Annotated in this window: 105 protein-coding genes and 2 tRNA genes (1 of these 107 cut by a window edge); 40 read left to right on the forward strand and 67 right to left on the reverse strand. The window is 67.8% G+C overall.

The features are described from left to right. The 8 genes from BLS34_RS20830 to BLS34_RS20865 all read right to left on the reverse strand — a co-directional run. The coding region (locus BLS34_RS20830; RefSeq protein WP_175474263.1) for a helix-turn-helix domain-containing protein at positions 1-231 on the reverse strand (231 nt) is incomplete at its 3' end. Between the two features lie 104 nt (positions 232-335). After that, complete coding sequence (locus BLS34_RS20835) at positions 336-1,082, reverse strand: CoA-transferase (protein ID WP_093153554.1); 747 nt, start codon at positions 1,080-1,082, stop codon at positions 336-338. Then, positions 1,079-1,903: a CoA transferase subunit A gene (locus tag BLS34_RS20840; RefSeq protein ID WP_028794607.1), complete on the reverse strand. Its 825-nt coding sequence runs from the start codon at positions 1,901-1,903 to the stop codon at positions 1,079-1,081. Before BLS34_RS20840 ends, BLS34_RS20835 begins: the two co-directional genes overlap by 4 nt. An 87-nt stretch (positions 1,904-1,990) precedes the next feature. Further along, positions 1,991-2,779, reverse strand: coding sequence for an SDR family NAD(P)-dependent oxidoreductase (locus tag BLS34_RS20845; protein ID WP_093153556.1), 789 nt, complete (start codon positions 2,777-2,779; stop codon positions 1,991-1,993). 302 nt (positions 2,780-3,081) lie between these two features. Then, a complete protein-coding gene (locus BLS34_RS20850; RefSeq protein WP_093153559.1) occupies positions 3,082-3,792 on the reverse strand; it encodes a nitroreductase in 711 nt (236 codons plus the stop codon). Next, the gene (locus tag BLS34_RS20855) at positions 3,789-4,544 is read right to left on the reverse strand and encodes a sulfite exporter TauE/SafE family protein (RefSeq protein WP_038014121.1); all 756 of its coding nucleotides are present in this window, start codon (positions 4,542-4,544) and stop codon (positions 3,789-3,791) included. Before BLS34_RS20855 ends, BLS34_RS20850 begins: the two co-directional genes overlap by 4 nt. 33 nt (positions 4,545-4,577) lie before the next feature. Continuing rightward, the gene (locus BLS34_RS20860) at positions 4,578-5,060 is read right to left on the reverse strand and encodes a GNAT family N-acetyltransferase (protein ID WP_215906184.1); all 483 of its coding nucleotides are present in this window, start codon (positions 5,058-5,060) and stop codon (positions 4,578-4,580) included. Next, positions 5,057-6,238, reverse strand: a complete 1,182-nt coding sequence (locus tag BLS34_RS20865) for a divergent polysaccharide deacetylase family protein (RefSeq protein WP_093153561.1) — start codon at positions 6,236-6,238, stop codon at positions 5,057-5,059. Before BLS34_RS20865 ends, BLS34_RS20860 begins: the two co-directional genes overlap by 4 nt. Positions 6,239-6,327: 89 nt before the next feature. Here BLS34_RS20865 and BLS34_RS26030 point away from each other — a divergent pair, with 89 nt between their 5' ends. The 6 genes from BLS34_RS26030 to lexA all read left to right on the forward strand — a co-directional run bounded on the left by BLS34_RS26030 (position 6,328) and on the right by lexA (position 11,404). Continuing rightward, a complete protein-coding gene (locus BLS34_RS26030) occupies positions 6,328-6,960 on the forward strand; it encodes an anthranilate synthase component II (protein WP_175474323.1) in 633 nt (210 codons plus the stop codon). Beyond that, positions 6,957-7,988, forward strand: coding sequence for an anthranilate phosphoribosyltransferase (trpD, locus tag BLS34_RS26035; RefSeq protein ID WP_175474324.1), 1,032 nt, complete (start codon positions 6,957-6,959; stop codon positions 7,986-7,988). Before BLS34_RS26030 ends, trpD begins: the two co-directional genes overlap by 4 nt. After that, a complete protein-coding gene (gene trpC / locus BLS34_RS20875; RefSeq protein WP_093153564.1) occupies positions 7,988-8,794 on the forward strand; it encodes an indole-3-glycerol phosphate synthase TrpC in 807 nt (268 codons plus the stop codon). Before trpD ends, trpC begins: the two co-directional genes overlap by 1 nt. An 18-nt stretch (positions 8,795-8,812) precedes the next feature. Next, positions 8,813-9,289 carry a cyclic pyranopterin monophosphate synthase MoaC gene (gene moaC / locus BLS34_RS20880; protein WP_028794600.1) on the forward strand — a complete coding sequence of 159 codons (477 nt, stop codon included), beginning with the start codon at positions 8,813-8,815 and terminating at the stop codon, positions 9,287-9,289. Next, entirely contained in the window at positions 9,282-10,535 is a 1,254-nt protein-coding gene (locus BLS34_RS20885; protein ID WP_093153566.1) for a molybdopterin molybdotransferase MoeA, read from the forward strand. Before moaC ends, BLS34_RS20885 begins: the two co-directional genes overlap by 8 nt. Positions 10,536-10,687: 152 nt before the next feature. Beyond that, positions 10,688-11,404 (forward strand): transcriptional repressor LexA, encoded by a 717-nt coding sequence (lexA, locus tag BLS34_RS20890; RefSeq protein ID WP_028794598.1) that lies wholly within the window; start codon positions 10,688-10,690, stop codon positions 11,402-11,404. 105 nt (positions 11,405-11,509) lie between these two features. Here the strand turns inward: lexA and BLS34_RS20895 are convergent, their stop codons facing one another. Both BLS34_RS20895 and BLS34_RS20900 read right to left on the reverse strand, forming a co-directional pair. Further along, positions 11,510-11,812, reverse strand: a complete 303-nt coding sequence (locus BLS34_RS20895; protein WP_093153567.1) for a hypothetical protein — start codon at positions 11,810-11,812, stop codon at positions 11,510-11,512. A 203-nt stretch (positions 11,813-12,015) separates the two neighbouring features. Next, complete coding sequence (locus tag BLS34_RS20900) at positions 12,016-14,250, reverse strand: ComEC/Rec2 family competence protein (protein ID WP_175474325.1); 2,235 nt, start codon at positions 14,248-14,250, stop codon at positions 12,016-12,018. An 83-nt stretch (positions 14,251-14,333) separates the two neighbouring features. Here BLS34_RS20900 and gltX point away from each other — a divergent pair, with 83 nt between their 5' ends. Continuing rightward, positions 14,334-15,746, forward strand: coding sequence for a glutamate--tRNA ligase (gene gltX, locus BLS34_RS20905; RefSeq protein ID WP_093153572.1), 1,413 nt, complete (start codon positions 14,334-14,336; stop codon positions 15,744-15,746). Positions 15,747-15,821: 75 nt separating this feature from the next. Continuing rightward, complete coding sequence (locus tag BLS34_RS20910) at positions 15,822-17,126, forward strand: citrate synthase (protein ID WP_093153574.1); 1,305 nt, start codon at positions 15,822-15,824, stop codon at positions 17,124-17,126. A gap of 277 nt (positions 17,127-17,403) precedes the next feature. Here BLS34_RS20910 and lpxB read toward each other — a convergent pair whose 3' ends face one another. The 15 genes from lpxB to rpsB form a co-directional block, all read right to left on the reverse strand. Further along, entirely contained in the window at positions 17,404-18,585 is a 1,182-nt protein-coding gene (gene lpxB / locus BLS34_RS20915) for a lipid-A-disaccharide synthase (protein ID WP_245702106.1), read from the reverse strand. 62 nt (positions 18,586-18,647) lie between these two features. Beyond that, entirely contained in the window at positions 18,648-19,490 is an 843-nt protein-coding gene (locus BLS34_RS20920) for an LpxI family protein (protein WP_093153579.1), read from the reverse strand. A gap of 7 nt (positions 19,491-19,497) precedes the next feature. Beyond that, the gene (gene lpxA, locus BLS34_RS20925; protein WP_093153727.1) at positions 19,498-20,301 is read right to left on the reverse strand and encodes an acyl-ACP--UDP-N-acetylglucosamine O-acyltransferase; all 804 of its coding nucleotides are present in this window, start codon (positions 20,299-20,301) and stop codon (positions 19,498-19,500) included. A 10-nt stretch (positions 20,302-20,311) separates the two neighbouring features. Continuing rightward, the gene (gene fabZ / locus BLS34_RS20930) at positions 20,312-20,785 is read right to left on the reverse strand and encodes a 3-hydroxyacyl-ACP dehydratase FabZ (RefSeq protein ID WP_093153582.1); all 474 of its coding nucleotides are present in this window, start codon (positions 20,783-20,785) and stop codon (positions 20,312-20,314) included. A 12-nt stretch (positions 20,786-20,797) separates the two neighbouring features. Beyond that, entirely contained in the window at positions 20,798-21,841 is a 1,044-nt protein-coding gene (gene lpxD, locus BLS34_RS20935; RefSeq protein ID WP_028794590.1) for a UDP-3-O-(3-hydroxymyristoyl)glucosamine N-acyltransferase, read from the reverse strand. A gap of 28 nt (positions 21,842-21,869) precedes the next feature. Beyond that, entirely contained in the window at positions 21,870-22,436 is a 567-nt protein-coding gene (locus BLS34_RS20940; RefSeq protein WP_245565604.1) for an OmpH/Skp family outer membrane protein, read from the reverse strand. A 76-nt stretch (positions 22,437-22,512) separates the two neighbouring features. Continuing rightward, a complete protein-coding gene (gene bamA, locus BLS34_RS20945) occupies positions 22,513-24,774 on the reverse strand; it encodes an outer membrane protein assembly factor BamA (protein WP_245702108.1) in 2,262 nt (753 codons plus the stop codon). A 161-nt stretch (positions 24,775-24,935) separates the two neighbouring features. Next, the gene (gene rseP / locus BLS34_RS20950; RefSeq protein WP_093153586.1) at positions 24,936-26,063 is read right to left on the reverse strand and encodes an RIP metalloprotease RseP; all 1,128 of its coding nucleotides are present in this window, start codon (positions 26,061-26,063) and stop codon (positions 24,936-24,938) included. Positions 26,064-26,127: 64 nt separating this feature from the next. Continuing rightward, on the reverse strand, positions 26,128-27,351 hold the full coding sequence (locus BLS34_RS20955) for a 1-deoxy-D-xylulose-5-phosphate reductoisomerase (RefSeq protein ID WP_245702110.1): 1,224 nt from the start codon (positions 27,349-27,351) through the stop codon (positions 26,128-26,130). Further along, entirely contained in the window at positions 27,345-28,202 is an 858-nt protein-coding gene (locus tag BLS34_RS20960; protein ID WP_051244742.1) for a phosphatidate cytidylyltransferase, read from the reverse strand. Before BLS34_RS20960 ends, BLS34_RS20955 begins: the two co-directional genes overlap by 7 nt. Positions 28,203-28,213: 11 nt before the next feature. After that, on the reverse strand, positions 28,214-28,954 hold the full coding sequence (locus BLS34_RS20965) for an isoprenyl transferase (RefSeq protein WP_028794584.1): 741 nt from the start codon (positions 28,952-28,954) through the stop codon (positions 28,214-28,216). 1 nt (position 28,955) lies between these two features. After that, positions 28,956-29,513: a ribosome recycling factor gene (frr, locus tag BLS34_RS20970; RefSeq protein ID WP_028794583.1), complete on the reverse strand. Its 558-nt coding sequence runs from the start codon at positions 29,511-29,513 to the stop codon at positions 28,956-28,958. Between the two features lie 6 nt (positions 29,514-29,519). Then, complete coding sequence (gene pyrH, locus BLS34_RS20975; protein ID WP_038014114.1) at positions 29,520-30,281, reverse strand: UMP kinase; 762 nt, start codon at positions 30,279-30,281, stop codon at positions 29,520-29,522. Between the two features lie 30 nt (positions 30,282-30,311). Further along, complete coding sequence (gene tsf / locus BLS34_RS20980) at positions 30,312-31,235, reverse strand: translation elongation factor Ts (protein WP_028794581.1); 924 nt, start codon at positions 31,233-31,235, stop codon at positions 30,312-30,314. Between the two features lie 112 nt (positions 31,236-31,347). Then, a complete protein-coding gene (rpsB, locus tag BLS34_RS20985; RefSeq protein WP_028794580.1) occupies positions 31,348-32,184 on the reverse strand; it encodes a 30S ribosomal protein S2 in 837 nt (278 codons plus the stop codon). Between the two features lie 160 nt (positions 32,185-32,344). Here rpsB and BLS34_RS20990 point away from each other — a divergent pair, with 160 nt between their 5' ends. Together BLS34_RS20990 and BLS34_RS20995 are read left to right on the forward strand one after the other, a co-directional pair. Continuing rightward, entirely contained in the window at positions 32,345-32,716 is a 372-nt protein-coding gene (locus tag BLS34_RS20990; protein WP_093153590.1) for a hypothetical protein, read from the forward strand. Between the two features lie 93 nt (positions 32,717-32,809). Continuing rightward, positions 32,810-33,253 carry a PAS domain-containing protein gene (locus tag BLS34_RS20995; protein WP_175474326.1) on the forward strand — a complete coding sequence of 148 codons (444 nt, stop codon included), beginning with the start codon at positions 32,810-32,812 and terminating at the stop codon, positions 33,251-33,253. A gap of 168 nt (positions 33,254-33,421) precedes the next feature. Here the strand turns inward: BLS34_RS20995 and BLS34_RS21000 are convergent, their stop codons facing one another. Then, positions 33,422-34,951, reverse strand: coding sequence for a M81 family metallopeptidase (locus tag BLS34_RS21000; RefSeq protein WP_093153594.1), 1,530 nt, complete (start codon positions 34,949-34,951; stop codon positions 33,422-33,424). Positions 34,952-35,062: 111 nt separating this feature from the next. Between BLS34_RS21000 and BLS34_RS21005 the strand changes: the two genes are divergently transcribed. Continuing rightward, positions 35,063-35,542 (forward strand): NUDIX hydrolase, encoded by a 480-nt coding sequence (locus BLS34_RS21005; protein WP_211228900.1) that lies wholly within the window; start codon positions 35,063-35,065, stop codon positions 35,540-35,542. Here the strand turns inward: BLS34_RS21005 and dnaE are convergent. After that, on the reverse strand, positions 35,539-39,030 hold the full coding sequence (gene dnaE, locus BLS34_RS21010) for a DNA polymerase III subunit alpha (protein WP_093153596.1): 3,492 nt from the start codon (positions 39,028-39,030) through the stop codon (positions 35,539-35,541). The genes BLS34_RS21005 and dnaE overlap by 4 nt on opposite strands. A 296-nt stretch (positions 39,031-39,326) precedes the next feature. Here dnaE and BLS34_RS21015 point away from each other — a divergent pair, with 296 nt between their 5' ends. Continuing rightward, the gene (locus tag BLS34_RS21015; protein ID WP_028794574.1) at positions 39,327-40,553 is read left to right on the forward strand and encodes a pentapeptide repeat-containing protein; all 1,227 of its coding nucleotides are present in this window, start codon (positions 39,327-39,329) and stop codon (positions 40,551-40,553) included. A 6-nt stretch (positions 40,554-40,559) separates the two neighbouring features. Here the strand turns inward: BLS34_RS21015 and BLS34_RS21020 are convergent, their stop codons facing one another. From BLS34_RS21020 to BLS34_RS21050, 7 genes are all read right to left on the reverse strand, one after another. Then, positions 40,560-41,291 (reverse strand): ABC transporter ATP-binding protein, encoded by a 732-nt coding sequence (locus BLS34_RS21020; protein WP_093153601.1) that lies wholly within the window; start codon positions 41,289-41,291, stop codon positions 40,560-40,562. Then, entirely contained in the window at positions 41,284-42,531 is a 1,248-nt protein-coding gene (locus BLS34_RS21025) for a lipoprotein-releasing ABC transporter permease subunit (protein ID WP_093153603.1), read from the reverse strand. The genes BLS34_RS21020 and BLS34_RS21025 overlap by 8 nt, the downstream gene beginning before the upstream one ends. An 82-nt stretch (positions 42,532-42,613) precedes the next feature. After that, on the reverse strand, positions 42,614-43,927 hold the full coding sequence (gene proS, locus BLS34_RS21030; protein ID WP_028794571.1) for a proline--tRNA ligase: 1,314 nt from the start codon (positions 43,925-43,927) through the stop codon (positions 42,614-42,616). 225 nt (positions 43,928-44,152) lie between these two features. Next, a complete protein-coding gene (locus BLS34_RS21035; protein ID WP_175474327.1) occupies positions 44,153-44,641 on the reverse strand; it encodes a MarR family winged helix-turn-helix transcriptional regulator in 489 nt (162 codons plus the stop codon). Between the two features lie 105 nt (positions 44,642-44,746). Next, positions 44,747-45,637 (reverse strand): 3-hydroxyisobutyrate dehydrogenase, encoded by an 891-nt coding sequence (gene mmsB, locus BLS34_RS21040; RefSeq protein ID WP_093153606.1) that lies wholly within the window; start codon positions 45,635-45,637, stop codon positions 44,747-44,749. 75 nt (positions 45,638-45,712) lie between these two features. After that, complete coding sequence (locus BLS34_RS21045; protein WP_028794568.1) at positions 45,713-46,789, reverse strand: enoyl-CoA hydratase/isomerase family protein; 1,077 nt, start codon at positions 46,787-46,789, stop codon at positions 45,713-45,715. Between the two features lie 30 nt (positions 46,790-46,819). After that, the gene (locus BLS34_RS21050; protein WP_093153608.1) at positions 46,820-47,962 is read right to left on the reverse strand and encodes an isobutyryl-CoA dehydrogenase; all 1,143 of its coding nucleotides are present in this window, start codon (positions 47,960-47,962) and stop codon (positions 46,820-46,822) included. Between the two features lie 203 nt (positions 47,963-48,165). Here BLS34_RS21050 and hemB point away from each other — a divergent pair, with 203 nt between their 5' ends. Further along, positions 48,166-49,191, forward strand: a complete 1,026-nt coding sequence (gene hemB, locus BLS34_RS21055; RefSeq protein ID WP_093153609.1) for a porphobilinogen synthase — start codon at positions 48,166-48,168, stop codon at positions 49,189-49,191. A 73-nt stretch (positions 49,192-49,264) separates the two neighbouring features. Here the strand turns inward: hemB and BLS34_RS21060 are convergent, their stop codons facing one another. The 3 genes from BLS34_RS21060 to BLS34_RS21070 are packed head-to-tail and all read right to left on the reverse strand — an operon-like array spanning position 49,265 to position 52,363. Beyond that, positions 49,265-50,272: a YheT family hydrolase gene (locus BLS34_RS21060; RefSeq protein ID WP_093153612.1), complete on the reverse strand. Its 1,008-nt coding sequence runs from the start codon at positions 50,270-50,272 to the stop codon at positions 49,265-49,267. Beyond that, entirely contained in the window at positions 50,262-51,149 is an 888-nt protein-coding gene (locus BLS34_RS21065; RefSeq protein WP_028794564.1) for an alpha/beta fold hydrolase, read from the reverse strand. Before BLS34_RS21065 ends, BLS34_RS21060 begins: the two co-directional genes overlap by 11 nt. 29 nt (positions 51,150-51,178) lie before the next feature. Beyond that, complete coding sequence (locus tag BLS34_RS21070; protein WP_093153614.1) at positions 51,179-52,363, reverse strand: alanine racemase; 1,185 nt, start codon at positions 52,361-52,363, stop codon at positions 51,179-51,181. A 162-nt stretch (positions 52,364-52,525) separates the two neighbouring features. Here BLS34_RS21070 and BLS34_RS26040 point away from each other — a divergent pair, with 162 nt between their 5' ends. Further along, positions 52,526-52,852, forward strand: a complete 327-nt coding sequence (locus BLS34_RS26040; protein WP_169400855.1) for an ElaB/YgaM/YqjD family protein — start codon at positions 52,526-52,528, stop codon at positions 52,850-52,852. A gap of 10 nt (positions 52,853-52,862) precedes the next feature. Then, positions 52,863-53,309, forward strand: a complete 447-nt coding sequence (locus tag BLS34_RS21080; RefSeq protein WP_139189417.1) for a resistance to Congo red protein — start codon at positions 52,863-52,865, stop codon at positions 53,307-53,309. A 110-nt stretch (positions 53,310-53,419) separates the two neighbouring features. Here BLS34_RS21080 and BLS34_RS21085 read toward each other — a convergent pair whose 3' ends face one another. After that, positions 53,420-54,553 carry an AI-2E family transporter gene (locus BLS34_RS21085; RefSeq protein ID WP_175474328.1) on the reverse strand — a complete coding sequence of 378 codons (1,134 nt, stop codon included), beginning with the start codon at positions 54,551-54,553 and terminating at the stop codon, positions 53,420-53,422. A gap of 120 nt (positions 54,554-54,673) precedes the next feature. Between BLS34_RS21085 and BLS34_RS21090 the strand changes: the two genes are divergently transcribed. The 9 genes from BLS34_RS21090 (at position 54,674) to BLS34_RS21130 (ending at position 62,880) form a co-directional block, all read left to right on the forward strand. Continuing rightward, positions 54,674-55,138: a CopD family protein gene (locus tag BLS34_RS21090; protein ID WP_051244738.1), complete on the forward strand. Its 465-nt coding sequence runs from the start codon at positions 54,674-54,676 to the stop codon at positions 55,136-55,138. Between the two features lie 141 nt (positions 55,139-55,279). Further along, on the forward strand, positions 55,280-56,347 hold the full coding sequence (locus BLS34_RS21095; protein ID WP_093153620.1) for a sodium-dependent bicarbonate transport family permease: 1,068 nt from the start codon (positions 55,280-55,282) through the stop codon (positions 56,345-56,347). 104 nt (positions 56,348-56,451) lie between these two features. Then, complete coding sequence (locus BLS34_RS21100; RefSeq protein ID WP_093153623.1) at positions 56,452-57,357, forward strand: LysR family transcriptional regulator; 906 nt, start codon at positions 56,452-56,454, stop codon at positions 57,355-57,357. Positions 57,358-57,456: 99 nt separating this feature from the next. After that, a complete protein-coding gene (locus BLS34_RS21105; protein ID WP_028794557.1) occupies positions 57,457-58,383 on the forward strand; it encodes an AAA family ATPase in 927 nt (308 codons plus the stop codon). Positions 58,384-58,393: 10 nt separating this feature from the next. Continuing rightward, complete coding sequence (locus BLS34_RS21110; RefSeq protein WP_084618854.1) at positions 58,394-59,698, forward strand: vWA domain-containing protein; 1,305 nt, start codon at positions 58,394-58,396, stop codon at positions 59,696-59,698. Between the two features lie 33 nt (positions 59,699-59,731). After that, positions 59,732-60,073: an XdhC family protein gene (locus BLS34_RS21115; protein ID WP_093153625.1), complete on the forward strand. Its 342-nt coding sequence runs from the start codon at positions 59,732-59,734 to the stop codon at positions 60,071-60,073. A gap of 3 nt (positions 60,074-60,076) precedes the next feature. Continuing rightward, entirely contained in the window at positions 60,077-60,784 is a 708-nt protein-coding gene (locus tag BLS34_RS21120; RefSeq protein ID WP_093153627.1) for an XdhC family protein, read from the forward strand. Between the two features lie 27 nt (positions 60,785-60,811). After that, the gene (locus BLS34_RS21125) at positions 60,812-62,467 is read left to right on the forward strand and encodes an NTP transferase domain-containing protein (RefSeq protein ID WP_093153630.1); all 1,656 of its coding nucleotides are present in this window, start codon (positions 60,812-60,814) and stop codon (positions 62,465-62,467) included. Next, positions 62,464-62,880 (forward strand): iron-sulfur cluster assembly scaffold protein, encoded by a 417-nt coding sequence (locus BLS34_RS21130; protein ID WP_093153632.1) that lies wholly within the window; start codon positions 62,464-62,466, stop codon positions 62,878-62,880. The genes BLS34_RS21125 and BLS34_RS21130 overlap by 4 nt, the downstream gene beginning before the upstream one ends. Before the next feature lie 45 nt (positions 62,881-62,925). Here BLS34_RS21130 and BLS34_RS21135 read toward each other — a convergent pair whose 3' ends face one another. Further along, complete coding sequence (locus BLS34_RS21135) at positions 62,926-63,342, reverse strand: flagellar basal body rod protein FlgC (protein WP_038014104.1); 417 nt, start codon at positions 63,340-63,342, stop codon at positions 62,926-62,928. A gap of 166 nt (positions 63,343-63,508) precedes the next feature. Between BLS34_RS21135 and BLS34_RS21140 the strand changes: the two genes are divergently transcribed. After that, complete coding sequence (locus BLS34_RS21140; RefSeq protein ID WP_093153634.1) at positions 63,509-64,339, forward strand: hypothetical protein; 831 nt, start codon at positions 63,509-63,511, stop codon at positions 64,337-64,339. Between the two features lie 52 nt (positions 64,340-64,391). Here BLS34_RS21140 and BLS34_RS21145 read toward each other — a convergent pair whose 3' ends face one another. After that, positions 64,392-65,390, reverse strand: a complete 999-nt coding sequence (locus BLS34_RS21145; protein ID WP_215906185.1) for a putative metalloprotease CJM1_0395 family protein — start codon at positions 65,388-65,390, stop codon at positions 64,392-64,394. 278 nt (positions 65,391-65,668) lie between these two features. Here BLS34_RS21145 and BLS34_RS21150 point away from each other — a divergent pair, with 278 nt between their 5' ends. From BLS34_RS21150 to BLS34_RS21160, 3 genes are read left to right on the forward strand one after another with little or no spacing between them, the layout of a single operon-like run. After that, the gene (locus tag BLS34_RS21150; protein WP_051244734.1) at positions 65,669-66,601 is read left to right on the forward strand and encodes a DMT family transporter; all 933 of its coding nucleotides are present in this window, start codon (positions 65,669-65,671) and stop codon (positions 66,599-66,601) included. A gap of 44 nt (positions 66,602-66,645) precedes the next feature. Further along, entirely contained in the window at positions 66,646-67,836 is a 1,191-nt protein-coding gene (locus BLS34_RS21155) for a multidrug effflux MFS transporter (protein WP_028794550.1), read from the forward strand. Further along, positions 67,833-68,348 (forward strand): pyridoxamine 5'-phosphate oxidase family protein, encoded by a 516-nt coding sequence (locus BLS34_RS21160; protein WP_093153639.1) that lies wholly within the window; start codon positions 67,833-67,835, stop codon positions 68,346-68,348. The genes BLS34_RS21155 and BLS34_RS21160 overlap by 4 nt, the downstream gene beginning before the upstream one ends. A 39-nt stretch (positions 68,349-68,387) precedes the next feature. Here BLS34_RS21160 and BLS34_RS21165 read toward each other — a convergent pair whose 3' ends face one another. From BLS34_RS21165 to BLS34_RS21190, 6 genes are all read right to left on the reverse strand, one after another. Next, a complete protein-coding gene (locus BLS34_RS21165; RefSeq protein ID WP_093153641.1) occupies positions 68,388-69,353 on the reverse strand; it encodes a M14 family metallopeptidase in 966 nt (321 codons plus the stop codon). Positions 69,354-69,424: 71 nt separating this feature from the next. Then, positions 69,425-70,906, reverse strand: a complete 1,482-nt coding sequence (locus tag BLS34_RS21170) for a matrixin family metalloprotease (protein WP_093153643.1) — start codon at positions 70,904-70,906, stop codon at positions 69,425-69,427. A 3-nt stretch (positions 70,907-70,909) separates the two neighbouring features. Continuing rightward, the gene (locus BLS34_RS21175; RefSeq protein WP_093153646.1) at positions 70,910-71,422 is read right to left on the reverse strand and encodes a hypothetical protein; all 513 of its coding nucleotides are present in this window, start codon (positions 71,420-71,422) and stop codon (positions 70,910-70,912) included. Positions 71,423-71,658: 236 nt separating this feature from the next. Next, a tRNA-Glu gene (locus BLS34_RS21180) sits at positions 71,659-71,734 on the reverse strand. Positions 71,735-71,834: 100 nt separating this feature from the next. Then, positions 71,835-71,910 (reverse strand) — tRNA-Glu (locus BLS34_RS21185). 144 nt (positions 71,911-72,054) lie between these two features. Further along, positions 72,055-73,119 carry a cyclase family protein gene (locus BLS34_RS21190; protein WP_211228898.1) on the reverse strand — a complete coding sequence of 355 codons (1,065 nt, stop codon included), beginning with the start codon at positions 73,117-73,119 and terminating at the stop codon, positions 72,055-72,057. A gap of 157 nt (positions 73,120-73,276) precedes the next feature. Between BLS34_RS21190 and BLS34_RS21195 the strand changes: the two genes are divergently transcribed. Continuing rightward, positions 73,277-74,344: a CobW family GTP-binding protein gene (locus tag BLS34_RS21195; protein WP_093153648.1), complete on the forward strand. Its 1,068-nt coding sequence runs from the start codon at positions 73,277-73,279 to the stop codon at positions 74,342-74,344. 6 nt (positions 74,345-74,350) lie between these two features. Here the strand turns inward: BLS34_RS21195 and recJ are convergent, their stop codons facing one another. From recJ to BLS34_RS21215, 4 genes are all read right to left on the reverse strand, one after another. Beyond that, positions 74,351-76,093 (reverse strand): single-stranded-DNA-specific exonuclease RecJ, encoded by a 1,743-nt coding sequence (gene recJ / locus BLS34_RS21200; protein WP_093153650.1) that lies wholly within the window; start codon positions 76,091-76,093, stop codon positions 74,351-74,353. A gap of 77 nt (positions 76,094-76,170) precedes the next feature. Next, a complete protein-coding gene (glpX, locus tag BLS34_RS21205; protein ID WP_038014947.1) occupies positions 76,171-77,127 on the reverse strand; it encodes a class II fructose-bisphosphatase in 957 nt (318 codons plus the stop codon). A 160-nt stretch (positions 77,128-77,287) separates the two neighbouring features. Then, positions 77,288-78,580 (reverse strand): homoserine dehydrogenase, encoded by a 1,293-nt coding sequence (locus BLS34_RS21210; RefSeq protein ID WP_093153653.1) that lies wholly within the window; start codon positions 78,578-78,580, stop codon positions 77,288-77,290. Between the two features lie 60 nt (positions 78,581-78,640). Further along, positions 78,641-80,254, reverse strand: a complete 1,614-nt coding sequence (locus tag BLS34_RS21215) for an OmpA family protein (RefSeq protein ID WP_093153655.1) — start codon at positions 80,252-80,254, stop codon at positions 78,641-78,643. 256 nt (positions 80,255-80,510) lie between these two features. Here BLS34_RS21215 and BLS34_RS21220 point away from each other — a divergent pair, with 256 nt between their 5' ends. Further along, the gene (locus BLS34_RS21220; RefSeq protein WP_028794541.1) at positions 80,511-82,313 is read left to right on the forward strand and encodes a PHA/PHB synthase family protein; all 1,803 of its coding nucleotides are present in this window, start codon (positions 80,511-80,513) and stop codon (positions 82,311-82,313) included. 10 nt (positions 82,314-82,323) lie between these two features. After that, on the forward strand, positions 82,324-83,691 hold the full coding sequence (locus tag BLS34_RS21225) for a formimidoylglutamate deiminase (protein WP_093153658.1): 1,368 nt from the start codon (positions 82,324-82,326) through the stop codon (positions 83,689-83,691). Here the strand turns inward: BLS34_RS21225 and BLS34_RS21230 are convergent. The 5 genes from BLS34_RS21230 to BLS34_RS21250 all read right to left on the reverse strand — a co-directional run bounded on the left by BLS34_RS21230 (position 83,681) and on the right by BLS34_RS21250 (position 90,738). After that, a complete protein-coding gene (locus BLS34_RS21230) occupies positions 83,681-85,189 on the reverse strand; it encodes a M81 family metallopeptidase (RefSeq protein WP_093153661.1) in 1,509 nt (502 codons plus the stop codon). The two genes, BLS34_RS21225 and BLS34_RS21230, sit on opposite strands and share 11 nt — an antisense overlap. Before the next feature lie 83 nt (positions 85,190-85,272). Further along, positions 85,273-87,036 carry a TRAP transporter permease gene (locus tag BLS34_RS21235; protein ID WP_093153663.1) on the reverse strand — a complete coding sequence of 588 codons (1,764 nt, stop codon included), beginning with the start codon at positions 87,034-87,036 and terminating at the stop codon, positions 85,273-85,275. Positions 87,037-87,104: 68 nt separating this feature from the next. Next, positions 87,105-88,061 carry a TAXI family TRAP transporter solute-binding subunit gene (locus tag BLS34_RS21240; RefSeq protein ID WP_028794537.1) on the reverse strand — a complete coding sequence of 319 codons (957 nt, stop codon included), beginning with the start codon at positions 88,059-88,061 and terminating at the stop codon, positions 87,105-87,107. 183 nt (positions 88,062-88,244) lie between these two features. Next, the gene (locus BLS34_RS21245) at positions 88,245-89,951 is read right to left on the reverse strand and encodes a methyl-accepting chemotaxis protein (protein ID WP_051244725.1); all 1,707 of its coding nucleotides are present in this window, start codon (positions 89,949-89,951) and stop codon (positions 88,245-88,247) included. Between the two features lie 109 nt (positions 89,952-90,060). Beyond that, positions 90,061-90,738 carry an HAD family hydrolase gene (locus BLS34_RS21250; RefSeq protein ID WP_028794536.1) on the reverse strand — a complete coding sequence of 226 codons (678 nt, stop codon included), beginning with the start codon at positions 90,736-90,738 and terminating at the stop codon, positions 90,061-90,063. A gap of 442 nt (positions 90,739-91,180) precedes the next feature. Here BLS34_RS21250 and urtA point away from each other — a divergent pair, with 442 nt between their 5' ends. The 5 genes from urtA (at position 91,181) to urtE (ending at position 96,811) form a co-directional block, all read left to right on the forward strand. Further along, positions 91,181-92,464, forward strand: coding sequence for an urea ABC transporter substrate-binding protein (gene urtA / locus BLS34_RS21255; protein ID WP_028794535.1), 1,284 nt, complete (start codon positions 91,181-91,183; stop codon positions 92,462-92,464). Between the two features lie 94 nt (positions 92,465-92,558). Then, positions 92,559-94,193 (forward strand): urea ABC transporter permease subunit UrtB, encoded by a 1,635-nt coding sequence (gene urtB, locus BLS34_RS21260; protein WP_093153667.1) that lies wholly within the window; start codon positions 92,559-92,561, stop codon positions 94,191-94,193. Further along, positions 94,190-95,344 (forward strand): urea ABC transporter permease subunit UrtC, encoded by a 1,155-nt coding sequence (urtC, locus tag BLS34_RS21265; RefSeq protein WP_093153670.1) that lies wholly within the window; start codon positions 94,190-94,192, stop codon positions 95,342-95,344. Before urtB ends, urtC begins: the two co-directional genes overlap by 4 nt. Continuing rightward, the gene (gene urtD / locus BLS34_RS21270; protein ID WP_038014094.1) at positions 95,341-96,102 is read left to right on the forward strand and encodes an urea ABC transporter ATP-binding protein UrtD; all 762 of its coding nucleotides are present in this window, start codon (positions 95,341-95,343) and stop codon (positions 96,100-96,102) included. The genes urtC and urtD overlap by 4 nt, the downstream gene beginning before the upstream one ends. A gap of 10 nt (positions 96,103-96,112) precedes the next feature. Next, positions 96,113-96,811 (forward strand): urea ABC transporter ATP-binding subunit UrtE, encoded by a 699-nt coding sequence (gene urtE / locus BLS34_RS21275; RefSeq protein ID WP_093153672.1) that lies wholly within the window; start codon positions 96,113-96,115, stop codon positions 96,809-96,811. Positions 96,812-97,129: 318 nt separating this feature from the next. On the opposite strand, the gene choV is transcribed toward urtE, so the two are convergent. The 9 genes from choV to BLS34_RS21320 form a co-directional block, all read right to left on the reverse strand. Then, positions 97,130-98,179 (reverse strand): choline ABC transporter ATP-binding protein, encoded by a 1,050-nt coding sequence (choV, locus tag BLS34_RS21280; RefSeq protein ID WP_093153675.1) that lies wholly within the window; start codon positions 98,177-98,179, stop codon positions 97,130-97,132. Beyond that, complete coding sequence (gene choW / locus BLS34_RS21285) at positions 98,176-99,009, reverse strand: choline ABC transporter permease subunit (RefSeq protein WP_093153677.1); 834 nt, start codon at positions 99,007-99,009, stop codon at positions 98,176-98,178. Before choW ends, choV begins: the two co-directional genes overlap by 4 nt. A 68-nt stretch (positions 99,010-99,077) precedes the next feature. Next, positions 99,078-100,004 carry a choline ABC transporter substrate-binding protein gene (choX, locus tag BLS34_RS21290; RefSeq protein ID WP_093153680.1) on the reverse strand — a complete coding sequence of 309 codons (927 nt, stop codon included), beginning with the start codon at positions 100,002-100,004 and terminating at the stop codon, positions 99,078-99,080. 116 nt (positions 100,005-100,120) lie between these two features. Then, positions 100,121-101,422: an NAD(P)/FAD-dependent oxidoreductase gene (locus BLS34_RS21295; RefSeq protein WP_175474329.1), complete on the reverse strand. Its 1,302-nt coding sequence runs from the start codon at positions 101,420-101,422 to the stop codon at positions 100,121-100,123. Then, a complete protein-coding gene (locus tag BLS34_RS21300; RefSeq protein ID WP_051244721.1) occupies positions 101,422-102,441 on the reverse strand; it encodes a branched-chain amino acid ABC transporter permease in 1,020 nt (339 codons plus the stop codon). The genes BLS34_RS21295 and BLS34_RS21300 overlap by 1 nt, the downstream gene beginning before the upstream one ends. Before the next feature lie 10 nt (positions 102,442-102,451). Continuing rightward, entirely contained in the window at positions 102,452-103,327 is an 876-nt protein-coding gene (locus BLS34_RS21305) for a branched-chain amino acid ABC transporter permease (protein WP_028794526.1), read from the reverse strand. Positions 103,328-103,339: 12 nt separating this feature from the next. Next, on the reverse strand, positions 103,340-104,044 hold the full coding sequence (locus BLS34_RS21310; protein ID WP_028794525.1) for an ABC transporter ATP-binding protein: 705 nt from the start codon (positions 104,042-104,044) through the stop codon (positions 103,340-103,342). 11 nt (positions 104,045-104,055) lie between these two features. Further along, positions 104,056-104,832: an ABC transporter ATP-binding protein gene (locus BLS34_RS21315; protein WP_038014091.1), complete on the reverse strand. Its 777-nt coding sequence runs from the start codon at positions 104,830-104,832 to the stop codon at positions 104,056-104,058. A gap of 61 nt (positions 104,833-104,893) precedes the next feature. Continuing rightward, positions 104,894-106,216 carry an ABC transporter substrate-binding protein gene (locus BLS34_RS21320; RefSeq protein ID WP_051244718.1) on the reverse strand — a complete coding sequence of 441 codons (1,323 nt, stop codon included), beginning with the start codon at positions 106,214-106,216 and terminating at the stop codon, positions 104,894-104,896. A 242-nt stretch (positions 106,217-106,458) separates the two neighbouring features. Between BLS34_RS21320 and BLS34_RS21325 the strand changes: the two genes are divergently transcribed. Together BLS34_RS21325 and BLS34_RS21330 are read left to right on the forward strand one after the other, a co-directional pair. Next, positions 106,459-107,454, forward strand: coding sequence for an NAD(P)H-quinone oxidoreductase (locus tag BLS34_RS21325; protein WP_028794523.1), 996 nt, complete (start codon positions 106,459-106,461; stop codon positions 107,452-107,454). Positions 107,455-107,467: 13 nt separating this feature from the next. Beyond that, positions 107,468-107,956, forward strand: a complete 489-nt coding sequence (locus BLS34_RS21330; protein ID WP_093153685.1) for an L-2-amino-thiazoline-4-carboxylic acid hydrolase — start codon at positions 107,468-107,470, stop codon at positions 107,954-107,956. 178 nt (positions 107,957-108,134) lie between these two features. Here BLS34_RS21330 and BLS34_RS21335 read toward each other — a convergent pair whose 3' ends face one another. From BLS34_RS21335 to mdoH, 3 genes are read right to left on the reverse strand one after another with little or no spacing between them, the layout of a single operon-like run. Further along, positions 108,135-108,902, reverse strand: coding sequence for a RibD family protein (locus BLS34_RS21335; RefSeq protein WP_051244716.1), 768 nt, complete (start codon positions 108,900-108,902; stop codon positions 108,135-108,137). Then, entirely contained in the window at positions 108,899-109,696 is a 798-nt protein-coding gene (locus BLS34_RS21340; RefSeq protein ID WP_093153688.1) for a creatininase family protein, read from the reverse strand. The genes BLS34_RS21335 and BLS34_RS21340 overlap by 4 nt, the downstream gene beginning before the upstream one ends. 31 nt (positions 109,697-109,727) lie before the next feature. Further along, the gene (mdoH, locus tag BLS34_RS21345; RefSeq protein ID WP_093153733.1) at positions 109,728-111,611 is read right to left on the reverse strand and encodes a glucans biosynthesis glucosyltransferase MdoH; all 1,884 of its coding nucleotides are present in this window, start codon (positions 111,609-111,611) and stop codon (positions 109,728-109,730) included. Positions 111,612-111,862: 251 nt separating this feature from the next. Between mdoH and BLS34_RS21350 the strand changes: the two genes are divergently transcribed. Together BLS34_RS21350 and BLS34_RS21355 are read left to right on the forward strand one after the other, a co-directional pair. Beyond that, on the forward strand, positions 111,863-113,077 hold the full coding sequence (locus BLS34_RS21350; RefSeq protein ID WP_093153691.1) for an OpgC family protein: 1,215 nt from the start codon (positions 111,863-111,865) through the stop codon (positions 113,075-113,077). Continuing rightward, positions 113,074-113,200, forward strand: partial view of an alpha/beta hydrolase gene (locus tag BLS34_RS21355; RefSeq protein WP_093153693.1) — the beginning only. Its footprint extends 725 nt past the window's final position; the window shows 127 of its 852 coding nt (coding positions 1-127); it begins with the start codon at positions 113,074-113,076; its stop codon lies off the right edge, out of view. The genes BLS34_RS21350 and BLS34_RS21355 overlap by 4 nt, the downstream gene beginning before the upstream one ends.

The raw sequence follows: 113,200 nt of genomic DNA on the forward strand, positions 1-113,200 counted from the left end.
ATCAACAAGATCGAGAATCTCGTCGCCAACGGCCTCGATCCGACCAGATCGCCGATCACCGCCCATCGGACGTGCTGACCAGGTCCCCGTCGATCGCCATTTCTGCACCCATTTGATCGCGGTCGACACACCGACGCCAAAGCGCTCTGCCGCCGCACGGCGGGACATCCCGCCCTCGACCGCCTGGATCACACGTTCTCGAAGGTCATCGGAAAAGGCTCGCGTCATCATGGCTGGCCTCCAATCCCCAGCCATGATGGTGAATCAGATTCGTGCCAAAAACGGAATCCCCTACGATTCCCTCAGGTGCGAAAATGCTCTAGCGCCTGTGCCCCTTAAGCCGCCTTCTCCAGCCCGAAGACCCGCTTGGCGAAGCCCGGATAGATCTCGGCGATCTCGGTGGCGATGCGGCCGCGCATCAGGGCCAGGGTCTCGGCGTCCGGCAGCGGCGTGGTCGGCACCTCCGCCGGAACGTCGTATTGAAAGCCGGTATTCTCCGCGATGCTCTCGACCGTCTCGCCCGGATGCACGCTCTTCAACACGAAGCGGCGGTTGTCCTTGTCCACGTCGAACAGGCAGCGGTCGGTGATCATCGCGAAAGGGCCGCCCGGGCGGTACACGTTCGGCTCGGAGAAGCCCGGGGCGGAGATGAAATCCACCTGCTCCACCAGTGTCCGCCTGGTGTGCTCCAGGCGGAACAGGATCACCCGAGGCACCACGTAATACAGATAGCCCGACCCGAACGAACCCGGGAACCGCGCCTTGGGCAGGTCCGGATCGCCGATGGAAACCAGGTTGATGTTGGCCTTGCCGTCGATCTGGGCGCCCGACAGGAAGAAGGCGTCGATCCGCCCCTGCCCGGCGCAGTCGAACAGCTCCTTGCCGCCGTCGGAGAAGAAATTGTGCTCCTCCGAGCCCAGCACCGACACCCGCGTGGCGCCACCGGACCGCGCCCGGGCCAGCAGGGCCGCCGCCCCCGGCACCGGCGAGGACGCGCCGACCGCCACATGGCGCAGCCCATCCAGCATGCCGGCGATGGTGTGGATCAGGATCTCTTCCAACTGCACATCGGAACCGCTCATTCCGCCGCCTCCCGGCCGGTCACATATTCCGCCAGATAGGCGGCGAACCCGTCTTCCGTCTTCGCCATCTCGGCATAGCGCGCCAGATGCCCCTGATCGGCGACCAGGTCGGTGGCGGGCAGGCCCTGGGGCCAGCTCCCCTCCTTCGCCTCGGCCAGCGCGGTGACGTAGAGGCCGGGGATGGTGCCGGCCTTGGTCGCCGGATCGGCCATCAGGTCGCCGTCGACGATCTCCTCCACGGTCACCAGCGTGTCGCGGGCGGCATGGGCCATGACCATCAGCTCGCGCCGCACGCCGATCCAGACATTGCCGTGACGGTCGGCCTTGGCCGCGTGGAACACCGCGAGGTCGGGGGTAAGCGCCGGAATCGCCACCACCGGGTCGTTGTCGCCGAACGGGTTGTCGATGACCTTCCAGTCGTCGCGCCGGGCCAGGATGTCGGAGCCGATCAGGCCGCGCATGACCGAGAACGGCGCGCCCCGTTCCGCCGCCTGCAACCCGGCGTGGATGGCGGGACAGGTGGCGTCCTTGACGATGATGCTGCCGGCCTTCACCGCGGCGGTGAAGCGCGGTGCGAGGCCATGCTCGCCCAGGGTCACGGCCGAGGTCTCGGCCACCTTCACGCAGCCCGCCCCGATCAGCAGGTCGCCGTGATAGCCGAAGACCGGCACGCCCACGAGGTGCAGGTCCTTCACCCCGCGCCGGATCACCGCCCGCCACAGGGCGTTGGCGCAGCCGGAATAGTCCGGCGGCAGGGCGATCGTCGCGCCGTCCGTCACTCTGGCGGCGAGCGCGTCAAGGCTGGTCACCATCTCGGTCATCGTGTCCTCCCGATTCTTGGCGCAAGTCTGCGCCCGCTTTCCGCGCCGATCAACGGCCGCGCCGGCACCGGACCGGTGCCGGTCGGCCTATTGGCCGAAGCCCTCCACCGGGGCGACATAGCTGCGGTAGGTCGTGTTCGGCGCGTAGCCCGCGTCGACCGGCAGGGTGACGCCGGTGATGGCGGCGGCGGCGTCCGACAGCAGGAAGGCGATCGGCTCGGCGATGTTGCGCGGGGTGACCAGGATCTTCAGCGCGCCGGCATCGCGGATCGCCTCCGGGTCGCGGTGGCCGCTGTCGATGCGCGCCTGGATCGCCGGGGTGATGGTGTAGGTCGGCGCGACCGCGTTCACCCGGATGCCGTGGATGCCGTATTCCACCGCCAGGATCTCGGTCAGGGCCTTCACCGCCACCTTAGAGACGTTGTAGCTGGGGATCGGCAGGGCGGTGAAGCTGTTGATCGAGGCGAGGTTGACGACAGCCCCGGCCTGCCGCGCCTTCATGCGGCGGCAGGCGGCGACGTTCACCGACCAGGTGCCGCGGTAGTTCACGTCCATGATCCGGTCGGCCTCTTCCCGGTTCATGCGCTCGGTGGTCATGGCGTTCTGCAGGATGCCGGCGGAATGCACGACCGCCCCGACCGCGCCGATCTCACTCTCAACCCGGTCGAAGAAATCCTCCACCGCCGTGTCGTCGGCCACGTCGAGCGCCAGCGCGTGGGCGGCGGCCCCGGCGGCCTTCAGCTCCTCGGCGGCCTTGGCCGCGCCCTCGGCGTTCATGTCGGCGATGACGAGGGTATCGCCCCGTTCCGCCAGCACATCGGCGCAGGCCCGGCCGATGCCGCTGGCACCGCCGGTGATGACACTGATCCGACTCATGGTTTCCTCTCCCGGGGCTGGGCCCTCTGGTGTTCTGGTTGTTGGTGTTTGGTTGGCGCGATCATGGCAAGCGGGCGGGTGTGGCGGCAATGGGGGTTCTGATGCCGCCCACCCACCGTCTCCTCGGCCCTGAGAATGCGAGTGAATGGAAATCCACCCGTCTCCCCGGCCCTGCGCCGGGGTCCAGAGAGGGAGCGTGTTGGAACGCGTCCGCCCTTACTTCGGCGCTCCATCAAGTGGAGGGCTGGGTCCCGGATCAAGTCCGGGAAGACGAGATAGGGTTGGAGGGTGCGCGTGCCTACCTACTCCCGGAAGGTCACGAAATCGTCGAGCGGCGCCCGTTCCGTGATCAGCGTGTTCTCCGGCCGCTCCCAATCCGCGTAGCCGAGCGACATGCCGCAGACCACCGCCTCCATCTCGTCCAAGTCCAGCGTCTCTCGGATCACCTTGTGATACGGCGCGAAGGCCGCCTGGGGGCAGGTCTCCAGCCCGTGGGAGCGGGCGACCAGCATCACGTTCTGCAAAAACATCCCGTAGTCCAGCCAGGAGCCGATCTCCAGATCCCGGTCGATGGTGAAGACCAGCCCCACCGGCGCGTCGAAGAAGGTGTAGTTGCGGCCGTGCTGCACATGCATCTTCTCGGTGTCGCCCTTGGCGATGCCGACCAGGCCGTAGAGATCCCAGCCCACCTTGCGCCGGCGCGCCAGATACGGCTCGCGGAAGTGCTTGGGGTAATAGGCCCACTCGCCCTTGTGCTCCGCGCCGCTGTCGAAGGCGGTCATAATCGCCATGGACAGGTCCTCCCTGGCCTTGCCGGTGAGGACATGGACCTTCCAGGGTTGCATGTTGGTGCCGGACGGCGCCCGGGCGGCGATCTGCAGGATGCGCTCCACCGTCTCCCGCGGTACCGGATCGGGCTTGAAGCCGCGCACGGAACGGCGCTGGCCGACGGCCTCTTCCACCGGGTTCAGGTCGGAAATGGGGAGCGGGATACGGGGGGCATGATCTGTCATGCCGCGACGCTAGCCAGTTCCCGCCCGATCATCCAGATCCCCAGTAGCAACAGTGCCGTGAAAAGCGCGCGGCGAAAGGCCTGCTCCGACAACCGACCGCGCAGCCGCCGGCCGATCTCCATCCCTAGGAAGGCGGGAATCACCCCGACCAGGGTGCCGAGCGCCGCCCCGCCGCCGATCAGCCCGCGGCCGCCGAGGCCGAGCGCCAGGGCCAGGGTGGCGACCGTGAAGGTGGCCCCCATCATCTGCACCAGCCGGTCGCGGCCGAGCGCCAGGGACTGCAGATACGGCACGGACGGGATCACGAAGGACCCGGTCATGCCGGTCAGCAGTCCGGTGATCAGCCCGCAGGCCGGGCCGAGCCAGCGCTCGCGCTCCCCCGGCTGCGGCCAGGGCGGGGTCAGCAGGCCCAATGCGGCGTAGAGCGCGATGGACGCGCCGAGCAGGATCACCAGCAGGTCGGTCGGCACCGATGCGACCGCGCCGGACGTCGCCAGGGTGCCCAGCGCCACCGCCGCCAGGAACGGCCAGAACCGGCGGAGCATCGCCGGGATGCCGCCTCCGGTCAGCGCCTGTTGCAGGTTGGTCAGGAAAGAGGGCAGCAGCATCGCCGCCATGGCCGCCGGCAGGCCGAGAATCGGGGTCAGCAGCGCCAGGCTAACGGTCGGCAGGCCGAGTCCGACCACGCCCTTCACCAGTCCGGCGAGCAAAAGAACGCCGGCGATGACGGCAAGATGCGTGAGATCGGTCATGGGGCGACGATAGGCACCGGCGCCGACCGGACGCTACGGTGCGGACCGAAGCATCTCGTAATGCGGGATACCGTCTTCGTCATAGGGCCCCATTACGGCGGCATAACCCAGGCTCTCGTAGAACGCCTTCAGGTACCCCTGCCCGTTCAGCCGCACCGCCGGGGTGCCAAAACTGGCCTCGGAGAAGCGGTGGCATTCGGCCATGAGCAGCCGGCCCACGCCCCGTCCCCGCGCCGCCGGCGTGGTCAGCACCCGGCCGACCGCCGGCTCGGCGTAATAGTCGCCGGGCGCGAACAGCCGTGCGTAAGCCAGCAGCACGCCGTCGCCCGGATGCCCGTCATAGCCGAGCAGGTGCCAGGCGGCCGGATCCTTGCCGTCGATCTCCGGATAGGGGCATTCCTGCTCCACCACGAAGATGTCCACCCGCGCCTTCAGGATCGCGTAGAGCTGGTCCCGGTCGAGCTGGTCCCAGCGGTGCCAGCGCCAGGTCACCGGCGGAAGTTGCGCCGCGCTCACGGCCGGCTCGCCTGCTGGGTGGCCATGCCGCGCCGAACGTTCAGCACGGCGGTCAGCGGCACAAGCGTGAACCCGGCGGCCTTGGCCTTGGGGATCCACGCCTCCAGCACGTCCAGGGTATTGTCGCGCGGATGCCCGATGGCGATGGCGGTGCCGGCCTTGCGAGCGATCTTCTCGGTCTGCTCCAGGCGCATCGCCACTTCCTCCGGGCTGTCGGTGTTGTCGAGGAAGACGTCGCGCGCAGTGGTCGGCACGCCATAGGACGCGACGGTGGCGGCGGCCACGCTCTTCGGCGAGGTCAGGCTGTCCAGGAACATCAGCCCCCGGTCGCGCAGCCCCTCGGCCACCAGACGCATGCCTGCCTCGCTCTCGGTGAACAGGCTGCCCATGTGGTTGTTGATGCCGACATAGCCGGAGAACCGGGCGAGATCCCAGTCCAGCCGGCTCAGCACCTCGATGGCGCCCAGGCGCATGTCGAGGGCGTTCGGCCCGGGGTCGGCATCCTCGCCATGCGGCTGCATGGGGATGTGGACCAGCAACTCGTGCCCCGCCGCGCGGGCGGCGGCGGTCTGTTCCTCCAGCCCCTCGGCATAGGGCAGAAAGGCCAGCGTCACCGGTGCCGGCAGCGCGATCGCCCGGTTGGAGCGCCGGGTGTCGATGCCGAGGTCGTCGAGCACGATGGCGATGATCGGCGCCCCGCCGGACAGATCCGCCGGCACCGCATAGCGGCGCCAGGCCGGTAGGCTGCCGTCGTCCACCGACGGCTTCGGCGGCAGGGCGGCCACCTGGGCCGGAGCGCTCGCCGGCTTGACCGCCGTCTCGGCCGGTTTCAGGGCCTCCACGGCCCCGGTCATCTTCGGCAGCGGGATGCCCGCCGGCACGGCCGCCGCTTTCGGCGCCTCGGCCCTGGGCTGTGCGGGTTTCGGCGTCGGAACCGGAGGCCGACCCGCGGTCAGGGGCGCGGGCTGGGTGGCGATCTGGGGCGAGCCCAGGAGATCGCGACTCGCGCTCAGTTCCGGCAGGCTCGTCCCGCCGGCGATCCACGCGCCCACGGCGATGCCGCCGCCGAACAGCACACAAGCCGCGACGGACGCAACGCCCGCACGCCGCAGCAACCCGCCGCCGGGCGGGATCGCCTTCTTCGTGCTCCGTGCGGGCTTCTTGCGCTGTGCCGCCATGCTAGCCGCTTCTCTGCCGGGACCGGGGTTGATAAGGTAGCATGCAACGGCTAGTCCGCTACATAAACAACCGTCTCCAAGCGATTGAAATGTTTCTGCTGATCGATAATTACGACAGCTTCACCTACAACCTCTACCACTTCCTCGGGGAACTGGGCGCGCGGTTCGAGGTGCGGCGGAACGACAAGATCACCGTGGACGAGATCGTCGATCTCAACCCGGAGGGCATCGTCATCTCGCCCGGTCCCTGCGATCCGGACCGCGCCGGCATCTGCCTGGAGCTGGTGGAGCGCTGTGCCGCGACCATTCCTATGCTGGGCGTGTGCCTCGGCCACCAGACCATGGGCCAGGCTTTCGGCGGCACGGTGACCCGGGCGCCGGTGCCGATGCACGGCAAGGTGTCGGAAGTGCATCACACCGGCACAGGCGTGTTCGAGGGTCTGCCCTCGCCGTTCGAGGTGACCCGCTACCACTCGCTGATCGTGCCGACCGACGGCTGGCCCGACGTCCTGGAGAAGACGGCCTGGACCGAGGACGGCATCGTCATGGGGCTGAAGCACCGCGACTACCCCTGCTACGGCGTGCAGTTCCACCCGGAGAGCATCGCCTCGCAGTTCGGTCACCGGATGCTGGGCAACTTCCTGCGCCTGGCCGGCTTCAACGGCCAGCCGATCCAGCCGATCGAGGAGATCGAGGCCCGGCTGAAGAGAACCGGGACATGAGCGGCGATCTGGGGGACATGAAGACCCTCATCGCCCACGCCGCGACCGGGGAGTCTCTGAGCGAGAGCCAAGCGGAGAGCGCCTTCGACATCATCATGTCGGGCAACGCCACCCCGGCCCAGGTCGGCGGCTTCCTGATGGCGCTGCGCGTGCGCGGCGAGACCGTCGCCGAGATCACCGGTGCCGCCCGCGCCATGCGGGCCAAGGCGCTCAAGGTCGAGGTGCCGGCCGACGCCATGGACAATGTCGGCACCGGCGGCGACGGGGCGAAGACCTACAACATCTCCACCGCCGCCTCATTCGTGATCGCCGGTTCCGGCGTGCCGGTGGCCAAGCACGGCAACCGGGCGCTGTCCTCGCGCTCCGGCGCGGCGGACGTGCTGACACATCTGGGCGTGAACACCGACTGCGACATGAAGCTGGTGAAGAAGGCGATCGACGAGGTCGGCATCTGCTTCTTCATGGCGCCGCGCCACCACAGCGCCATGCGCCACGTGGCCGGCCCGCGGGTCGAGCTCGGCACCCGCACCCTGTTCAACATCCTGGGGCCGCTGTCCAATCCGGGCATGGTGAAGACCCAGCTCGTCGGCGCCTTCTCCCGCGACTGGATCGTGCCGATGGCGGAAACCTTGGGCAAACTCGGCTCCACCCGCGCCTGGGTCGTGCATGGCGACGGCCTGGACGAGCTGACCCTGTCCGGGGTGACCCATGTGGCGAGCCTGCAGGACGGCAAGGTCGAGACCTTCGAGGTCACGCCGGAGGATGCCGGGCTGCAACGCGCCCCGCTCGATGCCGTGCGCGGCGGCGACCCGGAGCACAATGCCGCCGCCCTGCGCGCGGTGCTGGACGGCGCCAAGGGTCCGTATCGCGATATCGTTCTGCTGAATGCCGGCGCTGCCCTGGTGGTCGCGGGCAAGGCTGCCGATGTAAAGGCCGGGGCTGAAATGGCCGCCGACAGCATCGACAGCGGCAAGGCCAAGGCAAAACTGGACGCCCTGGTCGAGATGACCAACCGGGAGAGCGCCTGATGCGCGACGTTCTGGCGGAGATCTGTGAGCACAAGTGCGGCGAGATCGCCGAGCGCAAGGAACGGCGCTCGCTGGCCGAGCTGGAGGAACTGGCGAAGGCCGCGTCCGAGCCACGCGGCTTTGCCAAAGCACTTAAGACCGCGTCCAAGACCGGCTACGGCCTGATCGCCGAGATCAAGAAGGCCTCGCCGTCTAAGGGCCTGATCCGCGAGGATTTCGATCCGCCCGCCCTCGCCCGCGCCTATGCCGAGGGCGGGGCGACCTGCCTGTCGGTGCTGACCGACGAGAAGTATTTCCAGGGCAAGGACGCCTATCTGGAGGCGGCCCGCGCGGCCGTCGACCTGCCGGCCCTGCGCAAGGACTTCATGCTCGATCCCTACCAGATCGTGGAGGCCCGCGCGCTCGGCGCCGACTGCATCCTGCTGATCATGGCGGCCCTCGACGACACGCTCGCCGCCGAGTTGGAAAGTGCCGCCAGCGGCCTCGGCATGGACGTGCTGATCGAGGTGCATGATTCCGAGGAGATGGAGCGGGCGCTGAAACTGTCCTCGCCGCTGATCGGGGTGAACAACCGCAATCTGAAGACCATGACCACCGACCTCGCCACGGCGGAGAGTCTGGCCTCCATGGTGCCCAAGGACCACACCCTGATCGCCGAGAGCGGGCTGTTCACGCCGGAGGATCTCGGCCGCATGGCCCGGATCGGCGCGCGCTGCTTCCTGATCGGCGAGTCGCTGATGCGCCAGGACGACGTGACCGCGGCGACCCGCAAGCTCCTGGCGGATCCCCTTCCCGCCGTCGCCTGAACCCACGGGCCAGAGAGAATGAGCGACTTCACGCATTTCGACGCCGCCGGCAAGGCGCATATGGTCGATGTCGGCGGCAAGGAGGAGACCGAGCGGGTCGCCACCGCCCGCGGCTCGGTCTACGCGTCCGCCGAGACCATCGCCCTGATCCGCGACGGCGGGGTGAAGAAGGGCGACGTGCTGTCGGTCGCCCGGCTCGCCGGCATCATGGGGGCCAAGCGTACTCCGGACCTGATCCCGCTGTGCCATCCGCTGGCGCTGACCTCGGTGAAGGTGGCGCTCACCATCGACGAGGCCCGCGACGCGGTGGACATCGAGGCGACCTGCAAGCTGAAGGGCCGCACCGGCGTGGAGATGGAGGCGCTGACCGCTGTCTCGGTCGCCGCGCTCACCGTCTACGACATGGCCAAGGCCGTGGATAAGGCGATGCGGATCGGCGATATCCGGCTGGTGGCCAAGTCCGGCGGCAAATCCGGAGACTACAGGGGTGAGTGACGACCTGCTGCCGGTATCCGACGCGCTGGCCCGCATCCTGTCGGCGATGAGTCCGATGCCGGCGGAGACCGTGGCGCTGACCGAGGCGCTGGGCCGGGTCACCGCCGATCCGATCACCGCCCGACGCACCCAGCCGCCGGTCGCCGTCTCCGCCATGGACGGCTATGCGGTGCGCGCCCAGGACGTGGCCAGCGTGCCGGCAACCCTCAAGCGCATCGGGGCCGCGCCGGCCGGCGGTCTGTTCGAGGGCACGGTCGGGCCCGGCGAGTGCGTGCGCATCTTCACCGGCGGCCCGGTGCCGGACGGGGCCGACGCCATCGTCATCCAGGAGGATGTCGACGCCGACAGCGAGGAGGACGGAGCCACCGTCACCGTGCGCGAGGGAGCGGCCGCCGGAACCTATATCCGCCCGGCCGGGCTCGACTTCCACGAGGGCGATCTCGGCATCGCCGCCGGACGACGCCTGAGCGCCCGCGATATTGGCCTGGCGGCGACCATGAACGTGCCGTGGATTTCGGTGCGCCGGAAACCGCGCGTCGCGATTCTGTCCACCGGCGACGAAATCGTGCGTCCGGGCGAGCTGACCGATCCGATGCGGATCGTCTCCTCCAATGCCTATGCGCTTGCGGCTGTGGTCCGGGCGGTCGGCGGCGAGCCAGTCGATCTGGGCATCGCCCCGGACGACGAGGGTGCGCTGCGACGCCTGGCGGCCGGTGCGCGGGGCGCCGACATGCTGGTCACCACCGGCGGTGCCTCGGTCGGCCGCCACGACCTTGTGCAGAAAGCCCTGCGCGACACGGAGTTCGGCGCCGACGCCCTGGAGGTCGGCTTCTGGAAGATCGCCATGCGGCCGGGCAAGCCGCTGATCTTCGGCCGTTTCGCCGGGGTGCCGATGCTGGGACTGCCCGGGAATCCGGTGTCCACGGTGGTCTGCGCCACCGTGTTCCTGCGTCCGGCCCTGGAGACCATGCTGGGCCTGGAGACGGTCGGGGGCCAAGAGGAACAGGCGGTTCTCGCCGTCGATCTAAAGGAGAACGACAGACGTCAGGACTACGTCCGCGCCACCTGGGAGATGGGAGACGACGGTCGCCGCCATGTACGCCCATTCCCGCGCCAGGACAGTTCGATGATGTCGCGCCTCGCTGCCGCCGATTGCTTGATCGTCCGGCCGGCGCACGACCCGAGTCGCAAGGCCGGCGACACCGTGCGCGTGCTCTGCCTCGCCGGCGACTTCCTGTCTATTTAAGCGAGTCGCGCCGGATACTGTCCCCCGACTTATCCACAGGCCTTGACCTGCCGGCGGATCAAAAGTAGAACATCGGTGTTTGTACCATGTTTGTTCGCTCAGGCGCAGGCTTCCCAGCCGGGCGCGGTGGCGGCGGAAAGTCGAGGGACCCGATGCTCACCCGCAAGCAGCACGAACTGCTGATGTTCATCCACAAGCGGCTGGAGGAAGGCGGGGTCTCCCCCTCGTTCGACGAAATGAAGGAAGCGCTGAACCTCAAGTCGAAGTCCGGCATTCACCGGCTGATCACGGCTCTGGAGGAACGCGGCTTCATCCGACGACTGCCCCATCGGGCGCGGGCACTGGAAGTGCTGAAACTGCCCGAGGTGGCGGGAGCTGCGACCGCTGCCGAGCCGTCACCGGCGATCCGCGGCTTCGCCCCCAACGTAATCCCCGGCAATTTTCCGATGCGCAGCGGCGGCCGCGAGCAGCCGTCCGACAGCGACGGCGGGTTCGAACTGCCGCTCTACGGCCGGATCGCCGCCGGTACCGCGATCGAGGCGATCAGCGACCCGACAAGCACGGTGTCGGTCCCGCTCTCCATGGTGGCGGGCGGCGAGCACTACGCCCTGGAGATCGCCGGTGATTCGATGATCGAGGACGGCATCTTCGACGGCGACACGGTGATCATCCGGCGCTGCGACACCGCGGAGAACGGGTCCATCGTCGTCGCCCTGATCGACGAGCGGGAGGCCACCCTCAAGCGCCTGCGCCGCAAGGGCAACTCGGTCGCGCTGGAACCGGCGAATGCGGCATACAAGATCCAGATCTTCGGTCCGGACCGCGTACGTATCCAGGGACGTCTGGTCGGACTGATCCGCAATTACTGATATAAATGGAGGCGGATCTGCCCGAACACCGGGCGGATCCGCTTCGGATGCCTGAGAGAGTGCGCGCCGTCGTGAGCCGGCAGTTCCGCGCCGACCGCTCGGCGCTCAGCCGCCGGAATGCGCGAACAGGTTGCCCCAATCCACGCCCTTGATTTCCTTGACCCGCTTATCCTCCGACCGGCGCTTGTTGCGTTCGACATGCGCCTTGTCCATGGCGTTGGACCGGATCTGCTTGCGGTTGGAAAGGGAAATCTGCCCGAAGAGATTGGACGCCCAGCGCTCCCGCGCGGGGTTGTCGGTGGACGCCGCCTGCTTGATGGCGACATAGGCGAGGTTCTTCTTGCCGACAACCTCGGCCACCGAGTCCGCGAGAATCGCGAACGAGCATTCCCGTACCGGCATGCGCATCACGACTCCCCAATCTTCCCCAGGCACAACTTATATATTGGATTTAATCGATATTGCCGCACCGAAACAGTGAAAAGTTTTATCCCTTTGTCGCGAAACTCTAATCCTAGAACCGATCGTTCGGTGACGGTATCACCTCGTGATCGCGTCGGCGTGCGTTACTCTCCCCTATCTTATTGTCTCTAAACGTTGATCAGCGGCATTCACTCCTTGGAGACCGGGGGCCGGAACTGGGTCGGCGCCGGGACCCAGGGGCGGATCCCCCGACGGCCGCGCACGGACTCCATCCGCGGCCCGTCGCGCCCGAGCCAGAAAGCGTGCGCCCCGTCGCGCCGCAGGTCCGGGCTGTGCACCAGCAGGCGCGGACGCGAGCACGGTGTGCGGACGCGCACGACCGCGACCAGCACGTCGGCGGCCGCGCAATCCTCAAGCGCCGCCTCGTGGCTGGCGGCCAGCGACAGCAGCAGGCCGTTGCGCCGCAGGGTACAGCCCAGATCGTCGCAGGCCAGCGCGCCTGACGGCCCCTCCGCCTGCCCGTCCCAGGCCGTCACCGTCACCGCGTCCTCCACGCCCCACCGTCGGGCCCAGACCGAGCGGGTGAACCGGTTGCCCCGGGTGGTCGACACCACCCACGCCCCCTCCCCGCCGCCGGCCGCCGCCACCGCGCTGAGCTGTCCGTCGGCCGAGATCAGCACGTCCGGCGGCGCCACGGTGAGCCACAGCAGGCCGCCGGCGGCCATCGGCACCAGGCCGAGCCAGCGCAGGCGCGTGCGCCAGATCGCCAGCCAGCATCCCCCGAGGGAGACGGCCGCCAGACCGGCGACCGGCTGCGGATAGACGCCGGCGGCGGGCCCGGTCCAGTCGACCACCCGGGCGGCTACGGCCAGGGTCGCGTCGATCCCCAGCCCCATGGCCGCCAGCGCCCAGCCCTCCAGACCCAGCGGCATGGACAGAAGCGCGACGATGCCCGCCGGCATGGTCACGAAGGCCGTCAGCGGCACGGCCAGCATGTTGGCGAGAATGCCGCCCAGGGCGATCGCCTGGAAATGGAAGGTGACGAACGGCGCGGTCGCCAGGGTCGCGACAATGGAGGTCACCGCCACGCCGGCGAAATACCGCACCACCCGAACCAGCCAGCCGCCGAGACCGCCTCCCAGTCGGCCTCCATACCGTCGCAAGGTCTCATGCGCCGCGACCAGCGCGACCACCGCGGCGAAGGAAAGCTGGAAGCTGGCGCCGGTCAGCACGTCCGGCCGCAACGCCATCACGGTGAAGGCCGCCAGCGCCACCAGCCGCAGGCTCACCGCCTCGCGATCGACCAGCACCGCCGACAGCACCACCGCCGCCATGAGAAACGCCCGCTGGGTCGGCACCGGGGCCCCGGCCAGCACCAGATAGGCGGCACTGCCCGCCAGTGCCACGCAGGCGGCGATCTTCTTCACCGGACGGCGCAGGGCCACACCCGGGATCAGGCACAGGGCGAGGCGCACACCGGCAAACAGGGTCCCCGCCACCAGCCCCATATGCAGGCCGGAGATCGCCAGCAGGTGCGCCAGCCCCGAATCCCGGAACGCCGCCTGGGTCGCGTCGTCCAGTCCGGCCCGCTCGCCGACGATCAGCGCGGCCGCCACGGCGCCTGTCGGCCCTGGAAGCGCCACGGCCAGCCGTCCGGCGATCCGCGCCCGCAGGGCCGCCACCGCGAGGGAGAAGCCTCCCACCGACCCGGCCTCGAGCAGCACGGGCTGCCCGACCGTGAAGCCGACCGCCCCCAGCCCGTCGAAGAAGGCGCTGCGCTGGAAGTCGAAGCCGCCCGGCACGGACGGTTGCGGCGGCGGGGTCAGGCGGGCGCGCAGACGCACCCGGTCGCCGATCGCGGGGGCGACGTCCCGCGACCGGCTCACCACCCGCACCCGATACGGCGCGGTACCGCGCCCGCCGACGATCCGGACCTCCGCCAGGGTCAGGCGGATGTCGTCCGGCCGATGCTCCACCCGCTCCACCACCCCATCCAGATCGGCCCATATCGGCTCGGTCAGCAGCACCGTGTCCGTGGCGGCGGTCCGCAGCAGCGCCGCCGAACCGCCCAGCGCGACGAACAGCAGGACCAACAGGGTACAGAACACCCCCTCCCGTTCCCGCACCGACCAGGCCGCCAGTGCCAGAACCGGCGGCGGGATCAGCGCGGCGGCGAGGGGCGGCTCCGACGGCAGGCCGAAATACAGGCCGATCCCGCCGGCGAAGGCGACCGGCAGCCAGAGCGGCCAGCGTGCCCGGTCCTGCGCCAGGGCGCGCCTGAACCCGGCGAGTACCGCCCACCGGCCCCGAGCGCGTCCGGCGGCGGGGAGCGCGATGGTGACCGTCGGAGCCCCGGTCGCCGCCTGCTGAGGCCGCGACGGGTGGCGCGATGGTCGCGCCTCGCGCGCGCCTGTGCTAGACACCGGGCCCACTTTCCGGCGCAAAGCGCCGGCAGGTCCGCCGCTGAGGCTCCCGTTCAACCGCTCGCGCATGCGAAAGGCTTTCCATGTCGGTCGTCACCCGCTTCGCCCCCTCGCCCACCGGGTTCCTGCATATCGGCGGCGCGCGCACGGCGTTGTTCAACTGGCTGTTCGCGCGCCATCACGGCGGGCGCTACCTGTTGCGTATCGAAGACACAGACCGCAAACGCTCCACGCCCGAGGCGGTGGACGCGATCCTGGACGGGCTGGACTGGCTCGGTCTCGGCGGTGACGAGGCGCCGGTGTTCCAGCTCTCCCGCATCGAGCGCCACACCGAAGTCGCCCATAAGCTCCTGGAGATCGGCCAGGCGTATCGCTGCTACTGCTCCACCGAAGAACTGGAGCAGATGCGCGAGAAGGCCCGGGCGGAGGGCCGTCAGCCGCGTTACGACGGCACCTGGCGCGACCGCGATCCGTCGGAGGCGCCGGCGGGCGTGAAGCCGGTGATCCGTATCAAGGCGCCCCAGGACGGCGAGACGACACTGGTCGACGCGGTGCAGGGCTCGGTCACCGTGCCGAACGCCCAGCTCGACGACATGATCATCCTGCGGGCCGACGGCACGCCGACCTACATGCATTCGGTGGTGGTGGACGATCACGACATGGGCATCACCCATGTGATCCGCGGCGACGACCACCTGAACAACGCCTTCCGCCAGGCGGTGATCTACCGGGCGATGGGTTGGGACGTGCCGGTCTTCGCCCATATCCCGCTGATCCACGGCCCCGACGGCGCCAAGTTGTCGAAGCGCCACGGCGCCCTCGGCGTCGACGCCTATCGCGACATGGGCTACCTGCCCGAGGCGGTGAACAACTATCTGCTGCGTCTGGGCTGGGCCCATGGCGACGAGGAGATCGTGCCGCGGGACAAGGCGATCGAGCTGTTCGACCTGGACGGCGTCGGTCGGTCGGCCGCGCGCTTCGACTTCGCCAAGCTGGAAAACCTGAACGGCCACTATATCCGCGAGGCCGACAACGACCGGCTGGCCGAGCTGGTGCTGGCGCGCCTGCGCGCCGAGCCGGACGGGTTGGATCTGACCGCGGAGACCGAGAGCCGCATTCGCGGGGGCATGGAAGGGCTGAAGGCCCGCGCCCGCACGATCAAGGAGCTGGCGGACAATGCGCGGTTCTACGCCGCCACCCTGCCGCTAAGCTTTGACGAAAAAGCAAACAAGCTGCTCGACGACGACGGCAGGCGTGTGCTGTCGGGGCTTGCGGAAAAACTCCGTGGGCTTAATTCTTTCCAGGAGGGGGACGTTGAGCAGGCAGTGCGCTCCTTTGCTGAGGCTCAGGAACTGAAGCTCGGCAAAGCCGCGCAACCCTTGCGCGCCGCCCTTACTGGATCGACCACATCGCCGGGCATTTTCGAGGTCCTGGCGATTCTTGGCAAAGACGAGTCGCTGAGGCGCATCGACGCCGTTTGCGGCACTGCACACTAGCGGATAGTATCCGCGCGCCGCTGCGCGTTCATCCTGGCCAACCGGGAGCGCGGCTTCGAAACAGGGGACTAAAAGATGAGCCAGAGCAATACCGGCACGTTCACCCTCACCGATAACGCGTCCGGCGAAAGCTACGAGCTTCCCGTGATTCCGGGCACCTTGGGCCCGAGCGTCATCGACGTGCGCAAGCTGTATGCGCAGACCGGGCATTTCACCTACGACCCGGGCTTCACCTCCACCGGTTCCTGTGAGTCGGGCCTGACCTATATCGACGGCGATGTGGGCCAGTTGCTGCACCGCGGCTACTCGATCGAGGATCTGGCCGAGAAGTCCGACTTCATGGAAGTCTGCCATCTGCTTCTGAACGGCGAGCTGCCGACGCCGAAGGAGAAGGAGAAGTTCGTCCATGACGTGACGTATCACACGATGCTGCACGAGCAGCTGGCGAACTTCTACCGAGGCTTCCGGCGGGACGCCCACCCGATGGCGATCATGTGCGGCGTCGTCGGCGGTCTGTCTGCGTTCTACCACGACAGCACCGACATCCACGACGAGCACCAGCGGATGGTCGCGTCGTTCCGCCTGATCGCCAAGATGCCGACGATCGCGGCCATGGCCTACAAGTACTCGGTCGGCCAGCCGTTCAACTACCCGCGCAACGACCTCTCCTACGCCGAGAACTTCCTGTACATGATGTTCGCGGTGCCGGCCGAGGAATACGTGATCAGCCCGACCGTGGCCCGCGCCATGGACCGGATCTTCATCCTGCACGCCGACCACGAGCAGAACGCGTCGACCTCGACCGTCCGCCTGGCCGGCTCCTCGGGCGCCAATCCGTTCGCCTGCATCGCCGCGGGCGTCGCCTCGCTGTGGGGACCGGCCCATGGCGGTGCCAACGAGGCCGTGCTGAACATGCTTCAGCAGATCGGCCATAAGGATAACATCCCCGAGTTCATCGAGCGCGCCAAGGACAAGGACGATCCGTTCCGCCTGATGGGCTTCGGCCACCGGGTCTACAAGAACTACGACCCGCGTGCCAAGGTGATGCAGAAGTCCTGCCACGAGGTTCTGGAAGAGCTGAACCTGGACGATCCGCTGCTCGAGCTGGCCATGGAGCTGGAGAAGCTCGCCCTCTCCGATCCGTACTTCGTCGAGAAGAAGCTGTTCCCGAACGTCGACTTCTACTCCGGCATCGTGCTGAAGGCGCTGGGCTTCCCGACCTCCATGTTCACCGTGCTTTTCGCCGTCGCCCGCACCGTCGGCTGGGTGGCGCAGTGGAAGGAGATGATCGAGGAGCCGGGCCAGAAGATCGGGCGTCCGCGCCAGCTCTACACCGGCCCGACCGCACGCGACTACGTGCCACTGGAGAAGCGCGGCTGAGGACTTCCGCCTCGCCGGAACGACTGCAAAGGGCGGCCTCCGGGCCGCCCTTTCTCGTTGGGGGTTTCGCTGCCCACCCTCTCCTCATTCCCCGGCCCTGTGCCGGGACGAGCCCGCCGGACGCGTCGTCCGCCGGCGATCTGTCTCAGGGCGCCCGTCCAAGCACCACCGCTGGCCCCGGCACAGGGCCGGGGAGTGTGGGCGGGTGGAGGCAGGGAAGAAAATCAAGCTCCGGCATCGCGGAGCGCAGCGGACGGGTCCGGAAGCTCGCGGGTCGCTAATCCGCGACCAGCGCGTCGGCCTCTTCGCGGGTCACCTTCAGCACCGCCTTCGCCGCGCGGACGGAGGGGTCCTCGCCGTCGACGGTGAGCATCCTGCGGATCGCCTCGCTGGCCGCGCCCTGCTCGGCCCGGGCGCGGGGATCGTCGAACAGGCGCTCGATCGCCACGGTCAGCCGGTCGGCGGTGCAGTCCTCCTGCAGGAACTGCGGGATCACCCGCTTGCCCATCAACTTGTTGGTCAAGACCACCGCCTCCGGATCCACGAGGCGCCGCGCGATCGCGGCCGACAGGGCGTTCACCCGGTAGGCGACCACCGTCGGCACACCGGCGAGGCTGAGCTCCAGGGTCACCGTGCCCGAGGCCGCCAGCGCCACGGTGCAGGCGGCGAAGGCATCCGCCTTGTGCCGATGCTCGGTGACGATGCTGACCGGCGCGCGCCAGTTGGCCGTCCCCTCGCGCACCGCCTCGGCCACCCCGGAGACCGTCGGGAGTACCACCCGCAGCCCCTGGTACCGCGCGGCCAGGCGGTCGACCACGTCACCGAAGATCGGCAGCAGGCGTTTCACCTCGCCCGGCCGGCTGCCGGGGAACAGCCCCAGCACCGGCGCGCCGGCGGGCAGGCCGTAGCGGCCCTTGAACCGCTTGCCGTTGCCGTCCGGCGCCACGGCGGCCGGATGACCGACGAAGGTGGTGGGAAGGCCGTGCGCCTCGAAATACGGCGGCTCGAAGGGATAGAGTGTCAGGAGATGGTCGAGATACCTGGCGATGACCTCGGCCCGGCCCGGCCGCCAGGCCCAGACCGTCGGCGGTACCCAATGGATCAGCTTCGGCCCCTCGCCCGTCTTGGTGCGCAGGGCGTGCAGGCGCTTGTTCACCCGCATGGTGAAGGCCTTGCTGTCGATGGTGACCACGACGGCCGGCCTGCGGGCTTGGATATCGGCCACGGTCTGGCCGATCCGGCGCAGCAGCTTCGGCGCCTTGGGCAGGATCTCGACGATCCCCATGACCGCCATCTCGCTGATCGGGAACAGGGTCTGCAGCCCCTCGGCCGCCATGCGGTCGCCGCCGATCCCGGCCACCTCGATCCGTCCCCCGGTCTCGGCCCGCAGGGCGCGGATCAGCCCGGCCCCGAGCGCATCGCCGGAGGCTTCCCCGGCGATGATGTAGATCAGAGGCACACCGGATTCAGCCTCCGACACAGCACCGGACTCAGGCCCAGACTCAGCACCAGACTCAGCGGTCACGTCTGCGCTCCATCAAAGGTCATGGCGTGAAGGAAAAGACCCGCGGCATCGGCGGCGGTGACCGTTGCGTCGCGATCGACGATCAGGGTCTCCAGCGCCTCCACCACGATGCCGGCGAACCCGGCGGCGGCGGCGGCGGCGACAGTGGCGGGGCCGATGGTGGGCCGGTCGACCCGGTCGTTCTGGCCCGGCTTGCGGCCCTTGACCAGAACCGGGGCCGCGCCCTCGCGGCGCAGGCCGCCGGCGCGCGCGATCATGGCGTCGGTACCCTCCACCGCCTCGACCGCGAGCACGATACCCTCCTGCACGGCGACGGCCTGGCCGATATCGGCCCGCGCCAGTGTCTTCAGCACGGCGATCCCGCGTACGGCGTCGCTCAGGGCCCGCGCGTCCGGCTCGGCCCGCGTGCGGGTGCCGGCGGGCACCAGATAGCCGCCCAGCAGATCCTCGATGCCGACCACGCGCAGCCCCTCGCGCTCCATCTCCTCCACGATCAGGGACAGCAGCCCGTCATCGCCGAACACCCGCGCGCCGGCCCGGGCGATGGCGGCGGTGGACCGCAGGTCCAGGCGCAGGGAGGACAGGGTCGGCCGCTTCATCGGCCCGGCCATCACCACCTCGCCGCAGCCGGCGGCATGCAGGGCCTCCAGGGTCTTGGAGGTGGCGCCGAGGCGCATCCAGGCATGGGGCAGACCGTCAACGGTCGCCGGGTCCGTCTGGCCCTCGAAGGCCACGACAAAGACCTGCCGTCCCTCGCCCAGCACCGTGTCGGCGATCCGGCGCGGCAGCGGTCCGCCGCCGGCCAGGATCCCGAGCCCCCCGTTTGGATGACCAGCCATCACGCTCTCAGAGATCGTTGGCGTCTTCCGGTTGACAGATCTTGCGCGAGGAATCGGCCCGGATGAAGTCGACGATCTCCATCACCGGGGCGGAGGACGTGAATTCCACCGCCACCTCCTCCAGACGCTCCTGGAACGTGCCCTCGCTGGCGAACAGCAGGCGGTAGGCCTTGCGCACGTCGTGGATCTCGTCGCGCGACAGACCCCGGCGCTTCATGCCGACGATGTTGATGCCGGACAGCCGGGCGCGGTCGCCCATGACCGAGCCGAAGGGGATGACGTCGCGCTCCACACCGGTGACGCCGCCGACCATGGCGTAGCGGCCGATGCGGGCGAACTGGTGCACCGCCGACAGGCCGCCGAGCACGGCAAAGTCCTGAACGGTCACATGGCCGGCCAGCGTGGCGTTGTTGGCCATGATCACCTGGTTGCCGACCTGGCAGTCATGGCCGACATGCACGCCGACCATGAACAGGCAGCCGTTGCCGATGCGGGTGACCATACCCCCGCCCTCGGTGCCGGGGTTCATGGTCACGTGCTCGCGGATGACGTTGTCGGCGCCGATCTCCAGCGTCGACGGCTCGCCCTTGTATTTCAGGTCCTGCGGCTGCAGGCCGATGCTGGCGAAGGGAAAGATCTGGGTGCGCGGGCCGATGGTCGTGCGGCCGCCGACCACGACATGGCCGTGCAGGACGCAGCCGTCGCCCAGCGAAACCTCCGGACCGACGATCGAAAAGGCACCGATCCGGACACCTTCACCCAGGCGGGCGCCCGGCTCGACCACCGCTGTCGGATGGATCTGCGTGGCCACGGCCACCTCCTCAATTGTCCAGAATCATCGCCGAATAGGTCGCCTCGGCCACCAGGACACCGTCCACCTTGGCCTGACCCTCGAACTTCCAGACATTCCCACGATTGCGCAACTTCTTCACGTGTACCTCCAGGCGGTCGCCGGGCACCACCGGGCGGCGGAACCGGGCGTTGTCGACCGTCATGAAGTAAACGAGCTTGCCCTCGGATTCCGGCCCCAGGGTCGCCACCACCAGGCAGCCGGCGGTCTGGGCCATGGACTCTATGATCAGCACGCCGGGCATGACCGGGCGCTGCGGGAAGTGGCCGGCGAAGAACGGCTCGTTGATGGTCACGTTCTTGATGCCGATGCAGCCGACATTCGGCTCGATCTGGACCACCTTGTCGACCAGAAGGAACGGATAGCGGTGCGGGATCAGGTCCATGACCCGCATCACGTCGATATCCGGATACCCGCCAACCGGCTCGTTCACCGCATCATTCATGACTTTTCCGCCTCACCCCTCGTTCTTCGAGCCGGGAGCGGACTTGCCCTGGCCCAGCCTTTTCAATGCCGCGATCTGGCGCCGCCATTCGCGCACCGGGATCGCCGGCGCGCCGCCATAGACGGCTCCTCCTGGCAGGCTGCGGTTGACGCCGGACATGGCCGCGATCTGCACATCGCCTCCGATCTCCAGATGGCCGGCGATGCCGACCTGTCCCCCGACGACCACCCGGTCGCCCAACCGGGTACTCCCCGAGATGCCGACCTGGGCGACGACGATGCAGCCGCGTCCGAGGACGACGTTGTGACCGATTTGTACAAGATTATCAATCATCGAGCCCCGGCCGATGACCGTGTCGGCATTGCTGCCCCGGTCGATCGTCGTGTTGGCGCCGACCTCCACATCGTCCTCGATGATCACCCGACCCAGCTGCGGGACCAGGAACGGTCCGCTGGCGTCCATCTCGAAGCCGAATCCCGGCTGGCCGATCCGCGCGCCGGGATAGATGAAGCAGCGCGCGCCGATCACCGCATGAGACACCGACACGCCGGTACCGATGCGCGTGCCGCCGCCGATGTCGACCGCGTCGCCGATCACGGCATTGGCCTCGATCCACGCGCCGTCCCCGAGAACCACCGCGGCGCCGATCACGGCCCCCGGACCCACGGCGACGCCCTGACCCAACGTCGCGGACGGATGGACCACCGCCGACGGATGAACGCCGGCCGGTGCGGTCTCCTGCGGATGGAACAGCCGGGCGAGCCGGGCGTAGTTGCGGCGCGGCAGGGCGGTGACCAGCACCGCCATGCCCTCGGGCGCCTGATCGGCGAATTCCGGCGTGACCAGACAGGCCCCGGCCGTCGACGTGCGGAAGCTGGCGGCGTAGCGACGGTTCTCCAGGAACGCCACATCCTCCGGTCCACCGCCCTCCAGAGTGCCGACATCCCGGAACGGCCGCGCGAGGTCGCCGCCATGGCGCAGCTCGGCACCGGTCATCTCGACGACCTGCCCCAGGGTGAAGGGGCCCGCTACGTTGTGGAACCGGCTGTCGACCATGTCCTGTCGTCCTCCCTCCTGCCGTGCGTCAGTCCAGCGGCGGCAAATCGACCGGGACGGACGGCAGCCGCTCGTTCAGCCGGCGCAGGGCCTCGTCGCTGAAATCCAGAGACTTCTCCGCTATTACGATGTGATCCTTGAAAAGGACCACCTTGGCGCCGCGCTCGTCGGCGATCTCGGCGATGACCGAGACCAGGACGTCGCGCACCTTGTTCATGGCGTTGGTGAAGGACTGGTCCAGGGCGCGCCGGCGCTCCTGCACGGACTTCTGGACACCCGTCACACGATCGCGAAAGGCCCGCAGCCGCTGCTGGTAGGCCTCCGGCGCCAGGGTCGAGCGCAGCTGCTGAAGCTCCTGCTCGCTGGCGCGCAGCGCCTTCTCCTCCTCGGTGACCTGGCGTTGATACGCCTGGCGCCGCTCGTTGATCTTCGCCTGGATTTCCTTCGCGGCGTCGGAGTTGCGCAACGCGCCCTGCACATCGACGACGGCGAACGGACTGGAGCTGTCCTGGGCGAGCGCCGTTCCGGCGATGCACCAGCACATCATGGCCGCGGTGAAAACGGTCACCGCGGCATGCCTGAGCGACCGGACCATCATGCTCTCCTTCCCGGGCGGGCCGTCCCCTGGAGGACGAACCGGCCCTGCCTTCCCTGACACGGGCCCGGCACGATCAGAACCGCGTGCCGAAGCTCAGGCGGAAAATCTCGGGAACGTCGAAATCCTCTTTCGCCACGGCTTCGGCCGCGTCGATACGAATGGTGCCGAATGCCGTGGTGAACGACATCCCAAGACCGAGCGAGGCGCGGATCGAGGTGGCATCCGCGACGTCGCTGCCGCTCTCGTCGACGCCCCACACGCTGCCGACATCGGTAAACAGGAACGTCCGCACGCCGAGATCCTTCGGCAGGCCCGACGGGAAGGCGAGCTCGATGGAGCCGACGTAGTAGTTGTTGGCGCCCAGCGCGTCATCGGTCGCCGTATCGCGGGGACCGACGCCGCCGCGCTCGAACCCGCGGAACGAGCTGGCGCCGATGAAGAAGCGCTCGGCAATGGACACGTCCTGGCCGAGACCGACGATGAACCCGCCCTGGGCCAGGAACGACAGCCCCCAGACATCGTCCAGCGGATAATAGTAACCGCCCTTGACCCGGGTGCGGAAGAAACGCTCGTCGCCGCCGGCGCCGGCCACCTCGGTGGTGAGCTGTGCGATATAGCCCTCGCGCGGATCGAGGCGGTTGTCGCGCTTGTCGTAGGTCAGGGTCTGGCCGACCTGGGAGATAACGCGGGTGCCTTCCTGATCCTTGATGAAGCGCGACGCGTCGTCGTCGACGTCCTTAATCTCGGTCTGCTCGATCCGGTAGTTGATCTGCTGCGTGAGGTCCGGCTGCAGGGTGTAGGAGGCGCGCAGGACGCCGCCGAACCGCAGCTCGTCATAGGAGCTTTCGTTCAGCTCGCGCTCGATGCGGAACAGGTCGAAGCCGGCCGCCACGTCGCGGTCGAGGAAGTACGGCTCGGTGAAGGCCACGTCGAATTCGGTCGAGCGGCCGGAGGCGGTTATGCCGAAGCGCAGATCCTGACCGCGACCGAGCAGATTGCGCTCGCGGATGCCGATATCGCCGATGATCGATTCCGCCGTGGAGAAGCCGATGCCGAAGGAAATCTCGCCGGTCGACTGCTCCTCGACCTCGACATCCACCACCGTGCGATCCGGGGCGCTGCCCTCGGAATTCCGCACGTCCACGCTCTTGAAGAAGCCCAGGTTGCGGACGCGTCGTTCCGAGCGCCGCAGCTTGGCGGTGTTGAAGGCGTCGCCCTCCACCAGGCTCATTTCGCGCCGGATCACCCGATCCAGGGTTCGCACGTTGCCGTTGATGTTGATACGCTCGACGAAGACCTTGCTGGCCTCGCCCACCTGATAGGTGATCGAGACGGTGCGGTTCTCCGGATCTCGGTTCACCCGCGGGCGTACGTCCACGAAGGCGTAGCCGAGCGTACCCAGATAGTCGGTGATGGCGTCGATCGTATCGTCCACCAAGGTGGAATCGTAGGTTTCGCCCTCTTCCGTCGCCACGAACTCGCGCAGCGCCTCGGGCTCCAGGCGCGGCAGCGACACCTCGAAATCGGTCGGACCGAAGGTGTAAAGATCGCCCTCCTCCACCGTGAAGGTCACGACGAAGGACTCGCGGTCCGGCGCCAGCTCGGCGACCGCCGACAGCACCCGGAAATCGGCATAGCCGTTCTCCAGGTAGTAGCGGCGCAGCAGTTCGCGATCGAAGCTCAGCCGGTCCGGATCGTAGGTGTCGTCGGAGCTGAGGAATCGGTAGAAGGCGTACTCCTTGGTCTGGATCACCCCGCGCAGGGTGGAATCGCTGAATTCGCGGTTGCCCAGGAAGGTGATGGTCCGCACCGGGGTCAACTCGCCCTCGTCGATCTCGAAGACGAGGTCGACGCGGTTCTGATCCTGCCGGATCACCTTCGGCTCGACGGTCACCGCATAGCGGCCGGAGCGCTGATAGATCTCGATGATGCGCTGGACGTCCTGCTGCACCCGGGTGCGCGAATAGACCAGGCGGGGGCGGAGCTGGACTTCCCGGTCGAGCTCCTCGTCGTCGACCCGCTTGTTCCCCTCGAAGGCGATGCGGTTGATGATCGGGTTCTCGACGACGTTGATCACCAGGGTGCCGCCGTCGCGGCGCATGTTGACGTCGGCAAACAGGCCGGTTGCGTACAGCGCCTTGAGCGACCGGTCGAGCCGATCCGATTCGAAGCTGTCGCCCGGCTGGACCAGCATGTAGGAGCGGACCGTGGCCGGATCGATGCGCTGGGTGCCCTCGACCACGACGTCGGTGACCGTGCTCGAGCTCGGACTCAGGAACTGCGCCTTCACCGCCGGGGCCGCTCCGAGGGCCAAGGTGAGCGCAAGCGTCGCCACCTGGCTAAACCGGATCAATCGTGTGGGCAAGGTCGGTCCCCAGTGGTCAAGTCAGCACCCCGCCGGCAGGAACCGGCACTCATGTCATTCCGCGGCAGCGCCCCGGGAGCGCGACTATAGCCCCGCCCACCGGCCCCGCAAACCGTAGATACTCGAAGCGGTTACCCGACCAGCGAGCCCAGATAGCCGACGATGTCGAACCGCATCAGGTCGTTCCATGTCACGAACAGCATCAGCATGACAACCAGGCTCAGCCCGGCGATCGACGCCCATTCCTGCGCCCGCTCACCCAGCGGTCGGCCGCGGACCGCCTCGAGCGCATAGAACATCAGGTGGCCGCCATCGAGGATCGGCACCGGGAACAGGTTGATCAGCCCGAGATTGATCGACAGCACGGCGGTGAACCAGAGCGTCATGACCAGCCCGCTCTGGGCGACGGTGCCGGACATCTCGGCGATCCGCAGCGGGCCGCCCAGCTCCTCTGTGCCGCGCACGCCGATGATCATCTCGCCGACCGCGTCCAGGGTCTGTTCGATGATCGAGAAGGTCTCTGTGGTCGCCACCATCACGGCGTTGAGCGGATCGAGCTTCTCCACGGTCGTCTGGTTAGACTGGATACCCAGGCGGCCGAAGGAGATCTCGTTGCCGAACCGGTCGGTTTCGGTGATCGGGTCCGGGGTGACAGTGATCTCGCGGGTGGCGCCGTCGCGCTCGATCACCAGCAGGATCGGCTCGCCCGGCCGCTCGAACACGATGCGGCTGAGGTCGGAGAACTGGCTGACCTCCGTGCCGTCGGCGCTGACGACCCGGTCCTCGACCATGAGACCGGCACGCTCGGCGGCGGAATTCTCGATGACCTTGTCGACCACCGCGGGCGCGTAGGGGCGCCCCTCGAACATGTACAGGCCGGCCAGGACCAGGATCGCGAAGATGAAATTGGCCGCGGGCCCGGCGGCGACGACCGCCGCGCGCGCGCCCAGACTCTTGTGATGAAAGGACTCGCTCCGGTCCTCCTCGGTGAAGCCGCTGTCGTCGGCGGCGCCGGCGCTGGCCGGATCGGCATCGCCGAACATCTTCACATACCCGCCCAACGGGATCGCGCAGACCTTCCACCGGGTGCCGCTCTTCGCGTTCCAGCCGAACAGCTCCGGTCCGAAGCCGATGGCGAAGGCCTCGACCCGCACACCGTTGCGCCGGGCCACGAAGTAGTGCCCCCACTCGTGAACGAAGACCAGAACGGTCAGGATCACGAGAAACGGCAGCGCGTAATCGGCAATGATATCGATCATTCGAACCCTGTATCCCTAAACCGTCTCGCCCCCGCAATCCGGTCCTCTAACCTGAGCGAGGAACTTAAATCGCCGCCCCGGCCTGCGCAATGGAGACGCCTGCGAATCCGGCAATCACCTCTCCGGCGATCCGCCGCCCCTTGCCGTCGGCGGCGAACACGGCCTCCAGGTCGCCGATCTCCTCGGTCGGGCAGCGCTGCAGCGTCTCCTCCACAACCGAGGCGATGTCGGTGAAACCGATGCGCCCGTCCACGAAAGCCGCGACCGCCGCCTCGTTGGCCGCGTTCATGACACAGGCCGCGTCGCCTTCCGCGCGCAGCGCCTCGCGGGCCAGACGCAGGGCCGGGAACCGCTCGGTATCCGGGGCGAAGAAGCTGAGTTGGCCGATCGCCGCCAGGTCGAGACGCTCCACCGGTGTGTCCATCCGCCGCGGCCAGGCCAGGCAGTGGGCGATGGGCGTGCGCATGTCCGGCGCGCCGAGCTGCGCCAGGACCGAGCCGTCCACGTAGGAGACCATGGAGTGGATCACCGACTGCGGATGCACCAGCACGTCGATCCGCTCCTCCGGCAGGGCGAAGAGATGATGCGCCTCGATCAGCTCCAGGCCCTTGTTCATCATGGTGGCGCTGTCGATGGAGATCTTCACGCCCATGGACCAGTTCGGGTGGGCCACCGCCTGGGCCAGCGTCTTGCGGGCCATGTCGTCGCGAGAGAGGGTGCGGAACGGGCCGCCGGACGCGGTCAGAATGATCTTCTCGATGCCCTCGCGCCGAGCGTCGTCGAAAACCTGGAAGATGGCGTTGTGCTCGCTGTCCACCGGCAGGATGCGGCAGTCCGCACGCACCGCCTCCTCGGTGAACAGCCGGCCGGCGCAGACCAGCGATTCCTTGTTCGCCAGGGCGACGATCCCGCCGCGCCTTACCGCCTCCAGGGTCGGGGCGAGGCCGGCGGCGCCGACGATCGAGCCCATGGTCCAGTCGGCCTCGCGCCGCCCGGCCTCCAGCACGGCGTCCTCGCCGGCCGCCGCCTCGATGCCGGTTCCCAACAGGGCGTCCCGCAAGACCGGCCAGGCGGACTCGTCGGCGATCGCCACGAACCGCGCGCCCACCGCCCTCGCCTGCCGCGCCAGCAGGTCGGCGTTGGCCCCGCCCGCCAGCGCGGTCACGGCGAACCGCTCCGGCGCGCGGCTGATCAGGTCGATCGTGCTGGTACCGACAGATCCGGTGGAGCCGAGGATGCTGATCCGGCGCACGCCGTCCACCTTCGGGTCTGCTACGGGGTCTACCACTGCAGAACGCTCCTACCGCTCACCCACATGGCCAGCGCCACGACGGGCAGAACCGTCATCATGCCGTCGACCCGGTCGAGAATGCCACCATGTCCGGGAATGAGACTGCCGGAGTCCTTCACCTTGAAGTGCCGTTTGACGGCGGATTCGAGCAGATCGCCGGCCTGGGCGATCAGGGCGATGCCGATCGCCAGCGGCACCAGGGCCGCCCCCCGCGCATCGGCATGCAGCAGCGTGAAGACGGCCGCCACCAGCATCGAGCCGGCCATGCCGCCGGCCAGACCCGCCCAGGTCTTCGACGGGCTCACCTTGGGCATCAGCTTCGGGCCGCCGATGGTCCGGCCGGCCACATAGGCGCCGATGTCGGTCGCCGCGACGCTGGCGATCACATAGATCACCGTCTCCAGCCCGAAATCGATATGCGAGCGCATCCAGACCAACGCCAGCGCCGGAAACACGGTGCCGATCACCGCGACACCGAGCCAGATCGGCCCGACCACCCGGAGCTGGCGGGCGAGGAGCACGGAAATCGGCACCGCCACCAGCGCGCAGGCCACACCGGCCGGCACATGAAAGAGCAGGGCCACCACGAAGGACACCAGCAGGGCGATCGCCAGCACCAGGCGCGTGCGGTGCCGGTCCGACGGGGCGGAGATCAGCGCGCCCCACTCCCAGGCCATCACCCCGGCGATGAACAGAATGCCGATGTCGAAGGCGGACCCGCCGGCCCAGATCAGCAGCCCGGCTGCCGGGACCAGAACCAGCGAGGACACGACACGCTTGCGCAGGTCGCCGGAACGGGCCGCGGAAACGGGTGCAGCCTCCCGTCCGTCGTCCTTGCCGGCCGTCATACGATCGCCCTCTATCCTGTCGCCCGACCGTAGCGCCGGTCCCGGCGGGAGAAGTCCTCCAGCGCCTCGACCAGATGCGCCCGGTCGAAATCCGGCCACAGAACGTCGGTGAACACGAGCTCGGCATAGGCGATCTGCCAGAGCAGGAAATTGGAGATCCGCCGCTCGCCGCTGGTGCGGATCAGCAGATCCGGATCCGGCAGCCCCCCGGTATCGAGGCAGGACTGGACGGTATCGTCGTCGATCTCCGCCGGCGACAGCGTCCCGGCCGCCACCGCCTCGGCGATGCGGCGCACCGCGTTGGTGATCTCGCCCCGGCTGCCGTAGCTGAGCGCGATGTTCAGGCACAGGCCGGTATTGTCGGCGGTGAGCTTCTCCGCATTGTCGATCAGCGCCACGATGTCGGCGGACAGCCGGGCGCGATCGCCCAGCATGCGGATCCGGACGTTGTTCTTGTGAAGCTCGGCCACCTCGCGCCGCAGGTAGTAGCGCAGGATGTTCATCAGCTCCGACACCTCGTCCTGCGGCCGGCTCCAGTTCTCCGAGGAGAATCCGAACAGGGTCAGGTGGGTGATGCCGAGTTCCGGCGCGCAATCCACCACCCGGCGAACCGCCTTCACGCCTTCGCGGTGACCGAAGGTACGCGGCATGCTCCGGGCGCGAGCCCAGCGGCCGTTGCCGTCCATGATGATGGCGACATGCAGGGGAGCGGCCGCCTCTCCGGCGCCGATGGAGGGTGCGGCATCCACCATCTCAGACCTGCATGATGTCCTTTTCCTTGGCCTCCAGCGCCTCGTCGATCGCCTTGACGTGGCTGTCGGTCAGCTCCTGGATCTCCTGCTCGTACAGATGACGGTCGTCCTGGCTGAGGTCGCCGTCCTTCTCCGCCTTCTTCAGCATGTCCATGCCGTCGCGGCGCACGTTGCGCACGGCCACGCGGGCGTTCTCGGCATATTTCGCCGCGATGCGGCTGAGTTCCTTGCGGCGCTCCTCCGACAGATCGGGCAGCGGAATGCGGATGAGCTGGCCGTCCGACTGCGGGTTCAGGCCGAGATCGCTGTCGCGAATCGCCTTCTCCACCGCCTTGCTCATGCCGCGGTCCCAGACCTGCACCGACAGCATCCGGGGTTCCGGAACGCTGACCGTGCCGACCTGGTTGATCGGCATCTTCGCGCCATAGGCGTCGACCATGATCGGATCCAGCAGGCTGACCGACGCCCGTCCGGTCCGCAGGCCGCCGAACTCGCTCTTCAGAGAGGTTACGGCGCCATCCATGCGGCGCTGGATATCGTCGAGATCGGGTTCCGCCATCTTCTGCTACTCCGTAATGATCGTATACCGGCCCCTGGCGTGGACCACCTCGGCGAAGGCCCCGTTATTGTGGATGGAAAAGACCAGGATCGGAATCTCGTTCTCACGGGCGAGCGAGATCGCCGAGGCATCCATCACCTTCAGGTCGCGCGTCAGCACATCCATATAGCTCAGCCGCTCGTAGCGCGTCGCCGTCGGAACCTTCATCGGGTCGGCATCATAGACGCCATCGACCTTGGTCGCCTTCAGCAGCGCGTCGCAGCCCATCTCCGACGCGCGCAGGGCGGCGGCGGTGTCTGTCGTGAAGAACGGGTTGCCCGTGCCGGCGGCGAAGATCACCACCCGGCCCTTCTCCATGTGGCGCATGGCGCGGCGGCGGATATAGGGCTCGCAGACCGCGGCGATCGGCAGGGCAGACAGCACCCGGGTCTGGATGTTGCGGCGCTCCAGGGCGCTCTGCATGGCCAGTGAGTTCATCACCGTGGCCAGCATGCCCATGTAGTCGCCCGTGGCCCGCTCCATGCCGGCGGCCGCCGCGGAGATGCCGCGGAAGATGTTGCCGCCGCCGATGACGAGGCAGACCTCGGTGCCGGCCTTGGAGACCGACTCGATCTCGCCGGCCACCCGGTCGACCATTTCCGGGTCGATTCCGTAAGCGAGGCCCCCCATGAGGGCCTCGCCCGAGATTTTCAGCAGGACGCGCTTGTAGACGGGACCCTGGCCGTCGGCTTGATTGCCGGCCGTCTCCCCGCTTCCGTCCTCCGCCATGCGTCTCTCCTTGCCGCTATGGCGTTCGGGTCAGTGAGCGAGCGTTGCCGCGACCTCGGCCGCGAAGTCGCTTTCCTCGCGCTCGATACCCTCACCCAGCTGAACACGGGCGAACCCGGTCAGCGTCACCGGCGCGCCGACGGTCTTAGCGGCGTTCTCGACGACCTTCGAGATGCGGGTCTCGCCATCGACCACGAAGGTCTGCTCGAGCAGGACGACCTCCTGGTAGAACTTGCGCAGACGGCCCTCGATCATCTTGGCGATGATCTCGTCGGTCTTGCCGCTGTCGCGGGCCTGCTCGATCAGCACCGCGCGCTCGCGCTCGATGGCGGCCGGATCCAGGTCGTCGGTCGACAGGCTCTGCGGCGCCGCGGCGGCCACGTGCATGGCGATCTGCTTGCCAAGCTCGTTCAGCTTGTCCTTGTCGCCGGTCGACTCCAGCGCGACCAGCACGCCGATCTTGCCGAGGCCCGGCTGGACCGCGTTGTGGACATACGGGACGACCACACCGTCGGTCACCGACAGCACCCGCGCGCGGCGCAGGGACATGTTCTCGCCGATGGTGGCGATGTTGTGGGTCAGCTGCTCCTCGACGGTGCGGCCCGTCTCCGGATAGGCGATGCCCTTCAGGGTCTCGATGTTCTCGCCATGCGCCAGCGCCAGCTTCGTCACGGTCTCGACGAAGTTCTGGAAGGTGTCGTTGCGCGCCACGAAGTCGGTCTCGGAGTTGACCTCCATGACCGCCCCCTTGGTGCCGTCGACGGCGGCGCCGACCAGGCCCTCAGCCGCCACGCGGCCGGACTTCTTCGCCGCCGCGGCCAGACCCTTGGTGCGCAGCCAGTCCACCGCCGCGTCGAGATCGCCGTCGGTCTCGGTCAGGGCCTTCTTGCAATCCATCATGCCTGCGCCGGACTTCTCGCGCAGTTCTTTCACCAGAGCAGCCGTGACAGCCATGGTTAAATCCTCGTCGCTGGTAAGGTTCCACGGCGGCGACCCTGGTGGCCGCCGCCTCGACTATGCCGTTGTCTTCTGCCGCGCCGGACGGAGCCGGGCGACGGTCGTCGGGTCAGGCGCCGGCCGGCTGCTCGGCCGGCTTCTCAGCGGGCGTCTCGGCGGCGGGCTGTTCGGCCGGCTCGGAAGCCTCGGCCTCAGCCGCGAGCGCCGGCTCGATCGGTGCCTCGGTGCTCTCGCCCACATCGCCGCCGGAGGCCATCGCCTCGGCCTGGATGCCGCCGATCACGGCCCGGCCCATCAGTTCGGTGTAGAGCGCGATGGCGCGCATGGCGTCGTCATTGCCCGGGACCGGGTAGGTGACGCCGTCGGGATCGCAGTTGCTGTCCAGGATGGCCACGACCGGAATGCCCAGGGTGTTGGCTTCCTGAATGGCCAGCGACTCCTTGTTGGTGTCGATCACCACCATGATGTCCGGCAGGCCGCCCATTTCCTTGATGCCGCCCAGCGCGCGCTCCAGCTTGTCGCGCTCGCGGGTCAGGCCCAGGGTCTCCTTCTTGGTCAGGCCGCCGACGCCGGCGTCCAGACGCTCCTCCAGCTCCCGCAGGCGCCGGATCGAGTTGGAGATGGTCTTCCAGTTGGTCAGCATGCCGCCGAGCCAGCGGTGGTTGACGTAGTACTGTCCGGACTGCTTCGCCGCCTCGGCGATCATGTCGGCCGCCTGGCGCTTGGTGCCGACGAACAGCACGCGGCCATTGTTGGCGACAACGTCGCGCACGGCCTCGAGGGCACGATGCAGCAGCGGAACGGTCTGGCGCAGATCGAGAATATGGACGTTGTTGCGCACACCGAAGATGTACGGCTCCATCTTCGGGTTCCAGCGGCGGGTGTGGTGGCCGAAATGGACACCGGCCTCAAGCAGCTGGCGCATGGTAAAGGTAGGGACGGTCATGTCTTTCCTCGGGTTTTCCGGTTCAACCTCCACGAGCGATAGCCGAGACACGGTCTCGACACCGGAGCGGGCCGTCCGATCCGGCGGAAACCGGGCTCGGGGGAACGCGTGCTCGTGTGCGGATTTAAGCGGCCGTTTCTCTACAGGCTGCAGGCCGGTTTTGCAAGGACGCAAAGCGGCGATTTCCGCGGCTCTCTCCCTGGCCGCCGGTCTGTTCTGTGCCGCCGGTTCCGCCAGTGCCGACCCGCTGGGCGACCGGATCGCCGAATCCCTGTGCTATCCGCCGAGTGCCGAGCGCATGGCCCTGGCACCGGAAGACCGGGCCCGCCTGCTCGCCGCACCGCCGGTCACGGGCGACTACCGGGACATCCAGGGCAGCGAGTCCCGGGCCTGGTTCGAGGTGCTGCCCGACGGCACAGCACGCTGCCGGACTCCGGCGAATTCGGCCATGACCGTGACTTTCTGCGCCGCCGTGACCCTGGAGGCCGACGCCCTGCGCCGGGCCGAGCGGCGGCTATGTAAATTTCCCTAATTAAAGTATGTAGGTTGCGGGGAATTGGCCCGGGCCTAAGGGGACCACCGGATGCAGGATGTGATGATCTCACGCGCGCTGACGTCTGCGCGCATGCGATCGCCTCTGGTGCGCGAGGCCTATGCCTACTGGGCCGGCAAGAAGCGCGGTGATCTTCTCCCGGCCCGCGCCGATGTCGATCCGGTGGATATCCCCCGCATCCTGCCGCACATCTCCCTGGTGGAGCGCGAGGCGGAGACCGGCCGCTACCGCTACCGGCTGTTCGGCTCCGCCCTGGTGGACATCCTGGGCAAGGAGCCGACGGGCAAGTACCTGGACGAGATCTATCCGGATTTCGAGCTGAGCGAGAGCCGGCGCTACCGCGACCAGGTCTTCGAGATGGGCAAGCCGAGCCATCGCATCGGCCGCCCGTCCCTGCGGTTTCCCAAGGATTTCGTGACGGTGGAGAGGCTCTACCTGCCGCTGGCCGAAAACGGCCGCCGGGTCGACATGGTCATGGGCGTGCTGGTCTTCAGCATGGACTCGCTGGAGGGGTGAAGTAGGGCGGAAAGCGGCTCTCTCCCTTAATCTCCCCGGCTTTCAGCCGGGGCCCAGAGCAAAGCTTGCTGGAACGGTCGGGAAAAACTCGGAGCTGCTCCAGCACGCCGCCCCCTCGGTCCCGGCACAGGGCCGGGAAGACGAGTATGAGCAATGGAGCCCGGATCCCTAAACCGGCGGCGTCCAGGTGGTCTCCGGATCGAGCGGGTAGACCGGGCGCGGCAGGCCCTTCCAGTCGAAATTCGCCAGGTTCGGCGAGGTCAGGCCCGGCACGTCCACCTCGATGATCCGCTCCGGCGGGAACAGGTGCTGGAAACCGGCGCGGAAATGGCCCCGAGACTTCACTACGATGGAGCGCGCGCCGACCACGTCCAGCCCCAGCTCCTCGATGAAGTCGGTGGACAGGCACTGCTGGCGCTTGGTGATGACGATCAGCGTGATTCCGTCCAGCGCCAGGATCGCGGTGTCGCCCAGGCTGACGCTCTTGCCCGCGACCATGCCGTGGCGGCCGACGAACTCGCCGTCATGCAGGCGCACGACCCGGGCGTCCCACTCCAGCGGGTCGGAGTAGTTCGCCGTCTCCTGCGTGTTCATCCTGGCCCGGAAGGTGCCGCCCTCGCCCGCCGCCTGGGCCTGCTCGACCAGGGCCGGGTCGTAGAACACCGCGAAGACCGCGCCATGCACGCCGGCCTCCAGAAAGGCCTTCAGGATATAGGTGGTGTTGCCGCGCCCGCCGCCGCCGGGATTGTCGGCCGGATCGGCGAAGAGCAGCGACGGCAGCACCGCGTCGGCACCGACCGCCTTGGCCTTCGCCACCGCCGCGTCCAGCGCCATCATGTTGGTCTGATAGCGCTCATGCTCGGCCCAGCCGGCCTTGGCGAGCTCGATCGCCAGGGCCTTGGCGTGCTCCGGGTCGTTGCGGGTGGTGACGATCACCGTCATGCCGTTCTTCGGGGTGTCGGCGAAGGCGAAGCCGGAGACGATGGAGATGTTCATCACCCGGTCGTCCAGCTTGGTCTGGCCCAGGCGGATCAGGTCGCCGTAAGGATGTCCCTCGGCGGTGAGCTGGGTCACGGACGGCGCCACCAGCGGCAGACGCACCCGGTAGGCGGTCGGCTTGACCCCGGTGGTCAGCATCTCGTCCATCAGGGTCGCCGCCTCCGCGCCCCGCTCGTAGATATCCACATGCGGATTCTCGCGGTAGCCGATCAGGATGTCCGCACTGTCCATCATCACCTCGGAGATGTTGCAGTGCAGATCCAGGCTCGCCACCACGGCCACGGCCGGCCCGACGCAGCGCCGGACGAGCGCGAAGACCTCGCCGTCCGGGTCGTGGGTATGGGTCGCCGTCGCCCCGCCATGCTCGGCGATATAGACGCCGTCGAGTGTGCCGGCCGCCTTCAGGCCCGCCTCGAACTCGGCGAGCAGTTCGTTGAAGAACCCCTCCTCCACCGGTCCGGCCGGCTGCGAGGCGGCATGGGTGACCGGCACCGGCTCCCAGCCGTCCACGCCGTATTTCTCGTCCATCACCGCATAGAAGCCGCGGATGCCGTTATAGAGCGGCGACGGCTCCTTGCGCGCCAGCTCGGTGATTTCCGCCCCCCGGTAATACCCGCGCTGCTCGAAGTCCCAGCGCTTGCACGGCGGCGCGAAGGCGTTGCTTTCCAGCGAGAAACCGAGAATGGCGATGCGTTTCATGATAGTCCCTTGAGTGCGTGGAGTCGGCGACCGCGCCGTCGCGGCGCACACTGACCGCCGAAATCCGATCCGCTATAGAGAGCAGCCGGACAGCGAGCGGAAGCGATCAGCATGACGGACATCATTCACCGAAATGCCGTGAGGGCAATCCTCCTAACGCCCGAAGCGGCGGTTCTTCTGATGCGGATCAGGCTGCCCGGCCGGCCGGTCTTCTGGATCGCGCCCGGCGGCGGGATCGAAGGCGACGAACCGCCGGACACTGCCCTGCGGCGCGAGTTGCAGGAGGAAGTGGGGCTGTCCGCCTTCGAGCCGGGCCCGCTGCTCTGGCGTCGCCGGCACACCTTCAGCGTCGGCGCGAAGCGCTACTGCCAGACCGAGGCGTATTACGCGGTGCACACGCCCCGCTTCGAGCCGGCGATGTCCGACGCCGTGGAAGCGACCGTGCTGGATGCCTTCCAATGGTGGTCGCTGGACGGTCTCCACCGACTGACCGACCCGGTGGCTCCCAGAACTCTGGCGACGATCGTCGACCGGTACCTGCGCCACGGCCCTCCGCAAGGGCCGCTGTCTCTCGATGTGGAAACCGACTAGAGATCCTTCACGTAGTCGATCCCCGGCAGCGCCTTCACCGCGCCGCGCAGCCGGCTGGAGACCTGATAGGCCTCCGGCAGCTTGATGCGCACGTCGCCGCGGGCGGTCGGCACCACCACGTGGATGCGGCCGCGGCCCCTGCCCTCGTTCTGGATCAGGCTCTTCAGCGTCTCCAGGGGCGAGGTGTCGTGCAGGAAGATCTCCAGCCCGGCCGCGGTGCGCTCCACCGCCTTGTCCAGCGGCTCCACCGAGGAGGCCAGCAGGCGCAGGTTGTCGTCCTCGATCCTCGCATCGGCCCGCACCAGGAGCGGTTCGCCGGCGTCGAGCAGGTCGCGGGACGAGGCCAGCACCTCGGAGAACATCGTCACCTCGAACACGCCGGTGCGGTCGGTGAGTTGGGCGAAGGCGAAGCGGTTGCCGGACTTGGAGGTGCGGATCTGCCGGCCGACCACGATGCCGGCCAGCACCAGCCGGGTCTGGCCCCCCTTGCGCACCGCCGCGGCATGGGCCTCGGTGGAGGACACCACCTCCAGCCGCGCCAGGCTCTCCGCATAGGCGTCCAACGGATGGGCCGACAGGTAGAAGCCGAGCGCGTCGAACTCCTCCTTCAGCCGGTCCATCTGCGGCCATTCGGGGCGGCTCTTCAGGCGGATGTCCTGTTCCTGCGGCGCGCCGCCCTCCACGGCGAAGAGGCTGACCTGATTGGACTTGCGCTCGCTCGCCGCGAGACTGACGTGGCGCACAATTGTCTCAAGGCTTTCAAATAGCTCCGCGCGGTTCCTATGAAGCTGGTCGAAGGCGCCGGCCCGCACCAGATTCTCCAGCAGGCGCTTGTTGACCTGGGTCGGATCGGCGCGGTCGGCGAAGTCGGACAGGCTCTTGAACGGCCCGTCCGCCTCGCGCAGCTCGACCAGCGCGTCCATGGCCGAGCCGCCGACGTTCTTCACCGCCGCCAGCGCATAGCGGATGCCGTAGGTGCCGTCGTCCTTGCGCTCCACCGCGAAGTCGCGGCGCGACCTGTTGATGTCCGGCGGCATCAGGTCGATCTTGAGCTTCTGCAGTTCCTGGCGGAACACGTTCAGCTTGTCGGTATTGCCCATGTCGTAGGTCATCGACGCGGCCAGGAACTCGACCGGGTAGTTCGCCTTCAGATAGGCGGTGTGATAGCTGACCAGGGCATAGGCGGCGGCGTGGGACTTGTTGAAGCCGTAGCCGGCGAAGGCGGCGATCTGGTCGAAGATGCCGCTCGCCTGGGCCTTGTCCACGCCCTGCTCGACGGCGCCGTTCACGAACTTCTCGCGCTGGGCGTCCATCTCCTCCTTGATCTTCTTACCCATGGCCCGGCGCAGCAGGTCGGCGCCGCCCAGCGTGTAGCCGGACAGCCGCTGGGCCGCCTGCTGCACCTGCTCCTGATAGATCATGATGCCGAAGGTCTCCTTCAGCACCGGCTCCAGAACCGGGTGCATGTAGTCGGGCCGCTCCTCGCCGTGCTTGCAGGCGATGTATTTCGGGATGTTCGCCATCGGGCCCGGCCGATAGAGGGCGACCAGGGCGATGATGTCCTCGAAACGGTCGGGGCGCAGGCGGCGCAGCACGTCGCGCATGCCCGAACTTTCCAACTGGAACACGCCGGTGCTCTCGCCCTTGGCCAACATGGCGTAGGTCGGCCCGTCGTCGAGCGGCACCTTCGACAGGTCGATCTCGATTCCCCGCTCCTTCAGATGGTCGACGGCGCGCTGCAGCACGGTCAGGGTCTTCAGGCCGAGGAAGTCGAACTTCACCAGCCCGGCCTGCTCCACCCATTTCATGTTGAACTGGGTGACCGGCATGTCGGAGCGCGGATCGCGGTACAGCGGCACCAGATGGTCCAGCGGCCGGTCGCCGATCACCACACCGGCGGCGTGGGTGGAGGAGTTGCGGTACAGCCCCTCCAGCTTCAGGGCGGTCTTGATCAGGTTGGCGACGTTCTCGTCGGCATCGCGCTGGGCCCGCAGATCCTCCTCGGTCTGCAGCGCCTGCTCCAGGGTGACCGGATTGGCCGGGTTGTTCGGCACCAGCTTGCAGATCCGGTCGACCTGGCCGTAGGGCATCTCCAGCACGCGGCCGACGTCGCGCAGGGCGGCCCGGGCCTGGAGCTTACCGAAGGTGATGATCTGGGCGACCCGGTCGCGGCCGTACTTCTCCTGCACGTAGCGGATCACCTCGTCGCGGCGGTCCTGGCAGAAGTCGATGTCGAAGTCCGGCATGGACACGCGTTCGGGGTTCAGGAAGCGCTCGAACAGCAACCCCCAGCGCAGCGGATCCAGGTCGGTGATCAGCAGCGAATAGGCGACGAGCGAGCCGGCACCCGACCCGCGGCCCGGGCCGACCGGGATGTTCTTCGCCTTCGCCCATTTGATGAAGTCCGACACGATCAGGAAGTAACCGGGGAAGCCCATCTGCTCGATGATCCCCAGTTCCATCGCCAGCCGCTCGTGATAGGGCTTGGCCGCCGCCGCGCGGCCCGCCGCGTCCATGTCCTCCGTATAGACATGGGCGGCCAGCCGGCCCTGCAACCCCTCCTCCGCCTGGGCCCGCAGCTCCTCGGTCTCGGTGCGGCCGCCCTCGGTCTCGAAGCGCGGCAGGATCGGCGCCAGCTTCTCCGGCATCACCGCGCAGCGCCGGGCGATCACCAGCGTGTTGTCGATCGCCTCCGGCAGGTCGGCGAACAGCTCGCGCATCTCCTCCGCCGTCTTGAAGCGGTGATGCGGCGTCACCCGCCAGCGTTTCGGATTGCCGATGGTCGTGCTCTGGGCGATGCAGAGCAGCACGTCCTGGGGCTCGTGCATGCCCGGATCGGCGAAGAACACGTCGTTGGTCGCCACCAGCGGCAGGTCGCGGGCGTAGGCCAGGTCGATCAGCGGTCCCTCGATCCGGTTCTCCTCGTCGAGGAAATGGCGCTGAAGCTCGATATAAAGCCGGTCCGGAAACAGCCCCTGAAGCTGGGTCAGCATCGCCTCGGCATCTGCCCTGCGCCCTTCCAGCAGCAGCCGGCCCACGCCGCCCTTCATGCCGCCGGTGAGCGCGATCAGCCCCTCGGTACGGCCCTCCATGTCCTCAAGGGAGATCTGCGGCGCCTCCTCGCCCGTGCCGTCCAGGAAGGCCTGGCTGACCAGGCTCATCAGGTTGCGGTAGCCGGCCTCGTTCTGGGCGATCAGCGGCAGCTGGTCCGGCAGCACGTCGCGGCCGCCCACCACGCGCAGCCCCTTACGCTCGGTATCGACCGGCCGGCGGATGTTGAGCTGCACGCCGACGATCGGCTGCACCCCCTCGCCCGACGCCGTGACCGCGAACTCCAGGGCGCCGAACATGTTGCCGCTGTCGGTCATGGCGACAGCCGGCATGTTGTTCTGCTTGGCCAGCTTCACCAGCTGCTTGGCGTGGATCGCCCCTTCCGCCAGGGAATAGGCGGAATGCACACGGAGATGGACGAAATCGGCGTGAGTCATGGGGGGCCTCCGAAGGGATCGGCGATCATCCCATACGGCCGCTGCCAGGTCACCCGCGGTGACCGAACCGGCGGACCTTTCGCCCTTTCGGCCGCCGTCGCTGCGCCCGGGTGATCGGGAATCGCCGCGGATTCGTGCGACCCCGCAAGGAAAGCCTCTGATTTAAATTAAGTTAAAATTCTACCTAAACGGCAGGAAAGATAATAATTTTTTTGGTGTTCCTCCATCGAAATTAAGACTGTTTTAAGTCTCACGGGTGAATGCTGGGGCTCCCTTCTACAGAGGTATTTGCAGGCATGTCCGTCGCAGAGCCCAACGAGCCGTCGAAGTCGCCGACCGACATCCACGCGGTGTTCCGGGCGCATGTTTCCTATTTGCGTGGGGAACCCGGAGGCCGGCGCTGTCAGCTAAAGTCGGCCAAGTTCGACGGCCGCAACCTGGACAGCATCAATCTGCACCAGGCCACGCTGTCCGGGTCGACCTTCACCCGGACGTCCCTGGAGGAGACCGATCTCTCCAACGCCGACCTGTTCGCCTGTGACTTCTCTGCCGCGAACCTGCGCAACGCCTGTCTGAACAAGGCCGACCTGCGGGGCGCGAACTTCACGCTTGCGAACCTGTCCGGCGCCAAGCTCCGCGCCGCCGACCTGCGGCCCGGCCACATCCTGCAGTGGGGCGAAGAGGTAAAGCGCGTCTCCAGCCTGGCGGACGCCAACCTGGACGGCGCCGACCTGACCGACGCGAACGTGTCGGAGGCCAACATGGCGATGGCCAGCGCCAAGGGTGCCGTGTTCCACGACGTGGTTCTGCATGCGGTGAACCTGGCCGGTGCCGACCTGTCCGGCGCCGACCTGACCGGCTGCAACCTGAAGAACGCCAACCTCACGGGCACCAATCTCGACGGCGCCGATCTCAGCGGCGCCAACCTGACCGACGCCAATCTGCGCAACGTCGACCTGTCCAAGGCGAATGTCGAGACCGCCAACATGATGGGGGCGATCCACCGGGACAGCCAGCGGCCGCTGCCGGGCGAGATCGAAGTCATGCTGCGCGAGCACAGCAAATGGATCGCCAGCAACGGCACCATGGGCGCCCGCGCCAACCTGAAGGACTTCGACCTGGCGGAGCTGGACTTCTCCAGCTGCGACGTGCGCGGCGTCTGCTTCGACGGGGCGAATCTGAAGGGCGCGGCGTTCGTGCGCTCCGAGCTGTTCCTGACGTCATTCCAGGGCGCGAACCTGGAAGAGACCGATTTCTCGTTCGCCCGGGCGTCCGGCACCAACTTCGCCGGCGCGCTGCTGGCAGGGTCGGTCTTCATCAGCACCCGGGTCGAGGATGCCGAGATCATCGGCCCGGACGGTCACAAGACCGGACGCAGCCTGTTCGCCCGCTTCCGGGGAGCCGATCTCAACGGTGTGAATTTCGCCGGCAGCATTCTGGACGGCGCCGATCTGTCCGACGCCGACCTGACCGGTGCGAAGCTCGAATTCGCCAAGATCAAGCGCGCGCGGGGTATCGACTGAGCGGACTTACAGGGTCCGCTCGACCAGCCGTCCGTCGCGGAGCTCCACCACCCGATCCATCTGCGCCGCCAGATCCAGGTTGTGGGTGGCGATCAGGGCCGACAGCCCGGTGCCGCGCACAATGTGGGTCAGCTGGGCGAAAACATCCGCCGCCGTCTGCGGATCCAGGTTGCCGGTCGGCTCGTCCGCCAGCAGCACCCGCGGCACGTTGGCGATGCCGCGCACGATGGCGACCCGCTGCTGCTCGCCGCCCGACAGGCGCGCCGGACGGTGGCTCGCCCGTTCACTCAAGCCCACCATGTTGAGAAGCTGATCCGCCCGTTCCCGCGCCTCGCGCCTGGAGAGACCGGCGATCATCTGCGGAATCATGACATTCTCGCGGGCCGAGAACTCCGGCAGCAGATGGTGGAACTGATAGACGAAGCCGATGGTGCGCTGGCGGAAGCGCGTCCGCTCGCCGTCGCCCAGCTCGGCGCAGTTCCGCCCCCCCACCAGCACCTTGCCGCTCGTCGGCTGCTCCAGCAGGCCGGCGATGTGCAGCAGGGTGGACTTACCGGCGCCGGACGGCCCGACAAGCGCCACGATCTGTCCCTCGTTCAGCGTCATGTCGATGCCGCGCAGCACCCGCAGGGATTGGTCGCCCATGCCGAAGACCCGGGTGACGCCCTCGAGCACCAGGGCCTTGCCGTCTTTGCCCGCCTGGCGCGGCGCCGGCGGCGGCATCAGCGGTTCATTCATAGCGCAGCGCCTCGACCGGATCGATGCGGGCGGCCCGCCAGGCCGGGTAGATCGTGGCGGCGAAGCTCAGCCCAAGCGCCATGGCGATGACGACGATCACCTCGGTCGGGTCCATCTTCGCCGGCACGTTGGTCAGGAAGTAGATCTCCGGCGGGAAGACCGAGGTGCCGAACACCGTCTCCACCCAGTCCTGGATCGCGTGGATGTTGATGACGAAGAGCAGGCCGAGGGCGGCGCCGACCAGCGTGCCCAGCACCCCGATGCTCGCCCCCGTCATGAAGAAGATCCGCGTGACCATCCCGCGCGACGCTCCCATGGTCCGCAGCACCGCGATGTCCCTGCCCTTGTCCTTCACCAGCATGATCATCGAGCTGATGATGTTGAAGGCCGCGACCAGGATGATCAGCGTCAGGATCAGGAACATGACGTTGCGTTCGACCTGCAACGCATTGAAGAAGCTGCTGTTCTGCTGCTGCCAGTCGCGGAAGTACACCTCCGGCGGCAGCGCCTGCATCATGTTGAGCCGGACCTCCTTCAGCGAATCCGGATCAACCGTGAAGATCTCCAGGGCGTTGACCGAGTCGCCCTTCTGGAAGAACACCTGGGCCGCCTCCAGCGGCATGTAGACGAAGCTGTTGTCGTATTCGTACATGCCGACCTCGAACAGCGCGACGACCTCATAGGCCTTCATGCGCGGCATGCTGCCGACCACGGTCACCGCCGAGGACGGCGAGATCAGGGTCACCCGGTCGCCGACCCGCAGCCCCAGCCGGTTGGCCAGCCGGGAGCCGACCACCACGGCATCCTTGCCCTCGAAACCCTCCAGGGAGCCGACCTTGATGTTGTCGGCGATCAGCGACTTGCCCATCAGGTCGCTCGGCCGCATGCCACGCACGGCGCCGCCCGAGGCGACACCGTTCGCGGTCAGCATGGCCTGGCCCTCGACCTGCGGGGTGACGCTGAACACGCCCGGCACCGAGGCCGCCTCCACGACGAGCTGGTCGTAGTTCTCGATCGACCCGTCCACGGCGTAGACGCCGGCATGGCCGTTCAGGCCCAGGATCCGGCCGATCAGTTCGGCCCGGAAGCCGTTCATCACGCTCATGACGATGATCAGGGTGGCCACCCCGAGCCCGATGCCGAGCAGGGAAAATCCGGCGATGACCGAGATGAATCCCTCCTGGCGACGCGCCCGCAGGTAGCGCATGGCCACCATCCGCTCGAATGCACCGAAGATCATGCCCGCCCTCTGTGTAAGGCGCGCACTGTCGGCGCCATATGCGGCGAGATCGTGGCGTGCAGCATCGTCACCGGGCCGCCGGTCAGCCGGCGAACCGGTTCAGCGCGGCCTCCGGAGACATCTCCTCGCGCTCGCCGGTCTTGCGGTTCTTCACCTCGACCACGCCGTTCGCCAGACCGCGCGGACCGACGACGATCTGCCAGGGAAGACCGATCAGATCCATGGTGGCGAGCTTGGCACCCGGACGGTCCGAACTGTCGTCCATCAGCACGTCCACGCCGGCCGTGCCGAGCTTGGCGTACAGATCCTCGGTCGCCGCGTCGCAGGCCGAGTCGCCGACCTTCAGGTTGACCAGGCCGATATGGAACGGCGCCACCTGTTCCGGCCAGACGATGCCGTTCTCGTCATGGCTGGCCTCGATAATGCCGCCGACCAGCCGCGAGACGCCGACGCCGTAGGAGCCCATATGGACCTCGGTCTCCTTGCCGTCCGGCCCGGCCACCTTGGCGCCCAGCGGCGCGGAGTACTTGGTGCCGAAATAGAAGATGTGGCCGACCTCGATGCCGCGGGTATGGACCAGATCCGACTCGCCGACCGGGCAGCTCGCCGCATCGTGCTTCTCGTCGGTCGCGGCATAGCGCGCCAGGCAGGCATCGACGATCGGCTGCAGGTCGCCCTCGTAGTCGACATCGGCGGGCACCGCGTCGGTGGTCAGCCAATCCTTGTGGCAGAACACCTCGCTCTCGCCGGTCTCGGCCAGGATGATGAACTCATGGCTCATGTCGCCGCCGATCGGACCGCTGTCGGCCGCCATCGGAATCGCCTTCAGCCCCAGCCGGTCGAAGGTCCGCAGATAGGCGACGAACTGGCGGTTATAGGCCAGCCGGGCGGCGTCCTTGTCGATGTCGAAGGAATAGGCGTCCTTCATCAGGAATTCGCGGCCACGCATCACGCCGAACCGGGGGCGCACCTCGTCGCGGAACTTCCACTGGATGTGATAGAGCCGGCCCGGCAGCTCGCGGTAGCTGCGCACATGGGCGCGGAAGATGTCGGTGATCTGCTCCTCGTTGGTCGGCCCGTAGAGCATGTCGCGCTCGTGCCGGTCGGTGATGCGGAGCATCTCCTTGCCGTAGTCGTCGTAGCGGCCGCTCTCCCGCCACAGGTCGGCCGGCTGGATCGTCGGCATCAGGACCTCGTTCCAGCCCGCGGCGTTTTGCTCCTCGCGCACGATCTGTTCGATCCGCTTCAGCACCTTGAAGCCGAGCGGCAGCCAGGAATAGATGCCCGCGCTGGACTGCTGCATCATCCCCGCCCGCAGCATCAGACGGTGGGACACGATCTCCGCCTCGCGGGGCGTGTCCTTCATGGTCGGCAGGAAATAGCGGGACAGGCGCATCGAGTTCCTCGGCAACAACGGGTGACGCGCCGTCCGGCGCGGATCTGCGCGCGCGTCGGAAGCGGAGCCCCGGGCGCGGTGCGGCGCACTCTAGAAAAGCACCCAGGGACTGTCCAAGGGAAATCCGGCCCCGGCAATATCGGTCAAGGCCAATCGATCCAAAGGCTGCGCCCTGGAGAGACTTGGAAGACGGTCAGGCTGGAAGCGGCCGCGTCGCGGACCGGATCAGACGCCGCGCAGGCCGAAATTCAGCAGCGAGATCCAGAACCGCTCGAGATCGCGGTAGGAGGTGCTGGCGGTCTTCAGGTTGCCCGCCTCGACCGGCACGCCCGGCAACGCCTTGGCATGGCGCTCGAACATGGCGTCGATCTCCTTGCACAGGTCCAGGCCCTTGTCGGACAGACGCACGCGGATCGACCGCCGGTCATGGGTGGAACGCTCCTGCACCAGGTAGCCGTTCTCCACCATCTTGCGGACGTTGTAGGAGACGTTCGACCCCAGGTAATAGCCCCGGTTCGTCAGTTCCCCGACCGTCAGTTCCTCATCGCTGATATTGAACAGGATGAGGGCCTGAATGTTGTTGATATCCTCGACGCCGATGCGATCAAGCTCGGTCTTCACCACTTCCAGAAACTGGCGGTGAAGGCGCTCGATCAGCTTGATCGCGTCCAAATACTCGCGGCGGAGGTCCGTCACATCATCCGTCATTGTCATCGCATATCCCGCCGCTACTCGTCCCTATAACCGATACCATTGGAGACGCGCACCCATCAACGGGTCTAGACCAACACGTCTACACACGCAACTCGTTTCGATGAATTAGAAATCTCCGTCGCCCCGGATCATCTTGATGATGCCCGAGAAATCCGTGTCGGCGTGGCCGCGGTCGACATAGTCCCGGAACAACTGCATGGCCTCCGCGCCCAGCGGAGTCTGCGCGTGGACCTGCTCGGCGGCGTCCTGGGAGAGGCCCAGATCCTTCAGCATCATCGCCGCGGTGAAACCCGGCTTGAAGTCGCGGTTGGAAGCCGCCGTTTCGGTCAGCCCCGGCACCGGACAGTTCACCGTCATCGACCAGCTCTGGCCGGAGGATTTCGAGCTGATGGCGAACAGCTTGGCGGTGTCCAAACCAAGCTTTTCCGCCATCGAGAAGGCTTCGCACTGGCCGATCGTGTTGATCGCCAGCATCATGTTGTTGCAGATCTTCGCCGCCTGGCCGTTGCCGCTGCCGCCGGCGTGAACGATGGTCTTGCCCATCGCCTCCAGGATCGGCTTGGCGCGGTCGAAGGCCGTCTCGGAACCGCCGACCATGAAGGTCAGGGTCGCGGCAGCCGCACCGGTGGTGCCGCCCGAGACCGGGGCGTCGACCATCTCCAGCCCCTTGGCGGCGGCGTCGGAAGCGACCGCGCGGGCGGTCGCCACGTCGATGGTCGAGCAATCGATCAAGAGGGTGCCGTCGGCAACCTTAGGCAGAATCGACTCGCCATACACGGCTTTAACCTGAGGCCCCGCCGGCAGCATGGAGACGACGATTTCGACCGAATCGACACACCCTTCGGTCGAACTGGCGGTATCGCCACCCGCCGCCTCGAGGGCTTTGCGCTGGTCCTCCGACAGATCGAAGCCGCGCACGGTGTGCCCCGCCTTGATCAGGTTGGTCGCCATGGGCAGGCCCATGTTCCCGAGGCCGATGAAACCGATCGTCGCCATCTTGTCCCTCCCGAGGACCTTATTGTCGTTGCCGCGAACGCGTGCGGCGCATGCTCAAGCCTGCCCGGCCCGCGGTCAAGCCAGGGACCAGTCGCCGTGGGCCGGCGCGCTGAAATGCGCCGCCACGAGGTCGTCGCCGACCTCGGCCAGGGTCGCCGGCTGCCATTTCGGCGCATGGTCCTTGTCGACCAGCACCGCACGGATGCCCTCGTAGTAGTCGTGCCCGGCCATGCAGGCCTGCGACAGCCGGTATTCCATCCGCAGCACCTCGGCGAGGTTGGACGCCTCCCTGCCTCGGCGCATCAGCTCCAGGCTGATCTTCATGCTGGTGGGCGACTTGGACAGCAGATTGTCCCGGGTCTCGATGGCGAAGTCGGAGCCCTCGGCGGAAAGGGCATCGATGATCTCCTCCACCGTGTTCGGCTTGAAGCAGGTGTCGATCACGCCGCGATGGGACGCCAGCGGATCCGGGCCGGCCGGCTCGGCCAGCCGCTCCAGCACGTCGTTCACCGCCTGCCGTCCCGCCGCCCCGGCGGCCATCGCCGAGGCGAGCTGCGCCTCGAAGCCCTCCAGCCGGCTCGACGGCACGAAATGGGTGCCGATGCCGAGCGCGCAGGCGCCGTCGGCATGGAGCCGCGCGCCGGTCAGCGCCAGATACGTCCCGCTCTCGCCCGGCAGGCGCGGCAGGAACCAGCCGCCGCCCACATCCGGGAACAGGCCGATCGCGGTCTCCGGCATGGCGAACATCAGCCGCTCGGTGACGATCCGATGCGAGCCGTGGATCGACACGCCCACGCCGCCGCCCATGGTCACCCCGTCCAGCAGGGCGACGAAGGGTTTGGAGAACGCGTGGATCTGGTGATTGAGACGGTACTCGTCGAAGAAGAAGGTCTTCGAGAGCTCCGACGGCTTGCCGCCATTGTCTTCCTTGACCGACTTCCAGACCGCGCGGACGTCGCCGCCGGCGCAGAACGCCTTCTCGCCCTCGCCCTTGATCACCACGGCGCCGATTGCGTCGTCATGTTCCCAGTCCTCGAGCTTGGCCGCCATCTCCTTGACCATGCCGTGGGTCAGCGCGTTCAGCGCCTTGGGGCGGGTCATCTCGACCGTCGCTAGGCCGCCATCGGTCGAAAACTTGATCTCGTCGCTCACATCCGTCTCCGGGAGGGTCAGGTGGGGTGGTCAGTTGGCGAGCAGCTTGCGGGCGATGATCACGCGCATGATCTCGTTGGTCCCTTCCAGGATCCGATGCACGCGCAGGTCCCGCAGCAGCCGCTCGATCGGGTAGTCCCTCAGGTACCCGTAACCGCCATGAAGCTGCAATGCCTCGTCGACGATCCGGTAGCAGATATCGGTGGCGAAACGTTTGGCCATGGCGGCGTGCTGGGTCGCCTCCGGCGATTTCGCGTCCAGGCTCGTGGCGGCGCGATGCACCATAAGGCGGGACGCCTCCAGCTCGGTGGCCATGTCGGCGAGTCGGAACTGGGTCGCCTGAAAATCGGCGATGGCCTGCCCGAAGGCCTTGCGGTCCTTCACATAGGCCAGCGATGCCTCCAGTGCCGCCCTGGCCCCGCCCAGGGAGCAGGCGGCGATGTTGATGCGGCCGCCGTCGAGCCCGGCCATGGCGATACGGAATCCCTGCCCTTCGGACCCGACCAGGTTCTCGGCCGGCACCTTGCAGTCGTCGAAATTGACCATCGCGGTCGGCTGGCTGTTCCAGCCGAGCTTCTTCTCGTTCTCGCCGAAGGACAGGCCCGGCGTGTCCTTCTCCACCAGGATGCAGGAGATGCCCTTGGCCCCCTCCTCTCCGGTGCGGCACATCACGGCATAGACGTCGCTGGTCCCGCCGCCCGAGATGAACGCCTTGCCGCCGTTCAGCACATAGTGCGAATTGCCGACCTTCTCCGCCCGCGTCTTCAGCGCCGCCGCGTCGGAGCCCGCCCCCGGCTCGGTCAGGCAGTAGCTGGCGATCTGCTCCATGGTGGCGAGCTTCGGCAGGAAGCGCTGGCGGATCTCGTCGCTGCCGTAGCTGTCCACCATCCAGGCGACCATGTTGTGGATCGACAGGAAGGCCGCCGTCGACACGCAGCCGGCGGACAGCTCCTCGAAGGCGATGGCCGCATCGAGCCGCCCGAGCCCGGAGCCACCGACATCGTCGCGCACATAGATCGCGCCGAGGCCGAGTTCCGCCAGGTCCTTCAGCACATCGACCGGGAAATGCGCCGTCTCGTCCCATTCCGCGGCGTTCGGTGTCAGGCGCTCGGCGGCGAAGGAGCGCGCCATGTCCTGAATCGCGCGCTGCTCTTCATTGAATTGGAAATCCATCTGCGTCCCTCCTGCGGGCTGCGGCCGGTGCGTCGGCGGTCGAACTATACGCCGACGGGCTTACCGTGTCGGGCCGCGCGGGATAATCTGAATCGCTTTCGGGCAAGTCAACGGTGCCCCAAGGTCAATCGGGCGCCGGCGCCGTTGCATCGCTAGATGGGTCGCTTACACTCAGGCGCAACAACAAGACGAACGAGGACGCCATGCCCTTCAACGGCCGCCCCAAGACCCTGATCGCACCGTCCACCGGCTATCCGACCACCCGGCTGCGCCGGCCGCGCCAGGCCGATTGGTCGCGCCGGCTGGTTGCCGAGAACGCGCTCAGCGTGAACGACCTGATCTGGCCGGTCTTCGTGCATGCCGGCGACGAGCCCCGGATCCCGGTGGAGAGCATGCCCGGCGTGATGCGCTATTCCGTTGCGGAACTGGCCGAGGTCGCGCGCGAGGCCGCCGATCTCGGCATCCCGGTGATCGGCGTGTTCCCGTATGTGGAAGGCGAGTTGAAGGACGCCCAGGGCAGCTATGCGGTGGCCGACAACAACGTGGTCTGCCAGGCGGTGGAGGCGGTGAAGAACGCGGTGCCGACCCTCGGCGTGATGTGCGACGCCGCCCTCGACCCGTTCACCAGCCACGGTCATGACGGGCTGCTGGAGGACGGCTCCATCCTGAACGACGAGACGGTGGAGATCCTGGTGCGCCAGTCGGTGCTGCAGGCCAGTGCCGGCTGCGACATCATCTCGCCGTCCGACATGATGGACGGCCGGGTCGGCGCCATCCGCAAGGGCCTGGACGAGGCCGGTTTCCAGGGCGTGCTGATCATGTCCTACGCGGCGAAATACGCGTCCGGGTTCTACGCCCCGTTCCGGGCGGCGGTGGGATCCGCCTCGACCCTGGGATCGGCGTCGAAATCGACCTATCAGATGGACCCCGCCAATTCCGACGAGGCCCTGCGCGAGGTGGCGCTGGACATCGCCGAGGGCGCGGACATGGTGATGGTCAAGCCGGGCATGCCCTATCTCGACATCGTGCGCCGCGTGAAGGACACGTTCGGGGTGCCGACCTACGCCTATCAGGTGTCCGGCGAGTACTCGATGATCATGGCCGCAGCCGAGCGCGGCTGGCTGGACGGCGAGCGGGCGATGATGGAGAGCCTGCTCGGCTTCAAGCGCGCCGGCGCCGACGGCATCCTGACCTATTTCGCCGTCGAGGTGGCCAAGCGGCTGCGGTAGGGGCTGTTTCTCTCCCCCATTTCCTCAACGCACTCCCCGGCACGAGGCCGGGGAGTGGGAGAAAAGAAGTAAGCTACAGCCCCGCCAGAAACCGCACCGCCTCGGCGTCGGACCATACGCCGCCGGGCGCGTGGAAGCCCACATGGCCGCCGTGCCGCGTGAGCGTGGCCTGCACGCTCGGGCAAGCCTCCCAGTCCACCGTCAGATAGCCCGCCTTCGGGATCCAAGGATCGTCCAGCGCGTGGATCACCCGGGTCGGGATCGCGATCCGCGCCAGGAATCCGCTGGCCGAGTTCCGGGCGTAATAGTCGGCGGCATCGGCGAAACCGTTGCGCGGGGCGGTGAAGGCGTCGTCGAAGGCGATCACCGACCGCGCCGCCGCCAGCCGATCGCGCTCGAGCGCCGTCAAGCCACCCGGCACGCCCGCCACTTCCGCCCGCATCGCCGCCAGGAGGTGGCGGTGATACGCCGTGTTGCGCAGGATGGTGAAGTTCCGGGCGGTCCCCATCAGGTCGATCGGCGCCGAAATCGCCACCGCGCCCCGTACCCCCTTCTGCGCCCCGAACTCCGCCGCTCCCTTCAGCAGCATGTTCGCCCCGAGCGACCAGCCGACCAGCGCCACACCATCGGGCGCCACATCGTCGGTAGTCACGGCGTCGGCCCCGTCCAGGCCCAGGACCCGGTCGATCACCGCCGCCAGGTCCTCACTGCGGCCGGAATGGTACTGCTGGCGACACAGCGGCCGGCTGGCTCCCGCACCGCGCAGGTTGAGCCGCAAGGTGGAAAATCCCGCCTCCAGGAAGGTCCGGGCCGCCCGGCGCACATAGAGGCTCTCGGCACAGCCGGTCAGGCCGTGGATCAGGATCGCCAGCGGCCGGCCCGCCACCGGTTCCGCCGGCCGATCATGGATTCCGATCAGCGTGTCGCCGGTGCCGTCCGGCATCTCGAAGGACAGGGTCTGCGAGGCGGCCGCCGGCACCGGCTCGACCGGGCGGACAATGAAATCGCGGATGGTCTGGAGGTCCCCGCCGATCCAGGGGAAGCGCTGACGGAACGGCCGGACGCCGATCTCAGCCGGCATCGGCGACGGCGTCTTCCTCTGCCTCCTCGTCGAACGAGCGCAGCCAGTCGTGGACCACCTTGATCTGCTCCTCGGTCATCAGCGAGGGGGCGTGGCCGACGCCCGGGAATTCCACCAGCTCGGCCTTGGGGCCGGAGCGCGTCATGCGCTCGGCGGTCTCGCGGGTCAGGATGTCCGAATGCTCGCCGCGCAGCACCAGGGTCGGGCAGCGCACCTTGTCCCACACGTCCCACAGCTTCACGTCGGGCATCTCCTCGGTGAAGACGTCGCCGATCGCCGGGTCGTAGTGTAGGGCGTAGGTGCCATTCTCCTGGCGGATCGCCGAATGCAGCGTGAGGTCGGACCAGGCCAGGTCGTCGGGAATGCCGAAATCGGCATAGACCTCCTTGAAGTACTCCGCCGCCTCCTGGAGGTTCTTGAAGCGCGGGTCCTCGCCCACACGGGTGCCCAATCGGCTCAGCGCTTCGCCGGAGATCACCGGGCCGACATCGTTGAGGATCAGCCGGCGGATCGGCGATTCCTCGCGCGCCGCCAGCATCATGCCGATCAGCCCGCCCATGGACGTGCCGACGAAGTCGCACTCCTCCAGGCCACGATACTGGAAGAACGCGTCCATGTGCTTCAGGTAGGTGGGATAGTTGTACTCCGTCTTGTCGGCCAGCCAGCCGGAGCGGCCGCGGCCGACCACGTCGACCTCAATCACCCGGTAGTCCTTGGCCATGGCGATGGCGAGCCGGTCGAAATCCCGGCCGTTGCGGGTCATGCCGTGGACGCACACCACCACCCGGTCGCGCGACCGGTCGCCGAAATCCTGGAACGCCAGCCAGACGGTTCCATTATGGTCGGTGAAGGGAAAGCTTCCCGCGCTAGGACGCATGGTCGGAAACCCGATGCACTTTACGTTCTTTAGGCAGTGTCGGGCGGTTCGTCGGCAAGTTCAACCTGCGCGTCGGCGAAGAACCCGTTAAATCGTGTCGCAAGTGCCGCTCCATAGGCTCCGATCTGTCCGACCTCGATCCAGTCCCCCTCCGACACGTCCGCGGGGAGCCGAAACGGGGTGGGCAGAAGGTCGTTGCCGTCGCAGGTCGGCCCGAAGATGGTGAAGTCCTGCAACGGCGCATCGCTGACCCCGCCGTTGATACCTTCAGGCCGGATCAGCCGTGCCGGTAAACGCACCCGCGACCAGTACGGTTCCGACAGATTGCCGTAGACGCCGTCGTTCAGGTACAGGCGGTCGCCCTTGCGCAGGTGCACCTGGCACAGCATGGAGCAGCCGTCGGCCACCAGGGCACGGCCCGGCTCGCACAGCAGCGCCACATCCTCGTCGATCCCGGCTTCGCGTCGGCCCTCGACGATCTCGGTGACGAAATCCTCCAGCGGCGGCACCGGCTGGCCGGCATAGGCGACCGGGAACCCGCCGCCCACGTCGATCTCGCGCACATCGGCCTTGGTGCCGCGCCACACATCGGCGATGACGGCGAAGGCGGTGCGGAAGGCCCGAGGATTGAGGCACTGTGAGCCGATATGGAAGGCGATGCCGGCCTGCAGCCCCTCCTCGGCCACCCGATCGAGGATCTCCACCGCCTCGGCCTGGGTGGCGCCGAACTTGATCGACAGCTCGAAGGCCGCGCCGCCGCCGGGAGTGGCGACACGGACGAAGATCTTCAGGTCGCGGCGCCTGGCGACCTGCAGCACCTTCTCAAGCTCGGCCATGGAATCGACGCAGTAGGTGGAGACGTCATAGACCCGGTCGGCGGCCAGGATCGCGGCGCGGCTCTTCACCGGGTGCATGAACAGGGCGTCCGCGTCCGGCAGACGCTCGCGCACGGCGGCGATCTCGGTCAGAGAAGCGGTGTCGAAGGCGGTCACCCCGGCCTCGGCCAGCCAGCCGAGCACCCGGGGCTCGATGTTGCATTTCACCGCGTAGACCACCTTGCCGGGGAAGGTCTCCACGAAATGCCGGGCCACGGCGCGGACCTTGTGCGGGCGGAAGCAGTAGACCGGATAGCTGGGCCGCAGGGCGGCGGCGAGCGCCGTCGCGTCGCTGAAGCGGCGCCGGCTGCGGGGTTCCGTCACGGGATTGTCGGCCATTCCGGACTCCTGTTCAGCCGCCAAGCCCACGGCAGCACATGCCGCGCAAGGCAATTCGAACATACGCGCAAGAGATTACTTAGGGCGCAGGGCTCCCCATATGAAACCGATGGGGCGCTGAAACGTTCCCTATACAGTTTTCACAAGTCAGGAGCATCCACGATGTCTCAAGCGAGTCAATCGGCCCAAGCTGCCAAGGCGTCCGAAGCGAATCTCGAGGAGCAGCTCCGCGTGCTGCGCGAGGACCTCAAGGGTCTGTCCGACGCCGTCTCCTCTCTCGCCTCGCACAGCAGTGACGCCGTGCGGGACGGCGTACGCCAGAAGTTCAACGAGACGACCGACCGGGCCCGCAATGCCGCCAATCAGGCCCGCGATCAGGCCGAAGAGGCCCATCAGAGGGTCAACGGCGTGATCGAGGCGAACCCGACCACTTCCGTGCTCGCTGCCTTCGGCGTCGGCATGCTGCTCGGCATGTGGTCGCGCCGCTAGGTCGGTCCTGATGCTTTCCGGGCTTACAGCCATCGCCCGCGCCGAAGCCGCCTTGGCCTTCCGGCGCGGGCTCATCGCGTTTGCCGGCACGATCCTGCTGTTGGGCGCGGTCGGTCTCGGCCTCTCGGCGGCGGTGATCGAAACCAGCACACATGTCGGGCTCGCGGCGTCCCTGGGGATCTGGGCCGCGGTGACCTTCCTGGTCTCGATCGGTGTCCTGATGATCGCGACCGGCCGCCGGCGCCACGTCGATCCGGCGGCATCGGGTACCGCCTGGCGCAACCTGGCCGGCACCCCGCCGCCGGCCGGTTCCGGGCCCGTGCCCGGATCGGCGTCCTCCACCGCGGTGCAGGACGCCTACCGGCTCGGCGAACAGCTCGGCAGCTCGATCTCCCCGGTCGTGGTGATCGGCGGTCTGGTCGCGCTGGGGCTCATCACCGGCCGGCAGCGCCGCTGACAACGGTCTCCACGACGAACAGACAACAAAACCCCCGGTCACAGCCTGTGACCGGGGGTTTTGCGTTGCGCGGCCCGACGGGCGGACCCGCAGGGTGAAGCGCCTTCCGATCAGTCGTCGACCTCCACCACGTTCGGGTCTTCCTCCATCAACTCCTCGGTCTCGCGCCAGCGGCGCAGGGCCGAGAGCACGACGACCGCGGAGGGAACCGCCAGCACGCCGCCGATGGTGCCCCACATCCACGCTCCGAACAGCACCGCGAGGATGATCACGACCGGGCTGGTATAGAACCGGCTGCTCATGACCATGGGGATGACGACATTCTCCTCCACCGCGTTGACCGCGAAGACGATGGCCGGCGGCAGGAAGCACATCTGCAGGGTGTCGAAGGTCGCCAGGCCGCCGACGAAGGACAGCGCCGCGATCACGAACGGGCCGATGAACGGCACGAAGTTGGCGACCATGATCGCCCCGCCCCAGGTCGCCGGGGCGGGCATGCCGATCGCCCAGAAACTGAGGGCGGTCACCAGTCCCACGCCGGCGGAGATGGCGATCTGGATCAGGAAATAGCTGCCCACGCTGCGCCGGATCTCGCGGGCGATCTGGGCCATTCGGTAGCGCTCGCGGTAGGTGGCGAAGAAGGCGATACCGCTGCGCAGCAACCATCGCCGCTCCCGCAGGAAGAAGAACGACACAATCGCGGTGGTCAGAATCTGGATGACCGCAAACGGCGCGCCGCCGAGCACCTGGCTGAGATAACTGCCCTCGGTGTCGACAACGATCTTCGGCTGGTCGCCATTGGACAGGTTGGCCGCCTCGCCGACCTTCTCGGTGGCCTTCTTGACCTCGTCGAGCGTCGAGCTGATGGGGAACAGCTTGCGCTCGGCCTGCTCCGCCAGATCACCCAACCGGTCCTGCCAGTTGTCGGCGGCTGGAATCAGGACCCACAGAACCCCGGCAACCACGCCCGCCGCCAGGACCATGGAGACCAATGCGGCGAAGCCCCGGCCGAGGCCGACCGAGCGCTCCAGGAACCGGGTGATCGGACTGAGCGCGATGGCGAGCACCGCGCTGCCCAGGACCGGTGCCAGAAAGGGCTTGGCTTCAAGGAAGAAGAAGATCGTAGCCACCGCGGCCAGGATCCAGAGCGGCGCCAGCAGCCGGCGGTCGCCGACGACGGAACTGATGGCATGGCCGAATTGCTCGTGAACGGGCTTCGGGTTGGACGTCTGCAGCTCTGACAAGGCCGGCTCCAATCTTCGGACGGACGGCCAAGGAAATGGGCCTATCCAGTGAATCATCGATCAGGCCGGCCCAAGCCGCTAGCATGCGACCTATATCCCGCCCATGAGAGGCAACGCAGAATGACGATGACGGTTCTCCTAGCGCTCCATATTGTTGCCGCCACGATCTGGGTCGGCGGCATGTTCTTCGCCTATGTGGTGCTGCGCCCCGCGGTCGGCGGCATCGAACCGGCGCCCGAGCGGCCCCGCCTGTGGCGCCGGGTGTTCCACCGGTTCTTCCTGTTCGTATCGCCCAGCGTGCTGGTCCTGATCGCCACCGGATACGCCATGCTGTTCCTGGTGTTCGGCGGATTCGCGGGCGCCGGTGTGTACATCCACATCATGCACGGCGTCGGGCTGATCATGTTCCTGGCCTATGGGCACCTGCGCTTCGCCGTCTGGCCCAAGTTCCGCGATGCGGTCGATTCCGGCGATTTCGAGCAGGCCGGCCGGCGCCTGGGCCTGATCCGCAAGATCGTCCATGTGAACCTGGCACTCGGCATGATCACCATGATCGTCGCCGCGACCGGGCCGTACTGGCCGTAGCATCCACCGCCCCGGGACCGCTCGCGCGGTCTCGGGGAGCATCCGTTCTAAAAATGAGAACGAATTTCCTCATTATATGTATTTTTCTTATATGACGATCTCCGGCACTCCCTGGCCATTCACGAATCCTGGGGGTGACCAATGGAAATCGCGGCCGACATCGTCTCAACCGTCTTCGCGCAGCTTCAGAAACCAACCTTGGCGTTCCTGATCGGAGGCATGCTGCTGGCTGCGCTCGGCAGCAGGCTCACGGTGCCCGACGCCGTCTACAAGTTCATCGTCATGGTCATGTTGCTGAAAGTCGGCCTCGGGGCCGGCATGGCCGTGCGCGACGCGGACCTGCTGTCTCTGGCGGTGCCGGCGGTCTCGGCTGCCCTGATCGGGATTGTGATCGTCCTGCTGGGAAGCCAGACGCTGGTCCGGCTGAACGGCGTGGCGCGGTCGGACGGCATGGCGACCGCGGGTCTGTTCGGGGCGGTCTCGGCGTCGACCCTTGCCGCCGGCATGGCCATGCTTGAAGCCGAATCCATCGCCTATGAGGGATTCATCGGCGCTCTCTACCCGTTCATGGACATCGCCGCCCTGGTCACCGCCATCGTGCTGGCCCGGGTGGCCGCGCGTCCCGAGACGGTGGCGATTTCCCAGGGCGACGGCACCGCCGTTCTGGGTGGCGGCGGCTCGCCGTTGCTGGAGCGGGGCGGCCTCGGCGCCGACACGATCAGAGACATTCTGCTCGATACCTTCCGCAGTCCGGCGATCTCCGCCCTGCTGCTCGGCCTGGCCATCGGCGTGTTCGCCAAGCCGGACGGCGTCTTCGAGAGCTTCTACAGCCAGCTTTTCTACGGCCTGCTGTCCGTTCTCATGCTGATCATGGGCATGGAGGCCTGGGCGCGGCTGTCCGATCTGCGCAAGACCGCGCATGCCTACGTGATCTACGGCCTCGTGGCGCCGCTCGTGCATGGCCTGCTCGGCTTCGGCGCGGGTCTGATCATCCACAACGTCACCGGATTCTCGGCCGGAGGCGTCGTCCTGCTGGCCGTCATGGCCTCCTCCAGCTCCGACATTTCCGGTCCGCCGACCCTGCGCGGCGCTCTTCCGGAGGCAAATCCGTCGGCCTATGTGGGAACATCGACCGGGCTCGGAACGCCGGTCGCCATCCTGAGCATCCCGCTCTTCATCAAGCTGGCCGAGCTGACCATCGGCTTCTGACCGGCGACCGGGTCCAGGGTGCCTCGCGCGGTACGCTTAAGGGCGGCTGCGCGAGGTGTTTTAGAAAAACAGATCGATATTCCGAATCGTTCTATAATCCGAGCATGGATCGGATGAACTATCACCATCTTCGGTATTTCCACGAGGTCGCCACGGTCGGCAATCTGACCCTGGCGGCATCCCGCCTTAATGTCTCGCAATCGGCCCTGTCGACCCAGATCCGGCAGTTGGAGGAGCGGCTGGGCTACCCTCTGTTCGAACGGGCCGGCCGGCGGCTGGTCCTGACCGAGGCGGGCGGCATCGCCCTCGACCATGCGGCTCGGATCTTTCAGGCGGGCGACGAACTCGTCGCGGCGTTGGAACAGCGCGGCGGAGCGGTGCGGCCGCTGCGGCTCGGCGCCCAGTCGACCCTGTCGCGCAACTTCCAGCTCCGATTCCTGCGCCCGATCATCGCCGCCGGCGAGGTCGACCTGATCCTGTCCTCCGGTAACAATGCCGGGCTGCTGGACGCCCTCCAGGCCTTGGCGCTGGATATCGTCCTGACCACCGAGGCACCGCCGCGGGACCGGTTCGCCGACCTGATCGCCCATCGGATCGCCGGCCAACCGGTCGGGCTCTACGCCGTTCCCGGCAGGCTGGGGCACGCCAGCCTGAAGGAGGTCCTGGTCCATGAACCGATGATCCTGCCGACCGAGAGCTCGATCCGCACCGGATTCGACAGCCTGGTCGCCCGGCTCGAGGTAACACCGCGGATCGCCGCGGAAGTCGACGACATGGCGATGGTCCGGCTGCTCGCCCGCGAAGGCGTCGGCGTCGCGGCGGCGCCGGCTGTCGTGCTTGCCGACGAGATCGAGCAGGGCATCGTCCACGCCGCCCCCTTCCCGCTCGACATCGCCGAGAGCTTCTACGCCATCGTCGCAAGGCGCAGTTTTCCCCACCCGTCGATCGCCACCCTCCTCGAGGCGACCGACGCCGGCCGCAGCGGTTCGGAGCCGGGCGCGGCGGATTAACTCGGGCCTCCGCCCCTGGCAGAGGGCCGGTCCAGATGCTATGTCCGTAGGCAAAGCGGCGTGCGGTCGCCCCCTTCACACTCTTCCATGGACGTCCCGATGGCCCTTGAGCAGCCGAAATCCGTCGATGCCACCCTCGAGCTTCTGGGCGCCGGCAAATATGTCGCCGACCGGTCGCTGGCCACTGCGCTTCACCTGGCGCTGAGCCTGGGCCGGCCGCTTTTCCTGGAGGGCGAGGCCGGCGTCGGCAAGACCGAGATCGCCAAGGTGCTGAGCGAGACCCTCGGCCGCAAACTGATCCGCCTGCAATGCTACGAGGGCCTCGACGTCTCCTCGGCCGTCTACGAATGGAACTATGCCCGACAGATGGTCGAGATCCGGCTGGCCGAGGCCGCCGGCGGCGCCGACCGCGATGCCCTGGCCAAGGACATCTTCGACGAGCGTTTCCTGATCAAGCGACCGATCCTGCAGGCGCTGGAGGCCGACGAGGCCGGCGCTCCCGTGCTGCTGATCGACGAGCTGGACCGCACCGACGAACCGTTCGAGGCCTTCCTGCTGGAGGTGCTGTCCGACTTCCAGGTGACCATCCCCGAACTCGGCCCCCAGATCGCCAAGACCCCGCCGATCGTCATCATCACCTCCAACCGCACCCGCGAGATCCACGACGCGCTGAAGCGCCGCTGCTTCTATTACTGGGTCGACTATCCCTCGGCCGCGCGCGAGCTGGAGATTCTGAAGGTCAAGGCGCCGGACGCGCCGGCGGAGCTGTCGCGGCAGGTCGTCGCCTTCGTCCACCATCTGCGCAAGCTCGACCTGTTCAAGGTACCCGGCGTGGCCGAGACCATCGACTGGGTGCATGCGCTGGTGCAGCTCGACCACCTGGCGCTGAGCCCGGAGGCGATCGAGAACTCGCTTGGCGTCCTGCTGAAGTACCAGGACGACATCGCCAAAATCCAGGGCCACGAGGCGACGCGGATCCTGAACCAGATCAAGGCCGAGCTGGCGGGCGCCGCGGCGGTCGCGTAAGGGGCCGGTCATGCCCGACGACCTCACCCCGCCCGATTACTCCCTGCCCGATGCCGGGGCGGAGGGTGGCGGCAAGCTGATCCAGAACATCATGCATTTCGGCCGCACCCTGCGCGCAGCCGGCCTGCCCGTCGGACCGGGCAAGGTGCTCGACGCGGTGGAGGCGGTGCAGGTGGCCGGCATCACCAACCGGCGCGACTTCTACTGGACCCTGCACGCGGTCTTCGTGAACCGCCGCGACCAGCGCGAGATCTTCGATCAGGCCTTCCACGTGTTCTGGCGCAACCCGCGGCTGCTGGAGCGCATGCTGCAGATGATCCTGCCCGAGTTCCGCGGCGACGGCGACGAGGACAAGGAGAAGGGCCAGGAGATGAACCGGCGCCTGGCCGAGGCGTTGAAATCCGAGAATCCCGGCGGCGCCGATCCGCAGGAGCCGGAGGAAGAGGAGATCGAACTCGACGCGGCGATGACCTGGTCCGACCGGGAGCTGCTGCGCGAGATGGATTTCGAGAAGATGACGGCGGAGGAGATCCTGCGCGCCAAACAGGTGATCCGCGACATGCGGCTACCGATCGCCGAGATCAAGACCCGCCGCTTCCGCCCCTCCCCGCACGGGCTGCGCCTCGACCTGCGCCGGACCATGTCGGCGACCATGCGCTCGGGCGGCGACGAGATCGCCCTGCAGCGCCGCAAGCAACGCACCCGCCGCCCGCCGTTGGTGGTGCTGTGCGACATCTCCGGGTCGATGAGCCGGTATTCGCGGATGCTGCTGCATTTCATGCACGCCATCACCAACGACCGCGACCGGGTCCATACCTTCCTGTTCGGCACCCGGCTGACCAACGTCACCCGCTACCTGAAGCACAAGGACGTGGACGAGGCGCTGGTCCAGGTGGGCGACGTCGTCAACGACTGGTCCGGCGGCACCCGGATCGGCCACTGCCTGCACGAGTTCAACCGGTTCTGGGGCCGCCGGGTGCTGACCCAGGGTGCCATCGTCGTGCTGATCACCGACGGGCTCGACCGCGAGGTCGGCGAAGGACTGGCCGGAGAAATGGACCGACTCCACAAGTCCTGCAGACGGCTGATTTGGCTCAATCCCTTGTTGCGCTACGATGGCTTCGCCCCCAAATCTCAGGGGGTGCGGGCTATCCTTCCCCATGTCGACGACTTCCGCCCGGTCCATTCGCTCGATAGCCTGGAGCAACTGGCGGAAGCCATCGGCCGGCCGTCCCTGCGCCGGCGCGAGGGGATGGACGACTGGCTCGCCGAACTGCGCCGGGTCGAGGACGAAGCTCGACAGGACGCCGACTAGATCCGGAGGCATATTACCGTGGAGGGCGCACGCATGACCGATCCGACACCGTTCGCCAGCATCGACGACGTGCTCGGCACCGCCGAGGGCTGGCTGTCCGAAGGCCGCAAGGTGGCGCTCGCCACCGTGGTGAAGACCTGGGGCAGCTCGCCCCGCCCCGTGGGCTCGCGCCTGGTGATCGACGGCGACGGCGCCATGGTCGGCTCGGTCTCCGGCGGCTGCATCGAAGGCGCCGTGATCAAGGAGGCGTTCGAGATCATGCAGAGCGGCGATCCCCGACTGATGGAGTTCGGCGTCAGCGACGAGCAGGCCTGGGACGTGGGCCTCGCCTGCGGCGGCAACGTCCAGGTCTGGGTCGAGCGGATGGAGGCCTGAGCCATGCGCGCCGACATCTTCTCCAAGCTGCAGACCGCCCGCCGGTCCAAGACGCCGGTCACCCTGGTGGACGGCCTCGACGGCAAGACCCAGGCCCTGGTCTATGCCGACAAGGTCGACGGCGACCTATCGGAAGCGGTCGTCAAGGAAGCCCGCGACCGGCTGCGCGACAACAAGAGCGGCGTCGCCGAGGTGTCCGGCGACCGCTGGTTCTTCGACTGCCACAACCCGCCCCTGCGCCTGATCATCGTCGGCGCGGTCCATATCACCCAGACCCTGGTGCCGATGGCCTCCATCGCCGGCTACGAGGTTATCGTGGTCGACCCGCGCGCCAGCTTCGCCACGGCCGAACGATTCCCGAACGTCACCCTGATCGACGACTGGCCGGACGAGGCGATGGAAGCGCTGAAGCCGGACAGCCGCACGGCCGTGGTCACCCTGACCCACGACCCGAAGCTGGACGACCCGGCGCTGGAGATCACGCTGAAATCGGACGCCTTCTACATCACCTGCCTGGGCTCCCGGCGCACCCATGCCAAGCGGGTCGAACGGCTGAAGGAGATGGGGTTCGACGACGCTGCCATCGGCCGGATCCATGCTCCCGCCGGGCTCGATATCGGCGCCGTCTCGCCGGCCGAGATCGCCATCTCGGTGCTGGCCGAGCTGACCGCCGTCCTGCACGCCAAGCCGATCGTGGCGGCCGCCGCCTGACCCCGGCGCTTTTGGAGACCATCGACCGTGATCTTCGGTAACACCCCGCTGGACCAGGCCGAGGGGGCCGTGCTGGCCCATTCCCATCGGCTTGAGAAACGCAGCCTGAAGAAGGGCCGCGTTCTGGATTCCGACGATGTCGCGCTGCTCCGCGACGCCGGCTTCACCAGCGTCATCGCCGCTCGGCTGGAGGACGGCGATGTGGCCGAGGACGCCGCCGCCGACCGGCTCGCCGCCGCCCTGGCCGGCGACGGCACGACGGTGAGCGCCGCCTTCACCGGCCGCGCCAATCTCTACGCCCAGACCGCCGGCGTGGTGCTCTACGATCCGGTGCGCCTGGACGCCTTCAACCTGGTCGACGAGGCGATCACCCTGGCCCTCGTGCCGCCCTATCAGGGCGTTGAGGAAGGCCAGATGATCGGCACCCTGAAGATCATCTCCTTCGCCGTTTCCGGCGACCGGGTGCTGCTGACCGAGGAGATCGGCCGCCGCGACCAGCCGATGGTCCGCCTTCAGCCCTATCAGTCGACGCCGGTGGGACTGGTCCAGTCGCGCCTGTCCGGCACCAAGGAAAGCGTGCTCGACAGCACGATGGAGGTGACCCGGGCGCGGCTGCACGGCATGGCCAGCGAGATCAGCCACGAGGTGCGCTGCGACCACACGACCGACGCCCTGGCCCAGGCGATCGACGAGACTCTGCATCACGGCGCCCGCCTCGTGCTGGTCTCCGGCGCCTCCGCCGTGGTCGACCGCCGCGACGTGGTCCCGGCCGCCATCGAGCAGGCCGGCGGGATCGTCGAGCATTTCGGCATGCCGGTGGATCCGGGCAACCTGATGCTGATCGGCCGCATCGGCGACATCCCCGTGGTCGGCCTGCCCGGCTGCGCCCGCTCGCCCAAGCTGAACGGCTTCGACTGGGTGCTGCAGCGCCTGATCGCCGGCGTGCCCGTCGGCCGGGCCGAGATCGGGCGGATGGGGGTCGGCGGCCTGCTGAAGGACATTCCGACCCGGCCGATGCCCCGCTCCCGCCGGCGCGCCAGCAACGGCGACGGCGACACCGCCTCGGCCCGGGCGCCGAAGATCGCCGCCATCCTGCTCGCCGCCGGCCAGTCGCGGCGGATGGGATCGGAGAACAAGCTGCTGGCCGAACTGGACGGCAAGCCGATGGTGCGCCACGTGGCCGAGGCCCTCGCCGCCTCCAAGGCGGCGTCCATGACGGTGGTCCTGGGCCACGAGGCCGACACGGTGCGGGCCTCCCTGGCCGACCTGAAGCCGTCCTATGCGTATAACCCGGACTATGCCGAAGGTCTGTCGACCTCGATGAAGACCGGCATTGCCGCCGTGGGCGAGGACGTGGACGGCGCGATCATCTGCCTCGGCGACATGCCGATGGTCAGCACCGCCGTCATCGACCGGATGATCGCCGCCTTCGACCCGGTGGAGGGCCGCGCCATCGTCGTGCCGACCCGGCGCGGCAAGCGCGGCAACCCGGTGCTGTTCGCCAAGCGGTTCTTCGAGGAGATGGGACGGGTGTCCGGCGATGTCGGCGCGCGCCACCTGATCGGCAATCACGAGGATCTGGCGGTGGAGATCGAGGTCGACGACGAATCGGTGCTGACCGACATCGACACGCCGGAAGCCTTGGCCAAGGCCCGCGGGACCGAGCAGGGAAACGGCGGATGAACGACACCCTGTATCAGGACGAGATCGTCGCCCTGGCCCGCGCCGGCCGCGCCCTGCCTCGTCTGGAGGCGCCGACCGTGAGCGCGCGGGTGGACAACCCGGTCTGCGGCGACCGGATCACCGTGGACCTGACCGTCGAGAACGGTGCCGTGACGGCCGTCGGCGCCAAGGTGCAGGGCTGCGCTCTGTGTCAGGCGTCCATCGCCGTCATCGCCGACAACGTGCTCGGCCAACCGGCGGACACCCTGCCCACGGTGGCCAAGGCGGTGGAGGATTATCTGGCGGGCAAGGGCGACACGCTGCCCTGGACGGCGCTGTCCGCCTTCTCCCCGGTGCGGGCGGCGAAGTCGCGCTGGGAATGCGTGATGCTGCCGTTCCGCGCGGCCAACAAGGCGCTCGCCGAACAAGGCTGAACGGTAAGGGCCGGACGGGAGGCCGAACGGCGATCCGGTCGGGCGTCAGCCCAGGATATCGAGGGTGGAGTCGAACAGCTCGTCGGCGGTGCGGATGGTGGCCAGATTGGCCTCGAACTGCTTCTGGGCGACGATCTGATCGACCGCTTCGCGCTCCAGCGACACGTTCGGCCGGTTCACCAGCCCGTCGCCATCGGCATCGGGCGCGTCCGGATCGTAGCGCTGGACGGAGACCGGATCGACGAGCTGCTGGGTGGACCGCACGCCGCCGGTCGTCGTCGTGCTGTCGACGGTCCGCTGCGGACGGAACAGGCTGTTGCCGGCGGCATCCGTCGTCTCGGTCGAGCCCCGGGGCGCGGCGACGCTCTCGAGATTCGCGACATTGGACGCCGACGTGTCGAACCGTCGGGTCGCCGCAGTGGCACCGCTCAGGGCGCTGTAGATGCCGTTGGTGATCGCCATGGTCGTATCCTAGCAGTCATCCGGTGCCCAATCTAGCGCACCGGCGGTTTAGATCGGGTTAACGCCCTTGCAGCCCTCTCACCCGGAAGAATCGTCACGGGGCCGCGCCGCCGCTATCATGGCGACCGTCATCCTTCGATTGTCCGGCACACGGAGCGCCACACACATGCCCCTGGCGAGGATCTTCCTCATCGTTCTGGCGATCCTCGCGGCGCTGCCTGTCCTGGGTGCACGGGAGGCGGTGGCCCAGCGCATCCAGTGGTACGTGGAGGTCCTCGACGACCCGATCAGCGGTCGGCCAATCCTGGAGGCGCGGATCCTGACGCGCGACGGTTATCGCTTCAGACTCATGCGGATGAAGGACAATTCGATCTGGGGCCAGTTCTCCCTGCCGCGCTCGTCCCAGGCCATGCTCACCCCCGACCGCCTGCCGATCTACCGCATCGACGAGAACGACCCGGTCGATCTGGAAGAACTGAAGGAACTGGAGGTCGGCGGCGATCCGACCCTGTACGCGGTCGCCGGCCGCGACGTGCAGTTCATCATCTGGGGCGACGCCCGCGAGGGATTCATTCCGCCGATCCTGCGCCAGATGATGCTCGGCGAGACGATCCACGTGACCTATTTCACCCTGCTGGGGGAACGCCAGTCGGCGGAGCTGACCCTGAACCGGGCCAATCAGGCGATCGCCCAGTTCCTGCGGGTGCGACCGCTCGATCCCGAGAAGGATTCGGTGGAGGACCAGACCCAGACCTTCTCCCTGATCGCCCGGCGCTTCACCGAACTGTGCGACGACATGCGCTTCAGCGGCAGCGAAAGCGACTACACCGCCTGCCGCAACACCTTCTACACCTGCTCCGAAGCGCCGGAGCAGACGGCCGAGAGCTTCAAGCAGTGTCTGGGGTTCGATCCCGCCATGCTGGAGGCCAGGGACGAGCCACCGGCGGCCGAGGGTGACGCGGAGACCGCCGGCGCGCCGGAGACCAAGGCGAATTAGTGGACGTCACTGACAGGCAGGGACGATCGGCAGGGCCGCCTGCCCGGACCGGTCAGACCGTGATGGAGACGAATTGGGGCGGCGGCGTGCGGCCGTCGAAGCCGGTGGAGGCTCGGCTGACCAGCCCGGCAATATTGAAGGCCGGCGGCTGGCGCGGGCCGGCGGGCGTGTCTTCTTCCTGGTCCGCCGCCGCCAGGGCTCCGAACCCGGACCCGTCCCCGCTGCGTTCCGAGGCGCCGATGGACTGTCCCCGATCACTGTCGGCGGCAGCCGGTCCGTCCGCGCCCTCGGCAGGGGCGGCGCCGTTGACCGCCGGGGTCGTGTCGACGGTCTGGCTCTCGACCGCCGGCTCGGACGCCCCCTCCTCGCCCTCGCCGCTGAGTTCGGCGCGGCGTTCGGCGGCGATCTCGGCCTGGGCCTGGCGTTCAAGAGCGGAGGCGGCGGAGGCGACTGACTTGTCCTGACCGGACGGATCGGCCGGCGCCAGGGCCGCGGCGCGGATCTGGCGCGCCTTCTGCAGGGTCGCTTCCGGATCGCCCTTCACCGGGGAGGTATCGATGGAGACCGAGCCGCCGACGGCATACTGCCGGCCGTCCGGTCCGCGCTGATAAGTGTAGGTCGGCGCGCCCGCATGGGCGCCGCCGGCCGCCGCGTGGGCGGCCTCGTGCTGGCGCACCTCGCGGTCGCGCTGTTGCAGCTCGCGGACGACCTGCTGTTCTTCCTCGCTGAGCTCGGTGCCGGCGGCAGCCTCTTCGGCGCTGGAGGAGGATTGGGCGGCGATTTCGGCCGCCTGGGCCGGATTGTCCGCAGAAGCGGCGGTCACGGTCCGCGCGGTCTCATCGGCCTGAAGACCGAAGGCCACGGCCAGGGTGAACGGTCCGCCGCCGATCAGCGGTCGGCCCGGACGCAGCGGCTCGGCCTGCTGCCCCTGACTGGCCTGCCCGCTCCGGCCCGCCTGCCCGCTCCGCCCCGTCTGCCCCGGCGCATCGCGCGCGGCGGCATCGGCCCGGCTGTCCTGTCCCCTGTCCTGCGCCCGTCCGTTTCCCGACACCCCAGCGGACTCGTCCTCGCGCGACCGCGGACCGATGCCCGAAGGCGGTCCGAGCGGCGGCAGATTCCCGGCTCCGATAGGGGTAAGAGGGGCGGTCGAGGTCATTCTGACCAGGCACTCCACGGTTCACGGCCAGCGTATGCGGCCAAATCCACGACCAAGGTCGCGACGAAAATATCCCACTCTCCCACGGATCTCATAGCACGACTCGTCGGAAGATGCGAGAACACTGCTCCCGCCCACCATCCGGCGGCCCCTCCCCATTTCTGGCCGGCCCGATGTCCTCCGCACTGCCCTATCTCGCTCCGCCCCTCTTCGTGCTGCTGTGGAGCTCCGCCTTCGTCGGCGCCAAGTTCGGCCTGCCCCATGCGGAGCCGATGACCTTCCTGGCGATCCGCTTCGCCCTGGTCACCCTGCTGTTCGTCCTCATCGCCCGCGCCCTGTCGGCCCCCTGGCCGTCCAGTTGGCGCCAGGCGGGCCACATCGCCGTGGTCGGCGCCCTGGTTCAGGGCGTCTATCTCGGCGGCGTGTTCGTGGCGATCCATCGCGGCGTCCCGGCGGGGCTGGCGTCGCTCATCGTCGGCCTGCAGCCGATCCTCACGGCCGTCCTGGCCGGCCGGCTGCTGGGCGAGCGGACATCTGCGCGGCAATGGGGCGGACTGGTCCTGGGCCTCGCCGGCGTCGCCATGGTGCTGGGCGAGCGGATGGAAGCCGCCCATGTCGACGAGATCGGCCTGATGACCTGCATCGCAGGACTGGTCGCCATCAGCTTCGGCACCCTGCACCAGAAACGCTATGCCAGTTCCATGCATGTGGCGTCGGGCAGCGCCATCCAGAACCTGACGGCGGCCGTCCTCACCGTCCTCGGCGCCCTGGCCTTCGAAGGCCTGCACGTGGAATGGGTACCCGCCTTCACCCTGTCGCTGACCTGGCTGACCGTCGTGGTGTCGATCGGCGCCTTCTCGCTGCTCATGATGATGATCCGCCTGGGCGAGGCGGTGAAGGTGGTCAGCCTGTTCTACATGGTACCGCCGACCACCGCCCTGCTGGCCTGGCTCGCCTTCGACGAGCGCATCGGCATCGTGGGCGCGGCCGGCATCGCCGTCACCGCCTTCGGGGTGGCCATGGTCGTGCGACCGGCGGCGAAGGCGGCCGAAGCGAAGGCGGCCGGGGCGAAGGTGGATGGGGCGAAGGGGGATGGCCGATCCTGATTTCGGCGCTAAGTTAGATCTCCATCCTCGCCCCCAAAGGCTTCATGTCAGATAAACCGCTCCCCCCGCCGATCTGGATCCTGATCGTCGCGACGGCCACGGGTCCGCTCGCGCTGAACATCTTCGTGCCGTCGATGCCGGGTCTGGTGGACGTGTTCGACACCGACTACGCCATGGTGCAGCTCGCCCTGACTTCCTATCTGGTCGCGGTCGGTGTGGCGCAGCTCGTCTACGGCCCGATCTCCGACCGGTTCGGCCGGCGCCCGGCCCTGCTCGGCGGGCTGATCGTCTATGCGTTCGCCAACATCGCCTGCATGTTCGCCTGGTCGATCGAGAGCCTGATCGCCGCCCGGGTGCTGCAGGCGATCGGCGGATGCGCCGGCATGGTGCTCGGCCGCGCGATCGTGCGCGACGTCTACGACCGCAACCGGGCGGCCAGCGCCATCGCCGTCATCACCATGGCCATGGCGGTGGCACCGGCGATGGGCCCGGCGATCGGCGGGCTGATCGACGCCCATTTCGGCTGGCAGGCCACCTTCCTGGTGCCGCTCGCCGTCGGGCTTCTGGTTCTTGCCGGCGCCTGGTTCCGCCTGAACGAGACCAACACCCATCCGATCCCGACCATCGACGTCACGGCGATGCTGCGCAACTACGCCAGCCTGCTGCGGTCGCGCGCCTATATCGGCTATGCCGCCAATACCGCCATGTCGGTCGGCGCCTTCTTCTCGTTCATCGCCGGCGCCCCCTACGTGATGATCGAGGTGCTGCATGCCGGGCCGGAGGTCTACGGCTTCTATTTCGTGCTGATCTCGGTCGGCTACATGACCGGCAACTTCCTGGCCAGCCGGCTGTCGAACAAGCTGGGCGTGGACCGCATGATTCCGCTCGGCGTCGGCGTCTCCCTGGTGGGCGCTGTCACCGGCTTCAGCCTGATGATGGCCGGGCTGGTGAACCCGGTGGTGGTGTTCGTTCCGATGTGCGTGGTCGCCATCGGCAACGGGCTGAGCCAGCCCAACGGCATCGCCGGGGCGGTCAGCGTGAACCCGACGATCGCCGGCGCCGCGTCCGGGTTGATGGGCTTCGGGCAGATGGTGATCGGCGCCTGCTTCACGGTGGCGGTCGGCTATTTCCAGAACGACCACGATCACGCGGCGATGTCGTCCATGATCCTGTTCGCCACGGTCAGCTCGTTGCTGTTCTACCTGCTGGCCCGCACGGCGCCGCGCGGGGAATGAGCAGCCCGCCGCCCGACGATCTGGGCGCCCTGGCGGTCCGTATCGCCGGACGTCTGGCGGAGGCGGCGGACCGCCGCCATGGGGCTTGGCGTACCCCGGTGCTGGCCACTGTCACGCCTCAGGGACCGAGCGCCCGGGTGATCGTCCTGCGCGCGCTCGATGCCGATACCCGCCGCCTGGAGCTCTTCACCGACGCCCGCTCCGCCAAGGTCGGGGAGATCTCGGCGGATCCCCGGGTGGCGCTGACCTTCTGGGATCCCGAGACGTCGGAACAGCTGCGCATGACCGGACAGGCGGAAACGATGGCGGATTCCGAGCGCGTCGCCGACCGATGGGCGGCGATCGGACCGGCCGGACACGCGCTCTACGACGGCGATGCGCGGCGGTTCGTGGTTCTGGACGTGGTCTGGAACCGCTGGGACTGGCTCTGGATCGGCGCCGATCCGCACCGGCGGGCCCGCTTCGTCTGGACGCCGGAGGGTCGCCTGGACGCGGCCTGGATCGCGCCCTGACGGATTAAACCCTGACGGATCGCGCCCGGACCCGACGTCCTAAACCGCCGCCTCGGAGAGTCGGGCGAGGCGGAACGCGCGCTGCCCCTTCACCGCCCGGTGGTTCGGCATCACCAGGATGCAGTCGTCATAGGGCGTGACGATCTCCTCGCCGCCATCGACGGCGATGACCGCGCCGGCCTTGTTGAAACGTTCCAGACCCTTGAAGTTCTCCGCGAAGAAGAAGTCGTCGGTGCGGATCGCGTAGCCGTGGGTCACGTCGGCAACGGTCACAGCCTCGACCGGCGCCGTGTGGCGGTGCGCTGCCAGGGTCTCGGCGCTGATCATGTCCAGCGCATGCAGGTACTGCAGCGCGGTGTCGATGGCCACGTCGGCGCTGGATTTCGCCCAGTGCTGACCGCATTCCACCAGACAGGCGATGCGGTCGGAGGCCGGGTCGTTGAACGGCGCGTACTCGATCAGCCGCAGCCCCTCCACATGACCGGAGCCGCAGGCGATCATCGCGGGATAGCCGATCTGGCGGGTGAAGCGGCGCTCCTTCTCCAGGCCGTGGATCAGCATGATCGGGTCGGAATAGGTGCCCATGGAGTGGATGTCGAGCAGCCGCTCGACCCGGTCGTAGAGCGGCAGCAGTTCCCGCGCCCGGCGCAGTTCGACCGTGCTGTCCGATCCGTTGAGACGTTCCGGTGTCCAGACCCGGTTCATGTCCTCGTCGACGAAGCGCGTCTTGGTCGGGTGCGCCGGATCGAAGCGCAGATAGGCTTCCGGATTGACGAAGGCGACGGTCAGCTTGCCCCGGGTCGGCCGGATATCCTGCTTCATGAGGTAGTCGACCGCGATCGCCCCGCACAGCTCGTTGCCGTGGATGACCGCGTTGATCATCGCGTCGGGGCCCGGCTTGCCGGAATCGAAGGTATGGACGTAGTCGATGCCGGTATTGCCGGTCCGGTACGCGGAGATGTCGGGCGCCTCCAGCTCGACCGGATAGGCATTCGTCGCGGACATGGGTGCCTCCTGGAAAAGGGGCGCCAGTCTGCGTCGCCGCCGCCCGTCAGGTAAACACCGATAATGCCGCGTCAGAACACGTAGATGTCGAAGACGTTCAGCGAGGCGGTGGAGTAGTTCGACAACGTCACCGAATTTCCGGCGCCCAGATCGATCACGACGTCGCTGCCCACCTGACTCGCCCGGTCGATGACGTCGGCGTCGGTGGCGATGCCGGTGCCGTTGATGTTCGCCTGAACCGCCAGATAGTCGGTGAAATAGGTGAAGTCGGTGATCGTGTCGCTGCCGCCGTTGGACGTGAAGTAGAAGTAGTCGTAGCCGTCACCCCCGGTCAGGACGTCGTTGCCCAGGTTGCCGTAAAGGGCGTCGCCCCCCGCCCCGCCGGAGATCGTGTCGCTGTCCTGCCCACCATAGATCTTGTCGCTCTCGCTGCCGGCGACCAGCAGGTCGCCGCCGTGGTTGCCGTAGATCATGTCGACCCCCGCGCCACCGGAGATCGTATCCGAGCCCTCGCGATAGGCCAGCGTGGTGCCCGATCCGTAGGTCTGGGTCGCGCCGCCGTTCTGGCCGCCATACATCGTGTCGTTGCCGTCCCCACCCAGCATCAGATCGGTGCCGATATTGCCGTAGAGCAGGTCGTTGCCGGCGCCGCCGCTCAGCGTGTCCTCGCCGTTGCCGGCCATCACGCCGTCATCGCCGGCGCCGAGCTGGAACAGGTCGCTGCCGCCGGCGCCGAGGAAGTAGTTGATCCCGGAATCGCCGGTGAAGATCTCGGCGGTGTCGGCGCCCCAGGTCACGTTGCCGATCGAGCCGACCGTGTCGGTCCCGTAGAGGTAGCGCACCGCCATCACGTCGAGCCATCCAAGGCCCGAGGCATAGGTGGCCGAGCCGTCATAGTAGGACATCACCGTGGTGTCGGTGTTGTCGATCGACCCCGGCAGGAAGGGACCCTCGGTGCCGGCGCTGTAGTTGCCGGGATGCTTCAGGCCGATCGCATGGCCGATCTCGTGCAGCATGGTGAGGTAGCCGTAATTCCCGACCTCCGGCGCGAGATTGTAGGAATAGTTGGTGGCGATCATCACGTCGCCGCCGATCTCGCTCGTCGAGGGGTAGTAGGCGTAGCCGGAGGATCCGGACTGGGAGTTCGCGCCGAAGCGGATCTGCCCGCCGGCACCGGCATCGGACACCTCGACGAAGGAGATATTCGCCACCGCGGCCCAGACATCCAGCGCGCTGCGGGCGGCGGCTTCCATCGCGCTGTTGAACGCCATGAAGCTGGAGTCGACCCCATGGTAGCTCGGCAGGCTGTCCATGAAGGAATAGGTCACGGTCGTGCCCACCCCCATCATGCCGATGCCCCACTTGCTGCTGGTGCCGATCACCACGGTGTCGAGATTGCCGTCGCCCGACGTCTCCGACCCCGACAGCGCCTGACGCCCGTCGGTCGTCCCGGAGCCCAGAGCGGCGGCGGCGCTGCCCGAACTGTGCCCGTAACAGCCGCAGGACCCACAGGCACAGGCGGCGGCCAGGCCGGCTTCGATGGCGGAACTCATTGTCTATCCCCTTTTCCCGGCCGCGCCGGACTGTGCGGACGGAACCGCGCGACGCCACGGATCCACCACCCGCTCGGCGAACTGACGGCGCAATCCGTCGGCGACCGCCTCGGGAGCGGTCACCAACGCCTCGGCCGACACCAGAACAGGCGGCGCGCCGAAGAGCTGTGCGTTCACCTGGTCCTTGCGCAGCAGATCGATATTGATCGCCAGAACGGGGCCGTTCGGTCCTTCGGTCGGAAAGCCGTTGACCAGGACGGTGATGGCGGCCTCGTCGGAGAGACCGGCCGTGCCGACCGCGACCGGCCGACCGGTGAGCTGCGCCAAGACATCCCGGGCGATCGTGCACAGCGCCTCGCGCTGCTCTGCCGCCACCGGTCGTCCGCAGAACACGACGAACCGCTCGACACCTCGGAAGAGGGGCAGCGGCGATGTGGACTGGGCCGGCTGCGATCCGAGCATCACGCCCAGCAGCACGCTTCCCATCAGCAAGCCGGCACGGGTCTTGATCTGCACGTCATCCTCCCGGCCAACGTCCGCCGGAAAAATCCCGGCGCCGTCATCAGAGCAGATAGGTACTCTAAATGAACGGCGGCTGCGTTGAAATACAACGAGGCTGTGAAGGAACGCACAGCGGATCGACACCGGAAACCGGCGCGCTCTGAGCCAGGATTACTCTGGCCACCAGAACCACTCTGCGGCAGGACTACGCTGCAGCAGGGGCATATGGCGCAAAATGTGTGGAAAGCCTGTGGCGACCCCTACGGGATTCGAACCCGTGTTGCCGCCGTGAGAGGGCGGTGTCCTAGGCCTCTAGACGAAGGGGTCACAGAGGAGAGCGGGTTGATATCAATCCGCCGACAGCTTTGCAAGCGCGATCGCATCCTGAGGTCCGAAATTCCCGGGCGGCTGCGATCCGCTAGTAGAGTGGCGACCCCTACGGGATTCGAACCCGTGTTGCCGCCGTGAAAGGGCGGTGTCCTAGGCCTCTAGACGAAGGGGTCATCCGAGGAGGGTGGAGATACAGGCCACCGTTCGCGAAATCAAGCCCGAAGCACGCCGATTTTTCAGCCGGCCGGAAACCCCTTGTCTTCAGGTGCATTCCGGCCGGCCAGGCCGCCGCAGACCGTCCCCCACCCGGTTCCGACTCAGGTGATCGCGATCGGCGATCCGGCCGAGCCGGTCCCGCCCTTGATCGGCGTCGGTGCGAAGACATAGACGAAACGGTATTTACCGTCGGCGATCAGCTCGTCGAAGAACAGGTTCTCGTGGTTGAAGATGCCGTTCTTGGTGATCAGTTCGGCATGCACCGGGAAGGCTAGGTTCGGATCCGGGTTCGGCACCACCTCGGTCGGCCAGGTATCGGCCCCGGTGATCGAGATCTCCTTGTCGATCAGCCAGCGCGCCACCTCCAGGCCGATGCCCGGGCAGCCGGAATTGAACCGGTCGTTGTTCTTCATCCACAGCGAGCCCCAGCCGGTGTTGAAGAACACCGCGTCGCCCGACTTGATATCGCCTTCCGACATGCCCTGCTTCGACAGCGCACCCTGGACGTCTGCCAGGGTGATCTCGTAGCCGGCATCCTTCATCTCGCCGAGCGAGCCGTGCACGTCGATCAGATGGGCCGGAGTGAAGAACGGCTTCACGTTCTCCACGCCCAGCTTGCCGAGACCGTAGGCGCCGCTGACGATGCTGCCGTCGAACCCGTTGTAGTATTTCTGGTCGCGCTTGTCGGCCGCATCGCCGGTGACAAGGCCGATATGGCCCAGCCCGTCGAACTGGGTGCCGACCTGACCGACCTCGGTGGCGAGGAACTCGTCGTTATAGATCAGGTTGTTCTGCCCGTAGGGCCCGCCGGTGGGCGCGCCCGGAATGCGCACGGCGAAGACCCGCGCTCCGAACAGGGGCATGCCCGCCTCATAGGTCCGGCCGATCTTGTAGACCTTGCCCTCCCGGATCTGCGAGGCGGCCTCGAGCGTCTTCTCCGGGGTCATCCAGTTGGACGCGCCGGCCTCGTCGTCGGCGCCCCAGCGCGACGGCCACCACGGCTCGGGGGCCGTCGTCTGCGCCTGGGCGAGCTGATCGGAGCCCCCGCTGCCGACGAAGGCGGCGCTGCCGGCGGCCGCGCCGATCGCCGCGGTTTTCATGAAATCCCGGCGGCTGGGGGATTGCGGATCGGTGCCGTCGCCCGCCTCGAACTTGCTCCTGCGCATGACCATCTCCTCCCGATTTTCTTGTGGTGATGGCGGATTTCGCGCCGCCATAGGTAGAATGGTGACGACGCCCGCGACAAAGTGTCAAGCTATGCGAGACAAGAGCGGCCGAAGCCGCCGACGTTCGAACGACACGGCTTGGGAGGGCCTCTGAGAGATGTCCCTGTTCGAAACCGACAAGTCCGCCGACAGAATCCCCGTCTCCGTCCTGACCGGGTTCCTGGGCAGCGGCAAGACCACCCTGTTGAATGCGCTGTTGAAAAATCCGGCGCTCGCCGACACCGCGGTGATCGTGAACGAGTTCGGCGAGGTCGGGCTCGACCACCTGCTGATGGAGTCCGTTGACGGCGAGATGACGGTGATGGCCTCGGGCTGCATCTGCTGCACCATACGCTCGGACCTGGAGACGACCCTGCGCGATCTGCTGTCCCGAGCGCGCACCGGCACCCTGCCCCGGTTCCGCCGGGTCGTGGTGGAGACCACCGGCCTGGCCGATCCGGCACCGATCGTGCAGATGCTGCTGAACAACCCGCTGGTCTCCGGCTTCTTCCGCCTGGACGCGGTGATCACGACCGTGGACACGATGCACGGCTTGGTCCAGCTCGACGCCCAGCCGGAAGCGGTGAAGCAGGCGGCCATGGCCGACCGGCTGATCCTAACCAAGACCGACCTCGCCAAACCGGACGCCGTTCGGGCGCTGGACCGGCGGCTGGCGGCCCTGAACCCGACGGCGGAGCGGATCCGCTCGGTCGCCGGTGCGGTCGAGCCGGGGCGCCTGTTCGATGCCGGCTGGTACGATCCGCAAACTAAGACCCCGGACGTGCAGCGCTGGCTGCGCGACGAGGCGCTCGAGGCCGAAAGCCGGCACGCGCACGACCATCATGCGGGCCACCCCCACCTCCATGACACCAACCGGCACGGCAGTGATATCGCCGCCTTCGCCCTCACCTTCGATGCGCCGCTGGACTGGGGTCGGGTCAACCTGTGGCTCGCCGCCCTGCGCGAGCGGCACGGCGACCGGCTGCTGCGGGTCAAGGGCATCCTCAACCTGGACGACGAGCCGATGCCGGTGGTGATCCATGGGGTGCACCACGTGTTCCACTCCCCTGCCCGGCTGTCGGACTGGCCGGAGGGGGATCGCCGGTCGCGGATCGTCTTCATCACCCGCGGGCTCGACGAAGCGACGGTGCGGAGCTTCTGGGAGGACGTCTCGGCGGCGGCGTAGCCGACGTCAGCCAGCCGGGGCGGCGTCGTCGATGACCAGCTGGACGTTGTCGCCGCCCCGGAAATCGTCCAGCCGCAGGTGCCCGGCCACGTGAATGGGAAGCTGGCCGGCCTGAAGCAGGCCGGGGCCGAGGTCGCCCGCCATGGCGCGGAAGGCGATGGCGTTGACACGGCCGCCGTCGCCGCCCGCCAGCGTACAGCGCACGTGGTTCTCGCCGACCACCCCGCTCGACACCACCTTCGCGCCGGACAGCACGAAGCGCGGCTCGGAATTGCCGGTGCCGAACGGCCCGACCCGGGAGACCGAGCGCACCAGATCCGCCGTCGCGCCGCGCGGCGCGAGCGCGCCATCCACGGAGAGCTCGGCCACCAGCGGCGCGCCGGCCAGAGCCCCCGCCACCCGCTCGCCCAGGAAGGCGCGGAAGGCGTCGATCCGGTCCTCGGCCACGGTGAAGCCGGCCGCCATGGCGTGGCCGCCGCCCTTCTCCAGCACCCCGGCCTGGTGGGCGGCGATAACTGCGGCGCCGAGATCGACGCCCGGCACCGAGCGGCCGGAGCCCTTGCCGATGCCCGCATCCACGCCGATCACGCAGGCGGGCCGGTGAAAGCGGTCCTTCAGGCGGCTGGCGACGATGCCGACCACGCCCGGGTGCCAGCCCTGCCCCGAGACCACCAGGACCGGCGCGTCGCCCGCGGCCTCGGCCTGGAAGATCGCGCTGTCCAGCACCTCGGCCTCGATGGCCCGGCGTTCGTCGTTATACCGGTCGAGTTCGCCGGCGATGTGGCGCGCCTCGGCCGGATCGTCGGTGGACAGCAGTCGGGCGCCGAGATCCGCCTTGCCGACCCGGCCGCCGGCATTGATCCGCGGCCCCAGCACGAAGCCCAGGTGATAGGGATCCGGCTTGCGGTCGAGCCCGGCGACGTCCGCCAAGGCCGCCAGACCCGGAGTCGACCGTGCGGCCATCACCTTCAGCCCCTGGGCGATGAAGGCGCGGTTCAGGCCGGTCAGCGGGACCACGTCGCAGACGGTGCCGAGCGCCGTCAGGTCCAGGATCGCGCGCAGGTCGGGCTCGGCCTTGCCGGCGAACCAGCCCTTTGCCCGCAGCGCCCGGTTGACGGCGACCAGGGTGACGAAGGTGACGCCGCAGGCCGCCAGGTGGCCGAAGCCCGGCTCCTCATCCAGGCGGTTCGGATTGACCACGGCGACCGCGGCCGGCAGCTCAGGTTCGGCGATGTGATGGTCGACGACGATGACGTCGATCCCGGCGGCCCGCGCCTGTCCCAGGGTCTCGATCGCCAGGATGCCGCAGTCGAGGCAGACCACGACCCCCGCCCCTTGGGCCACCAGCCCCTGCAGGGCCGGCAGGTTCGGGCCGTACCCTTCGTCGATGCGGTCGGGGATGTGCATGACCACCGGCGCGCCGACGGCCCGGAAATACCGCGCCATGCTGGCTGCCGACGTGGCGCCGTCGACGTCGTAATCGGCGAACAGGCCGATGGTCTGGCCGGAGACCACCGCCTCGGCCAGGCGCTCGGCGGCGGCGTCCATGTCGCGGAAGCGGCTGGGATCGGGCAGCTCGGTGCGCAGGGTCGGCTCCAGGAACCGTTCCACCGCATCCAGGTCGATGCCGCGCTGGGCCATGACGCGGCCGACGATCTCCGGCACGCCGAAGCGCTGGGCGATGGCCAGGGCCAGCCTGTCCACCTCCACACCGCTGCCGCCACGCAGCGTCCAGCGGCGCGCGGTCATCGATCGTTCTACACCGAGGAACGCGTCTGCCTGCGGCACGCGTCCTCCCCCCTGTTCCGGTTGGTCCGGTCGAACCGTCAGTCGCCCGACGGCTTGCGGGTGAAGTCGTGGGTCGCTTCCACCGTGCGCACCGTGCCGGTCTTCGAGCGCATGATGATCGAGTGGGTGGTGGCGCCGCCGGCATAGCGCCGCACGCCGCGCAGCATCGCGCCGTTGGTCACGCCGGTGGCCGCGAACATGACGTCGCCGCCGGCCAGGCCCATGATGTCGTATTTCTTGTCAAGATCGGTGATGCCCCAGCGCTTGGCTCGGGCCTTCTCGTCGTCGTTGCGGAACAGCAGACGGCCCTGGATCTGGCCGCCGATGCAACGCAGGGCCGCGGCCGCCAGCACGCCTTCCGGCGCGCCGCCCGAGCCCATGTAGATGTCGACGCCGCTGGTCGGCTGCGAGGTGGCGATCACGCCGGACACGTCGCCGTCGGAGATCAGCATGATCCGCGCACCGGCATCGCGCACCTGGGCGATCAGGTCGGCGTGGCGCGGCCGGTCCAGGATGCAGGCGACGATGTCGGCGACCTCGACGCCCTTCTCCTTGGCAAGGTTGTTCAGATTCTCCGCGACGCTGTTGTCCAGATCGACGATGCCCTGGGGCAGACCGCCGCCGACGGCGATCTTGTCCATGTAGACGTCGGGCGCGTTCAGGAAGCCGCCCTCCGACGCCAGCGCGATCACGGCCAGGGCGTTCTGGCCGCCCTTGGCGGTGATGGTGGTGCCTTCCAACGGGTCGAGTGCGATGTCGATCTTGGTGCCGCCGCGGCCGACCTTCTCGCCGATAAACAGCATCGGCGCCTCGTCGCGCTCGCCCTCGCCGATGACGACGGTGCCGTCGATCTCGAGATTGTTCAGCGCGGTGCGCATGGCGTCGACCGCCGCCTGATCGGCCATCTTCTCGTCACCCCGACCCATCAGCCGGGAGGCCGCCAGCGCCGCCGCCTCGGTGACCCGCACGGCCTCCAGGGCGAGGTTGCGGTCCATGGTGAAGACTTCGGCGTTGTCGGACATTCTTTTCTCTCCCGGACTTTCCTGGGTGCGCCCGCCTGGGTACGCCCGTCGGTGCGCGATCAATCCCGTTGCGCCGGGTTCTTAACCGATCCCGGCGGGGTTCGCGACTCCCTATTGGCGCGTCACCGGCGCTCTACAGATCGACAATGCGGATCATCGCCGGCGGTTCCTGCACGGCGTCAAGTTTGGCGATGTCGGCCAGGGCCTTGCGCATGGAGGCCTCGTCCACCTCGTGGGTGGTGAGCGCCACCGGCACCTTCTCGTGCGGATCGCGGCCGCGCTGGACCATCGATTCCATGGACACGTTCTGGTCGCGCATGATCGCGGTCACATCGGCCAGAACGCCCGGCCGGTCGATCACCATCAGCCGCACGTAATAGCCGCCGCGCATGCTCTCCCATGGGGCTTCCCGACTGGTGGAGAGCCGTTCGGCCGGCACCCCGAAGACCGGAGCGCCGCGGCCCGAGGCGATGTCGACAACGTCGCCGATCACCGCCGAGGCGGTCGGCCCCGCACCGGCGCCGCGGCCGTAATGCAGGGTGGTGCCCACGGCGTCGCCCTCGGCCATGACGGCGTTGAACACGCCCTCGACCTGGGCGATCGGCGCCGCCTTGGCGACCATGCACGGGTGGACCCGCTGGCGGATGCCCTCCGGCGTGCGCTCGGCGATGCCCAGCAGCTTGATGCGGTAGCCGAACTCCTCGGCATAGGCGATGTCCAGGGCCGAGATCGACCGGATGCCCTCGGTATGTACCGCCTTGAAGTCGACCGCGTGACCGAAGGCCAGCGCCGACAGTAGGGCCAGCTTGTGGGCGGCGTCGATACCGTCCACGTCGAAGGTCGGATCGGCCTCGGCGTAACCCAGTTCCTGCGCCTCGGCGAGCACGTCGTCGAACGCCCGCCCGCTCTCGCGCATGGCGGTCAGGATGTAGTTGCAGGTGCCGTTGAGGATGCCGTAGACGCGGCTGACCTCGTTGACCACCAGGCCCTCGCGCAGGGCGCGGATGATTGGGATGCCGCCGGCGACCGCCGCCTCGTAGGCCAGGGTCACGCCGCCGGCCTCGGCCTTGCGGGCCAGGTCGGAGCCATGATGGGCCAGCAGCGCCTTGTTCGCGGTCACCACCGACTTGCCCGCCGCCATGGCGGTCTCGACCAGGGTCTTCGCCACCCCGTCTGAGCCGCCGATCAGTTCGCAGACCACATCGACATCGTCGCGGGTGGCCAGGGACAGCGGGTCGTCGGCCCAGTCGATGCCGGACAGGTCCAGCCCCCGATCCTTACCCCTGCTGCGGGCGGAGACCGCCACCACATCGACCGGCCGGCCGGCATGGGAGGCGATCACCTCCCGCCGTTTCGCCAGCAGGCGCACCGTTTCGGCGCCGACCGTCCCCAAGCCCGCGACGGCTACCCGAAGCGCCTCGCTCATTTTCTCACCTACTGTATTAGATATCACCCACAGCGATTTGATTTCGCTGAATTAACCGACTCAATACTGGAACAGGATCTCGGCCCGACGGTTGCCCGCCTCGCCCGAGGGCATGCTCTCGTAGAACAGTGGCTGGCTCGCGCTCATCGCCTCGACCAGCACCCGCTCCCGCGGCACGCCGGCCTGGACCAGCGCTTCGCCGACGCGCTCCGCCCGGGCCATGGACTCCTGGAAGTTCACCAGCTCGTGGGACGACAGTTCCATCTCCGCGGTGCGGGCGGAGGCATGACCGATCACCCGGATGAAGGCATCCGTCTCCTGGGCGGCCGAGGCGATGGAGCGGACCATGTCCATATCGTCGGCGCTCAGCGCCGAGGAGCCGTGGGCGAAGTTCACCGTACCCACCAGATAGGCCGGGCCGGTGAAGCCCATCTGATACTGGTCGAGAGCCGGGCCGTCGACGATCACGGACGGCGACTGGTCGGCCGCGCTGTCGGTGGCGGGCATCGGCGGGGCCGACGGCGCCGGAGCGGACGCCTGCTGATCCGGCGCCGAAGACCGGGCCGGCGGCGGCGTGGCGACCGTGGGCGCCGGCGCGTTCGGTGCGGCACCCGATACGGCAGTCGACCCGGAAGTTCCGCCCGGACGGGTCACCGTCTCGTTGGCGATCTCGCCATCGGCGGTCCGCTCGACGGTCCGGGTGGAGACCAGGGTTCGGGTAATCTCCGGGCCCTCCTCCGTCGTGGCGCTGGGCGGCAGCGTGGTTCTGGCGGTCGACTGATTGCCGGCGGAATCCAGGCTGCGGCCGGTCGCCGACGGGGACGGGACGGGGCTGCGCGCGGCATCGGCCGTGGCGCCGGAGGCGGTCGCCGCCATGCGCGGCTCGGAGGCGAGCGCGCGGGTCGGGGCGTTCGGGTTTTCCTTAACCGTGGAGTGGGCGTCGGAGACCTTGCCGGTGGTGACAGGCGTGATGCTGTCGCGCTCCGGAGCCGGGCGATGCGGCCAGAGACCCGAAGTCTCGCCGCTGGACGGCGCCGGGCGGCTGGCCATCGGCTCCGGGGCCGAGTCAGGGACCGGCGCCGGGGTGGCGACGGTCGGCGCGGGCGGCGGCGCCGAGCTCTTCGTCACCGCCGCCTGGTTCGAGGCTGCGCGGGGCTCCGGCGCATTCACCGTGGCGCGTGGCGGCGGCGATGCCGGCAGAGCCGCGGTCTGCTGGGCGCTGGACTGCTGGGCGCCGGTCTGCGAAGCGCTGGCCCGCGGCTTCGGCGGCGCGGCCGGCGCGGAGGCATCGGCGCTGTCGGTATAGCGGGCACTGTCGCGGTCGGCGACCAGACCCTGCTGGATGGCGTCGCGCTCCTCCGCCGTCGTCGACGGGGTCGGGCGCTCGGGCACGCTTGCAAGGTTCGGAAACGGCTTGTCGGCGGTCGAAGCGCCTGAAGACGCGGCGTCGGAGGACGCGGCCGTCTGCTGTTCGTCGTCGGAGAACCAGCCACCCACGGTATCGGTGGTGCCTTCATACCACTCGACAGGGTTGAGCGCGTCGGGCACCGAGGAGCACCCGGCAAGCACCAGAACGGCGGCCAGGGTGATGACGGGCGACGCCGAAACCCGGCGCCGCATGGCCCCGTTCGGCCCCACGAACCCAGACCCGTTCTTCTTCGTGGTTTCGACCATTCTTCTCTCCCGCATCGGCTGGCCAACGGCGTCGCGACACCGCGCCCGGAGTGTACGTTTCCTATTCCACGCAAGCCAGCATTCCAAGCACCTAAAATACCACGACTTTCCATCGGCGCCCATGTTGGCGGCCCGAGCCCCTTCCCATTGGCCTTGGGCGGAGGGTTTCTGCTACAAGGGCGGGGCGTGCGGGACGGCGCGTTTCAATGGATCCGCCGCACGCCTCCGGTCGAACGCACCAACGAGGATGCCGGTCATGACCGACAGCAGCGAGAAGAAGGCTTCGGCCCCAGATCCGGTCGAGATATCCCAGGCGATGACCCATATCGCCGAGCGCAGCCAGCGCCTTGTCATGGACTTCCTGGAGCATCAGGACCCCCATGCGCTGGGCCTTTCCGACCCGCTGAACATCGGCAAGGCCTTCATGGACATGACGTCCAAGATGATGGCGGACCCGGGTAAGATCATGAAGGCGCAGATGGATCTGTGGCAGGCCTACATGACCCTGTGGCAGACCACCGCGTCGCGCATGATGGGCGCCACCGCCCAGCCGGTCGCCGCCACCGAGCATGGCGACCGGCGCTTCAAGGACGCCGCCTGGAACGAGAACGTCGTCTTCGACTACATCAAGCAGAGCTACCTGCTGACCGCGGAGTGGATGCAGCGCACCGTCCACGAGGTGGAGGGGCTGGACGACAAGACCCGGCGCAAGGTCGATTTCTACACCAAGCAGTTCGCCGACGCGGTCGCGCCCTCGAATTTCGTGATGACCAATCCGGAGGTGCTGCGCGAGACCATCGAGAGCGGCGGCGAGAACCTGCTGAAGGGCCTGGAGAACCTGCTGGAGGACCTGGAGCGGGGCAAGGGCAAGCTGTCGATCAAGATGGTCGACGAGGACGCCTTCAAGATCGGCGAGAACGTCGCCACCACCCCGGGCAAAGTGGTGTTCCAGAACGACCTGATGCAGCTGATCCAGTATTCCCCAACCACCGAGACAGTGCACCGCCGACCGCTGCTGATCGTGCCGCCGTGGATCAACAAGTTCTACATCCTCGACCTGCGCGAGAAGAACTCGTTCATCAGATGGGCGGTCGGCCAGGGGATCACGGTGTTCATCGTGTCCTGGGTCAACCCGGATGCCGAGCTCGCCGCCAAGAGTTTCGAGGACTACATGATGGAGGGCCCGCTGGCGGCGCTCGACGCCATCGAGCAGGCGACCGGCGAGCGCGAGATCAACGCCATCGGCTACTGCATCGGCGGCACCCTGATGGCCAGCACCCTGGCCTATATGACCGCCAAGAAGGACGACCGGATCAAGTCGATCACCTTCTTCACCACCATGGTCGACTTCACCGAAGCCGGCGAGCTGTCGGTGTTCATCGACGAGGCGCAGCTCGGCGCCTTGGAAGACCGGATGAACAAGGACGGCTATCTCGACGGCCGGGCCATGGCGACCACCTTCAACATGCTGCGGGCCAACGACCTGATCTGGTCCTTCGTGGTCAACAACTACCTGATGGGCAAGGAGCCCTTCCCGTTCGACCTGCTGTACTGGAACTCCGACAGCACCCGCATGCCGGCGGCCATGCACAGCTTCTACCTGCGCCGCATGTACCAGGAGAACAAGCTGGTCGAGCCGGGCGGCATCACGCTGTGCGGCGTGCCGATCGACCTGACCACGGTGAAGCTGCCGACCTTCATGCTGTCGACCCGCGAGGACCATATCGCGCCGTGGAAATCGACCTACGCGGCGACCCAACTCTACAAGGGTCCGGTGAAGTTCGTGCTGGCCATGTCGGGGCATATCGCCGGCGTTGTGAACCCGCCCACCGACAAGCCGAAATACGGCTACTGGACCAAGAGCGGCCGGGCGCCGAAGGATCCGGAGAAATGGCTGGCCGGCGCGACCGCCCATGAGGGGTCTTGGTGGCCGGAATGGAAGGCCTGGCTGGACAAGCATGGCGGCGGCCAGGTCCCCGCCCGCGTGCCCGGCGACGGCAAGCTGAAGGCGCTGGAGGACGCGCCGGGCAGCTATGTCGCGGTGAAGGCCGGGGACTGATCCTGCCGCGATGACGACGACGCAGATCTTCGCCCGCCGGGCGCGGCTGGAGCATGGCTGGGCCGCGAACGCGACCCTGCACATTGAGAACGGGCGGATATCACAGATCGTCCGCGACGGCGCGCCGGCGGCCGAGGCGCGACGGGTCGACACCATGCTCCCTGCGCTGGGCAACCTGCACAGCCACGCCTTCCAGCGCGCCATGGCCGGCATGACCGAACGGCGGCGCGCCGGACAGGACAGCTTCTGGACCTGGCGGACCCTGATGTACGCTTTCCTGGAGCGCATCACGCCTGAGCAGGTCGAGGCGATCGCCGCCCAGGTCTATCTGGAGATGCTGGAGGCCGGCTACGCCAGCGTCGGCGAGTTCCACTACCTGCATCACCAGCCGGACGGCACGCCCTTCGCCGATCTGGCGGAAATGAGCGGCCGGATCGCGGCGGCGGCGGACCGGACCGGGATCGGCCTGACCCTTCTGCCGGTGCTCTACACCTATGGCGGCGCCGGTCAGCAGCCGGTGGCCGGCGGCCAGCTTCGTTTCGCCAACGATCCGGAGCGCTTTGCCGGGCTCGTGGAAGCGGCGAAGACGGCGACGGCTCCCCTGCCCGCCGATACGGTGGTCGGCATCGCGCCGCATTCCCTGCGCGCCACCGACGCCGAGGGGCTGGCCGCCACGCTGGCAGCCCATCCGGACGGTCCGGTGCATATCCATATCGCCGAGCAGACCGCCGAGATCGAGCAGATCGAGGGCTGGCTGGGATCCCGGCCGGTCGACTGGCTGCTGGCGAACCAGCCGGTCGACAGCCGCTGGTGCCTGATCCACGCCACCCACATGACGCCGCAGGAGACGGCGGGCGTCGCCCGCTCCGGGGCTGTCGCCGGTCTCTGCCCGATCACCGAGGCCAATCTGGGGGACGGCATCTTCGACGGCCCGCCCTATCTGGCGGCGGGCGGCGCGTTCGGCATCGGCTCCGACAGCAACGTGCGGATCGCGCTGGGCGAGGAGCTCCGCATGCTGGAATACTCCCAGCGCCTGCGCGATCGGGCCCGCAACGTGCTGGTACCGGGCGAAGGCTCGGTCGGTGAGACGCTCTATTTGGGTGCGGCATCAGGGGGCGCGCAGGCCCTCGGCCGCGACGCCGGGGCAATCCGGAGCGGCGCCCTCGCCGATCTGGTGGCGATCGACACATCGGACCCGACCCTCTGCGCCCTCACCGACGACCAGATCCTCGACGGCCTCTGCTTCGCCGCCGGCGACGGAGTCGTCACCGACGTCTGGTCGGCCGGCCGGCACGTGGTCAGCGGCGGCCGCCACCTCAAGCGCGACGAAATCCGCGCGGCTTACGCCCGGGCGGTCTCCGACCTGCTCACCGGGTGACCGAGACCGGCTGCAGGTCCTCGTCCAGCGGGAAGATCGGCCGGCGCACGGTCTCGAAGTTCAGCATCGAATAATCCGACGTACAGACCCCGACCCCGGCGCATTCCACCGTCTCGGCGGCGAGGTCGCGGAAGCCGGCGCGCCAGTGGATGCGGCTCTTCAGCATCAGGTACTTCTTCGCCGTCGGGTCGATGCCCAGCGAGGTGAAGGCGGCGGTGTCGTTCGGCTCCTGCTGGGTGGAGGTGACGACGATCTCCACCTTGCCGGTGTCGAGCACCACGGTCGGGCCCATGGCGTTCATCACGCCCCGGCTCATCGGCCCGACATTGCGGAACCGGCCGTCGGAGATCAGCTTCACCCGGCCGCTCACCTCCAGCGGCTCGCCGGTCCGGCCGATGGAGGGCATGTCGGTCTTGCCGCCGAGGGACACCGTGACCTCGTTGCCGATGCCCGCGGCGATCATGGTCTCCACCGCCGCCGGATCGCAGATCGCGAAGGCGGCGACATCTTCAAGGCCTGCGTCCAGGATACCCTTCAGCACCGCCATGGTGTCCATCGACCCGCCGGACGCGGCATTGTCGTAATGGTCCAGCAGCACGATCGGTCCGTCGGCCTTCAGCTCCTGCGCCCGCTTCAGCGACTGCTCCAGCGGCTCGATCTCGTAGACGAAGGCCCGGCGTTCCTTCCAGGCGAGGTCGAGCAGTTCGTCGACCATGCGCTGGGCTCCTTCCGGATCGTTGTCGGTCACCACAACGGCGCTGGAGCCGGCCAGCCGGATATCGGCATGGGGAAAGCCGGTGAAAAAGCTGGCGCAGAGCGCGCCCTCGGCCTCCATCTTCTGGGCCAGTTCCTGGATCTGCTTGTTCGGGAAGTCGTGGGTCCCCTGGCGCATCACATGGGGCAGCATCGGCCGGTTGCCCCAGGCCATGGTCGGCTTGGCCGCCCCGCGCAGCATGGCCAGGATCGGCAGCGCGGTGCGCCGGCCGGTCTCGTAGATGTCCACATGCGGATAGGTCTGGTAGCCGGCGACCACGTCGGCATTCTCGACGATGGCCGGATACATGTTGGTGTGCATGTCCAGCGACACGCCGATCGGGGTATCCGGCGCCAGCGCGCGCACCCGGGCGACCAGCGGCCCCTCCCCGTCCTCCAGGCTCTCGGTGACCATGGCGCCATGCAGGTGGAGCAGGATCGCGTCGGGCTTCTCGGCGGTGACGGCGGCGCAGATCTTGTCGGTCATGTACTCGTAGGCGGCGTCCTCCACCGGCCCGCTCGGCCAGGCGCCCGCGGCCAGCGGCAGCACGTAGTCGAGCCCCTCGGCCTCGCAGATCTCGATATAGGCGCCGAGCGCGGAGCCGGTGCCCTTGAAGGCCTTCACCGCCGCCTCGCCCTCCGCCGGCAATCCCGTACTGCTGCCCCGGCAAAACCGCGCCAGCGGCGTCGGCACCGTGGAGAAGGTGTTAGTCTCATGCTGCATCATCGCCATCAGGATCTTCATCGCCGCCTCCTCCGCGTGTTCGGATACGGGAAGCCTAGCGTGCGCAGGGCTCGGGGAGCCAGATGGCGAATGCGGAGCGCGCCCTATAGCGGCCAGAACAGCAGCAGCGCGCCGACGACGAGCAGCCCGGCCCGCAGCAGCAAACGGCGCGGGGCGATCACAGCGAACGACACCGCCGTCAGGCCGAGGCCGATCTTAACCGCCGCCAGGATCGCCCAGACCGGATCTGTCGCCAGGGCGATCAGGTCCGGATTGGCGATCATCGCCAGCGGGATCAGGTACAGCCCGATGCCCAGTGCCATGGCATGGCCGGCGACCTTCAGCCAGTTCTCCTCGACCATCCCGGCGGCGATGAACACGGCACCGCAGACCGGTGGGGTGATGGTGCTGAGCAGGGCGAACCAGAACACGAACAGATGCGCCTGCAACGGCGCCAGGCCGAGTTCGGTCAGCGCCGGTCCGGCCACCGAGACGCAGATCACGTAGGCCGCCGTCGTCGGCACCTCCATACCCAGCACCAGACAGGCCAGCGCCGTCAGCAGCAGCGCCGGCCACAGCGCGCCGCCGGAACCGGACAGAATCAGCGAGGTGATCTTCACGCCGAGTCCGGTGATACCCAGCACACCGATGATGATGGAGGCGCACAGGATGATCGAGGCGATGGTGGCGATCTGCTTGCCGGCGCCCATGCAGGCCTGCTCGACCCGCTCCAGGGTGCGGCCCCAGTCGAAACTCAGCCGGCCGTCGACCGGCAGCAGCATGGCACCTGCCAGGATCGCCAGGCAGGCGGCGTATTGCGGGGTGTAGCCGGCAGCGAACATGCCCCAGAGCAGGACGCTGAAGGGCACCAGGAAGAAGGCCGAGGTGATCAGCACGTCGCGGGTCGCCGGCCGCGCATCCGCCGCCAGTCCGCGCAGGTCGTGGCGCAGGGAGAAGCCGTCGATGCCGACCCAGACGGCCAGGAAGTACAGGATCGCCGGCAGCAGGGCGGCGGCCATGATCGAGGTGTAGGGCGTGCCGGTCAGCTCGACCATCACGAAGGCGCCGGCCCCCATCAGCGGCGGCATGATCTGCCCGCCGGACGAGGCCACGGCCTCCACCGCGGCGGCCAGCGAGCGCGGATAGCCGAGCTTCAGCATGGTCGGCAGGGTGATCGCCCCGGTGGAGGCGACGTTCGCGGAGGCCGAGCCGGAGATCGAGCCGAACAGCGCGGAGGAGATCACCGAGACCTTGGCCGCCCCGGCGCGCAGCCGGCCGGCGGCGGCGGCGGCCACGTTCATGAAGCCCTGCCCGGCCTCGCCGGCGTTCAGCACGGCGCCGAAGATCACGAAGATGGCGACGATATTGACCGACACGGCGGTCAGGCTGCCCCACAATCCGCCCTCGGCGATGGTGAGCGTGCCCAGGAAACTGTTCAGCGGCGTGCCCGGATGGCCGAACTCGCCGGGGACCCACTCCCCGAACAGGCCGTAGAGCAGGGCCAGGGAGGCGACCAGCGGCAGCGGCCAGCCGATTGCCCGGCGCGCCATCTCCAGCACCACCACCAGCAGCGTGACGGCGACGACGAGCTGGAAATCGCCGTCCAGGAACCCGTACTGGTCGGACAGGGCGTCGGCATTCACCACCAGCCAGAGACAGGCCGCCAGCCCCGCCGCGCCCAGCACCACGCCGCTGATCAACTCAGCCCGGCTACGGGCGACGAACAGCATCGTCCATGGCAGGGCGAGCGCCATGTGCAGCGGCCGGCTGACCAGGTTCGGCACCAGACCCGAGAAGATCAGCCAGAGGTGAAAGGCGATCGAGGCGGCACCGAGGACGCTCCAGATCAGGCGGGCGGTGGGGGTCATACAGTGTCTCGAATACGAAACCGGCCCGTGCGGAATCACACGGGCCGGCCGGGGTCAGGAAAGGCGGATCACATCTGCGCGTCGGTCAGCGCGAAGCCCTTCTCCTTGTAGAACTTGACGGCGCCGGGATGGATCTTGCCGGCGATGTTGGCCATCAGATCCTCGTCCACGCCGTTCCACCAGGCCGCGTCCTTGCCCATCTTCGCCTTCTGCTCCCAGAAGGTCTTGGTGAGCTGGTAAGCGGTGTCGTCGTCCATGTCGGTGGTGGTGTAGGCGACCACCGGCAGCGAGGTGGTGACGATGTCGCTGTCCTGGCCGGCATAGGTGCCCGCCGGGATCACCAGTCGGGCGCGCTTGGTCTGGGCGATCTGGTCGTCGCTCAGCGACAGCACGGTCACGCCGGTGCCGGCGGCGGCCTCGATCACGTTCGGCGCCGGATAGGAGCCGGCGGTCACGAAGCCGTCGATCTGGCCGTTCTTCAGCGCCGGCACGGCATTGGACAGCTCGACATCGGCCAGGGTGACCTTGTCCTTGAGGCCGAACAGGTCGAGATACTTCTCGCCTTCCTTGGCGCCGAACGAGCCCTTGCCGAGCAGGATCGTCTTGCCTTCCAGGTCGGCGAAGCTCGACACGCCGGCATCGGCGCGCATGACGAAATGCATGGTGAGCGACGGGATCGGGAACAGCGCGCGGATCTCGTCGAAGCGCGGGTTGCCCTTGCCCTCGAACATGGCCTTGCCGCCCTGGGCCAAGCCGACCAGGGCCGGCGGGGTGGTGAAGACGTAGTTGCCCTTGCGGCCCATCACCTCCATCACGTTCTGGACGGAGCCCTGGCTCTCCTCGACGGTGACGATGACGGCGCCGTCGGAGCCGGCCTTCATCGCCTCGGCGATCTGCACGCCCATCTGGTAGTAGGACGAGCTGGACTTGGCGGACTTGTAGGTGACGCGGGTCTCGGCCGAGGCGGCGGTGGCCGACACGGCGAGAACGAGGCCGGCCACGGCCAGCGACTTCACGAACTTCATGGCGTTCTCCCGAACTGACGAAGGCGACCGGCATTCAGGGCCGACCGGTTGTGTCGGAAGTCCTACACGAGGCGTGGCATTGCGAAAAGCGCCCAAGAAACCGGATGCCGGAATGCGAGCCGCCCGACCAAACGGCCGGGCGGCAGGGCATACAGGCGAAGCGGGACGAAACGCGTGATCGGGTCAGGCGGTCTTTGCCATCCCCCTGATCTCGGCCACCACGGACTCGACCGTCCGGCTGAGCGAGGTCGACAGCTGGTCGAGCTCGCCGCCGAGGGAGGAGACCTCCTCGGTCGCCTCGGCGCCGCGGCGGGCGCCGTCCGCTACCTGACGCAGCTTGTCGCCGACATCCTGGGACGCGCCGGCGACCTGCTGGACGTTGCCTGCGATCTCGCCAAGGGCGGCATTCTGCTCCTCCACCGCGCTGGCGATGGAGGTGGCGGTTTCGCGCACCCGGGCGATGATCTCATTGATCCGGGAGATCGCGGTGACGGTCTCGCGGATCAGGCTCTGGTTGTTGGCAATCTGGCCGGAGATCTCCTCAGTGGCCTTGGCAGTCTGTGTCGCCAGGCTCTTCACCTCCGAAGCGACCACCGCGAAGCCCTTGCCCGCATCCCCGGCCCGGGCCGCCTCGATCGTGGCGTTCAGGGCCAGCAGATTGGTCTGCTCGGCGATCTCGGTGATCAGGCCCACGACCTGGCCGATTTTGTCCGCGGAGTCCGACAGGCGGGCGACCTGTTCCGCTGCCGCCGAGGCGGAGGCGCCGGCCTCGCCGACCACTTCGGTCGACATCGTCACCTGACGGCTGATCTCGGCCGCCGTGGAACTCATCTCGTCCGAGGCCGCCGCCACCGACTGCATGTTCGAGGTGGTCTGCTCGGTCGCCGCCGCCACGTCCTGGCTCATCGACCGGGCAGTATCGGTCACCCCGCGCAGGGTAGCGATCCGGTCGGTCATGCCGTTCACGCCCTTGCCTAGATCGCGTACGATGGCCGAGACCTTGGAGTCCAGCCCGTCGGCCAGCTCGGTCAGCAGCGCCGCCCGTTTGGTGACGGAGTCCCGCTCCAGCTCGGCCTGGCGTCGCTCGGCTGCGTCCTTCTGGATCGCATTCTCGCGGAACACCTCGACCGTACGGGCCATGGCGCCGATCTCGTCGCGACGGTCGGTCCCCGGCACTTGCACCTTCAGGTCGCCGTCGGCCAGCCCTGTCATCGCCCCGCCGAGACCGCCGATCGCGCGGCGCAGATCGACGACGGTGAAGCCGGTCAGAAGCAGCGCCAACGCCAGGATCGCGGCGCTGATCGATCCGAGTTGGATGGCCTGCTCGATGAAAGCGGCGTTGATGTCGTCGGCATAAATACCGGAGCCGAAGAACATGTCGCCGCGCGGGAAACCCACCGCATAGCTCAGCTTAAGAACATCGCCGTCCACACCCGGCTTGGGCCAGTAGTATTCGACCACCGCGTCGCCGTCCGCCCGAATGCCGTCGATCATCTCGCGAACGATATGCGTGCCGTTCTTGTCCTTGACCCCGAGCAGGGACTTGCCCTCGAGGCTGGCGTTGATCGGATGGATTCGGCCGACACCGTCCATGGAGTAGGCGAACAGGTAGTCCTCGCCGTTGAAGCGGACACCGTTGATGAAACCGCGCAGGAGCGAGAACGCCTCGTCCTCGGTGATCTCTCCCGCATCCGCCCTGGCATAGGCGCTGTCGGCGTAGGAGCGGGTGGAGTCAACGACCGCCTTGACCAGGTCGAGGCGATCCTGACGGAGTTGCTGATAACCGTTGTAGAGCGACATAGCGGACAGGCCCAGCACGGCCAGCACCGTCACCGCGGCGAGCGCAGTAAGCTTGGCCGCGACGGAAAGGCGCGAGAGAAAATGCGTCATCGGGAAGTCTCCAGCGAAAAGATGTTGCCGAACCCTAAGAGACGCTCCGTAAAAGAATGGTGAATCCTTCTAAATATCAGTATTTAAGAAAATTTTAGAAACATGTCTTTCAGAGACGGTTCCGCCGGCCTGGACGCATCAGGTCGAGCACGTGGTGCAGGGTCTCCGCCACATGCAGGCACTTCTCGTGCATCTCCTCGGTCGGGTCGAGCAGGTCCGGGACCATCACCGTCATCATGCCCGCGGCGTGGGCGGCCCGGACGCCGTTGTGGGAGTCCTCCAGCGCCAGGCAGTCGACCGGATCGATGCCGAGGCGCGCCGCGGCCGTGAGGAACGGGTCGGGCGCGGGCTTCGGACGGGCGTAATCGCCCTTGGTCACCACCGCGTCGAACCGATCGACAATGCCGCCCGGCCCGAGATACCGCGTGACCGCCTCCTGCGGCGAGGAGGTGGCGATCGCCCGGGGGATCCGCATCGCATCGAGGTGATCGAGCAGGTCCGTCACCCCGGCCTTCAGGATGGAGCCCACATCCAGGGACTCGTGGAACCGCACCCAGCAGGCGTCGAACACCCCCTCGGCATCGAAATCGGGGCCGTAATGGGCACGCAGGGCGCTGAGCGCCGAGGCGTTCGGCACCCCGATCAACTGCTGGAACAGCGCCATCGGGACGTCGTGGCCGCGCTCGGCTGTCACGGCGAAGAAGCTGTCGCGGAAACCGGTCTCGGTATCGACCAGCAGGCCGTCCATGTCGAACACGACGGCGCGGATCTGTCTTGGAAAGGTCATAGCCCCGTGTATCCGGATTTCGCGGCCTGGAAAAGCGGGTTTGCGGCCGAGACGGGTTTCCCGGCCGATGCGGGACTCCGGGCCGAGACGGGCTTTTTAGTTCTCCGTCTTCCCGGCTCAAGGCCGGGAAGACGGAGAACGGTTGAGGTGGGAATCATAATCGTCGAGGGGGAATCAGAACCGTCGAGGCGTGAATCATGGGACCAGCAGCGCGACGGCCAGGACCTCCGGCGGGATTGCCCCAATTTTGGGCAGGTAATTGTGCATTGCAAAAATATGAAGCACGGATAGGGAGATTTAATCTAGGGATATTAAACCAAACTATATGAAATACCTCACTTTTTACGAGGATCGAATTACGCGCGACAGTGGCACATCTCTTGCGCCTGTTCCCCGTTGTCGCGGGCCTCTGCCCGCCCAAAGAGGGGCTTCATCCATGAAAATGACGAAGATGTTGAGGGGATCGGCGATCGGTCTGGCAGCCGGGCTGCTGATGTCCACCGCCGTTCAGGCTCAGGAAACGATCAAGGTCGGCATTCTGCACTCGCTGTCCGGCACCATGGCGATCAGCGAGACCACGCTGAAGGACGCCATGCTGATGCTGATCGAGCAGCAGAACGCCAAGGGCGGCCTGCTGGGCAAGAAGCTCGAGGCGGTGGTGGTGGACCCGGCGTCCGACTGGCCGCTGTTCGCCGAGAAGGCGCGCGAGCTGATCACCGGCTCCAAGGTCGCCGCCGTGTTCGGCTGCTGGACCTCGGTGTCGCGCAAGTCCGTGCTGCCGGTGTTCGAGGAACTGAACAGCCTGCTGTTCTACCCGGTCCAGTACGAGGGCGAGGAGAGCCAGCGCAACGTGTTCTACACCGGTGCGGCGCCGAACCAGCAGGCGATCCCGGCCGTGGACTACCTGGCCGAGACCGAAGGCGTGGAGCGCTGGGTGCTCGCCGGCACCGACTACGTCTATCCGCGCACGACCAACAAGATCCTCGAGACCTACCTGCTCGACAGCGGTGTGGCGCCCGAGGACATCATGATCAACTACACGCCGTTCGGTCATTCCGACTGGCAGACCATCGTCGCCGAGATCAAGGCGTTCGGGTCTGCCGGGAAGAAGACCGCGGTGGTGTCGACGATCAACGGCGACGCCAACGTGCCGTTCTACAAGGAACTGGCCAACCAGGGCATCAAGGCCGAGGACATCCCGGTCGTCGCCTTCTCCGTCGGCGAAGAGGAACTGGCCGGTATCGACACCGGCCCGCTGGTCGGTCACCTGGCCGCGTGGAACTACTTCATGTCCGCGCCGACCCCGGAGAACGACGAGTTCATCGCCGCCTGGCACGAGTTCATCGGCGACACCAAGCGCGTGACCAACGACCCGATGGAGGCGCACTACATCGGCTTCAACATGTGGATCAAGGCGGTCGAGAAGGCCGGCACCACCGACGCCGATGCGGTCATCGACAGCATCGTCGGCGTCTCCGTGCCGAACCTGACCGGCGGCTACTCGGCGATGATGCCGAACCACCACATCACCAAGCCGGTGCTGATCGGCGAGATCCAGGACGACGGCCAGTTCGAGACCGTGTTCGAGACCCCCGGTCTGGTGGTCGGCGATGCGTGGTCCGACTTCCTGCCGGACTCCAAGGCGCTGATCTCCGATTGGCGCAAGCCGATGAACTGCGGCAACTTCAACACCGCCACCGGCAAGTGCGGCGGCAAGGGTAGCTGACCCGGGTCACCTGACACGCTGAGCCCCGCCGCACGACCGGCGGGGCTCACTCCGGACGCCCTTTGTCGAAGCAGCCCAGCGAGTTCCCCGCGAGATGGCCCGTCCTCTCCTCCTGATCCTGCAGCGGATCGCGCTTGTGCTTGTCCTGGCGACCGCCCTCATCGGCGGGTCAGCAAAAGCCCAATCCGGCCCCTCCGTCCCCGACCTCGTCTCCCGCCTCGCCGGAGCCGACTTCAATGAGACCGAGCGGGTGGTCGAAGCCCTGGCCGCCTCCGGCGACGCCTCGGTCGCCCGCCTGCTCGAAGCACTGGGTGACGGCGACCTGTACTACCGCCGCTCCGACAACGCCGTCTTCATCGCCACCCGCGGCGGCGAGGGGTACCTGCTGACCGACCCGCTGACCGGCGCGAGCGCCGGCGAGGCGGGGCGACGCGAGGTCGCCAAGGTCCGGGTGAACAACAGCCTGCGCCGGGCCGTGCGGGCCGCCATCGGCACCCTCACCCTGCGCAGCCCCGACCCCGCCATCCGCATCGCCGCCGCCCAGTCGGTGCTGAAGAGCGGCGATCCCGAAGCGGTCGAGCCGCTGACCGAGGCGATCGCGGCCGAACAGAACGACAGCGTGCGCGCCGTCATGGAACGCGCCCGCGCCGCCGCCATCCTGAACAGCGACGCTTCCGACGCGGTGAAGATCGACGCGGTGAAGACCATCGCCGCCAAGAGCAGCCAGGACACCCGCGCGATCCTGCTCGCCGCTTCCAACGGCGCCAGCGAGGCACTCGGCTCCGCCATCTCCGACGCGGTGCGCCGGGTGGAGGGCGACCTCGCCCTGTGGTCGGCGGCGCAGAACGTCTGGTACGGACTGTCGCTCGGCTCGGTGCTGCTGCTGGCCGCCATCGGCCTCGCCATCACTTTCGGCGTCATGGGCGTCATCAACATGGCCCATGGCGAAATGGTCATGATCGGCGCCTATGTGACCTACGTGGTGCAGGAGATCATCCGCAACCACGCGCCGTTCCTGTTCGACGTCTCCCTGCTGATCGCGCTGCCCCTGGCCTTCGCCATCGCCGGCGCCGTCGGCATGGCGATCGAGCGCGGCATCATCCGCTTCCTCTACGGACGGCCGCTGGAGACCCTGCTGGCCACCTGGGGCCTGTCGCTGATCCTGCAGCAGGTGGTGCGCAGCCTGTTCGGCCCGACCAACCAGGAGGTCGGCGCGCCGAGCTGGATGAGCGGCGCCTTCGAGCTGGGTGGCCTCACCCTCACCTATGGGCGGGTCTGGATCATCGTCTTCGCCCTGGTGGTCTTCGCCGTGCTGGTGCTGGTGCTGCGGCATACGTCCTTCGGGCTGCAGATGCGCGCCGTCACCCAGAACCGGCGCATGGCCAGCTCCATGGGTATCCGCACCAACTGGACCGACGCCCTCACCTTCGGCCTCGGCTCCGGCATCGCCGGGGTGGCGGGCGTGGCCCTGTCCCAGATCGACAACGTCAGCCCCAACCTCGGCCAGTCCTACATCATCGACAGCTTCCTGGTGGTGGTGTTCGGCGGGGTCGGCAATCTCTGGGGCACCCTGGTGGGGGCGCTGTCGCTGGGCGTGCTGAACAAGTTCCTGGAACCCTATGCCGGTGCCGTGCTCGGCAAGATTCTGGTGCTGGTTTTCATCATTCTGTTCATTCAGAAGCGCCCGCGCGGATTGTTCGCGCTCAAGGGCCGGGCGGTGGAATCATGATCTCCGGCCGTTTTCTGCGCCTGACCGGCACCTCCGGGCTGATCCTGCTGGCCTGCCTGCTGGCGGCGGCGATCTACGTCCCCGTCGCCAACCAGTTCATCGATCCCGGCTCACCGTTCCATGTGAACACCGCGTCGGTGGTGGTCTTCGGCAAGTATCTCTGCTTCGCCATGCTGGCCCTGTCGATCGATCTGGTCTGGGGCTATTGCGGGATCCTGTCGCTCGGCCACGGCGCGTTCTTCGCCCTCGGTGGCTATGCCATGGGCATGCATCTGATGCGCGAGATCGGGCCGCGCGGCGTCTACGGCAACCCGATCCTGCCGGACTTCATGGTGTTCCTGAACTGGGAGTCCCTGCCGTGGTTCTGGTACGGCTTCGACATGTTTTGGTTCGCCATGGTGATGGTCGTGCTGGTGCCGGGCCTGCTGGCCTTCGTCTTCGGCTTCCTCGCCTTCCGCTCGCGGGTGACCGGCGTCTACCTGTCGATCATCACCCAGGCCATGGCCTTCGCCCTGATGCTCGCCTTCTTCCGCAACGAGATGGGCTTCGGCGGCAATAACGGCCTGACCGACTTCAAGGACGTGCTCGGCTTCGATCTGCAGGCCGACAGCACCCGCATCGGCCTCTACCTGCTGTCGATTGCCGCTCTTGCGGTCATGTTCCTGATCTGCCGGGCGATCGTGCTGTCGCGGCTCGGCAAGGTGCTGATCGCCGTGCGCGACGCCGAGAGCCGCACCCGCTTCATCGGCTACCGGGTGGAGCACTACAAGCTGTTCGTCTTCACCGTCTCGGCCATGATGGCCGGGGTGGCCGGCGCCCTCTACGTGCCCCAGGTCGGCATCATCAACCCGGGCGAGTTCGCCCCGGCCAACTCCATCGAGGCGGTGATCTGGGTCGCCGTCGGCGGACGCGGCACCCTGGTGGGCGCGGTGATCGGCGGCATCGGCGTGAACCTGGCCAAGAGCTACTTCACCGGCGCGCTGCCGGAGATCTGGCTGTTCGCGCTGGGCGGGCTTTTCGTGGTCGTCACCCTGTTCATGCCCAAGGGCATCCTCGGCCTGATCTCCCACTGGCGCCGCCGTCAGCCACCGCCCGAACCGGCGGCCGAGACCGGCGCACCCTCCTCCACCGCGGCGGAGGAACGGGCATGAACACGCTGCACAAGGAACTGACCCGCACCGTCCTCTATCTCGACGGGATCAGCGTGTCCTTTGACGGGTTCAAGGCGCTGAACGACCTGTCCTTCGTGGTCGAACCGGGGGAGATGCGGGCGATCATCGGCCCGAACGGGGCCGGCAAGACCACCATGATGGACGTGATCACCGGCAAGACCCGCCCCGATGTCGGCAGCGCCCTGTTCGCCGGCCAGCACGACCTCACCAAACTGGACGAGGCCGACATCGCCCAGCTCGGCATCGGCCGCAAGTTCCAGCGCCCCACCGTGTTCGAGAGCCACACGGTGCGCGACAACATCGTGCTGTCGCTGGCCGGCAAGCGCTCGGTCTTCGACACCCTGTTCGCCCGCGCCAGGGAGGAGGAGGCCGACAGGATCGACCGGGTGCTCGACACCATCCGCCTGGCCGACCGCGCCGGGATGATGGCGGCCGACCTCAGCCACGGGCAGAAGCAGTGGCTGGAGATCGGCATGCTGCTGGCCCAGGACCCGTCGCTGCTGCTGGTGGACGAGCCGGTGGCGGGCATGACCGATGCCGAGACGGTGCAGACCGCGACCCTGCTCAAGGAGATCGCCCGCGACCATTCCGTGGTGGTGGTCGAGCACGACATGAGCTTCGTGCAGGATCTGGGCGTGATGGTCACGGTGCTGCACGAGGGCTCGGTGCTGGCGGAAGGCTCGCTCGACCATGTGAGCGCCGACGAGCGTGTCATTGACGTCTATCTCGGCCGGTGAGGAACCAGACATGCTGACGATCAAGGACCTCACCCTGCATTACGGCGCCGCCCAGATCCTCTGGGGCATCGACCTGCAGGCCGAAGTGGGCAAGGTGACCTGCGTGCTCGGCCGCAACGGTGTGGGCAAGACCAGCCTGCTGCGCGGCATCGTCGGCCACCATCCGGTCAGCGGCGGCACGCTGGCCTGGGGCGCCGCCGACCTGACCGCCCTGCCCTCCTTCGAGCGCGCCCGCTCCGGCATCGCCTATGTGCCCCAGGGCCGCGAGATCTTCCCGCTGCTGACGGTGAAGGAGAACCTGCACACCGGCTATGCCTGCCTGCCGTCGAGCGAGCGCAGGGTGCCGGACGAGATCTTCGAGCTGTTTCCGGTACTGAAGACCATGCTGGACCGGCGTGGCGGCGACCTGTCCGGCGGTCAGCAGCAGCAGCTCGCCATCGCGCGGGCCCTGGTGACCAAGCCGAAGCTGCTGATCCTGGACGAGCCGACGGAGGGCATTCAGCCGTCGATCATCAAGGACATCGGTCGCGCCATCGAGATCCTGCGCGAGCGCGGCGACATGGCGATCCTGCTGGTGGAGCAGTATCTGGATTTCGCCAAGGCGCTGGCCGACACGGTGCTGGTGATGAGCCGCGGCCGCGTGGTCTTCCGCGGCAGACCCGACGGCCCGGAGTCCGGCGAGATCGACCGGCTGATGGGGCTGACATAGGGGTTTCCTGGTCCCCCGTTCCACCTCCCGTTTTCCCGGCCTTGCGCCGGGACCGAGGGTGACGCTCACTGGAACGGCACAGATCTATCGTCGGCTCTCCAGCACAAGAAGCCCTGGATGCCGGCGCAAGGCCGGGAAGACGGGGGAGGGTTCGCCAATTACCGTTCCCCCGTCCCCAATGAAGAACACTTCCCGGACCTGTTCCGGGACCCACGGGGCGGCGTGACCTAACTCTGGCGAAAACTCACGGAAGCCTTGGTATTCCCCAGCGTGGGCCCCGGAACAGGTCCGGGGAGTGGGGCGGAAGGGGGAAGCGCCCTACCCCTTCCCCTCGCCTAGCGACACCAGCCGCGCGAGCAGCGAGTCCCGGGTCACCATCCCCACCGTCTCATCCCCGTCACGGACCACGACCGGGTTCGGGTCGCGCAGGATGCACTCCATGACGTCCTCGATCTCGGTGTCGCGCTCCACGCTCACCTCGGAGAGCGTGCCCGTCGCTGGCACCATCACGTCCCCCGCCGTCAGCACGCCGAGTGGATTCATGTTGTGCACGAACTCCGCTACGTAATCGTTTGCTGGATCTGAATAAATCTCGCGTGGTGTTCCGCATTGGACGATCCGCCCACCGTCCATGATCGCGATCCGGTCGCCGAGCTTGAACGCCTCGTCCAGGTCGTGGCTGACGAAGACGATCGTGCGCTTCAGGCTCTTCTGCAGGTCGAGCAGCTCGTTCTGCAAATGAGTGCGGATCAGCGGGTCCAGAGCCGAGAACGGCTCGTCCATCAGTAGAATCGGCGCCTTGGTGGCGAAAGCCCGGGCGAGGCCCACGCGCTGCTGCATGCCGCCGGACAGCTCCGCCACCTTGCGGTCCGCCCAGTCGGACAACCCCACCAGCGCGAGTTGCTCGGCTACCTGCTCGGCCCGCTCCTTCGCCGCCATGCCGGCCAGCTCCAGGCCGAGGCCGACATTCTCGGCCACGCTGCGCCAGGGCAGCAGGCCGAACTGCTGGAACACCATGGCGACCCGGTTCTGCCGCAGCCGGCGCAGGGTGGCCGGATCCGCCTCGGAGATGTTCACCATCCCGTCGCCGTCATTGACCATGACGCAGCCCCGCGTCACCGGGTTCAGCGCGTTCACCGCCCGCAGCAGGGTCGACTTGCCGGAGCCGGACAGGCCCATCAGCACCAAGATCTCGCCCTCGGCCACCGACAGCGAGCAGTCGTGCACGCCCAGAATCTGCCCGGTCTCCGACTGGATCTCGCCGCGCGACAGCCCGGCATCCATCAGCGGCAGGGCGGTCTGCGGGGTCTCGCCGAAGACGATGGAGACGTTGCGGAACTCGACGGCGACTCCCGTTGCGGCGCTCATTCCTTGGTCACCCGCAGCATGCGATCGAGCATGATGGCGACCACGACGATGATGAAGCCGCTCTCGAAGCCGAGCGCGGTGTTGACCTGGTTCAGCGCCCGGACCACCGGCACGCCGAGCCCGTCGGCGCCGACCAGGGCGGCGATCACCACCATGGACAGGGACAGCATGATGGTCTGGTTCAGCCCGGCCATGATCTGCGGGAAGGCGTAGGGCAGCTCCACCTTCCACAGCTTCTGCGAGGGCGTGGCGCCGAATGCCTCCGCCGCCTCCAGAAGGTGGGTCGGGGTCGAGACCACGCCCAGATGGGTCAGCCGGATCGGGGCGGGCACGACGAAGATCACCGTGGCGATCAGGCCCGGCACCATGCCGATGCCGAAGAACACGATGGCCGGGATCAGATAAACGAACGTCGGCAGGGTCTGCATCAGGTCGAGCACCGGGCGCATTACCCGGTAGAACCGCGGGCGGTGGGCGACGGCGATGCCGATCGGCACCCCCACCCCCATGCAGACCACGCAGGCCGACAGCACCAGGGTCAGGGATTCCGTGGTCTCCTCCCAGTAGCCCTGGTTCAGGATGAACAGGAAGCCCACCACGATGAAGGCGGTGGTCTTCCAGTTACGCTGCAGCGCGTAGGTCAGCCCGGCGAAGACGGCGACGATCGCCAGCGGATGCGGCCATTGCAGCACCAGCAGGATCGCGTCGATCATCCATTCCAGCGCGTCGGACAGGGTCCAGAAGAACCAGCCGCCATTGGTCTGCAGCCAGTCGAACAGCTCACCCGCCGTCCGGCCGACCGGGATCTTGGTCTCGGTCAACCATTCCATGGCATCCCCCGCCCGTCAGTCATAACGACCGGGAGGGGCGCGAAGCCCCTCCCCATACGCGTTGTCGCTCAGAGCCCGAGGGCCGATTTGACCGCCGCCTGGGCGTCGCCGCCGTCCTTGGTGGTCACGCCGTCGAGCCAGCCCATGACCATGTTCGGGTTGGCCTTCATCCAGGCGGTCGCGGCGGCGTCCGGGTCCATACCCTCGTCCAGGATCGAGGCCATGATCTCGTTCTCCATGGCCAGCGTGAACTTCAGGTTCTTCAGCAGCGCGCCAACATTCTCGCACTCGGCGACATAGCCGGCGCGGGTGTTGGTGTAGACGGTCGCGCCGCCCAGGTCCGGGCCGAAATAGTCGTCGCCGCCGGTCAGGTAGGTCAGCTCGAAATTGGCGTTCATCGGGTGCGGCTCCCAGCCGAGGAACACCACCGGCTCGCCGCGCTGGTCGGCCCGGGCCACCTGGGCCAGCATGCCCTGCTCGGAGCTTTCCTTGACGTCGAAACCCTTCAGGCCGAAGGCGTCCTTCTCGATCATGTCGAGGATCAGGCGGTTGCCGTCATTGCCCGGCTCGATGCCGTAGATCGTCTCGTCCAGGGCGTCGGCATGCTTGGCGATGTCGGCGAAGCTCTTGATGCCCAGCTTGGCGCCGGCGGCGTTGGTCGCCAGGGTGTATTTCGCCCCTTCCAGGTTCTCGCGCACCGTGTCGACGGTGCCCTTCTCGCGATACGGCGCGATGTCGCCTTCCATGGTCGGCATCCAGTTGCCGAGGAACACGTCGATATCGCCCTGGGCCATGGAGGTGTAGGTCACCGGCACGGACAGGACCTTGATGTCGGTCTCGTAGCCCAGCGCCTCCAGCACCTCCGTGGTGGCGGCCGTGGTGGCGGTGATGTCGGTCCAGCCGACATCGGAGAATGTGACGGTATCGCAGCTCGCATAGGCGGTGCCGGCGGAAAGGCTCAACGCCAGGGCAAACGCGGCGGTTCTGGTTTTCATCGTGAAAACTCTCCCGTTTCAAATTGATGGCTTTGATCGCCCGCCGGTTGCGAGCGACCGTGCGCCTATCACAGCACAGATCCGGGAGAGGTCAACCGAAGCGGCTGAATACGGGTTCAGTCCCGCTGGTCGAGCTGCCGGTAGCGGACCAGCGCGGCCTGGGCGAGACGGCCGAGCGAACTGACGAAGGGCATCGGCTCGATCTCCATCTTCGGCAGGCCCAGCGCGTCGTCCGGCTTGCCCTGGGCCCAGTCGGCCAGTTCCTTGCCCATGGCGATGCCCAGCGCCATGCCTCGGCCGTTATAGGCGATCGGCGAAATTGCGCCGGGACCGATCGAATGTACCCGGGGCAGCCGGTTCGGGGTCATGGCGATGCGGCCGTTCCAGACATAGTCCAGCCGCCGGTCCCGGATCTGCGGAAAGGCGTTGCCGATGCGCTCGGCGATCCAGGGGCGGATACGGGAATCCATGTTCAGCGGCAGGGCCAGGGTCGCGCCGGTGACCAGCCGACCCGCCCGGTCCTTGCGGAACGGATACAGATCGCGCCGCGTGTCCGACGAGGAGATGTCGCTGGGGATCACGCTGGCGGCGATGTCGGCCGCCATCGGATGGGTCGAGACCTGGTAGTTGATGATGCGCACCAGGGTCTTGGCCAGGGCCGGGATCAGCGCGCCGGTATAGGCGTTGGTCGCCACCACCAGCCGGTCGGCGGTTACCTGCCCCTGGGGCGTGGTCACCCGCCAGGCGCTGCCCTCGCGGGTGACGGTCAGCGCCGGGGAGCCGGTGAACACCTTCGCGCCCTGCTCCATCGCCGCCTTGGCGAGGCCCTGGGCCAGGGCCAGCGGGTTCACATGGCCGCCGGACTCGATGAACAGGGCGCCGTGATAGATGTCGGTGCCGAGCTTGGCGGCGATCTCGCCCGCATCCAGCAGTTCGGCCCGGGCCTGGCGCCGGGTCCATTCGCCGTAGCGCTTTTCCAGCAGCTTCATGCGCGAGGCCCGGTGCGCCGGCTGGGCCCAGCCGTTCTGCACCGCATCGCAGTCGATCCCGTATTTCCGGATCAGATCGAAGGTCAGGGATGCGCTGTCCCGCAGGAAGGCGACCATCCGCTCGCCCGCGTCCGGGCCGAACTTCGCCACCAGCGCGTCCGGATCGCCGGCGGCGAGCGTGGGAATGATATGGCCGCTGTTGCGCCCGGAGCCGCCGAAGCCGGCCCGTGCCGCCTCCAGCACCACCGCGGAGATGCCGCGCTCGGCCATGTGCAGCGCCGCCGACAGGCCGGTGACGCCGCCGCCGACGATCACCACGTCGGCTTTCAGGGACTCCAGAAGCTCGGCGGTCTGCGGCGGCGGGGGTGCGGTCGCCGCCCACAGGGACGGCGCGTGGGCGGGCAGGCTCTGCGATGCGGCGTCGGACACTATTCCCCCGGCTGCGGCCTCGGTTGCGTGGTGGGGCCGGAGGTGCCGCCGGTTCTGTTCTCGAACACCTCGATCACCCGCCCGAGCACCCCGCGCGGCATGTAGATGATGAACAGCACCAGCATCGCCCCGTAGATCATGACGTCGAGACCGTGGACGTCATGGCCCACAGTCTGGCGCAGCCCTTCGGTCAGGAGCAATGTGATAACCGCCCCGACCGTGGGGCCGAGCTGCACGAACATGCCGCCGGCGATGGCGGCGAAGACGATCTGCAGGGAGATGGCGATGCCCGAGGTGGTCTCCGGGTTGATGTAGAGCTGGTACTGGCCGTAGATCGCCCCGCCCACCGCCGTCATGCCGGCGGAGATCATGGTGACGATCAGCTTGGTGCGGGTAACGTGCACGCCGAGCGAGGCGGCCGCGTCCTCCTCCTGGCTAACCGCCTCCATGGCGTAGCGGATCATCGACCGGTCCACCGCCCGCCAGACCAGCAGGCCAACCACCCAGACCGCGACCACGATGTAGAACCAGGTCACCTTGTCGGAGAACTGCATGGCGATGAACGAGTTCGGCGTATCGGCGGAGATCACGCTGTCCGGGGTCACGCCGAGCGACCCGCCGGTGTAGTCGCGCAGGGCCACGATGAGCAGCCGCACCACCTCCGACAGGGCCAGGGTCACCAGGGCGAAGTAATGACCGGTGATGCGGAAGCGGAAGCAGGGGAAGCCGATCATGAAGCCGACCGCCATGGAGACCACCACGGCCACCGGGATACCGATCCACGGCGTGATGCCGGCATGGTTCCACAGCATGGTGACCATATAGGCGCCGATGCCCATGAAGGCGCCATGGCCCAGCGACACCAGCCCGAACCGGCCCATCACCGACCAGCCGGTATAGATGAAGCCCCAGAGCAGCGCCGAGATGGCGATGTGCAGGACGTAGTCGCTGAAGCCCAGCGCGGGGATGGACAGGACGGCGAGGAAGCCGACCGCCTTGATGATCATGGGAATGTTCATGGCCGCCTCCTCAGCTCTTCGATCCGAGAATGCCCTGCGGGCGGATGAACATCATGACGATGAAGAAGGCGAAGGCGATCACGTAGCCCCACTCGATCTCGGCGTAGAACCCGCCGAGCGCAATGAACTCGGCGAAGATGAAGGCGGCGATGAACCCGCCGATCATGTTGCCGAGCCCGCCCATGACGCAGACCATGAAGGTGATCGGCCCGAAGGTCAGTCCGATCGCCGGATGGATGTCGTAGAGCAGCACCAGCAGGCAGGCGCCGAGCCCGGCGAGCCCGCCGCCCAGGGCCGACGTCACCAGGTAGATCTTGCCCGGGCTCACCCCCATCAGCGGCATCACGTCCCGGTCCTGGCTGATGGCGCGGATCGCGGTGCCGAGATAGGTGCGCTTCAGGAACAGCCACAGGCCGACCACCGCCACCAGACTGACGATGAAGGCCAGCAGGCGGGTGGTGGGGATGTACATGTCCCCCGCCTCGATGCTGCCGAAGGAGACGCCCAGGTTGCGGAACTCGACGGAGAAGGCGAGCGTGGCGAAGCCCTGCAGGAAGAACAGCACGCCGCCGGTCACCAGAAGCTGGTTGATCGGCTCGGTATGCAGGATCGGACGGATGATGAAGTAGTGCAGCGCCGCGCCCAGCAGGGCCACCACAAGGATCCCGGCCAGCATGGCCAGGGGCAACGGCACCCCGTAGTCGCTGTACAGGAAGTAGATCGTGTACATGCCGAGCATGATCAGCTCGGCGTAGCAGATCCACACCACGTCGATGACGCCGAAGATGATGTTGAGGCCGAGGGACAGCAGGGCCAGAACGCCGCCGAACAGCAGGCCCTGGATGACGGTCTCCCAGAAGAACGGGTCGGTGAGCGGAAAATCCACGGGGCGTCTCCTTCAGAGGCCGATATAGGCGCGGCGGACGTCGTCGTTCTCCAGGAGCTCCCGGGACGATCCGCTCATCTTGATCTGGCCGACCTCGAGCAGGTAGGCGCGGTCCACCACCTTGAGGACCTGCTGGATGTTCTGCTCGACGATCAGCACGGTGTAGCCCTCTTCGCGGATGCGCCGGACCAGGTCGAACACCTGCTGCACGATCACCGGCGCGAGACCGGCCGACGGCTCGTCCAGCAGCAGCAGCTTCGGCCCCGACATCAGGCCGCGGCCGATGGCGCACATCTGCTGCTCGCCGCCGGACATGGTGCCGGCGAGCTGGTGGCGCCGTTCCTTCATGCGCGGGAACAGCTCGTAGACATAGGCGAGCCGCTCGTCGAAATGTGATCGGGCCGACGCGATGAAGCCGCCCATCTTCAGGTTCTCCTCGACCGTCAGCCGGGGGAACAGGCGCCGGTGCTCCGGCACGTGGGCGATGCCCATCTCGATGATCTTGTGGGCGGGGACGTCGTTCAGCGACACCCCCTCCATGGCGATCTCGCCGCCGTTCAGGTCGATGACCTTGGAGATCACCCGCAGCAGCGAGGTCTTGCCGGCCCCGTTCGGGCCGATCACCGCCACCGCCTCGCCGGCGCGGACCTCCAGGCTGACGTCGAACAGCGCCTGGAAGGTGCCGTAACCGGCGGAAACGTTCTTCAATTCAAGCATGCCGTCCCCCGTCACGCGCCGACTGTTTCAGCGGACGCCTGGCCGCCTACCTGGGTCTGCACGGCCTCCGCGTCGGTGCCGAGATAGACCTCGACCACCTTTGGATCGTGGGCCACTTCGTGCGGCAGACCGGCGGCGATGATCTCGCCGTGATCCAGCACGATGCAGCGGTCGACCACGCGCATCAGCACGCCCATGATGTGCTCGACCCAGATGATGGTGATGCCCCGCTGCTCGCGGATATGGCTCAGCATGTCGGCCGCCTGGTCCATCTCCTTCTCGTCGAGGCCACCCAGGCTCTCGTCGGCGAGGAGAAGGCGCGGTTGGGTGGCCAGCGCCCGGGCCAACTCGAGCTTCTTCAAGCCCGCTGCCCCCAGCCCGTCGACCCGGGCGCGGCCGTCCACCGGGAGCTGGGTGAGATCAAGCGCGTCCTCGGCCCGGCGCCACGCCTCCTCGCGGGAGATCGAGCCGTCGGCGCCGAAATACGCGGCGAGCGCCACGTTCTCCAGGATGGTCAGTTTTCGGAACGGGCGCGGGATCTGATAGGTCCGCGCCACGCCCTTGTGGCACACCCTGGTGGGGACGAGACCGGTGATGTCCCGTCCTTCCAGGGTGATGGTACCGGCGGTCGGCGGCAGCGCCCCGGCGATCAGGTTGAAGGTGGTGCTCTTGCCCGAGCCGTTCGGTCCGATCAGGCCGAGGATCTCGCCCTCGTCAAGATCGAACGCGACCTCGTTGACGGCGGTGAAGCCGCCGAACTTCTTGGTCAGGCCGCGGACCTGCAACATCTCTCCCATCGCCGAAACCCCTTGTGCCGACGTGACCGATCTCTGAACGCCTAAACCGGCGTCAGCGCGCGTAGGTGTGGCCGTCCGGCAGCGGAAGCACCGGGTCCATGGTCTGGATCGCGGTCGGCCAGACGATCTTGGTCGCGCCGTCCACGTACTGCATGACGACCGGCGACGAGCGCTCGTTCTGTCCGGCCATCTTGTGGCCCGGCGGGTTGAACTTCACGCCATAACCCTGAACCGTGCCGCCCACCGGAATGTCGGTGTCCAGCGCGGCCTTGCGCAGGGATTCCGGATCATAGCCGCCATATTCCTTGATGGCGCGCGGCAGCACGTCGCTGAAGAAGATCCAGGCCTGGTTGAAGCCCATGGAAGTGTGCGGCGGCACTTCGTTGGCCCCGGTCTTCTCCTTGTAGCGCTTCACCATCTCGGCCGTCAGATCGCCGAGGCCGGGCGCCAGGGTCGACGGGTCGAGAAGCTGCGCCGCCACCGGGTCGGTGTTGTAGATGTAGTTGGCGTCCTCGCCGAAGGCCTCGGTCAGCTTGTCGATCTGGCCGTAGCCGGCACCGTGGCCGATCAGCGCCTTCCACTTCAGGCCCTGCTCCTTGGCCTGGCGCAGGAACAGCGTGATGTCCGGGTTGTAGCCGGTGTGCAGGATCACATCGGCCCGGGCCCGGCGCAGCTTGGTGATCAGGCTGGACAGGTCGGGGGCGGTGGCGGAGTAGCCCTCCTTCAGGGTCACGTCCATGCCGTAGCCCTTGCAGGTCTCCTCGTTGCCCGAGGCGACGCCGGAACCGTACGGGCCGTCCTCATAGATGATCGCGACCTTCAGGTCCGACGGCTTCATGCCGAGCTTCTTCTCCGCATACTCCTGGAGGAAGGTGCAGGACGCCCAGCCGAACTGGTCCGAGTGGACCTGGCCGCGGAACACGTATTTCAGGTTCTTGTCCTTGAACACCGCCGACGACACGCAGACGTTCGCCCACATGAACTTCTGCTGCGCGTCGACCTTCTGGGCCATCGGCACGCAATGGGCGGAGGAGAACACGCCCATGATCAGGTCGACATTCTCCTGATCGAGCAGGCGGGTGGCCTCGTTGATCGCCACCTCGGCCTTGGACTGGGCGTCGGCGACGATGGTCTCGATCTTGTGGCCCTCGACGCCGCCCTGCTCATTGATGAGCTCCACGGCGATCTCGTTGCCGACGGCTGCCGCCGTCGAGCCACCGGCCGCGAACGGCCCGGTGAAGTCGTAGATCACGCCGATCCGGATCGGATCTGCGGCCTGTGCCGTCGCCGGCATCAGGGACAGAAGCGGTAGGGCGAGTGCGGCCGCGCCAAGCGCGGACACAGCCGCCCGACGGGCGACCTTGGTTGATTTCATGACGTTTCCTCCGGCTCTTTTGAGCATGTACGTCCGGTGATCCCGGATCGCTGATTGGACGCCAAGTGTCGAAACGGGGGCTCTTGAGAGTCAAGATGGTAAACGGGCGTCAATCCTGCGCATTGCGCGCGCAGCCGTTCGCCGAATGCACGCGTGCTCTGTTTTCCGCCATTTCCAAGCGGGCAATTCCAAGCGGCCGCCGCATGGTCTAGGAAGGAGCCTCGACCAACAGGGAGGAAACCATGACCGACATTCCGGCGACGATGACGGCGATCGAGATCGAAGGCGCGGGCGGCCCGCCCGAGGTGCTGAAACCGACCACCCGCGACGTGCCCGCGCCCAAGGCCGGCGAGGTTCTGGTGAAGGTCGCCTATGCCGGGGTGAACCGGCCGGACTGCATCCAGCGCTCGGGCGGCTATCCGCCGCCGCCGGGCGCCTCCGACATTCCGGGCCTGGAGATCGCCGGCGAGGTGGTGTCGATCGCCCCGGACGTGACCCGCTGGAAGGTCGGCGATCAGGTCTGCGCCCTGGTGCCGGGCGGCGGCTATGCCGAGTACTGCACGGCGGCGTCGGACACCTGCTCGCCGATCCCCGAGGGCTACTCCCTGGAGGAGGCCGCGGCGATTCCGGAGAACTACTACACGGTCTGGACCAACGTGTTCGAGCGCGGCCGCCTGCAGAAGGGCGAGACCATTCTCATTCACGGCGGCTCGTCGGGAATCGGCACGACGGCGATCCAGCTCGCCCATCATTTCGGCGCGACGGTCTACGCCACCGCCGGGTCGGCCGAGAAGTGCAAGGTCTGCACCGATCTCGGCGCCGACCGAGCGATCAACTACCGCGAGGAGGATTTCCAGGCGGTCCTGAAGGAGGCCGGCGGCGCCGATGTCATTCTCGACATGGTCGGCGGGCCGTATATCCAGAAGAACGTGGACAGCCTGAAGCTGGAGGGCCGGCTGGTGCAGATCGCCTTCCTGCAGCCGCCGCAGGTCGACGGCTTCAACTTCCTGAAGGTGATGACCAACCGCCTGACCATCACCGGCTCGACCCTGCGGCCGCGCACGGTGGCCCAGAAGGCGGCGATCGCCCGTCAGCTCGAGGAGAAGGTCTGGCCGCTGTTGGCCGCCCGCACGGTGAAGCCGATCATGTACAAGACCTTCCCGCTCAAGCAGGCGGCCGAGGCGCATGCGCTGATGGAGTCGAGCAAGCATATCGGTAAGATCATGCTGAAGGCGTAAGGGGGAGAGGGCCATGGCCGAAGAGGTAACGCTGGAGCAGCTCAGGGCGGCGGTGAACATGCGCGCCTCCGCCTATGGCCACGTCTTCGACGTGCTCAAGGAGAAGTTCGGCGCCGAGGAGGCGGTCGACCTCCTGGGCGAGGCGACCCGCCGGCTGGGCACGGATATGGGCGCGCATTTCACGGCGTACGGGCCGGCCGATACGGTCGGCCTGTGCGACGCCTTCCTGGGCGGCATTCCCGGCCGAGACGCGATGTTCGCGCCCGAGGTGATCGAACGCAGCGACGAGCGGATCGAGATCCAGTTCCACCGGTGTCCGCTGAAGGATTTCTGGGTCGCCGACGGACGGTCGCAAGAGGATGTGGAACGGCTCTGCCGGGCGGCGGGCCGGATCGATGGCGGCCTGTTCGAAACCGCCGGCTTCGTCTTCAAGGGCCGCACCTGGCAACCGGGTCAGGACGGTTGCTGCCGCCTGATCGTGGAACCGGGGACGGAGAGCTGAGGGAGAAACCCTCCCTCTCTTTCCTTCTAGTCACTCCCCGGATTTATTCCGGGGCCTACGGTTGGGAGCGACAGTACGTCTCCGCCTGTACTGAGGCGTTGGAGCAAACCGAAGGGTGGGCCCCGGAATAATCCCGGATTAAATCCGGGACGGGAGTGTGCGGGTGAGAGAGTGTGCCCTACCGCTGCGGCACCAGGTCGAACAGCGTGTCCGCCCCCAGCGGATACCGCGCGCTGGAGAAGCGCAGCGCCTCGTCCATCGTCTCCACCTCCTCCAGCAGAAAGCCCTGGCGGCCGGAGCCCAGGATGATCGGCGCCACCATCACATGCAGCCGGTCGAGGCACCCCGCCCGCACGAAATGCGACAGGGTCGCCGCCCCGCCCTCCACCAGCACCACGTCGTGGCCGATGGCGGACAGACTGTCGAGCACGCCGCAGGGGTCGACGAGGCCGTTCTCGTCGGGCTCGCAGGGCAGGTCGACGCCGGTGACCATGGTCGGCGCCGCCTCGTCGGTGAACAGCTTGCGGTCCTGCGGCACGCTGCCGTTGCCGGACAGCACAACCCGGGTCGGGTTCTCGCCGGCGCAGCGCCGTACGGTCAGCGACGGATCGTCCGTCCGCAGGGTCCCCGCCCCCACGATCACCACGTCGACCAGGGCGCGCAGCCGGTGCAGATGGTCCAACGCCTCCGGCCCGTTCACGTAGTGGGAATGGCCGCGCGCGGTGGCGATGCGGCCGTCCAGGGTCTGGCCGCTCTGACCGATCGCGACCCGCCCGCGCGCCGCCGCCTCCACCAGGTCGAGCAGCGCCGGACAGCCCGGAATGTCGGAGCCCTCCTCGCGCATCCGGCCGATCTCGGCGATCAGCGGCCGCGCGTCGCCGTCCAGCCGGCGCACCTCGCGGGCATGCAACATGGTCTCGCGGACCGTCTCCCAGGTAATGCTCACGCCAGTCCCCCGAACCCTGACAGATCCTCGATCACCGCGGCGAGCCGGGTGGCCATCGCGTCGATGATGCGATGCCCCAGCTCCGCCGTCGCGGCCGCCGCGTTGCCGGTCACCCCGGCCGGGTTCAGGTCCTGGGCCATCCAGCCGAGGCCCGTCGCCCCCTCCCCCTCCAGCGCGGCGAAGTCCTTCTCCCATGCCTGGGCGCGCGAGGCAAAGTCGGCCATCGCCGCCTGTCGCACCAGCTCGGGGGCGGCGGCCAGCATCATCGAGGTCTCCAGCATGCCGCCATGCAGACCGTAGCGTTCCTCCTCCGCGCCGAGATCGACCGCGTCGCCCAGCAGCCGGAAGGTGGTCGCGCGCGCCACCGTCAGCCCGTGGTCGACCCGCAGCCTCGTGGCGACCACGTCGACCAGCCCGGTCTGGCCGCCATGGCCGTTCAGGATCACCAGCTTGCGCAGTCCCGCCCGCGCGGCCGAGGCGCCGATGGCGGTCCAGGCGGCGATCACCGTCTCCGCCTCCAGGGACAGGGTACCGGGAAACGCCAGATGCTCCGGGCTGAGGCCGACGCGCTGGGTCGGCAGGCGCAGCACGGTCGCGGCCGTCGCTCCCTTGGCGCGGGCGGCGGCGACCACCGCGTCGGTCAGGATCGCGTCGGTGCCGAGCGGCAGGTGCGGGCCGTGCTGCTCCACCGCCGCCACCGGCAGCAGCGCGACCGCGCGGTCCGGCACGCCGTCGGCGAGGTCGGCGGTGGTCAGGTGTTCCCAGTCGATCCAGCGGGGAGTGTGAAGGTCCATGTGTCGAACCAACGCCAGCGCGGCGCCCGCGTCAACTCTCCGGCTTCAGCGGCACCGGCACGCGGTTGGCCAGGGCCGGGGCGACCGGACCGCCGGCCGGCAGGATCTCGATGATGTCCTGATCCGCCGGCGCCAGGGCGGCGGCGATCTCCGGCGGGGTGTCGAACTCCTCCGGCACGGCGCAGAGCCGCCAGCGCTGCAGCATGCGCCCGAGCGCCGGCGCCGCCGAGCCGACCGCGAACGGGACGGCCAGCAGCCAGGCCAGCACGATGGGGGCGGCCCAGGGCAGCATCGACGGCGCGTAGAGCGCCATCCCCGCCGCCATGGCGAGACCGATCAGGGTCTGCGGCCACAGGGTGGACAGCGCTTGACCCCAACGCACCTCGCGCGGGTCGCGCATCTGGGCGTTCCAGGTGATGCGCCGGCCGATCATCAGTCCGCCGATGAAGATCGTCTGGGCCACCGCCACCGCCGGCGCAACCAGCATGCCGAAGATCAGCTCGAGCGCCGCCCCCGCCAGAATGCGCGGCCCGCCGCCGTAGCGCTTGCGTTTGGCGGCCGACAGCAGGATATCGATCACGCCCATGATCTTCGGCGCGAAGGTGATGGTCATCATGGTGGCGAACAGGGCGACGCCTTCGTTCCACTGCACCGCCGACCACAACGCCTCGGAGAAGGCCAGGGAGCTGGCCGGATCGAGACCGCCGGCGAACAGCCGGGTCATGCCGAGCGCGATGAAGCCGAGCCACATCGGCGCCGACAGGTACATCAGGATCGCCAGCGCCAGCTGTACCCGGCCCAGCGGCCGCCAGACCGGCCAGCCGATCAGCTTGAAATACTGCAGGTTGCCCTGGCACCAGCGCAGGTCGCGCTTGATGAAATCGAGCACGCTCGGCGGATTCTCCTCGTAGGAGCCGCCCTCCACCGGCAGCACCCGCACCTCGTAGCCGGCCGCCCGCATCAGCGCCGCCTCGACCTGGTCGTGACTGAGGATCTCGCCGCCCAGTGGCGGGGTGCCCCTGAGGCGCGGCAGATGGCAATGGGTCCGGAACGGCGCCAGACGGAGGATCGCGTTGTGGCCCCAGTAGGGCCCGCTGTCGCCCTGCCACCACGCGCTGCCGGTGGTGTAGGCGCGCATGCCGTGACGCATGCCGAACTGGAAGATCCGGGCGAAGGCGCTGGAGGACGGCAGGCCGACGGCGAGGGTCTGCAGGATGCCGAGCGACGGGTTGCGCTGCATCAGCCGGACAAGCCGCAGGATCGCCTCGCCGCTCATCAGGCTGTCGGCGTCGAGCACGATCATGTGCTCGAACCGGTCGCCCCAGGTGGCGCAGAACTCCTCGATGTTGCCGACCTTCTGACGGGTGTTGTCGGCGCGGCGGCGGTAGTGGATGCGCGCGGGCCGTGCCGAGACCGCCCGCCAGGCGGCAAAGCGGCGCTGCTCCTCGGCGGCGATCTCCGCATCGGTGGTGTCGGACAGCAGGAAGATCTCGAAGGCGTGGTCCTGACCGGTGCGGGCGAGCGAGGTCTCCACGACCCGCAGATGGCGGAACACCCGGCTCGGATCCTCGTTGAACACCGGCATGACGATGGCGGTCGGCGCGGTGACGGCGGAGGTCTCGTCCTCCAGCCCGTCCAGCGGCAGGACCGCGGCCAGCCAGTCGCGGCGCAGATGCAGCAGGGCGACACCGATCACCGCGTTCCACAACCCGATGATCACCCAGGGCAGCGTGCCGGCGTAGAGCGCCAGCATGGCGATATCCAGGCCGTCGATCCCGTCGGCGCCGAGCAGCCGCGTCATCCAGGCGAACAGCGCCAGGCAGGTCGCGCCGACCAGTCCGAGGAAAGCCCAGCGCCGTCGTCGCATCACACGCATACGTCTGCTGCCGGAAGCGTCCGGGTCATTCGCCGTCATGCCGTCCATCCAAGCCGTAAAGGTCTCCAGGGTCCCGGTCGTCGCCGGGTTTGGCCGCACAATATGTGTGCCGCCGCCCCAGCTTCCATAGGCTTGAAGGCCCAGTGACCTAATCGTGAGGTGTGCGGGCCGCGCGGAGCGTTCACGAACCCGTGGGCCAGGCATTACGGGAGTTTGATTGGCCTTGAACCGGGCGAAGGCCTATCTGTTTCCTCGATACCGTCTTGAGGACCCGCCTTGAGGATCCGCCGATGAGCCTTCCCGGCCGCGCGCCGCGCGACCCCCGCCTGGATTTCTTCCGTGGCATCGCGATGCTGATCATCTTCATCGCGCATGTGCCGGAGAACCTGTGGGCGAACTACATCCCCGCGCGGTTCGGCTGGTCGGACGCGACGGAGATGTTCGTGTTCTGCTCCGGCTTCGCGGCGGCCCTGGCCTTCGGCTCGACCTTCCACAAGGCGAACTTCGCCTACGGCACGATGCGCATCGGCTATCGGGTGTGGCAGATCTACGTCGCCCACATCACCATGTTCATCTTCATCGCCACCCTGGTCCTGGCCATGACCGGGCTGCTGGACGGCGAGCACGACTATGTCAGCCAGCTCAACCTCAACTGGTTCTTCGATCACCCGGCGGAGGCTCTGGTCGGGCTGTTCACCCTGACCTACGTGCCGAACTACTTCGACATCCTGCCGATGTATATCGGCGCGCTGGTCCTGGTGCCGGCGGTGATGGCGCTGTCACGGATCCATCCCTGGGCGGCCCTTGGCTTCGTGGCGGCGGTCTATGCCGGCGTGCACCTGTTCGGCTGGATGCTGCCCGCCCATCCGGACCACCAGGACATCCCTTGGTTCTTCAACCCGCTGGCCTGGCAGCTTCTGTTCTTCACCGGCTTCGCCTTCGCGCTCGGCTGGATCCCGGCGCCGCGGATCTCAAAGCCCTGGGTGATCGCGGCGGCCGCCTTCGTGCTGCTGTCCGCGCCGGCGGCGAACTGGGACATCGCCAAGGATGTCGAGGCTCTGCGCTGGGTGCGCGAGGTGGTCTGGGACCTGCAGGAGAAGACCGACTTCGGCCTGCTGCGCTACCTGCACTTCCTCGCGCTGGCCTATCTCGCCATCGCCCTCGTGAACCCGCGGGTCGAACTGCTGCGGGGCGACTGGGCGAAGCCGATCGTCACGGTCGGCCAGAACTCCCTGGCGGTGTTCCTGCTGAGCATGGGGCTGTCGCGGGTCGCCGGCATGGTGCTGGACCAGATCGGCCGCTCGACGCCGGCCGTCGCCCTGGTCAATATCGCGGGTCTCGCGATCATCATCGGATTTGCCTATTGGTGCACCATGCTGAAGAAACAGCCCTGGCGGAAGCTGGCGGCCCAGCACGACGCGGAGACGGCCGAACAGAAACCCGCGCAGCGGCGTGCCCATACCGCCGACGCACCACGCAGCGCCTATACCGCGCCGGCGGAGTGATCGCCCGTCTCACTCTCCTGCTGATGCTTCTGATCGCCGTTCCGGCCCTGGCCGGAACGGTGGAGGAGCGGTCGATCCCCAGCCCAAGCCTCGGCACGTCGATCGATATCCGGGTCTATGTCC

This window comes from Thalassobaculum litoreum DSM 18839 (assembly GCF_900102465.1).
Lineage (GTDB): Bacteria > Pseudomonadota > Alphaproteobacteria > Thalassobaculales > Thalassobaculaceae > Thalassobaculum > Thalassobaculum litoreum.

Excerpts from the sequence above, each read along its gene's own strand:
- BLS34_RS20835 (WP_093153554.1), bottom strand. The coding sequence starts at position 1,082 with ATGAGCGGTTCCGATGTGCAGTTGGAAGAGATCCTGATCCACACCATC.
- BLS34_RS20840 (WP_028794607.1), bottom strand. The coding sequence starts at position 1,903 with ATGACCGAGATGGTGACCAGCCTTGACGCGCTCGCCGCCAGAGTGACG.
- BLS34_RS20845 (WP_093153556.1), bottom strand. The coding sequence starts at position 2,779 with ATGAGTCGGATCAGTGTCATCACCGGCGGTGCCAGCGGCATCGGCCGG.
- BLS34_RS20850 (WP_093153559.1), bottom strand. The coding sequence starts at position 3,792 with ATGACAGATCATGCCCCCCGTATCCCGCTCCCCATTTCCGACCTGAAC.
- BLS34_RS20855 (WP_038014121.1), bottom strand. The coding sequence starts at position 4,544 with ATGACCGATCTCACGCATCTTGCCGTCATCGCCGGCGTTCTTTTGCTC.
- BLS34_RS20865 (WP_093153561.1), bottom strand. The coding sequence starts at position 6,238 with ATGGCGGCACAGCGCAAGAAGCCCGCACGGAGCACGAAGAAGGCGATC.
- BLS34_RS26030 (WP_175474323.1), top strand. The coding sequence starts at position 6,328 with ATGTTTCTGCTGATCGATAATTACGACAGCTTCACCTACAACCTCTAC.
- trpD (WP_175474324.1), top strand. The coding sequence starts at position 6,957 with ATGAGCGGCGATCTGGGGGACATGAAGACCCTCATCGCCCACGCCGCG.
- trpC (WP_093153564.1), top strand. The coding sequence starts at position 7,988 with ATGCGCGACGTTCTGGCGGAGATCTGTGAGCACAAGTGCGGCGAGATC.
- moaC (WP_028794600.1), top strand. The coding sequence starts at position 8,813 with ATGAGCGACTTCACGCATTTCGACGCCGCCGGCAAGGCGCATATGGTC.
- lexA (WP_028794598.1), top strand. The coding sequence starts at position 10,688 with ATGCTCACCCGCAAGCAGCACGAACTGCTGATGTTCATCCACAAGCGG.
- BLS34_RS20895 (WP_093153567.1), bottom strand. The coding sequence starts at position 11,812 with ATGCGCATGCCGGTACGGGAATGCTCGTTCGCGATTCTCGCGGACTCG.
- gltX (WP_093153572.1), top strand. The coding sequence starts at position 14,334 with ATGTCGGTCGTCACCCGCTTCGCCCCCTCGCCCACCGGGTTCCTGCAT.
- BLS34_RS20910 (WP_093153574.1), top strand. The coding sequence starts at position 15,822 with ATGAGCCAGAGCAATACCGGCACGTTCACCCTCACCGATAACGCGTCC.
- BLS34_RS20920 (WP_093153579.1), bottom strand. The coding sequence starts at position 19,490 with ATGGCTGGTCATCCAAACGGGGGGCTCGGGATCCTGGCCGGCGGCGGA.
- fabZ (WP_093153582.1), bottom strand. The coding sequence starts at position 20,785 with ATGAATGATGCGGTGAACGAGCCGGTTGGCGGGTATCCGGATATCGAC.
- lpxD (WP_028794590.1), bottom strand. The coding sequence starts at position 21,841 with ATGGTCGACAGCCGGTTCCACAACGTAGCGGGCCCCTTCACCCTGGGG.
- BLS34_RS20940 (WP_245565604.1), bottom strand. The coding sequence starts at position 22,436 with ATGGTCCGGTCGCTCAGGCATGCCGCGGTGACCGTTTTCACCGCGGCC.
- rseP (WP_093153586.1), bottom strand. The coding sequence starts at position 26,063 with ATGATCGATATCATTGCCGATTACGCGCTGCCGTTTCTCGTGATCCTG.
- BLS34_RS20960 (WP_051244742.1), bottom strand. The coding sequence starts at position 28,202 with ATGACGGCCGGCAAGGACGACGGACGGGAGGCTGCACCCGTTTCCGCG.
- BLS34_RS20965 (WP_028794584.1), bottom strand. The coding sequence starts at position 28,954 with ATGGTGGATGCCGCACCCTCCATCGGCGCCGGAGAGGCGGCCGCTCCC.
- frr (WP_028794583.1), bottom strand. The coding sequence starts at position 29,513 with ATGGCGGAACCCGATCTCGACGATATCCAGCGCCGCATGGATGGCGCC.
- pyrH (WP_038014114.1), bottom strand. The coding sequence starts at position 30,281 with ATGGCGGAGGACGGAAGCGGGGAGACGGCCGGCAATCAAGCCGACGGC.
- tsf (WP_028794581.1), bottom strand. The coding sequence starts at position 31,235 with ATGGCTGTCACGGCTGCTCTGGTGAAAGAACTGCGCGAGAAGTCCGGC.
- rpsB (WP_028794580.1), bottom strand. The coding sequence starts at position 32,184 with ATGACCGTCCCTACCTTTACCATGCGCCAGCTGCTTGAGGCCGGTGTC.
- BLS34_RS20995 (WP_175474326.1), top strand. The coding sequence starts at position 32,810 with ATGCGATCGCCTCTGGTGCGCGAGGCCTATGCCTACTGGGCCGGCAAG.
- BLS34_RS21000 (WP_093153594.1), bottom strand. The coding sequence starts at position 34,951 with ATGAAACGCATCGCCATTCTCGGTTTCTCGCTGGAAAGCAACGCCTTC.
- BLS34_RS21005 (WP_211228900.1), top strand. The coding sequence starts at position 35,063 with ATGACGGACATCATTCACCGAAATGCCGTGAGGGCAATCCTCCTAACG.
- dnaE (WP_093153596.1), bottom strand. The coding sequence starts at position 39,030 with ATGACTCACGCCGATTTCGTCCATCTCCGTGTGCATTCCGCCTATTCC.
- BLS34_RS21015 (WP_028794574.1), top strand. The coding sequence starts at position 39,327 with ATGTCCGTCGCAGAGCCCAACGAGCCGTCGAAGTCGCCGACCGACATC.
- BLS34_RS21020 (WP_093153601.1), bottom strand. The coding sequence starts at position 41,291 with ATGAATGAACCGCTGATGCCGCCGCCGGCGCCGCGCCAGGCGGGCAAA.
- BLS34_RS21025 (WP_093153603.1), bottom strand. The coding sequence starts at position 42,531 with ATGATCTTCGGTGCATTCGAGCGGATGGTGGCCATGCGCTACCTGCGG.
- proS (WP_028794571.1), bottom strand. The coding sequence starts at position 43,927 with ATGCGCCTGTCCCGCTATTTCCTGCCGACCATGAAGGACACGCCCCGC.
- BLS34_RS21035 (WP_175474327.1), bottom strand. The coding sequence starts at position 44,641 with ATGACAATGACGGATGATGTGACGGACCTCCGCCGCGAGTATTTGGAC.
- mmsB (WP_093153606.1), bottom strand. The coding sequence starts at position 45,637 with ATGGCGACGATCGGTTTCATCGGCCTCGGGAACATGGGCCTGCCCATG.
- BLS34_RS21050 (WP_093153608.1), bottom strand. The coding sequence starts at position 47,962 with ATGGATTTCCAATTCAATGAAGAGCAGCGCGCGATTCAGGACATGGCG.
- hemB (WP_093153609.1), top strand. The coding sequence starts at position 48,166 with ATGCCCTTCAACGGCCGCCCCAAGACCCTGATCGCACCGTCCACCGGC.
- BLS34_RS21060 (WP_093153612.1), bottom strand. The coding sequence starts at position 50,272 with ATGCCGGCTGAGATCGGCGTCCGGCCGTTCCGTCAGCGCTTCCCCTGG.
- BLS34_RS21065 (WP_028794564.1), bottom strand. The coding sequence starts at position 51,149 with ATGCGTCCTAGCGCGGGAAGCTTTCCCTTCACCGACCATAATGGAACC.
- BLS34_RS21070 (WP_093153614.1), bottom strand. The coding sequence starts at position 52,363 with ATGGCCGACAATCCCGTGACGGAACCCCGCAGCCGGCGCCGCTTCAGC.
- BLS34_RS26040 (WP_169400855.1), top strand. The coding sequence starts at position 52,526 with ATGTCTCAAGCGAGTCAATCGGCCCAAGCTGCCAAGGCGTCCGAAGCG.
- BLS34_RS21080 (WP_139189417.1), top strand. The coding sequence starts at position 52,863 with ATGCTTTCCGGGCTTACAGCCATCGCCCGCGCCGAAGCCGCCTTGGCC.
- BLS34_RS21090 (WP_051244738.1), top strand. The coding sequence starts at position 54,674 with ATGACGATGACGGTTCTCCTAGCGCTCCATATTGTTGCCGCCACGATC.
- BLS34_RS21095 (WP_093153620.1), top strand. The coding sequence starts at position 55,280 with ATGGAAATCGCGGCCGACATCGTCTCAACCGTCTTCGCGCAGCTTCAG.
- BLS34_RS21100 (WP_093153623.1), top strand. The coding sequence starts at position 56,452 with ATGGATCGGATGAACTATCACCATCTTCGGTATTTCCACGAGGTCGCC.
- BLS34_RS21105 (WP_028794557.1), top strand. The coding sequence starts at position 57,457 with ATGGCCCTTGAGCAGCCGAAATCCGTCGATGCCACCCTCGAGCTTCTG.
- BLS34_RS21110 (WP_084618854.1), top strand. The coding sequence starts at position 58,394 with ATGCCCGACGACCTCACCCCGCCCGATTACTCCCTGCCCGATGCCGGG.
- BLS34_RS21115 (WP_093153625.1), top strand. The coding sequence starts at position 59,732 with ATGACCGATCCGACACCGTTCGCCAGCATCGACGACGTGCTCGGCACC.
- BLS34_RS21120 (WP_093153627.1), top strand. The coding sequence starts at position 60,077 with ATGCGCGCCGACATCTTCTCCAAGCTGCAGACCGCCCGCCGGTCCAAG.
- BLS34_RS21130 (WP_093153632.1), top strand. The coding sequence starts at position 62,464 with ATGAACGACACCCTGTATCAGGACGAGATCGTCGCCCTGGCCCGCGCC.
- BLS34_RS21135 (WP_038014104.1), bottom strand. The coding sequence starts at position 63,342 with ATGGCGATCACCAACGGCATCTACAGCGCCCTGAGCGGTGCCACTGCG.
- BLS34_RS21140 (WP_093153634.1), top strand. The coding sequence starts at position 63,509 with ATGCCCCTGGCGAGGATCTTCCTCATCGTTCTGGCGATCCTCGCGGCG.
- BLS34_RS21150 (WP_051244734.1), top strand. The coding sequence starts at position 65,669 with ATGTCCTCCGCACTGCCCTATCTCGCTCCGCCCCTCTTCGTGCTGCTG.
- BLS34_RS21155 (WP_028794550.1), top strand. The coding sequence starts at position 66,646 with ATGTCAGATAAACCGCTCCCCCCGCCGATCTGGATCCTGATCGTCGCG.
- BLS34_RS21160 (WP_093153639.1), top strand. The coding sequence starts at position 67,833 with ATGAGCAGCCCGCCGCCCGACGATCTGGGCGCCCTGGCGGTCCGTATC.
- BLS34_RS21165 (WP_093153641.1), bottom strand. The coding sequence starts at position 69,353 with ATGTCCGCGACGAATGCCTATCCGGTCGAGCTGGAGGCGCCCGACATC.
- BLS34_RS21170 (WP_093153643.1), bottom strand. The coding sequence starts at position 70,906 with ATGAGTTCCGCCATCGAAGCCGGCCTGGCCGCCGCCTGTGCCTGTGGG.
- BLS34_RS21190 (WP_211228898.1), bottom strand. The coding sequence starts at position 73,119 with ATGCGCAGGAGCAAGTTCGAGGCGGGCGACGGCACCGATCCGCAATCC.
- BLS34_RS21195 (WP_093153648.1), top strand. The coding sequence starts at position 73,277 with ATGTCCCTGTTCGAAACCGACAAGTCCGCCGACAGAATCCCCGTCTCC.
- recJ (WP_093153650.1), bottom strand. The coding sequence starts at position 76,093 with ATGACCGCGCGCCGCTGGACGCTGCGTGGCGGCAGCGGTGTGGAGGTG.
- glpX (WP_038014947.1), bottom strand. The coding sequence starts at position 77,127 with ATGGACCGCAACCTCGCCCTGGAGGCCGTGCGGGTCACCGAGGCGGCG.
- BLS34_RS21210 (WP_093153653.1), bottom strand. The coding sequence starts at position 78,580 with ATGAGCGAGGCGCTTCGGGTAGCCGTCGCGGGCTTGGGGACGGTCGGC.
- BLS34_RS21215 (WP_093153655.1), bottom strand. The coding sequence starts at position 80,254 with ATGGTCGAAACCACGAAGAAGAACGGGTCTGGGTTCGTGGGGCCGAAC.
- BLS34_RS21220 (WP_028794541.1), top strand. The coding sequence starts at position 80,511 with ATGACCGACAGCAGCGAGAAGAAGGCTTCGGCCCCAGATCCGGTCGAG.
- BLS34_RS21225 (WP_093153658.1), top strand. The coding sequence starts at position 82,324 with ATGACGACGACGCAGATCTTCGCCCGCCGGGCGCGGCTGGAGCATGGC.
- BLS34_RS21230 (WP_093153661.1), bottom strand. The coding sequence starts at position 85,189 with ATGAAGATCCTGATGGCGATGATGCAGCATGAGACTAACACCTTCTCC.
- BLS34_RS21235 (WP_093153663.1), bottom strand. The coding sequence starts at position 87,036 with ATGACCCCCACCGCCCGCCTGATCTGGAGCGTCCTCGGTGCCGCCTCG.
- BLS34_RS21240 (WP_028794537.1), bottom strand. The coding sequence starts at position 88,061 with ATGAAGTTCGTGAAGTCGCTGGCCGTGGCCGGCCTCGTTCTCGCCGTG.
- BLS34_RS21245 (WP_051244725.1), bottom strand. The coding sequence starts at position 89,951 with ATGACGCATTTTCTCTCGCGCCTTTCCGTCGCGGCCAAGCTTACTGCG.
- BLS34_RS21250 (WP_028794536.1), bottom strand. The coding sequence starts at position 90,738 with ATGACCTTTCCAAGACAGATCCGCGCCGTCGTGTTCGACATGGACGGC.
- urtA (WP_028794535.1), top strand. The coding sequence starts at position 91,181 with ATGACGAAGATGTTGAGGGGATCGGCGATCGGTCTGGCAGCCGGGCTG.
- urtB (WP_093153667.1), top strand. The coding sequence starts at position 92,559 with ATGGCCCGTCCTCTCCTCCTGATCCTGCAGCGGATCGCGCTTGTGCTT.
- urtC (WP_093153670.1), top strand. The coding sequence starts at position 94,190 with ATGATCTCCGGCCGTTTTCTGCGCCTGACCGGCACCTCCGGGCTGATC.
- urtD (WP_038014094.1), top strand. The coding sequence starts at position 95,341 with ATGAACACGCTGCACAAGGAACTGACCCGCACCGTCCTCTATCTCGAC.
- urtE (WP_093153672.1), top strand. The coding sequence starts at position 96,113 with ATGCTGACGATCAAGGACCTCACCCTGCATTACGGCGCCGCCCAGATC.
- choV (WP_093153675.1), bottom strand. The coding sequence starts at position 98,179 with ATGAGCGCCGCAACGGGAGTCGCCGTCGAGTTCCGCAACGTCTCCATC.
- choW (WP_093153677.1), bottom strand. The coding sequence starts at position 99,009 with ATGGAATGGTTGACCGAGACCAAGATCCCGGTCGGCCGGACGGCGGGT.
- choX (WP_093153680.1), bottom strand. The coding sequence starts at position 100,004 with ATGAAAACCAGAACCGCCGCGTTTGCCCTGGCGTTGAGCCTTTCCGCC.
- BLS34_RS21300 (WP_051244721.1), bottom strand. The coding sequence starts at position 102,441 with ATGAACATTCCCATGATCATCAAGGCGGTCGGCTTCCTCGCCGTCCTG.
- BLS34_RS21310 (WP_028794525.1), bottom strand. The coding sequence starts at position 104,044 with ATGCTTGAATTGAAGAACGTTTCCGCCGGTTACGGCACCTTCCAGGCG.
- BLS34_RS21315 (WP_038014091.1), bottom strand. The coding sequence starts at position 104,832 with ATGTTGCAGGTCCGCGGCCTGACCAAGAAGTTCGGCGGCTTCACCGCC.
- BLS34_RS21320 (WP_051244718.1), bottom strand. The coding sequence starts at position 106,216 with ATGAAATCAACCAAGGTCGCCCGTCGGGCGGCTGTGTCCGCGCTTGGC.
- BLS34_RS21325 (WP_028794523.1), top strand. The coding sequence starts at position 106,459 with ATGACCGACATTCCGGCGACGATGACGGCGATCGAGATCGAAGGCGCG.
- BLS34_RS21330 (WP_093153685.1), top strand. The coding sequence starts at position 107,468 with ATGGCCGAAGAGGTAACGCTGGAGCAGCTCAGGGCGGCGGTGAACATG.
- BLS34_RS21340 (WP_093153688.1), bottom strand. The coding sequence starts at position 109,696 with ATGGACCTTCACACTCCCCGCTGGATCGACTGGGAACACCTGACCACC.
- mdoH (WP_093153733.1), bottom strand. The coding sequence starts at position 111,611 with ATGACGGCGAATGACCCGGACGCTTCCGGCAGCAGACGTATGCGTGTG.
- BLS34_RS21350 (WP_093153691.1), top strand. The coding sequence starts at position 111,863 with ATGAGCCTTCCCGGCCGCGCGCCGCGCGACCCCCGCCTGGATTTCTTC.